The organism is Methylobacterium sp. C25 (assembly GCF_021352225.1).
Classification (GTDB): Bacteria; Pseudomonadota; Alphaproteobacteria; order Rhizobiales; family Beijerinckiaceae; genus Methylobacterium.
This window is the reverse complement of record NZ_JAAUVI010000016.1, coordinates 1-97,792: the sequence shown is the minus strand read 5'-3', so window position 1 is coordinate 97,792 and position 97,792 is coordinate 1. Positions and strand designations below refer to the sequence as shown.

The window sequence follows — 97,792 nt, the reverse complement described above, 5'->3', positions numbered from 1 at the left end:
GGATGCTCTCTGGCCCGGTCGTGCGAGGCGTAGAACAGCGCCGCCGGTGGGGCCGGGCCGCCGAAGGGGTGGTCGTCACGGATATAGGTCCAGATCAGGCCGGTGACCATCCGACCCTTGGCCAGGATCGGCACCGTGGTGTCGTCGCTGTGGAGCCGCCCGGCCGCCAGATCATGCGTCGCGATCAGCGCATGCAGGGGCGCGAGCGCCGCCGTGCAGGCACCGACTTGGTCGGCCAGCGTCGAGACCGACAGCGCGATCCCTTCCCGAGCGAAGCGCTCGCTCTGGCGGTTCAGTGGCTGATGCTGGCCGAACTTCTCGAACAGGATCGTCGCCAGGAGGTGAGGCCTGCGCCCGCGATGCCGCCGATCAGCGGCCCCGTCCCTTGCAACGATAACGCGAGCCAAGCGCCGAGCCGCTGGAACTGGCTCTAAGCCTTCATCATCGGAAAGGTAGCCTGACATGGACCTGAAAAGCGCCGAGGCGAACATCAGGACGATCGCCACCAACGCCGGCAAGTCCAGCCTTCGCTACCACTGGACGTGGCTCGCGGTGCATCCGCGGACCATAACGCTGATCGCCCTCGGGCTCATCGTTGCCGCGTTCACCACCGGGAAGGGGCTCTGATGGCCGAGGATGTGAAGCCTGCCGTCCAGGCCGTCTCAGTCACCTCGGACGCGCTCGCCGAGAAGGTAAAGCCGGCCGCCGCGTTGCGCACAGCCTAGAAAACGACGCTGCTGAACTCGGTCGGCGGCCTCGCCTCGATCGTCCTGCCGATCCTCGGTTACCTACAGACGGTGAACATCGGCTCCGTGCTGACCCCGCAGCAGGCACTCCTCTAGATCGTTGGCGTGAACGTGCTGACGCTGCTCCTGCGGGCAGCAGGAACGAAGCCGGTCATTCTCGATCGCGATGAGCGCCGGTTCGAGGACCGCCGCTTACGCTGTTCCTTAGCACGCTCCTCGGCTGGATCAGCATCGGACTCGTCTCGGCGTTCGACAACTCGCTCCTGCATCCAATCCTAAAGACGATCCAGACTTGGTTCGCAGACTAGATTCTAGGTCAGCGGCCCCGGGATTGTTGCTTCCGCTTGAATCAATAGTCGTTTTTCGTGGCGCTTCATAAACATCCAAAGCGCCACGGCGCAGAGGATCACGAAACCAAGCATACCGAGCCCAACGGGGCCCATCACGTTCTCAATTGAGCGACCGCAGAGGTAAGCGCCTAGCCCCATAATAGACGCCCACGCGATACGACCTACGCCATTGTAAAACATGAATCGCCGAGCATCGAGCTTATTTACCCCGGCGAGCACGGCCGCATAGGCCCGCAGCATCGCGGTGAAGCGCCCGAAGAACACGATCGCTCCACCATATTTCTGAAAGAGGTTTTGCCCGAGCTTAAGCCGCTTGTGATCCAGCGCAATCCTGCGGCCGTGCTTGAGTAAAAGTGGTAGGCTCCAACGTCGCCCAACCCAATAGCCGAAGTTATCGCCGAGGATCGCTGCCAGCGCGGCCGTTCCGACGACTAGTCCGATGTTCAAATTGCCGGTGCTTCCCGCGTAGGCCGCCGCAGTCAGCAGGACCGTTTCGCCTGGGCAACGCACGCCAGCGCACTCAAGCATGATGATCACAAAAATCGCAACATAGCCATAAGACGCACTCAGATCCGCGACTGGCAGATTGTGCAGGAACGACATCGCCACCCCTCTAGCCTTGGTGGCAGCCAATCGTGCAGAAACGTTGCCGTTGAGAGGCGGTCCTAGTGCGGTGGCTCAGACGGGTGATGATGCAGTCGACTGATGCCTTTGAGGATGGCTTTGGCGGTTTTGTCCAGGTCCAGGGTTTTGGTCCTGATTGTACCGGGCGATGTATCGTTTGATGGCCGCCCGCAAATCGACGATCCCGGTCAAGGTGCCCCGTTGGAGCGGACAGCGCGTGAGGGCCAAGAAGAAGCCCTAGACGGCGTTTAGCTAGGAAGCCGAGGTCGGGGTGAAGTGGAAGGTCCAGCGCGGTTGGTGCGCGAGCCAGGCGCGGACGTTCGGGTGCTTGAAGGTGCGCGTCCGGTGCGGCTGCAGGCGGTTGGCGTCCCAGATCCGCTGCACGGAGCGCAGCGAGATGCCGATCGCCCAGGCCACGGCACGGCCCTCAATCACTCAGTCTGCTGGCGCTCCCAAGGGGAATCGAACCCCTGTTTTCGCCGTGAGAAGGCGACTTCTGAAGCATAGAGACACTCTCTGGTACGGCCTGAAACTCATTAGAACGCAATGACTTGTGCCATATCGTTTCATTGCGTGCCATCGCGTTTCGTGGCAATGTTGGCAACGATTTCGACAACGAAAAGGTCGAGCGATGGCCCGCAGAGCCAGTGCGTTCAAAAGCCGGGCAAGCCGGGCCGAGCTGCCGTCGTCCGACGCGCCCGAGTGGGAGCTGATCGGTCCGGGCGTGCGGCTGGGGTATCGCAGTGGGCGAGGCACGAGAGGGCAGGGCGGTTCATGGCTTGCCGCATCGCGGACGCCGGAGGGCAAACGCGTCCAGTTGATGCTTGGGAGGGCCGATGACGTCGCGACGGCCGACGGCTCGAAGATTCTGACGCACGAGCAGGCCAAGGATGCGGCACGGGCTTGGGTGAAATCGCTGCGATCAGCGCCGGACGCGCAGCCAGCGCTGACGGTCAACGATGCGCTCGACCGGTACCTTGAAGCGCGCGAAGCCGAAGGCATGAAGGCGATCTATGACGCCAAATCTCGAGCCCGGGTCCACGTCCGGCCCAAGCTCGGCAATCTGCGCGTGACCGACCTCACGCTCGACAAACTGCGGCGCTGGCGCGACGCCATGGTGCACGCGCCAAAGCTGCTGCGGACGGGAAAGCTCGCTACCAAGCGCAACACGCGAGCGGTCGACGTCACAGATCCCGAAGCGCTGCGTCGACGGCGAGACACGGCCAACCGCACGTTAACGCTGCTCAAGGCCGCCCTCAATTGGGCTTACCATCATCAGCTCGTTGAGAACGATCGCGCCTGGCGGTTGCTCAAGCCGTTCCGAGATACCGGCTCGGCCCGGGTCCAATTCCTCGACGCCGCCGAGCAGCAGCGGCTGCTCAATACGTCCGAAGGGCCGCTCCGGGATCTCGTCGCGGCCGCCCTGATGACAGGAGCCCGCTTCGGCGAGTTGTCGAAGCTTACGGTTCGTGACTTCGACCGCGCCAACGGGACTGTGTTCGTCGAGCGCAGCAAGAATGGCCGAGCCCGGCACATCCCGCTCACTGTAGGCGGCGTCAGCCTATTCGAGCGCCTTGGAACGGGGAGGGGGCCCAAATCACCATTGCTGGTTCGAGAGGACGGCGAGGCCTGGAAGCCCGCGCAATACCAGCGTGGCTTCAAGGAGGCGCTGGGACGAGCGAAGCTGGAGAGCATCACGCTTCACGAGCTCCGCCACTCCTACGCCAGTGCCATGGTTCGCAACGGCGCGCCCCTGATGGTCGTCGCCGAAGCGCTCGGCCACTCGGGAACGCGGATGGCCGAGAAGCACTACGCTCACCTCGCGCCGAGCTATGTGGCAGAGACGATTCGGCGGACAGCGCCGGATCTGACATGCGGCAATCGCACAGGGCTAGTAGCGGTTCTCTAGGAGGCCTCGATGCGCTCGACCGCTCAAGCTTACCTGTCCGTCGCCTTGATTGTCCTGCTGGCTACGATCTCGGGGCACGCCCAGAACGGCAACGTAGCAGGCTTTGGCCTGACACCCTGTCGGGAGATCGACAGCTTCGTGAGCTTGGCTCCGGGCCGCACGGCGATCCTGGGCTGGGCATTTGGTTTCATGAGCGGCGTGAACGCCATGAAGACCGCCCGAGATCGAAATTTCCGCGACTTGGCTGGGCTGAACGCCGATCTCATGCTCGGTTCCATCAGAGCCTATTGCAACCAGCATCCAGACGCTTCGGTGATCGCTGCCGTCGAAGCCATTCAGATTAGCCGTCCACTCCGATTGGCAGATTGAACCACGTCTCTATCGATCAGGATTCGGCACGTCCTTCGGCCAGTAGCCTCTACCGGGGACGTTCTCGAATTCCTCCCGAAATCTCCACATGATTGTGCCAAGGTTACGGGCTTTATCGCGGCCAGCGAGTGGGATGCCCTCGGATTCAAAGGCGTCGAGCAATTCACCTCGAGTCATCGGACGACCGCGCTTTAGAATCTCTGCGCGGGCGAAATTGGCGAGCTGCCGCGGGGAATAAACGTTGCGCTCTCGCAGCCGCGGTTTGTCGTCTGAGGACGCCTCCACCGTGCGAGCGGCGTTGCCAGAACGAAGCTCTTTAAGCCGTTCATAGCCGTGGATAATTTCGTTCAAAACACGGAGCTCTTCCTGGAGCTCACGGCGTCGTTGAAGAACCTCGTAGTATGACCGCTCGTCCATGATGCGGCCTCCGACCTGCATGTTCATGCCATCACCAATTTAATCGGAATTGGCATCAACGTATCAAAATCCTGGAAATATGGTTAATGATTCCTTTCCAGGGGGTTGCAACGAGAGTGGCAGAACTCTAATTGATTCCTCAACGCAAAACGCCCCGCCAGGGGCGGGGCGCGTTCGGTGGACCAGAAGGTCCACTGAAACCGATCGGGGGCCGTCGCCGGCCCTCGGATATTTGCTGTGAGAGGTGGAATATCTAGGTCCGCGGCGGCTCTCGGTCAACCATCGAATGAAAGGACTTTCACGATGGCCTCGACCCCCAAGCCGCCCGACGAGGGTCAGCAATTCATCTTCCGCCCGTTCATCACGCTCCCGAATGGGACTGTGCTCTGGGCTCGGAACTATGGAAAGCGCGCCTTCCGGATCCCGGTCGGCCCCGTGAGCGAACGCTAAGAGCGCGACCTCATCGGGGAATTGAGAGGGCCGAGCCAAGCTCGGCCCTCTTTTTCTTAGGCCAGCGCAACTGGTAGCTCATCGATCCGCGTCGAGTAGCGCGGCGTCCGCATTTCGAACTTCGTCGACCAGCTCGAGCGAGCCCGGTCTAGCCCAGCCCGCGCCGGCGCCGCGGCCAAAGCGGGCAAGCTGCGGCTACTCCCGCGGCCCATCGCCCTTCCTCCCGCAAGCCGCGATGACCAGCTCGCCTGCCGGAAGCGGTCGCTGCAGATCCTTGGCGTCGACCCGTGGGGGTTCGGCGCGCTGTCAGGCCGCATCCTTTTCGATCAGGCTCGGGTCGTCGTCGTTGCCGACCTTATTGACCCGCTTCGATACCGGGAATTCCTTGAGCGCGCTTTCCTCGGCCGGTTTCAGGATCTCAGTGCCGGCCGAGCCGTCGAGCCAAGCGTCGATCTGCTTGCCGTCGAGGATCACCGGCATGCGGTCGTGATAGGGCTCCATCCAATCAGACGGCTCGGTGACGACCATGGTGCAGGAGAGCATTTCCTCACCCTCGGGATCGCGCCAACGGTCCCATAGGCCCGCGATCGCCAATACGGGCGCATCATCGGCCGCCGTGAAGAGATGGGGCTGCTTGTCACCCTTCTCGCCGGTCCACTCGTAGAAGCCGCTTGCCGGGATGATGCAGCGACGCTTCTTGAAGGCGTCGCGGAACATGGGCTTCTCAGCCACGGTCTCAGCGCGGGCGTTGAACGTCGCCGGCACGCTCTTGAGCGGCTTCTTCCACCACACTGGAACGAGCCCCCAGCGCATCGGAACGATCTCGCGTCCTTCCTCACCCTGGCGCACCGCCTCGACAGTCGTGGTCGGCGCGATGTTGTAACGGGCGCGCAGGTTTCGCCGCGGGCCGATGATGCTCATCGCCTCGTGGACCTGGGCCCAGGTTGGGTATTGGGTGAACCGTCCGCACATTCGGGCAGTCTGCGCCTGCGGGTTCGTCATCGCCATGGATCATCGGCCAGCCGTCCACGGTTGGATGATTTGAGGAGAGCCCCATGTCCGCGACCACGATCACCCTGACGCCGGAAATCAGTGAGGCGATCGACCGCTTCATCGCCGGGCAAGAGCCGAAGCCGAGCCGAGACGAGGCCGTCAACGCGGCGCTCGGCGACTGGCTATCTCAACAAGGCGCAATCCCGTTCGTCGATTGCCCGCCCGAGGTCGAAGCAAAGGGCGAGTGCGAGTGATGAGAGGCTTTCGGCCCTATTGAGCCGGCTCTTCCACATCCCCTAACCATAGGCCGGCAAACGCCAGCGTCGCCGTGTAGACCGTGACGTTGCTCTCGTTGCGCACGACCACGGTGTAAGCCTGCTGATCGCCGTCTTTGGGGATCTCGTCACGGGCGATCTGCGGCAGCGTTTCCATCGCTAGCCGGCGGATGACTTTAGCGTCGGCGCATTCGTCGCCGACATCGTCCCGGATCAGCGAATGGCCGTCGTGAATGTCGAAGTAGTAGCGAGCCATCTTGCCCTCAATCGTCAGGGCGAGAGTCTGCGTACTCCCAAGCGCCGACGCCCGAGCTTACCGGCCGGCGATGGCTTTCAATGGTGGAAAGGCCCTGAGGTTCCTGGGTCGCGAATGCCTCGCCCCCTGAAGTCCAATTACTTCATGCCACGGCCACAGGAAGCTCGTCGATCCGCGTCGTGTAGCGCGGCGTCCGCATCTCGAACTTCGTGGACCAGCCGACCCGCGCCCGCTCCAGACCAGCACGAGCAGGCACCACCGCCCCTCGACCGAACCGGGCATTGCAAGCGTCGATCGCCGCCATCAGCGCAGCGCCGTGCTCCCGGTCGAGTTGGCCGATGAGCGCGCGTTGGCTCTTCTCCAACGGCACGAGATCCACGGTGATGACACCGGCCTTGCTGTAGCGCCATGGCGGATCCCCCTGAGGCCGCCAGGTCCGCGCGACGCCATGGAGCGCCGCCTTGATCAGCGCCATCGTGTCGTTCGTCGCCTCCGGTAGCGTGACGACCGTCGAGACCGAGCGTTGCGGGCCGTCTCGGTCGTGCTCCGAGGTGTGGAAGAAGACGGTGACGTGATCGGTACCGAGGCTTTCCCGACGGAGCTTCTCACCGAGTCGGGTCGCGTGAGCGGCGACTGCCTGTTCCAGGCTCGCCCGATCCTCGATGCGATTGCCGAAGGAACGTGTAACCGCGCAGCCTTTCCGCTGTGCCGGGACCTGGTCGAGGGACAGGCAGGCCATGCCCCGCAGCTCGTGGATCATGCGCTCGCCGACCACGGTCAGCGCCTTGCGTACCGGGCGCGGATCGAGGTCGCGGAGATCGGCGACGCTATCGACCCCCATCGCTTCGAGCTTCGCGAGCGAGGCGCGACCGACGCCCCACAGCTCGCCGACATGGATCCGGGGCAGCCAGAAATCATAGGCGGCCGGGTCGGTCAGATCGCAGACCCCACCGAGCTCGGCGACAGATTTGGCGATATGATTGGCGAGCTTCGCCAGCGTCTTCGTCGGGCCGATGCCGACGCAGGTCGGGATGCCGGTCCAAGCGCGCACGGTGGCGCGGATGTCGCAGGCCAGCGAGACGCGCTCGCCCTCGCGGATGTCGGACAGGTCAAGGAAGCTCTCGTCGATCGAGTAGACCTCGACCCTCGGCGCGGCCTCTCGATAGATCGCGTTGATGCGCGCCGACATGTCCCCATAGAGGGTATAATTCGACGAGAAGACGCGCACGCCCTGGGCGCGACAGAGCTCCCGGATCATGAAGTACGGCGCGCCCATCTTGATCCCGAGCGCCTTGGCCTCGGCGGTTCGGGCTATGGCGCAGCCGTCATTGTTGGACAGCACGATCACGGGCACGCCGGCGAGCTTGCCGTCGAAAACGCGCTCACAGGAGCAGTAGAAGCTGTTGCCGTCGATCAACGCGATAGCGCGGCTCACCGCCGGCTCCGAGCGAGAGGCCGGAGCAGGCGCAGCGACGTCGTGACGACGCCCCAGATCGCTGCCTCGCCGATGTCTTCGATGGGCGTTGCCGGCAGCTCTGGATTGTCGAAGGCGAGCGTGGCCTGGTTTCCGTCGAGCCGATAGCGCTTCAGCGAGGCCGTGCCGTCGATGATGGCGAGCACGACGTCGTCGTGCTTCGGTTCGACGCTGCGGTCGACCACGACGATATCGCCATCGTGGATGCCGGCGCCGACGACGGACCAGCCCGAGACGCGCCAGAGGAACGTCGCCGGCGGGTTCGGAACGAGCCATCGCGGCAGGCCGAGCGCTTCTTCCAGGAAATCGTCGGCCGGCGACGGAAAACCGGCGCACACGGCCGGACCCATGAATGGAACATCGACCGAGCCGAGGCGGCCGGCGGGAAGATCGTCCAAACTGACGATACGCACCGATGTCTCCAAGGGATGGGTATGGGGCTGCCGGGGGCCGTGACCGGCAGATGGGTTATTCCAGCCTAGGCTGGCTCTCTCGGCTCGCCGCTGCCGACGATCTTCAGCAGGTCGCGACCCGCCTTCGTGAGAAACCAAGCGGTCATGCCCTGGCACGAACCAACAGTGGCCGGTCGCTCCACGACATAGCCGCGCTCGACGAGGGCCGGCATGATGCGCGGATAGGCTCCGCGCCGCATCCCACCAGGGTTCACTCGGAGGGCGCGAAGAGCGGCGATCTGGCGACCCTGGATTGGCAATGTCCTCATTGCCGGCAGTTCAAGCCAGCCCGTGCGTAACCGCGCGAGATCAGCCGGTTCTGCTCGCCGGCTCGGCGCTCTGCCTCCCACAGGTCGGCGAGGGCATCCTGCACCGCCATGCGCAAGGCTGTCCCCGGGCTGCCTCCCGCGCGGATCAAATAGGCTTCCACAATGGCATCCACCTCGCTCGGCAGCCGCGCTGGCCAGCCCATGATTCGTCCTTCCTGTGTAAAGAACGAAAAGTGAACATATCGGCCCAAAGGGTCAACCGATGGGCCCTGTGGAAAACGGGCATAACCCATGGCGATCAAGAGCACGCTCGTCGTCCAGAGCTTTGTAATCAAGCGGAAGCGGCTGGTGCCGGGGGACCGGGCGATGGCGCTGACGAAGTGCGGGAGTGGTGCCCAGATATTTTGTTTGCAGCGTATCTTCAGGATTTTTCGGACGAGACACACAGGCATCATACTGACTATCATGCCTTCGTGGCGGCCGATTCGGAGCTTTAGACTGATGAATGCGCTAAAGTCATTTTCAATACCAGAAAAAAGTAAGCTTATCAGGCTAATATTGTGCGCTTTTACTTTCTATCCTAATATCTCATCGGCACAAACTAAGGTCGTACAAAACTCTGTCCAGGCTATTTGTATCTGCGCTTTAGGCAATGATGTTTATACTGCTTGGTTTAGGGGGCGGACCGCCAACTGGGGTACTCCTAATTCTCTCGCAATCTATGCGTCTGCTTGTATTGACACCGGGTTATGCGGGCCGATGAGCACACCACAGTCATTTGTGACGGGATCGTACATGATCTCCCCAAGATCATTTCAGACAATTGGCAATTTACACGGCGTAGTTGGATCTCTAGTGAAGCAATAAACACTAATTACCGACAGATATCTATTAGATTGGAGAATATGATGCGTAATTGTCGCTTAAATGCCATATTTGTTTTTATGGTCGGAATGATGTGTATGTTCACAAGCCAGGTCTTTTCTCAAACTACTAAATCAGTGTGCTGGGGTGAATTCAGAAATAAAGAAGAATGTAACGGAAAGGCAATTAATAGAGGTATGTTTAGTGACACTAATTGTTCGAAGAATTGCTCGGATCATCCACACGAAGTATTTTTCAAATGTGGCACGGACGGACAGAAAGGTTTCAATCCTCGTGTCGCATGTGCACATGTTTGCGGGAAGCCCCTAGACGATGGTTGCAAAGTTAAAGGCGGTGAAGGAACCGACGGGAACGAGTGCGGCTATCGCTGGGCAGAAGTGACTTGTGAGTGAGCTGCGCTGAATACAACAGGGGAGATGTCACATGCGCCAAGTGAGCATTTCGATTGTGGCTATGCTGATTTGGCTTCTGTCTTTCTTTAATACGTCGTATGCGAACGACGGCGCTTGGTCAGAAGGAAGCCAGTTTGCACAAGTAAATGTTGCTTGTACTCGCACGTATACATGCGGTCCTGTTGGTCCTATTGTCCATGCGTCCAATTTGAGAGTTGTTGCAACCGATCCGCAATTGGTTTGGGGCGTGTGCTCAGCCGGCAGCGGACCTGTCGATAGTTGCAATGTTTGTTTGACAAATCCGCCGAAGGTCAAATGCACTTGGGAATTGCGGTAATTTACGCAATTCCCACTATGGCTTAACGCACATAATATTCCACGGCTAGTGCCGATTGACGGGACTGATCTGCCCTTGCGTAGCTTAGCGCAAGCTTGAATCGGAATTAGGCGTCGCGAGTGCCTGCGTCACGATTGCGCCAATGCGGCGCCGTCAGGACATCGGCCAGAGCGGCCTTGTTCCGGCCGAGCCACGCCCGGGCCGTCAGTGGCATCTCGCCGAAAGCCTCTCGGATCTGCCGGTTGAAATCGGTTGGACTACCCTGCGGATTCCACGTTCCGGTCGCTCGGAAAACGTCGAGCGTGTTGGCCATGCCCTGTCGAGTGTTAGACACCCCAAGAGCGCCAAGAGCCGCATCGAGGTTCGTCGCCTGTTGCTCCGTGCCGACGATGTCCTTGGCGAACCGTGCACCGCCGCCCTGGGTTTCGCCGCCGAAGAGCCGCGTCGCGCTCGTATCGACCTGATGCGCAAGCCGCTGGCGCGCGAGCTGTCTCGGCAGTTCGGGATCGCAGGCAGATAGACGCATGATCGTGTCGACGAGCTCGCCTTGGCCGTCCGTGGGCGGCTGTAGCTATTAGCCTTGCGTCCTCATCCGATAACCGCCTCAACACCCTTCAGCTCGATGGCGGCGGCGATCTCGGTGTACAGGTCTACGGCCTGCCCTGGCGCCGAGATTGAGACGGTAAGGGCGTAACGACCCTTGTCCGTCACCCTTCGCTGCCCAACGTGCGACTTCCACCAACCTCCGACCGGGTAAACGGCGATTGCATCGTGGCTGGCGAGGTCGATTGCTCGTCCGCGCCAGAGGTCGCAATGGAGCGAGCCCGCCTGAACGGCTTTGGGGCCGATCAGCCAGCAACTTTTCTCCTCTGCCGATTCTGACCCGTCCTTAGCCTGACTAGACGAAATGCGATTTCGAAAACGAGCGACCGTCTCGGTCCGCTTCTTCACATCGAAGCGCAGGCCAAACGAGCGGTAGGTATCGGGGCGTGTCGCTGCCTTGCCCGTTAGGTTCGGCTCGATGAAGTAGGAGAGCGCCACCTTCATGACGACGATGCCGTTCTCGATCCGCTCCAGCGCCGCGCGTGGCCACGGCAGGCCATAGAAATGCAGCTCATTGAACACCGCGGTTCGACGATCCTCACCGAGTGCGAATGGCTGTATCTCAGCCTGTGCAACAAGAGTTACGTCGTTCCTTGTCGACGAGATCGCGCGTTCGATGTCGGGCACGCCGTAGCCAACCTCGCGCAAAATCCGCTGCTTCTCCGTTTTGGAACCTGTCTTCCAGTGTGCCCCGCGCCCGATCAGCTGCTTGGCGATCGGCTCTGGCCATCGCGCCGAATCCACGGTGAGCGCACGAAGCGTTTCGGGCCAGAACTCTGGTAACGCCGCATGGAGGCGGCCTGCGAAGTTGCCGGCAACGCCTACGGCTGCGCTCGTCGCACAAAATGGTATCAGCGGTTCGGCCGCCGTATCCGATCCGGGCGCGAGCAACGAGACGGCGGGATCCCAGCCACAGAACCCTGCGGCGTCCGACACCATGTTGCCTGCCTCAAACAGCACCTCCGGCTTGATCGGCGTGAGATCGTGGGGAAGCGACTGCGATCCGCGGCTAAACGGGCTTCGATGGTTGGCTGGTACTACCGGCTCCAAATCCGGCGGCCCCGCAGGCGGCACTTCCTTTCGCGTGAAGCCGCCGATCGTCACCGCGTTCCAGCTCTGTGCTGGGTCTTCCAGCGGCTGTGACGGCATCACGTCCACCATCATGCCGCCGGAGACGTTGCCGGTCGCGACGAGCACCAGCCGTTTTGGTCGATCCGAGGCCGCCACTCCGTCGACTGCGTCGCCCAGCATCGCACCGGCGGCGACCTGATCAAGCGCACCGCTCCAACTTGATGGCCGGTCGGGCGGAAAATCCGTCGCGGAGTTCGCAAGGCAAAAGGTCCGCGGCACGTTCGGTCGCTCGGTCTCGACCAACGCGATGGCGCTTTGCGTTACAACGCCGAAGGCAGGTGGTTTAGCCGGAGGAAAGCCGCGCGGTGGCAGGAGCTTCATTGATTCGGCCGCGTGGGTAAGCGTCACCGGTCGCGCGCCGTTCATCAGCGGTTCGAGATCGCCATACAGCACAAGACCAGCGAGCGGTGTGCCATGGCCACCGTCGCGGTGATGATCGTCTGAGCCCCAAGCGGCATCGCAAGCCCAGGCTCCTCGCAAGCCCGGCGCAATGAGCGGATGCTCGGCAGCGACACCGGTGTCGAGCGTGCAGACCGCGGGGGCGGCCTCCGGCGGGGGTGTTACTCGCGCCGCGAGTTCTTCGACCCACTCGTGCGCCCCAAGGCCCGGTGCACCGCGTTCGAGGAACGGCTCGATCGTCCCGGTCGCGCGTCTGATCTCGCTGATCGCGCCAGGGACGCGGCTCGCAAACGCAGCAACCGCGCCGGCGCTCGAGTGGACGAAGATCACCGATGTGTCCGGGAAAACGAGCCGATCGGGATGTACGTCGAGATTGGCGTCTCGCGCCGCTACCACGAGCCGCTCAACGATTGCGCCCGCTTCCCTTACCCAGAGCTCCCACCACTGAATCTCCGGGGCAGCAAGCTCGATTTCGCCGGTGAATAGCGCGCGAACGTCCGCTGCGCGGACCGTCTCGACCGTTTCGAAGCGCTCTACGTCTGGTCGACGGGCGTTGCCTGGATCCCGCCCGTAAGCCGCTATCCGGCCGCGCAAGAATGCGCGCGCATCGTCGGGTACGAAAAGCAATGCACTCTCGGTTCGATCGTTGTTGCGCGTCGAGCGCAGCAAGACCACGTCCTGCGGCTGAAATTCGAGCGCTGCAGGCACCTTGACCGCCTTGGTCCGTGCTCCCTCGGTGGGTGGCACGGTTGTTATCTCGACGACAGCCCCAGCCCGCAGCCCTGCGACAGAAATCCGTGGGTCCGCGCCAGGTGCTGGCAGATCACCGAGGGCAGCCGCAAGTTGCTGAAGAAGCGCGGCGGCGTGCGCGGCGTAGTCATCCCGAAGCGGTTTGCGCTCTAGGTTCCGCCTTGGCACTGTGTAGGCTGCAGTCTCGCGAAAGGCGTCGATGGAGAGGTGCGGGCGGTCCCGCAAGCCGAAATCTTCAGGCGCCGCCATCCTACCCTACTCGTGCCTGTCTCGTCGGTTTCTGCTCGTCCGGCGGAGCCTCGCTAACGGCCGGCCCGACTATGGAATTTGCCCTTCAACACCTGACGGTTTCGAAGCGCACGGTCGAGCGCCTCGGGCGACACCTTGGCCGACCCTTCAAGGATCGCATCTTTCACCACAGCGTCGGCGGCGCGCACAAGCTCGCCTTGACTGAGACCCTCTAGAGAAGACCCGATTCCCGCCCAGGCCTTAGCCGCGAACCGAAACTTGCCGAGCCGACGCTCTACGATCGCCGGCGCCGCATTCACGTCGGGCAGCCCGTACTCGATCACCTCATCGAAGCGACGCGCCAGTGCTTCATCGAGGATCTCGACGTGATTGGTGGCCGCCAGCACGAGGCTGTCCGTCGAGTTGGGCTCCTCCATGAAGGCGAGCACCGAGTTGAGCACGCGCCGAATTTCGCCCACGTCGTTTGGATCGCCCCTTCGAGCGCCGATCGCGTCGAATTCGTCGAGTAGGTAGACGCCGCGTGTCTGTGCGATCTGGTCGAACAAAAGGCGCAGCTTACCCGCCGTCTCACCGAAGAAGCGGCTGAACAGCGCCTCCAACCTCACGGTGAACAGCGGCAGCCTGAGTTCGCCCGCGAGCGCCGAGGCGGTCATGGTCTTCCCAGTCCCGGGTGGTCCGACGAGGAGCATGTGCGTAGTCGGCGCTTGGCCGTGATTGCGGAGCGTTGCGCGCTCCTGCTGCTGGCGCACGATGCGGATCAGGCGGCTGCGCACGTCCTCGGCCAGCACCATGCTGTCGAGGGTGACCTTGGGATATGAGCTCTCGACGAGCCCCTGAAGCTCGCCACGAGGCCGCGCAAGCGGGATTGGCGTTTGGCCGCCCGCAGGCCGTCCTGTACGCTGCTGGTCGCGGGCCTTCTGAACAAGCCGCTTGAGCTTGTCAGCATCGTCAGTCCTTCCCTGGCGCGCTTCCTGAGCAGCGACCTGGAGCGCGATCGAAAGGAATTGATCCTCGTCGCCTTCGATATGCGAGTTTAGGAGCGCGAGAAGATGCTTTGTCGACACGCTCGCCCTCCTTTCCAAATGGTTTGAACCAGAAGGCGCTGATCGGCCTAAGATGGGGTTTACACGAACAAACCGCTAACTGAACGTTGGCTGCAACGCCACGAATTCCTCATGTGAGGGACGAGCTCAGACAGCCGTGGCGGTGGAAACAAAGCGTCCGCGATGCAGCTCGATCGCTGGAGCAATCGAGGCGTGGTTACGTTAGCCCTCGATGATTGGCGCACCGCCGAGCCAAGCCGTCACCGCGCCAAGAGAGCGGAAGGAGTGCTCGGTTGCCGTGAACGGTGCCGGACGCTGATCCGGCATCAGATCCTCCAGCAGTTCGGCGCACCAACCCTTTTCCTGGCCGGCCGGCGCGACCTCGCGCACGACGCTACCGATGATGTCGCCGCCCAGGACCAGGTCGAAGCTGCCGACGGCGAGGCGGTGAAGCTCGTAGGCGCGCGCTGGCTGCTGCACGACGGCTCAGCCGTATTTCACAGCGCCGGACGTGCCAAATAGGCCCGTGCTGTAGGGCGCTTTGTAGGCGCCGTTGGAAAGCGCCTGGGCGCGCTCAGCCTGCGCTTGTTGGGACAGGGCGCCTGTGGCTGTCGAGAAGGCGTCGGCGATCGGGCTGTAGCCGACCGGCTGGGCCAGTGCCGTCGCCCGCGCCGTGGCGGAACTGGCGGCTTGTGTGGCGTCACCGGTGGCGTTCACCGAAGAGATAAGATTGCCGCGGGCATCCTCAACGTTGCTACGGGCCTGATTGGCGTAGTTCTGCGCCGTGTCGGCGATGCCGGTGCGGTTGGTGTCATAAGTTTTTTGGAGCTGGCCGAACTGATACCCACGGGCTGAGCTCTCAAGGTTGCCGTCGCGAGCGAGAGCAAACGTCAAATCGCGCTGGGCTTTCCCGTATTGGTCGTCGAGTTGCGGCAGGGCGAATGTGAGATAGTTGTCGCGCTGCTTGTTGTAGAAATCGTCGTTGAATTGGCTGTCGAAGGTCGAATTGATCTGCGTCGTGCCCGCGCGGATCCGATCCTGCCGGGCCTGCTCGTCGGCGCGGGCCTGCTTGGCCTGGGCGCCTGCGCCTCCGTCCTTCTTCGACATCGGGCGGCCCTCTCAGTGAATGGCGACGTGCTGAACGGGCATCAGCACGGAAGCAGGTGGGAATGCAGGAGCGACGCGCTGGAGCGCGTTGGCAGCGACTAGGCTGTCCAGATCGTTCGCGACGATGCGGGCAATCAGACTCATCCCGGGATGGCAGGCTTCGAGACGCTTCTGCGACCCAACTGGTTGGGCCCAGGCAAGCAGGATGCCGTAGGCGCTGATGAAACCGTGCTGTCCGCGCTCGTGCCAGTACCAACCCGGAAGAATCTCTCGCGCGGCGGCCTCTACGAGCCAGAAGGGCGACAGGAGGTCTCGCAACGTCACGTCGGAAATCGGCTCGTGATCACCTACGCGTAGGATGCCGGCGAAAGCCCGAGATACTGCTTCAATAACCTCTTGAGGGTCCCTAGCGTCGACGGCGCTCTCGAGGTCGGCAAGGATTTCATCGGCTATCATACGGAGCCCCACGACCTTCGAACCGGCTGGCGCTTGGCGCCACGGACGCGCCACAACGCGCGTCGTCCGGTTTGAGGTTGAAAACACCTCCGGCAAGGCCGGAGAGGCGGGGCGGCGTCCCGAGGGCCGCAGGATCGAGAGGCTCAGAATAGCAGCGGCTGCGGCCCGCTGGAAGCGAAATCGACATCGCTGAGTGAGCGCAACCCATTGGACAACATGTCCAAAACGTTCTGAGCGGCGCATTTTTGTCCGAAGGGCTGCCGCGGTCGTCAGAGTGGCGTTTGGGGTATACCGGGGGGGCTGGGTGCCTGCCCTGCGGGCCGGCCGATCTGTCTCAATCGTCTGCCGACATCAGACAAAGATCGTACGAATATATCGTCGCCGTCTGACATATTGTTGAATATCAATCGCTTATGATATGTATTTGTCTGATTTTATATCGCAACGGATCAGACAATCTATAATATTGACTTGTAATTCGAGCAAACACTATATTGTCTGGAGGGATCGAAACCCCAGATCGTACGCAAGCCCTATGAACCCACAGCATTTATGTGTCGAAGGGTCCAGGGTCCTCACGCAGATGTCCAAGGCTATAGCCTAAAAGCGTAGAGGTACCGTCGTGCGCGGTGTTTCGAACCCTGGACTTCACATTGCCGTATCGAACGCGGCGAGACTGAAAGCGCACGACGATGAGCAATCACCCCAGCCGGGCCCGCAATCATGAGTATTTCTTTAGTCTGATCGCTGGAGACCCCACTCAGGCATGTATTGGAGACGAAATAGACATTGCTGGTGTCGAAAGGCATGGCCTCTCGGTGGCGTTAAGGACCGAAAATGAAAACACTAGTTTTCACGTTTTCAATCTAAATCTAGATAGTGCATTGATTTTATTAGAATGTGCATGCGAAATGCGAGGTGAAAACAATTTGGAGGCCGAAGATTTTCTGCCATTCGATCCAGACACAAAAAGGATTGTATTCTGCGCGAAGAGTTTGTCACCGTCTGAAGGACTGCGATTATTACAGGAGTATATGACTTTATGAATTATTCAAAACTGAAAACATTATTATGCCGGGCGTCCCTGCGAAAGGGGCGCCCTTTTTTACGCGTGCGGCTGGGTTGATGCCATGATGACTGCACCGAAGCTGCTCACAGAGAGCGAGGTCGCCGAACGACTCCTCTGCTCTGTCTCGAAGGTGCGCCAGCTTCGATACAAGGGGTTGCTGCCTTACCTTCCTGGGCGCCCGCCCCTCATTGCAGAGCCGGACTTTAAGGCCGCGCTGAAAGCTGAACTCGCGAAGGTGTCGTCACGCAAGGCGCGCGCTCGGCAGCGGCGGCAAGCGCTAGAGACGGCCAACCCACCGAGCCAAGCCGAGATCGATGCCGAAGCAACTGCGGCCATGCTGGCGAAACTGGCAGCCAGCCGACGTCGCGCGCAGATCGTTTCCCTTCAGCGGCGAACGGCGCAGCAAGAACGAGAGCGACTACGGAAACTGAAGCTTGACGGCGAAACGTAACCGTATCATTGTGAGCAACGTCCGATGCACACAATGATACGGTGCAGTTATGGCCAACGGCCGGTTCGTTTCCTACCTTCGCGTGTCGACCGATCGGCAAGGCCGCTCGGGTCTCGGCCTCGAAGCGCAGCGTGCCGCAGTGGCGAGCTACCTCAACGGGGGAAGCTGGTCGCTCGTGGCCGAATTTGTGGAGGTCGAGAGCGGCCGCAACGCCGACCGGCCGGAACTGGCTCGCGCCCTGGCGCTCTGCCGCGCGCACCGCGCAGCGCTCGTTGTCGCGAAGGTCGACCGCCTCGCTCGCTCTCAAGCCTTCCTGTCGAACCTGCTGGCCGCCGGCATCGAGATCCGGTTCTGCGACCTTCCGCAGATCGAAGGACCGACCGGCCGATTCCTGCTCCAGCAGATGATGTCCGTCGCCGAGCTCGAAGCCGGGCTGATCTCCGCTCGCACCAAAGCTGCGCTCGCGGCGGCCAAGGAACGCGGGCAGAAGCTTGGAGGCGCTCGGGGACGCGTCGGAACTGCGGTCGATACCGCGAAGGCGCGCGCTGTGCGGGCCGCCAAGGCGGATGTGCGGGCTGACGATCTCGCCCCCATCATGTCGCGCCTTGACCCTGACGGAACAGCCTCCTTGCGGGGTCTAGCGGCAGCTCTCACGGCCGAAGGCATCGAAACGCCTAGTGGTCGGGGGGCCTGGACTCCAACGGCTGTCTTGCGGCTCAAGCAACGCTTATCTGGCCCAAACGGTGAGGTCTGAGATGCTTTGCCTGTTGGTGCTCATCGGGGCCGCCTTCGTCATCACAGCGCCTGCATGGCTGCTGCATCGGCTGGCGCTCAGGGCTTTCGCACCTCGCGAGGGGGCCAGGTCGCAACGCATTGTCGAGCGAGCGCGAGAGCCAATCGCCCTCAAGCTCGGCCGGGCCGCCGGCCGCTTGATCCGTTCGACCTAGTCGAAGACGCTGCCGGGCGAAACGACGTCGCCCTCGATCATCGGCGCTTCGAGCTCGGCGAGGTACTGCTTCGCATCCTCTGCGGCTTGCTGCAGCTCGGAGCGGCTCATCTCGTGAAGCGGCTTCGCCTGGCCGTCCTGCTCAGTCCCTGCTGATAATTCGACGAGCGCCTTAGCGGCCATGACGCGGGGCGCCTTCGGGGCCGCCTTGTCGCCGGCAATCTCGATCAACGTGCCCACCCCGACCTCGTAGCCCTCTGTGCGTAGGCGATGCGTCACGCGAGCTTGCACCTCGGCGACGACGGCCGGCCGGCGCATCAGGTCGCCACCGCGATTTGATGGCTGCCGATAGCCCGCGAGCTGGGCGGCTGCCGTCGGATCGTTGATCCGCACCATGTGGCCCACAAAGGCGCTTTCCTGTGACGTGAGGCGACCAGATTTCAGCGGCACCGCGCTATCTCCCAACTAGTTGATAGGCAAGGATGATATCGAATCTGCGATGTCGCGCAATATCGACCCGGTCTTCCGACCAAGACACCGCTCTCGCCGAGGTACCTGTAACGAAACGACGCCTCCTCGAACGACGATGCGCCGTGACGTTATCGAGCGTCCACACCCTCAGATCTTCCGACACCTTACTGCCGACAATGCCGCTCGCGTGCGTGTGAGAGACAATGAAAGATCAGGAGGTACATAAATTTCAATACTAATTGATTGAAAAAGCAATCTGGATCTCGCGTACGCGAGCGGCATTGTCGGCGCGGATGCTTCAGCTTTCATCTCGAAACGCCCTCTTTGCCGACATTGCCGCTAGCATTCTCTCGCGTTCACGCTCCCGGTGCGCTTTTTCCCGTTCCGCTCGTTCAGCAAACCGCCGGTGGATTTCCGGGTTAATCGTCCAGCGAGACGGTCCGTCAGAGCTTCGATCTGCAGTTACGACCCAAGCGGCGTTCTCCAGATCGCGCATCGCCGACAAAGTCGCTCGGCGCTTCCCTGCCAAATAACGCCGGGCCTTTTCGATCTCCCGCGGCGTCACGCTCTCCATCTCGGGCCGGGTCAGCAGCCAATTGGCGATCCATCGAGCCTCGCTGGTATGCTCGGCCGGCTCGTAGAATTCGGCGTAGAACCGCAGGGCATGGCGCATGAGGAAGCCGATGAACCGCGCAGCCTTGCGCGCGGTGTCGGCCGTTACCTCGTTGCCGGGCCCGACAGGAACGCTGCCGAAGAACGACCACACGTCGAGGGCGTGGAAGCAGAGCAGGATGCGGAAGGCCAGGCCATCCCATTTCGAGATGTGGCCCTCCCAAGCAGCAGAGGCGCCCGGCAGCCGCTCCAGCGCTCGCACCCTGCCTAGCGTCTCGCCGATGACCGTCCGCGCCTCATCGGACAAGTGCACGACACCGCCGGACAAGACGTCGATTGAGCAGAAGGCCCGGATTGCTTGCTCATAGGTCGCAAGGGCAGCAGCGTCGGGCGGCACGTCGAGGCTCGGCCGCTCTAGGCCGTCGTCGACGACGAAGATCAGCCGTTGAAGCAGACCGTCGCTGCCGAGATCGCGAGCAAGCGCCCGGATCTTGTCAGGCTGTGTCGAGGCGATGAGGCCCATTAAGGCGCTGTCGGCCCGCACGGTGCCCCCGACCCGATCCAGGCTCACCGGCGAGCCGTCGAGCAGCTTCAGCATGTTGCCGCGGTCGCCTTCGCCGTTACGCTTGTAGGCACCGATGCTGCCAAGGAAGGCGGCCAACTCGTCGGGCGCGCGGATCACACCTCGCGGATTGTCGGCGTGAATACGCACCTGCTTTTCGAGTGTCGCATCGTCAACGAGCAACTGCCGCAGAGGCGGCATCGGTGTGGCCGGCGCAGCCGAAGCCCTCCCGCGAGCCGTCTTGTTCGTTGCCTCCCATGCTGCCCTTGCGCGGGTGCCGGCCGAATACATCTCGCGATCAAGAATGCGGTGCGGTGCCAGCGCCGCTGCGATCGTCGGCGACTTCTTTCGCCCTGGGCGAGCCGTTATGACGACAGCGAGCGAAGCAGGCACCCGCCAGCCCGAATCGTGGCGTTTGGGCTGGATTGTCAGAGCGTTGCCGATGGCGCCGCCGGCAGCGGCGATCGCCGCAATAGCAACGAAGCTTTCGGGCACGCCTTTGCGCGGCGCCTCGGTGCGCACGAACGCCTCGATGACGTCCGGCAGGCTGCCTACAGGCGGCGATGAGAGTTCAGCGGGATCGTCGTCGCCGAAGATGTCGACGGGCTCGGCGAACGCTGTGACTGGATCTGCATCGCCTGGAATGGCCTCGAAGAAATCTTCCGGCATTAGGGGCTTCGCGCCGCTCAGCGCCTTTGCGACTGTACGGGCCAAGTACGACGCGCCGCGATCCTCGGTTTTCTCCGGCGAATATGCCGCGACCACGTCCGCCACATCGTTAGGGTCTGAAAAACCGGCTTCGACGAGCGCTGCGGCGAGGGCGTAGTCGTGACTGGACCGGTCGGCGCTTGGTGACGCGGCGGCTAATAGCCGATTAAGCAAAGCGCTCTGGGTCCGCGCTGCAGCAAGGCGCTCCTTCAACTCTTCCTCGAGATTTTCGGGAACGCCGAGGCAGCCGAGCGAGAGCGACACATCCGGCAAGCTTGCAGGTATCAGCGCCTTCGGCTCGACCTCGGGCGAGGCGATGCGGGCGAGATCTTCGAGGGTGTGGAAGCGCGGCGGATCGAAGACTTTCCCCTGTGTCTCCGCCCGCTTCCGCCCTCTGGCACGCTTGCTCTCGTTGGGCAGGTTGATCGTGAAAGGGATGCGGAAAAGGTGCTCGACACTGTGCGTCGCGTCACCACCGTAGTGCCGTGAGAGCGCTCTGCTCTGCGCCTCTACGAGCGCGATGTTTTCGGGCGTAGCCTTCAATGGCTCCCGGAGCATCCATACGGCCTGAACGCCGCCGCCGCTGTCGATGATGGCCGAAGGGCCGCGTGCGTCCTCTCGCCAAGCTGAAAGCAGCGCAAATAGTCGGGTGCGCTCCCGCTCGAAACCGCCCGGTTCGGATTCCATCTCCCGGCGCGGATCGAGGTCTACTGTGACGACGCGGATCGTCTCGATATCGGCCTTGCATACGCGCCCAGCCGCGCCGCGCTGCCGCTCGCGGGCGACTGGCTCGTTCAGGGTCAGGTGGATATTGCTGCGGCCCTGACGCGCCGCGATCCACTCGAATAGTTCTGGCCGATCATCCGGCAGACTGAACGTCTCACCGCGGCACGCGGCATCGGGCACGATGTCGGCGACCGCCAGCCGTCCTTTCGGTATGAGGCCGCAGAGGAAGGCGACGGCCTTGTCGGTATCCCCTCGCAATGGCGTTGGCGGTGCTCCTGAACCGGCAGGGGCTGGCTCCGAGCCTTGCCGCTCGATCTCGTCGAGCCCATAATCGTTTCTCAGCATGATCCATTCCCGCTGTCCGCCCCGGCATGGGCGTTCGGCTATCGAAAACAGCGGCGGTTCCCGGTGGTACGGGGGCCGCCGTTTTCGCGATGAAGTCTCTCCAGGGACGTCGGATCGGTTGCGCGGCTCTGCGTGGCGGCAGCTTAGTTCTCGAAGGATCGGTGCTCTGCTGGCCAGCGGGTGCGACCGACCCTTTCACGAACGATCTTTGCTGCGCTCGGGTCGAAGGTTTCCAGCCTCCGCAGAGCTCGCATCACGCATTCGCGGTCATTTCTGCGCATCGAGGGCGGCACTTTGACGTAAGCTAGGACGAGCATCTCGCCGGGGCGGCCGCGCGCGAAAAGGATCGCGTTGTCTTTCGCGCCGGTGAGCGGGGTGATCTCTGATGCCAGCATGGGGCGTAGCTGAACTAGGCAGGCCGGATCTGGATCGAAAAATTGGGCATTCCCTGCTTTGAGCGCTGCGGGGACGCCCAACGTGAAAACGCCTGGCACCAAGCCGGTCACTGCGCCACCTCCATGCGGTAAGCAGTGAGCGGAACGAGCGGCGGGATGGGAGATGCGAGGCTGCTCATCGCACCGCCCCTGCACACCGAGCCAGGAAGGCGTCGGCGTCTACGCGCCGGATCGCAGTGCGGCGGCCGATTTTGATTGGCTTGAGATCGCCGGCGTTGAACAGGCGATATACCGACGTGCGGGAGATGCGAAAGTAGACGGCGAGTTCGTCGACCGAGAGGGCTGCGGTCGCGAGACCGACTGCTGCTTCGGCTTGCTGTTGCTTGGTCATGTACGGCCTCGGCGGAACAAGTTGCGCCGTGAACGTACGGTGGCGTCTGACACCTTAAGACGCCGATTTTGACTGACTTACTGTGCGGCCCTCAACGCGTTCGCAGCCGCCTCAAAGGCGCTCACATCAGCTTCGCCGTCTTCCACCCTGAAGAAGCAACGGGCCAGTTCGTTGAGCGCGGCCCTGCGAGCATTCTTCAGAGAGGACACAGTCATCGCGCCGCGCCCTGGACCATTGCCCACGACCGCGAGACCGCTACCGCCACCCACTCCCGCCTTTGCCCGTCGCGTTGGGTCCGCTAGCAGCCGAGCAGCATCGCGATACCAAGTCGCCGGGCTCGATCCTTGCTGGCGTGAGACATCGTCAAGTACGCGAAGTACGAGAGCATGCCGCGCTGCATCTTTCGGGCGGTGCCGCGGCCGAGCGAGTGCATCGCGGGTCAATCCCAGCAGTTTCAGGATTAGCCTCGATGAAGCTGATTCACGGCACGCTAAGCGTAGAAGCTCATCGGGATCTTCTCCCAAACGCTGCGCCTCGGCACGCAGGAAACTGCGTGCATCGTCTCCTGACAAGACCGGCCGGCCGTCCGGCCAGCAAGCCGTCAATTTGATCGGGCTGATACTCATGCTGCGAAACCAACGGCAACGAAAGCAGCAACGAATTCAAGTCGGGGCAGAGAAACGGCGACTAAGGCCTTGATCCTGCTGGCGCTCCCAAGGGGAATCGAACCCCTGTTTTCGCCGTGAGAGGGCGACGTCCTAGACCGCTAGACGATGGGAGCTTCCGGGCAGGCGGGGGTTCCTATACCGACGGGATCGGTGGTCGGCAAGGGGCTTGGAACAGGTTGGACGAAACAGCGGTCATACCGGATGTGCAGGACCTGGACGAGCCGCAACGCTTGTCCGTTACAGTGACAGACGAGGCGAGTTCTGAGCGGCTCGATCGCGTACTGGCGGCGGCCTTTGCCGAATTGTCGCGCTCTCGGCTGCAGGCGCTAATTCGAGAGGGCAGGGTGCTGTGCGATGGGATTGCGCTGCGCGATCCATCGCGAAAGGTTGGGCCAGGGACCCACATTGTGGTCGACCTACCCGAAGCGGTCGCGGCCGAGCCGCAGCCGGAGGCGATGGACCTCGTCATTCCCTACGAGGACGACGATCTCATCGTGATCGACAAGCCGGCAGGGCTCGTGGTGCATCCCGGCGCCGGGCACGAGAGCGGCACGCTGGTCAACGCGCTGGTCGCACATTGCGGAGCGAGCCTATCGGGGATTGGCGGGGTGCGGCGGCCCGGCATCGTGCATCGGCTCGACAAAGATACGAGTGGGTTGCTGGTCGTCGCAAAGAATGACCGAGCGCATCATGGGCTCTCGGCGCAATTTGCCGATCACGGACGCAGCGGCGATCTCGAGCGGGCCTATCTAGCGCTGGTCTGGGGCATACCCGAGCCGCGGGCCGGCACCATCACCGCGAACCTCGCACGCAGCCAGCGAAACCGGGAAAAGATCGCGGTGGTGCGGGAAGGTGAGGGGCGGCACGCGGTCACCCATTATCGGGTCGAGGCTGCGGCCGATCACGATGGCATCGTCGCCCTGGTGCGCTGCGTTCTGGAGACGGGGCGGACGCATCAGATTCGGGTACACCTTAGCCATCGCGGCCATCCGCTGCTCGGCGACGACACCTATGGCAGTGCGATGAAGACGAAGGCAGCCAAGCTCGGGGAGGCCGCGCGCACAGCGCTCACGGCGTTGGGGCGTCAGGCGCTGCATGCAACGTTGCTCGGCTTTCGGCATCCGCGAACCGATGAGCGAATGCATTTCGAGAGCCCGCTGCCGCCGGACATGGCGAAGCTTGTGGACGCGTTGTCGGGAAAGCCGGTCTAACGGCCGAGTTGCGCAGGCGCACCGGTCAAGCACTCGCTGAACGATGGGGTGCGTTTCGGCACCGCAGCGCATGGCATCGGCGTGCAAATTTCAAACCTGAAGCCCGGTTGGCGCGTTGCAGTCACTCGCGTGACGAGCCCCGCTACCGGGCCGCCGTGCTCTCCTGTACAGATGGGGAGCGCACCGGCCGGCTCAAGAGAGAGGCCGTTCGTGAGGGGGCCTGCCCGACAGGGGGGCCGATACAGGAGGTGTCCATGGCAGGCGCATTGCCCGTGCTCGCCAATGAAGGTGGCCTTTCGCGCTACCTCGACGAGATCCGCAAGTTCCCGATGCTGGAACCCGCGGAAGAATTCAAACTGGCCAAGAACTGGCGCGACGACGGCGATCGCGAGGCGGCGCACCGGCTCGTCACGTCCCACCTGCGCCTCGTGGCGAAGATCGCCATGGGCTATCGCGGCTACGGCCTGCCGATCAGCGAGGTGGTGTCCGAGGGCAACGTCGGCCTGATGCAGGCCGTCAAGCGCTTCGAGCCGGAGAAAGGCTTCAGGCTCGCCACCTACGCCATGTGGTGGATCAAGGCGGCGATCCAGGAATACATCCTCCGCTCGTGGTCGCTCGTGAAGATGGGCACGACGGCGAACCAGAAGAAGTTGTTCTTCAACCTGCGCAAGGCGAAGGGCCGCATCTCGGCGCTCGAGGACGGTGATCTGCGCCCCGAACAGGTCCAGGTCATCGCCAAGAACCTCGGCGTGCCCGAGCAGGACGTGATCGATATGAACCGCCGCCTGTCCGGCGACACCTCGCTCAACGCGCCCTTGCGCGAGGAGGGCGAGGGCGAGTGGCAGGACTGGCTCGTCGACAACTCGCCGAGTCAGGAGAGCGTGCTCGCCGCCGAACAAGAGGGCTCGAATCGCCTCTCCGCCCTGCGCGACGCCCTCTCGGTGCTGAACCCGCGCGAGCGGCGCATCTTCGAGGCGCGCCGCCTGGCGGATGATCCGATCACGCTGGAGGATCTTTCCGGTGAGTTCGGCGTGTCCCGCGAGCGCGTGCGTCAGATCGAGGTGCGCGCCTTCGAGAAGGTACAGGATGCGGTCAAGCGCAATATGGCGACCCGCGAGGCGCCGCGCGCCGAAGCACGAGTCTGATCCGCATAGGTTGAGATCAACGCCGGAAGGGTCCCCCCTCCGGCGTTTTTCTTTGCGGCGCCGTCATTGCTGCCGAGGCTTCGCCTCGCAACGATGGGCGAGCTTCCCGCTCAGCGCCACTGACTGAAGGCATCCTGCAGGACCCGCGCGCCGGCAGTGCCGCGCTCGAAGGACAGGATGGCGCGGGGGCCGTCCTTGTACTTCACGGCGAGATCGATCCAGTTTCGGTGGGTCAGCATTTCAGTGTTGCGGTCGATGTCAGAGGGCAGGTTCGAGAGACCTATTAGGAAGAGGTTATCACGCACCCGGACCGGCAATCCGGAGACGGGCGAGCCCCGCCCACCCTCCTCGTCCTTGAGCTGGAGCAGTCCGATTTCCTGCACGGCACGCTTCTCGCCGGGCCCGTAATTGGTGAAGGCCAGCTCGATCGTGTGGGAGGCAGGCAGCGTCGCGTCCAGGTTCTTGCGAATCGTCATCGCCAGCGTCAGGCCGGCCTCGGGAAACTCGATATTCGCTCGCACCGCGCTCTGCAGGGGCTGGCCTTGCTCACCGTTTACTGCATCGAGGCGCCAGAGCACCCGGCCCTGGATAGCCGTCGGCTGCGCCTTTGGATCGGCGCTGTTTTCTTCATAGAGCACAGCGCGTTGCGCCACGGCGACGTCGGGGCGCGATGGCGCCGGTGCAGGCGACGTCGGTGAGCTTGGCGACGTGGGCGTCGCGTTCGAGCCGGATTCCTGCACTGCGCTCTGCTGATCACCCTCTGGCTTCTCGCCGCCGACCCGATCGGACAGCTTGGCGTCGGGCTGTGCCGGCGCAGACGCTTCGGTATCCGCGGAATCCTGCGGGAGGTCGCTACGCTTGTCGGCGAGCATGATTGCGGCGACGGCGATCAATCCGATCACCACGGCAAGCACCCCGCCAACGACGAGGTTGCGCAAGCGCCGCGACTGGCCTGTCCGCGGCGCCTTGACGTCCAGCTTGGGCCTGCGGCGGCCATTGCCGCCCTCGGGCGGAGCCACGTCCTGCACCGAAGGCGGTGCCGGGGCGGTATCCTGCACAGGCACCCCGGGATCCTCGTCTAGCCTCGGGCGGCGCGGCGGCGGGACGAAGGGCGTGAAAGCGGGCGGCGGGCCAGCCTCGGGCAGCGGCTCTTCGGCAGGCGCTTCCGGCTCCTGGGGTGGAGGCGGTGGCGATGGGGGGATGAAAGGCGCAGCCTCTGGAACCGCCGCAGCAGGCGGGAGAGGTGCGGCGGTGGGCACCGGCTCGGGCTCGGGCTCTGACTTCGGTTCGGCTTTGACCTCGGGAGGGGTCGGAGGCGGTGCCGCCGGAGGAGGAGGAGGCGGTGCTGCCGGCGCCCCGTTCTCGCTCTCGAGACGCTCGATCGCGGCATCGAGCGCCTTGCGCTCGACCTCGATCGCCTCGTCAGGCAGCGGCGGCTCCAGCGTGCGGAGCTGGCCGATCAACGCGCTACGGGCTCGGTCGTACACGGCCTTGCGCAAAGCGGGTGTGCGATCCGGCAGCGCGTCCAGCGCCCGTGACAGCAACGGATAGTAGTCGGCCATCGTGCCCCGATCCGCCCGTGCCTAGAGCCTGCGCCCGAAGCGTGGCTCCAAGATTTTGTCCTGTTGCGCTTTTTGGCGGCGAACCGGCATCAATTCCATTGAAAAGCGCGTCAATCCTCGAAGGGGTTGTGCATCAGGATGGTGTCGTCGCGCTCCGGCGAGGTCGAGAGCAGGGCGACGGGCGCGCCGATCAGCTCCTCGATCCGCCGCACGTACTTGACCGCCTGGGCCGGCAGGTCCGCCCAGGAGCGGGCGCCGCCGGTGGTGCCGTCCCAGCCCTTGAAGGTCTCGTACACCGGTACTGCGCGCTGCTGCGCCCCCTGGCTCGCCGGCAAGTGGTCGAAGCGCACGCCGTCGATGTCGTAGCCCGTGCAGATCCGGATCTCCTCGAATCCGTCGAGCACATCGAGCTTGGTGAGGGCGATGCCATCGATGCCGGATGTGCGAACGGTTTGGCGCACGAGGCAGGCATCGAACCAGCCACAGCGCCGCTTACGGCCCGTGACCACGCCGAATTCGTGTCCGCGCTTGCCGAGCCGCTCGCCGATCTCGTCGGTGAGTTCGGTCGGGAAGGGGCCTTCGCCAACGCGGGTGGTGTAGGCCTTCGCGATGCCGAGAACGTAGCCGACCGCGCCCGGGCCGAGGCCGGAACCCGTAGCGGCCTGGCCGGCTACGGTGTTCGACGAGGTCACGAAGGGATAGGTGCCGTGGTCGACGTCGAGGAGTGCGCCTTGCGCGCCCTCGAACAGGATGCGTTTGCCGCCGCGGCGCGCCTCGTCGAGCAGGCGCCAGACGGTGTCCTGGTAGGGCAGCACCTTGTCGGCAATGCCGGTCAGCTCGTCGTGGATGGTCTGCTCTGCGATTTCTGGCAGGCCAAAGCCGCGGCGCAGGGCGTTGTGGTGCGCGAGCAGGCGCTCGATTTTCGGCCCGAGCGTGTCGGGCTCGGACAGGTCCATGACGCGGATAGCACGACGGCCAACCTTGTCCTCGTAGGCCGGGCCGATCCCGCGCTTGGTCGTGCCAATCTTGGTGCCGGGGGCGCCGTCCTCGCGGAGCGCGTCGAGCTCGCGGTGGAGCGAAAGGATCAGCGTGGCGTTGTCGGCGACGCGAAGGTTCTCCCGCGACACCTCGACGCCCTGGCCGGTGATGCGCTCGATCTCGGCGACAAGCGCATAGGGGTCGAGCACCACACCGTTGCCGATCACGCCCAGCGTCTTAGGGCGCACCACGCCCGAAGGCAGCAGCGACAGCTTGTAGACGTTGTTCCCAACGACGAGCGTGTGGCCAGCGTTATGGCCACCCTGGAAGCGCACGACGATGTCGGCCTGCTCGGAGAGCCAGTCGACGATCTTTCCCTTGCCCTCGTCACCCCATTGGGCGCCTACGACAACGACGTTGGCCATACCGGTCTCGACTTGCTTCCCGTGGCCACTCAGCGGTCAATGAGTTCGACCGTCTCGCCACGCGCGAAAACCCCGGCTTGTAGCCGGGGCGAGGATAAGGCGCGTCTTCGGCGATCAGGCGAGGCAGGTCAAGCAAAGCCCGCGGTGCACACAGCGCATTCACGTGGCGGACCCGGGATTACTTCGCCTCGGCTGGCGGCTTGATGACCGGCATCGAGCTTCCGGAATCGCCTGGCGGGATCGTCTTGATCTCGGGATCGACACCGCCCGGCGGCTTGATCACGCCGTCCGACTTCTGGAGCTTGTCGCTCAGCGTCGGGCCGCTCGAACCGTCCGCTTCGGGCCGAATTTTCTCAGGGACCTGCTGGCTCGGAGGAGGCAACTTCGGGTCGCTGTCCTGGCCCCTCTGTGGCACGGACGGATCCTGCGCGTAGGCAGCCGTGGTCAGGATTATCGCGGCGACCGCCGCAGGAATTCGCTTGAGCATGGGACGTTCCCCCATCTGGCATGCAGTGTTGCCGGGAGAACGGATGGAGCGGGGCAGCGTTCCGATGCGCGCCGTGGCGCTTCGACCCGGCGGCGGGAGGTGCTATGCTGATCCAATGCCTCGCTGGCTCGCCATCCTCTGTGCCATCCCGCTGCTGCTGCTCATCGTGGCCGCAGCACTGACCGTGGACGATCCCTGGGGCATCGCTCTGGCCAAGCTGAGCGAGGGCGGCCTTTGGACGGGGCTCGCGGCCTTCCTGGTGTTGTGCGTGGTGATGACGCTGCGTCAGTCCCGCGCCTCGGCGAAGGCGAAATAGAGCTCGCGCAGGCGCCGCGCGACCGGACCGGGCCTGCCGTCGCCCAGCGCCCTGCCGTCCACCGAGACCACAGGCATCACGAAGGCCGAGGCGCTGGTGTAGAAGGCTTCGGCGGCATCGTGCAGTTCCTCTACCGAAAACAGGCGCTCCTCGAGCTTGAGGTCGAACTCGGTGGCCAGTGCGATCACCGCGCGCCGCGTGATTCCAGGCAGCAGCGCGTTCGAGAGGGGCCTCGTGACGATGGTACCGTCGCGGGTCACGATGAAAGCCGTCGAGGATGATCCCTCTGTGATCGACCCGTCCTCGACCATGAAGGCTTCGGCCGCGCCGGCCTCGCTCGCCGCCTGCTTGGCGAGAACCTGGGCTAGGAGCGCCACCGATTTGATGTCGCGCCGCTGCCAGCGGATGTCCGGCACGGTCACGACCTTCGCCCCACTCTCGGCGAGCGGATTGTGCGCGATCTTCTTCGCCTGGGTGAAGGCGACCACGGTGGGCGCCGTGTCCTTCGGGAAGGAAAAATCGCGCTCGGCGGCACCGCGCGTGACCTGGAGATAGACGAGGCCCTCTTCGAGGCCGTCGCGCGCGACGAGCTCGGTCTCGATCCGCACCCATTCTTCGAGCGAGTAGGGATTCTTGATGCCGATTTCCGAGAGCGAGCGCTCCAGCCGCGCCACATGCCCGGCATTGTCGACGAGACGGCCGCCCAGCACCGCCGCGACCTCGTAGATCCCGTCAGCGAATAGGAAGCCGCGGTCCAGAACCGAGACGCTGGCCTGCTCCAGAGGGAGGTACTCGCCGTTCACGTAAGCGGTGCGCGTCATGCCGTCCCGTCTCGCTCTTACCCGGCCCCAAGCACGAACCGTGCGACGTTCACTCCGTCGTCAGCGTGAGGCGAAGCTTACGCTTCGCCGAACACCCTGCGGAAGATCGTGTCGACGTGCTTGAGGTGGTAGCCAAGGTCGAAGCATTCCTCGATCTGCTCGGGCTTCAGCACCGCTGTCACTTCTGAATCCGCCTTGAGCAGGGTCAGGAAGTCGCCCTCGCCGCGCCAGACCGGCATCGCGTTGCGCTGGACCAGCCGGTAGGAATCCTCGCGCGACAGGCCACCCTGCGTGAGCGCCAGCAGCACGCGCTGCGAGTGGACCAGGCCGCCGAGACGGTCGAGGTTCTTCTGCATCTGCTCAGGATAGACGAGCAGCTTGTCGATCACACCGGTCATGCGGGCCAGCGCGAAGTCCAGGGTCACGGTGGCGTCGGGGCCGATCATGCGCTCGACGGAGGAGTGCGAGATGTCGCGCTCGTGCCAGAGAGCCACGTTCTCCAAGGCCGGGGTCACGTAGCCGCGTACCATCCGGGCGAGACCGGTGATGTTCTCGGTGAGCACTGGGTTGCGCTTGTGAGGCATGGCGGACGAACCCTTCTGCCCCTCGGAGAAGAACTCTTCCGCTTCCAGCACCTCGGTCCGCTGCAGGTGGCGCACCTCGATGGCGAGGCGCTCCATGGAGGAGGCGACCACGCCGAGCACCGCGAAGAACATGGCGTGGCGATCACGCGGGATGACCTGCGTCGAGACCGGCTCGGCCGCGAGCCCCATCTTCTCGGCGACATATTCCTCGACCCGCGGGTCGATGTTGGCGAAGGTGCCGACGGCGCCCGAGATCGCGCAGGTGGCGATTTCCCTGCGCGCAGCCACCAGACGCTCGCGATTGCGCGAAAACTCGGCATAGGCCTGGGCGAGCTTCAGCCCGAAGGTCACCGGCTCGGCATGGATTCCGTGCGAGCGGCCGATGGTCGGGGTCATCTTGTGCTCGAAGGCGCGCTTCTTCAGCGCGGCCAGAAGCTTGTCGAGGTCGGCGATGAGGATGTCGGCGGCCTTGGTCAGCTGCACGTTAAGGCAGGTATCGAGCACGTCCGACGAGGTCATACCCTGGTGGACGAAGCGTGCCTCCGGCCCGACGATCTCGGCAAGGTGGGTCAGGAAGGCGATGACGTCATGCTTCGTCACCGCCTCGATCTCATCGATCCGTGCGACGTCGAAGACCGCGTCCCGGCCCTTCTCCCAGACCTTATCCGCAGCTTCCTTCGGGACGACACCGAGTTCGGCCAGCGCCGAGGTCGCGTACGCCTCGATCTCGAACCAGATCCGGAACCGGCTCTCCGGCGACCAGATCGCGGCCATCTCGGGGCGGGAATAACGGGGGATCATGACGCGATACGGCTCCTTCGGGATTGCCGCGATCGCTAGTCCCCAAGGCCCTCGAAGGCAAGGAATGTCCGCCCTGCGACTGCCTCAGGACGTCGGGCGCAGGTGCAGATAACTCGCATCAAACCCGGCCGCCTCGACGAGCCGGTCCCAGTCGAGAATCGTCAGGATCGAACCCTGGAGGGTGATGAGACGGGCGCGCCGGAGTTCGCCGAGCATCCGTGTGACGTGGACCGAGGTCATGCCGGTGGCATCCCCGAGATCCGAGCGCGTCACCGGCCATTCGAGGCTGTGGTCGCGGGCGAGGCCGACGCGCGCCAGGCGCAGATACATCTCGCAGATCAGATGGGAGAGGCGCTCAAAGGCGGAGCGCCGCCCGATCCCCACCATCCACTCACGGAAGATGCCGGCATCGATCAGCGTATCCCGCCAGAGCACGGCACCGATGCGCGGATGATCGGCGACGAGATCCTGCAAGGGGCGGTGCGGGACGAGTGCGACCTCGCACGGCGTCAGCGCAGCCAGGGAGTGGTCCATCACCTCAAGATAGATGCTGTGCAGGTCCGGCATCTCGCCGGCGACGTGAAACGACAGGATCTGTCGGCGGCCGCTCTCCAGGATGCGGTAGCGAAAAAGCCAGCCGCGCAGGACCACGCAGGACTGCGTCGGATGCTCGCCCTCCTGGACGACGTCCTGAAAGCGGGTGAGCGTCTTGATCTGCAGCGGCAGCGACTCGAGACGATCGATCTCCGCCTGGTTGAGTTCGGTATTGGTCTGCAGGCGGCGCGTCAGCCGGCTCAAGTGGTCGCGATCGGACACAGCGTGCCTCCGCTTAGCCGGCCTGCGCCAGCCACTTGGCATCGAGCGCGAGGCGGGCCGAGAGCAGGGAGGTCTCGTCGCCATCGCGGACCGTGATGACGAAGCTGCGATGATCACCGTCTGGAAGTTCATCGCGGGCGATGTCGAGCAGCGAGCAGATCGCCTCGCGGCGCGCGCTCTCGCCATCGGGCAGTTCCAGGCCCTCCTCGTCGCGTACGTGACGGTCTCCGTCGGCGACATCGAAAAAGTATCGCGGCAACCCGGCCTCCCTTCAGCGCAACAGCTCCAGCCTGCCGCAATCGGCCAGCCGCTTCGCGAACCTATGTTCGCGCAGCCAAGCCGCCATCCGGCTAACGCAGCCGACAACGCGCGCCGACGGCGCGCCGTTGCGGTGAATGCGAATGACGCGGGCGAAGGACAACGGGGTTGCGATCGGAGGCGGGGAGGGGCGGATCCCGGCTGAGCGGATCCGGCAGCGTGCCTACGAATTGTGGGAGCGCAACCACTGTCCACCGGGCCTCGAAATGCGGTTCTGGCTGCTCGCCGAGCAGCAGTTGCGCGCAGAAGTAACGCCAGAGCCGGCCGAAGGTGAGGTCGCCTGATGTCGGTGCACGACCCGATCCGCCGCGCTTCGACGGCCTTGAAGCCGCAGAAGCCGGCCTACCGCGCCCTGGTCCTCGATGCCGAGAAGAAGGTACTGCGCACCGAGGTTCTCTTCGCCCAGACCGATGCCGAGGCCCTGTCTCTGGCCGCCGCGCTCGCTTGGCAGTGCGACGTCGAGCTCTGGGATGGCCTGCGCTTCATCGAGCAGATCGCGGCCGGCACCGGGCGGGCGTGACGGCGATTAGGGCCCCGTGAGCGCGGCTTTCAGCGCCTCGTAGCTCTTCTTGTTCTCGGGGTGGCAGAGTTGCCGGTCGAGATAGCCCTGCACGGCGCCGGAGAGCCACCAGCTCATGGACAGATCCTTCATCGGCTTGCCGGAGGTGTCGATGGTGCCGGGCTCGCCGTCGAATCTGCAGCCCTGGCCCGGCCGGAGCATCGGCACGCGGTCATAGACCTGGAAGCGGATCACCTGCAGGCCGGCATCCTCCGCCTTGTGGGAGGCCTCCACCGCATGGCCGTTGCGCGTGCCGACAAGTGCGGCGAGCGGTGCGGTGAAGACGTCGTACCAGGTCGGATCGTGAGGGGCCGGCAGCCGGTCGCCCGGCCCCTCGGTCGAGGCCGTGGTGGGGTTGTTGGTGATGGGCACGATGACGGCCCTCAAGCCAAATCCATCAAGCGCCTTGGCGAGTTCGCGGGCTGTGGTGATACCGTCATTCTCGAAATAGCCGCCGTCGACCAGCATCGCGCGCAGGGTCCCGTCATCGCCGCGCAAGCCCGCCTGGGGCGAGACCACCGGGAAGCGTGCGCTCGCCGCGGCGGCACTCGACAGGCGCAGGGTCCGCCCTGCTCGGGGCTGCCCCGACGCGCAATCGCCTGTGGCATGCGCCATCGTCTCGAACAGGTCGTAGGCCAGTGGCAGAACGCGTCCCTGCCTGCCGCCATCGCAGAGATCCGGCTGCAAATCCGTGATGACCAGCCGCCGGCCGTCATCCACTGAGGTGGTGTTCTGGAGAAGCCGCGGCGCCCAGCCGGCCTGCGCCGTTGGGCCCTCACCGACGAGGCGCGCCAGACCGAAACGCTCGGCACCGGGCTTCCTCGGCACGAGCCGATCGTAGCGGCGCTCGAAGGCGCGTTCGAGCAGTACGGCGCGATCCTCGTCGACCAGGAAGCCAAACAAGTCGCGGAAGGCCAGCCCGATGAAGGCCGGTGACAGGAAATCGCCGGCGAGCAGGGTTTGCAGACAGGCCTTCCAGCCAATCGGCTGCTGGCCGGGCGAATGGCCGTAATTCTCGGCCGGCCCGAACCAGAGGGAATCGAGCCTATCGCAGGGCGGCCCCGCCTCGGACGAGGCCTCGGTCATCGCGCTGCGAATCATGGCGGAGCCGACCGCACCGCCCGACACGCCCGAAAAAGCGAAGAGCCGGTTCCGAAACGAGGGCTCCCGGTCGATGATATCGCCCACCACGGTGGCCGTGAAGAAGGCCGCGCGGCTTGCTCCGCCTGCGCTCGCGACGATGACCGGGCGGGCAGGGCAGGACGCCTTTGCATCTCCGGAGCAATTGGCGGCCTTCCAGCCCGCGACAGCCTCGGCCAGCGTCAGCCGGCGCCAATCGTCGGGCGTCTTAACGGTCCGCAAATCGTGGAAGCGCTCCTGCAGTCCGGTGAGGATCACGAGGCCGAGCAGCGTCAGCCCGACGACAGGCACCCGCCACTGGTGGGACAGCGAGGAAAGGAATGCGAGGAGCGAGACGGGCAGGCCAAGCATCAGCACGACGAAGGGCGCCCGCGAGACCTGCTCCGCCAGGCTCAAGGGCACGATGATCGCTGTGATCCAGCAAGCCGCCTGGGCCAGCAGCAGCAGCAAAGCCGCGACGTCCCAGGGGATAGGGCCCTGGTTCTGGACGGCGCGCGCAGCACGGCCCCGCGCCGTGGCGAGATCGAGAAACCAGAAGGCCCTCGGTTCGGTCAGCAGCGTCGTCGTGCGCCCGGTGAGCTGATCGGCGAGGTAGGACCAGAACGGTTCGCGCCGCTCGCGGGGGCTCACGACCCAGCCGCGAAATACTACGTAGAGGAGATAGAGCAGGCAGACGATGCCGACTCCCCAGAAGAGCTTCGTCGAATCGTCGAACAGGAACGCTTTCTGGATCGGCGCGACGTCATCATGGGCACCCCAGATCCCGAGCCCAATCCCGGCAAGGCAGAGCAACCCCAGCAGGCGCGGAATCCAGGTCGCGGCAGGCCGGTAGCAGAGCCGCAGATCGCCGAGACGATGCGGCTCCAACGGCAAGGGCTCACCGGGAGCCGCCCAAGCCTGCTGCTCCAACGCCTTGCGCGCGCTGAAATGCACGCTGACCGCCCAGAGGAGTGCCAGCCAGAAGAAGCTGATCCAGTACGACGTGTAGAGCTGCGACTCCATGAAGAGGTCGCGCGCCGGCTCGGCCTGCCAGAACAGCAGAAGACCGAGACCAGCGCTGAGCGCGGGAATGCGGCAGACCCAGAGGACGCGGAGCCACCGCAAAACGGCGCCCCAGGCGAAGATCCAGCGAGCGGCGAGCAGGCCGAGGACAACGCCGGCACCGACGATCGCACCGGGCGAAATGGAGTCCATAAGCCCAACCTCCGAACCACCAGCGCCCCGCGCGATTCGCCTGTTCAACATAGCACCGCGCTTTCGCAGTCTTGGTGATCGTCAGACCGATAGCGTGGAACTTCACTGGCTGCCGACGACAGTCTTCGGGCCGCCGACGACGCGCTTCCGTCCTCCGCGATCGTGCCACGCGGCAGCCCTATCGGGTCCTCTGTCGGCTCGCGCCAATCGTCGTGGCAGCACGCCTGCTCATCACCCTCGCCGCCGGTCTCGCGCAGGGCCAGTCACCGCGGGAGATCGGCGCATGGATTGCGGAGCTTCAGAAGAAGGGCGAGTTCGCCAAGGTCCCCGATCAGACGACCGGACTCGAAGCCCTCGTCCGCCGGTGCACGGGTACGCGCAACCTCTTCTGGGTTCTCACGCTCGCCCTTCTCGGCCAGTGAAGGACGGAGGTCGCCCGCTAGACAGAGGCCGAGGCGCTGAACCGGCGCGTCCTGCCCTGCACCAGAAGCGAACGCCGTCTCCCTGATCTCTGAGATCGCACAGAAGCTCAACGCGACAGCCAGGGCGGCCTGATCGGAGAGAGATTGGTCACGGCAAAGCGAAGGGCGACCTGTGCAGCGCGACTCTTAGGGCAGGATCGTCGGCGAGTGTCGATGCACGATCGCAGGCGCCGGCCGGCGCTGGATGTCGTATCATCGTCGAAACCTCACCCTGCAGGCGAGCCATCGATGAACGACACCGCCCTCGAACGCCCCTTCATCCCGCTCGCCATCGCCGTGCTAACCGTCTCCGACACGCGCACGATCGAGGACGATCGCTCCGGCGATACGCTTGTCGGGCGGCTGGAGACGGCCGGTCACAAGCTCGCCGCCAGGGCGATCGTGCCCGACGAGATCCCAGCGATCCGCAAGACGGTCGAGGCCTGGTCGCGCGATCCGGATATCGACGTGATCCTCACCACAGGGGGCACCGGCTTCACCGGTCGCGACGTCACCCCCGAAGCGATCGAACCACTCTTCGAGAAGAGAATGGACGGTTTCTCGGCCGTCTTCCACCGCATCTCCTACGACAAGATCGGCACCTCGACCCTGCAATCGCGGGCCACTGCCGGGGTGGTGCGGGCAACCTACGTCTTCGTACTGCCCGGCTCGCCCGGCGCGTGTAAAGATGCCTGGGACGGGATCCTCGACGCACAGCTCGATTACCGCCACCGGCCCTGCAATTTCGTCGAGATTCTGCCGCGGCTCGACGAGCATTTGCGTCGTGGGGCGACGATCAGCGTCTAGGGCAAGTCTCGCGGCCGAGCGCGCTGGTTTTGGGAGGACGAATTGGGGCGCCCTGAAAGCTCGCAAGCGCTTATCCGCGGCAAGCCGGAAAGCAAAGCTTGAGGATCGGAGGGTTTGCCGCCTCCGTGATTTGAGGAACCGAGCCGAAATCCACCTGTTGTCCCGAGGCAAAAAGACGATCTACCGCCTCAACAACTGGGAGTAGCATAATGAAATTCGCCCTCGCGCTCGCGGCCGCGCTCGCCTTTGGAACCCTCGGCTTCGGAGCCACCGGCGCCTCGGCGGCCAGCGGCAAGAGCACCATGCAGACCGGATCCAACGCAGATGCCGGCGGCGGCTCCAGCGGCAAGATGTCCGGTGGCAAGATGCAGTCGAAGTCGATGAAGAAGAAAAAGATGTGAGCGGCAAGGCCGCTTGACATCCAAGGGCGCCTACGGGCGCCCTTTTTTGTTCTGCACCACTCTCAGGGACCGGAGTCCATGCTGCCGCGACTGGTCTGTGCAGGTCTCGTATCGGTAGCGATCCTCGGCGAACCCGAGAGCGCGGCAGCCGGTTCGCCGCTACAGGTGAAGGAACGGCCAGCCTCACGGCAGAGTCCGGCACAATGGGTAGCGATGGTCGTGACGAAGGTCAGCCGATCCGGCCAAGAAGCATCCCAGGATCTCCCCGGCAACAGTTCCCGAAATTCACGCGCAGCCATTCCTGAGGGTACTGTGACGATCCGGATTCGGATTGGTTCCGAAGGCATGCTGGAGGGCGCCGCAATCGAGGAGAGTTCAGGCTCCGATGCTCTCGACAGACGCGCGCTCCAAGCTGCCAAAGCGGCCGCGCCCTTTTCGCCGCCCCCGGCAAAGCTGCTGACGTTGGAGGGGTTTACTGAGTTGGCCTTTGCGGTGGAGTTTGCGCGGTAAGGGGTGCGAGGCCTGCTTGACTCGGCATCCCCCACACCCTTGAACGCGCGGCCAAGGAACGATCCATTTTTCGGGGGCGACGATGCGAGTGATTGAGACCGAGATCCCCGAGGTCAAGCGGGTGATCCCGAAGCGGCATGGCGACGAGCGTGGCTGGTTCTCGGAGGTGTTCCGGATGGACCAGCTGGCCGAGCGCGGCATCGCCAACGTGTTCGTGCAGGATAATCAGTCGTTCTCTGCGCCGGTCGGGACGCTGCGGGGCCTGCATTTTCAGACCCCGCCTGCCGCACAGGCCAAGCTCGTGCGGGTGCTGGCCGGGGCGATCCTCGATGTGGCGGTCGATATCCGACGCGGTTCGTCGACCTTCGGGAAGTACGTCGCTGTGCGGCTCGATGCGGAGAATGGTGAGCAGCTCTTCATACCGCACGGCTTCGCCCACGGCTTCTGCACCCTGGAGCCGAACACCATGGTCGCCTACAAGGTCGACGCCTATTACAGCCCGGCGAACGACCGTAACATCGTCTGGAACGATCCCGAGATCGGGATCGACTGGCCGGTGAGTGAGGCCGAGGCAATCCTTTCGGCTAAGGACAAGGCCGCCCCCCGGCTCGCCGAGGCGCCAGAGCTGTTCTGACTGTAGGATCGCCCAGGCGGCTGACGGAGAGTATTGTCATGCGCATCATCGTGACCGGCGGCTGCGGCTTCATCGGCTCGGCGCTCGTCCTGCATCTCGTGCAGGACCTCGGCCACGAGGTGCTCACGCTCGATGCGCTGACCTACGCAGCCAATCCGATCTCGCTGGCTCCCCTGGAGGGCGATGCGCGGCACCGGCTGGTGCAGGCCGATATCTGCGATCCGGCCCGCATCCACGCCCTCTTCGCCAAGTTCGCGCCGGATGCAGTGATGCATCTGGCTGCCGAGAGCCACGTCGATCGCTCGATCACCGATCCGGGGGCGTTCGTGCGCACCAACGTGGTCGGCACACAGGTCATGCTCGACGGCGCTCGTACATACTGGGAGACGCTGTCCGAGGCGCAGCGGAAGGCGTTTCGCTTCCTCCATGTCTCCACCGACGAGGTCTACGGCTCGCTGCCGGAGGGCGCCTTCTTCACGGAGGAGAGCCGCTATGATCCGCGATCGCCCTATTCGGCCTCGAAGGCCGCTTCCGACCATCTGGCGCGGGCCTGGCACGAGACCTACGGCCTGCCGGTGCTGGTGACCAACTGCTCGAACAATTACGGGCCACGCCATTTCCCGGAGAAGCTGATCCCGCTGATGATCCTCAACGCGCTGGAGGGGAAGAGCCTGCCGGTCTATGGCGATGGCCTCAACGAGCGCGATTGGATCCATGTCGAGGATCACGCCAGAGGGCTCGTCGCCGTGCTGGAGCGCGGGCGGGTCGGCGAGACCTACCTGCTCGGCGGCCGCTCGGTGAGGAACAATCTCGGTGTCGTGAAGGGGCTCTGCGCCGCCTTCGACCACCTCCGGCCGCAAAACGCTCCGCACGAAGAACTCATCAACTTCGTGACGGACCGGCCCGGCCACGACCGGCGCTACGCCATCGACTGCAGCAAGGCTGAAGCCGAACTCGGTTGGCGGCCCGAGAAGGTCTTCGAGGCGGCGCTGGAAGAGACGGTGCGCTGGTATCTCGAGAATGAGAGCTGGTGGCAGCCGATCCGCGCGGGCCGCTATACGGGCGAGCGCCTCGGACTGGCGCCGGCCAGGCAGGCGTGAGCGTCCTCCCGATGGACATCCTCATCCTCGGCGGAGCGGGCCAAGTCGGGACGGAGCTTCAAGCCTATCCCTGGCCGAAGGGCGTGCACGCCCAGGCGCCGAGCCGCGAGGCGCTCGATATCACCGATGAGGCTGCTGTCGCCCAGATCATCAGTGAGCGTGACTGGGCTGCGGTGATCAACACGGCCGCCTACACGGCCGTCGACAAGGCCGAGAGCGACGTTGCGGCCGCCTGGCGGCTCAACGCGCTGGCTCCGGCCATTCTCGCCGCCGAAACGGCTCGCAAGAAAATCCCGCTGGTACATGTTTCGACGGACTACGTCTTCGACGGCTCAGACACGGACGCCTATGAGCCGAATACACCGATCGGCCCCACCAGCGTCTACGGAGCGAGCAAGGCGGCCGGAGAGATGGCGGTACGCACCGGCAATCCGCGCCATGCCATCGTCCGCACCGCCTGGGTGGTCAGCCCGCACAGGGGCAACTTCGTGAAGACCATGCTGCGGCTCGCCGCCGAGCGCGACACACTCACGGTCGTCGATGACCAGCACGGCTGCCCCACCTCCGCCGCCGATCTCGCTGCGGCACTGGCCACGATCGCCTTGCGGCTTGTCGCAGACGCGCAGGCCCCGACCGGCACTTTCCACTGCGTCAATGCGGGCGCCACGACCTGGCACGGCTTCGCGCAAGCCATCGTCGCCGGCAATGCCCAGCGCGGCGGGCGCGCGATCCCGGTCGAGGGCATCCCGACCAGCGCCTACCGGACTCCGGCACGGCGCCCCGCCAACTCTCAACTATCGACCGCAAGCCTGACGGCCGCCTTCGGCCTCACGCCGCGGCCCTGGCAAGAAGCGCTCGAGGACATCCTCGACCGGCTCGTCGGACCGCGCAAAGCAATCGAAAAGGCCATCCCATGAAGGGCATCGTACTCGCTGGCGGCTCCGGCACGCGGCTGCATCCGGCGACGCTCGCCATCAACAAACAGCTGCTGCCGGTCTACGACAAACCGATGATCTACTATCCGATCTCGGTGCTGATGCTCGCCGGCATCCGCGAGATCCTGGTCATCTCCAGCCCCGAGCATCTCGGCAACTATCAGCGCCTGCTGGGCTTCGGCGAGCAGTTCGGCCTGAGCTTCAGCTACGCGGTCCAGCCACAGCCGGAAGGGCTCGCCCAAGCCTTCATCATCGGCCGCGAGTTCGTGGCTAACGACCCGGTCGCCCTGGTGCTCGGCGACAACCTGTTTTTCGGCAACGGCATGAGTGAGTTGTTGCGTCGCTCGGTCCAGCGGACGGAAGGCGCGACAGTGTTCGCGTACCATGTCGACCACCCGGAAGCCTACGGCGTGGTCAGCCTGGACAAAGAGGGCCGGCCGCGCCGCATCGTCGAGAAGCCGCAGCAGCCGGAATCCCCATGGGCGGTAACCGGCCTTTACTTCTACGACAACCAGGTGCTCGACATCGCGGCGCAGGTGAAACCCTCCGCGCGGGGCGAGTTGGAGATCACGAGCGTCAATCAGACCTACCTCGATCGCGGTCAGCTCCACGTCGAGAAGATGAGCCGCGGCTATGCCTGGCTCGACACCGGCACGCATGACAGTCTGCTGGAGGCCTCGGAGTTCGTGCGCACCCTGCAGAACCGTCAGGGACTGCAGGTCGCCTGCCTCGAAGAGATCGCCTACCTCCAAGGATTCATCACCCGAGACCAGCTCATCGCCCGCGGTGAGCTCTTCGCCAAAACGAACTACGGACAAAATCTGCTGAGATTGGCTCGTGAGGAGCGCCCAGACGGAGCAGGCGCCTAGATCACGCTGCGTCTCGATCGAAAGGGCTGGGCGCGGCTGCGTCGCAGAGCCGATCGATCATCCGAGAAACCTCGCCTCGGCACCCGGGGGTGGTCGCCGGCATGCGTCTGCGCGGCCCCAGATCCGGTAGCGGTTCTTGGCAATGAACTCGTAGGCGGCGTTGCGCAGCGGCGTGGGCAACTAGTGCGCCGATGCGCCCGATCCACGACCAGGGCGGCCCGAGGCTCTCGAGCAGAGAGAGGACAGCTTCCGACTTCTGAAGGCAGCGGCCGCCGCTGATGACGAGGACCGTTTCGTAGTTGTCGTAACGCAAGCCGTAGTGCCGAAAGAGCGCCTCGCCGATTGGAGACTGGGCTGCGACGAAGCGATGGCGCTCGCGTGACCCATCGATCCATAATGTGAAGCGCACCATCCCGGAGCAAAGCCCGCAGACTCCGTCGTAGACGACAATCGGCAGGTCGTTGCGGAAGGCTGGGACATTTGGGTCGTCTCGGTAGGAGTAGGGCAGGCGTTGCATTGGCCGGATCATCGACCGTTTCGGTAACCGGGATCATGAGGCGGAGTCGGGTGCCTGTCCATGTCGCCAGGCGGCTGCGCCATGCTGAGCTGTCAGGCACGATCGACCCAAGCCGACAACGCCTTTGGCCGCTGACGCGGGGAAGGGGGCGGAGCGCCGAGCAAGCTCGCGCGGCGGACCAGATCGCCGGGCCTTGTCGTCGCCCTGTTGATGAGCGTGTCGACGAGCGCGCCGAGCCGGTCGCCGAGCGCTGCGTGAGAGCGATGCAGCCGGCCGAGCACTATGTCCGGACGGGCTGTCCCGACGAACCTGTCTACGCTGCGGATCCAGCCCTCGCGCGGCAGATCGCCCGCTTCCAGGCAGAGCAGCCAGTCGCGTCGCGCGGCCCGCGCGGCGGCTTGCCATGGGTTCTCCGATCCGCTGACGACGAGCGCGGCGCCGGAGCCGTCGGCGATGATTTCCAATCCGCTGAAGGCCTGCGCCGAGACGATCACGGCATCGGCGACGAGCCCTGCCGCCACGCCCTCGACCAAAGCGCTCAGCGTATCGGCGAGCCGCTCGACAGCCTCTGGATCGGCGGGCCGAGGCACGTGAATCAGGGCCGAGATCATCCGGCGCCCATAACGCATTTTCACGATGCGCCAAGCAGTTGACCGCGATCGCAGACAAAATCCCCCGCGATTGAACGCGATGCCCGCAATATGTGCATCGACGGACAGGCATGTTCACTTTATGTTCTAGTTGTCCTGCATTGCGACCCGTCCGCCATGGCCTCGTCCAAACCCGATCCGAAGGAGACAGCACGCCGCATCGCTGGTGCACGCCCGCGCCCCGAAACGCGGAGCGGTCGCGGAGCGACAGCGAATCCCACCGGCCGCTTCGAGGCGGCGTTCCGAGAGGATTTCGACGACGGCTGGGGCGCGCAGCGCGAACATGTTCCGCATGCTGACCCAGAGCATGATGCGGCGCCGGATTCGCTGCGCACCTCCGTGGCAACGGAAGTCGCGCGAACGCTGCTCACCTACAACACCTCGCCCGACATCGGTTTCGACCGGTCGATCAATCCCTATCGCGGTTGTGAGCATGGCTGCGTCTACTGCTTTGCGCGGCCCAATCATGCCTATGTCGGACTCTCGCCGGGCCTCGATTTCGAGACGAGACTGTTCGCCAAGACGAACGCCGCGGCCGCGTTGGAGAAGGATCTCTCGCGGCCCGGCTATGTCCCGCGCACCGTTGCGCTCGGCACCGCGACCGATCCGTACCAGCCGATCGAGCGCGAGCATCGCCTGACCCGTGGCGTGCTGGAGGTGCTCGCCCGCTTTCGTCATCCGGTCGGGATCGTGACCAAATCCGGGCTCGTCCTGCGCGACCGCGACATCCTCTCTGCGCTGGCGGAAGAGGATCTCGTCAAGGTCGCGATCTCGGTGACCACCCTCGATCCCGGCCTCGCCCGCCGCATGGAGCCGCGCGCACCGCACCCGCAGAAGCGCCTCGCGGCGATCCGGGGCCTGGCGGAGGCGGGCGTGCCGGTGATGGTGATCGTCGCCCCCATCATCCCCTCCCTCAACGACCACGAAATCGAGGCCATCCTGAAAGCCGCGCGGGAGGCCGGTGCCAGCGAGGCCAACTACGTTCTGCTTCGCCTGCCGCACGAGCTCGACGGCCTCGTCGGGGATTGGTTCTCCGAGCATTATCCCGGCCGACGGGATCACGTGTTCTCGCTGCTCGGGCAGGCCCGCCGCGGCAAGAGCTACGATTCGGCCTGGGGCACGCGGCTGATCGGGGAGGGGCCCTACGCCGACCTGATCCGGCGCCGCTTCCGCATCGCCAAGACGCGCCTCGGCTACCCGGAGGAAAAACTTCGGCAGCGCACCGACCTCTTTCGCCGGCCCGAACGGCCAGGGGACCAGCTCAGCCTTCTCTAGTGTCGACATTTGGCGCTGGGTAGCGTCGCATTCCGACCCAACCTCGCCGCATGAGGACGGTCGAGCTGGTCCCGCAACCGGATCTCCATACGGGCGGCCCTCCGGCAACGAGGCACCCGTTGCGGCCGCGCGAGGTTAGCGTCCACACTTCCCGAAGGCGGGCGATCTCTGTCGATGACCGGTGGTCAGGTGACCGCGGATTCCCTCCAGAGAAGGAGTGGCGCCGCAGCAACGCGCGCCGGCGGCCCTTGGAATGCTGTCCCTGCCGCATTGACGCTCGTTCCACCAGCAGCTTTTAGTCGAATTATGCGCAGGCCTTCGTACCGATCGGCTCACGGCCGCGCGGTCATTGCCGTGGCCGCGCTCTATGCGCTGTTCCTGCAGGCCTTCCTCGGCGCCTTGCAGCCGGTCGCGTCGCTGGCGGATCCGGCCAGCGTGATCTGCGCCGAACAGGGCCCGGCCAATGGCCCGTCCGACGACCATTCCGTGCCCTGCCGCCAGCATGATTGCTGTCTGCCGATGGCGGCCTCGCACACTCCGCTCGTGCCCGCACCGTCCGTCGCCATTGCGGTCGCTTGGCCCTCGCGGGAGGCCGTCCGGCTCGCCTGGCAGCCCTCCGACGCGGTCATGCCGCGCGCGCCGCCCGATCCCACCACGAATCCAAGGGGTCCGCCGGCCGCCTGATCGATCAGTCCTCCGATCGCTCCAGGCCCGGACCCCATTTTCCATGTCCCATACCGTCACCGGCGACGCTGCGCTCGCAGCCCTGCCGCGCATCCGCTCCTCGTGGCAGGCGGCGGCCTATCGCGCCGTCTGGCGCTGGCATTTCTATGCCGGGCTGCTCTGCCTGCCCTTCCTGATCGGGCTCTCGGTCACCGGCTCGCTCTACCTGTTCAAGGACGAGATCAACGGCACCGTCTTCGCCTACCGGAACGTCGTGGCGGTGCAGGCGAAGGCGCCGCTCAGTCCCGACCGCCTGATCTTCAACGCCTCCGAGGCGGTGCCGAACGGGCGGCCGCTCTCCTACACGGATCCGGCTGCGCCCGACGCCTCGGCGATCGTCACGATGCAGGAGGGCGGTCGCAAGACCCTCGTCTATCTCAACCCCTATAACGGCGACGTGCTCGACCGGGTCGATCGCGACGGCGAGTTCATGATGGTGCTGAGGCACCTGCACAGCCTCGCCTATTTCGGGCCGAACGCGAACGGTGTGATCGAGGTGGTGGCGGGCTTCACCATCATCCTCGTGGTCACCGGCACCTATCTGTGGTGGCCACGCGGCCAGACCGGAGGCGTCGTCTCAGTGCGCGAAAGCCCGAGCAAGCGGGTCTGGTGGCGGGATTTCCATGCCGTGACCGGCCTCGTCGCCGGCCTCGGCATCCTGTTCCTGGCCACGACCGGCCTGCCCTGGTCGATCTGGTGGGGCCAGCAGTTCCGCGTCTGGTCGAACGAGGCAGGCCTCGGCCAGCCTCGCGCGCTCTGGGCGGGCAAGCCCGTCTCCACCGTGCCGATGGGGCAGGTGCTGGAAACGGCCGGTTGGGCGATGCAGGACGCGCCGGTTCCGAAATCAGCCCCGGTCTCGGCCGGCGGCATCGGCACCGATCGGGCCGCGGCGATCCTGTCCCAGCTCGGCATGCCGCGCGGCTACGAACTCTCCCTGCCCACCGGCCCGACCGGCGTCTTCGCGGCGGCGGCCTATCCGAAGGATGTCGGCCAACAGCGCATGGTCTCCCTCGACCAGTACACGGGCAAGCCGCTGGTCGACGTGCATTTCGGCGATCTCGGCGGCGTCGCGCGGGCCGTGCAATACGGGATCGGCATCCATAAGGGCGAGCATTTCGGCCTCGCCAACCAGCTCGCCATGCTGGCCTTCTGCCTCGCCACGATCCTGCTCGCCGTCACGGCCGGCGTGATGTGGTGGAAGCGCCGCCCCGCCGGCCGCCTCGGCACGCCGCCCTGGCCGCGCGACCAGCGGGTGGTGGCCGGCGTCAGCCTGATCGTGGTCGTGCTCGGCGCGCTGTTCCCGCTGACCGGCCTCGTGATCCTGAGCATGCTCCTGATCGACATGGGCTTTCAGTTCGCCCGAACGCGGATGGCGGGCTGATCAAAGCGCGAACGGGCAAGGCTCCCGTGTCGTCCCGACCTCATTGGACCGGATCTCGGCTGCTCGGCGCCGCCCTGCTGCTGCTTGCGCTCTGGGTCCAGACGCTCGCGCCGGCCCTCGCCCTGCATTGGGATCTCGCCTCGGCCGGCCCGACGCTCGACCTGACGATCTGCGGCCATACGCTGGCTCCCGGCGACGATGTCAGCGGCGTGGCGACCCCGCAGCCGAGCATGCCGGGATGCAGCCATTGCGGGCTGTGCTCGGCGGGTGTCGCGACGCCGACCCTGCCGAGCCTTCCCGTCATTGCGCGCACCCTGCGCTGGCTGGTCGTCTCCTGGCCGATGCCGCCACCCGCTCGCGGCCACGCCATCTCGAAAACCCTGCCGCAAGCCCGCGGGCCGCCCTCCCTCGCCTGATCGCGATCTCACCCTGTCCTCACGCCGTGAAGCTGCCCGGCGTCACCTTCGATCAGACGAGCCGATTTCGATGCCATCCCCCCTCCGCCGCCTCTCGCGAGGCCGCACGCTCGCCCTGCTGCTCGCGGCCAGCCCCTTCGCAATCGCGACGGCGCAGGCGCAGAGCACCAACCTGGAAGAGATCTCCGTCGTCGCCGAGGGCGGCGGGGCCGGCGCGGCAAGCCCGCCGCCGCCCGCCAACCAGGCCGCCGCGCCGACGCCGCTCGACCGTCCGGTCGGCGAGATCGTCACCAGCGTCGGGCGCGAGGGCGTCATCGACAATCGCCCGGCGACCACCGTCGCCGACATCCTGCGCAACAGCCCCGGCGTGACCGTGCGCCAGGGCAACGGCCCGCGTGACGTCGTGGTCTCGATCCGCGGCAACAACGCCCGCGCCACCGGCGTGTCGCGCAACATGGTCGTGCTGGAGGACGGCTTCCCGGTCACCCAGGCGGATGGCGCCTCGCGCTTCGACCTCGTCGACCCGCGCGCCTATTCGCGCATCGACGTCTTCCGGGGGCCGCAATCGGCCTATTTCGGCAACTTCGCCACCGGCGGCGCCCTGAACTTCGTCACGCGCCGCGGCTCCGAGATCAACGGCGTCGAGATCGGCTCCGATGCCGGCAGCAACGGCTATCTCAACAACTACGCGGCCTTCGGCGGCGTCAGCGGACCGTTCGAATACAGCCTCTTCACCAGCGACACCCGCGGCAACGGCTTCATCGAGCACAATTCCTTCAACACGCAGACGATCAATTTCCTCGGCACCTACACGCCGGAGCCCGAGGACCGCTTCACGCTGAAGATCATCAACAACGAGGTCTTCACGCTGCTGCCGGCGCGCTCCTCGCTGAACCAGTTCGCGATCAACCCCTTCCAGCGCGGCTGCCTCACGGCGGCGACGGCCGCACCCGGCTGCACGACCTTCAACCTGCTCCTGAACGGCCGCAACGGCGCCACGGTGCCGGTGACCGCCACCGAAGGCGCCTTCATGCGCGGAGACCGCCGCACCATCATCGGCGGCCGCTGGGAGCACGATTTCGATGCCTTCACGACCTGGCGCACGCAGCTCGTCTTCGACGACCGCAGCATCAACCAGCCGTTCTATACGAGCTCGTCGCGCGGCGACTTTCCGGGGCTGAACTTCCTCACCGACGTGACCCGGCGCGGCGATCTCTTCGGCCTGCCGGCGACCGGCTACGTCGCGCTGGCCTTCAACACGCTGGACAGCCACCAGCTGACCTATAACCGGATGCCCTATTTCGGGCCGCGACTCGGCGCGCTCACGGCCGATCTCGACGCGACCCAGTCCAATTTCGGCGGCCGCGCCCGCCTCGAGCTGCAGCTCTCCGACCAATGGACGGCGGTGGCCGGCATCAGCGCCGAGAACACCACCATCACCGGCCGCAACATCACCTACGCCTACCCGACGGTCGGCGGCATCACCTCCACCCGCGCCACCATCGACCGCAGCTTCCTGAACGTGGCGCCGGAGCTGTCGCTGCTCTACCGGCTCGACGAGGCCTGGCAGTTTCGCGGCCGCGTCGCGGCGGGCTACGCCACGCCCTCGGTCTCGAACCTCGCGGTGACCTCGGCCGGCGTGCCCGGCAACAATTCGGGGCTGCAGACGCAGGAGAATCTCGGCTTCGACCTCGGCACCGACTGGACGCCGCTTCCGGGTGTGAAGTTCAGCCTCACCGGATTCTACGAGTTCTTCCGCAACGAGCTGGTCACGCAGTCACCGGGCGCCGGCCTGCTCAGCTACACCTTCAACGCACCGGCCTCGGAGCATCGCGGCATCGAGCTGGGCGCCGACTGGGCCTTCGCGCCGGGCTGGCGGGCCACCGCCGCCTACACCTTCGACGACCAAGTCTACACGAACTACACCGAGCAGCTCAGCGCCGGCGGCCTGACGCGCCGCTTCGACCGCGCCGGCAACCACATTCCCGGCGTTCCCGCCAACCAGCTCCTCGCCCGGATCGGCTACGACCAGCCGACGGGGCCCCTGGCGGGGCTCGGCGGCTATGTCGAGACGGTGTTCCAAGACGGCTTCTACCTCGACAACGCCAACCTGCTGCGGGCGCCGGGCTACGCCATCGTCAACCTCAACCTGCACTACACGACCGAACTGACCGGCTACGCCAAGCGGTTGAACCTGTTCTTCGAAGTCCGAAACATCTTCGACAGAACCTATATCGCATCGGCCCAGAACCTCGCCGACACGATCAGCGGCGCGACGGGCCTGCAGAACGGCGCGAACGTCCTCGCCAACACGACGGGCTCGGTCTTCGCAGGGGCACCGCGCAACTTCATCGGCGGGATGAAGCTGTCGTTCTGATGCGCAAGCGGGAGCGTCCGCATCTTGGGCTTCCAGCCTGTGACCGGACGCTTCGGTTTCGGTCAGCTTCCGTGACGCGTTGGACGTCAGCGTTTCCGACCCGCCATCCCGAGAGCGGATGGGTAGAGATCCACCCGTCTCGGACGTGCAGGGTGCGTACAAAGCGCCGAACGAGGCTATGGCCCTCAGAACCGGCTGGTGAAGCTCACGCGGTGATGTGGGCTTCGCCCCTGCGCGGTCAGGCCGGCGAGATGGGCCGCGGTGCCGTAGCCGGCATTGCGCTCCCAGGCATAGGCCGGGTGGCGAAGCGCCAGACGCCGCATCAGCGCGTCCCGGCAGGCCTTGGCGACGATCGAGGCGGCGGCGACCTGTGGCACCAGCCGGTCGCCGCCCACCACCGCGCGACAGGGCAGCGTGAGCCCCGGCACCACGTCGCGCCCATCGACCAGAACCGGCGCCTCCACACCGAGCCGCGTCACGGCCCGGCGCATGGCGTCGAGGGTCGCGGCACGCACGTTGATGCGGTCGACGAGCCCGCACGAGGCGGCGGCGAGGGCGACCCGGGCATGAGCGCGGATCAGCGGACTCAACAGCTCGCGCGTCGCCCGATCGAGGCGCTTGCTGTCGTCGAGCCGGGCGAGCAGGTGCGGCGGGAACAGGAGCGGATTGAACCAGACCGCCGCGACCATGACCGGGCCGCACAAGGCGCCGCGACCGACCTCGTCGCAGCCGATCGCGGCGGGATACTGGGCAACCTGTGCGGGATCGAACGGAGGCATCTGGCCAGGAGCAGGAGAAGGCGGGAGACGGCTTCTCGCATCCCGGGGCCGGCGCGTCACCCGAGTTCGACGAGCCTCGCCGAGGGCCGGCCGCGCCGCGCCGCGCGCATCGGCCCCACCCCGTGGGCGGTCTCGATGTTCCCGTAGAACTGACGCGCGCTCTCGGCCCATGTGTGTCGGAGCGCCTCCGCGCGGCAGCGCTCGCGCGGGATGTCCAGGCAAGCGAGCGCCGCCGTGCGCAGGTCGTTGTCGAGCACGCCCGCGCCGGTTCCCGAGAGCACGTCGAGCGGGCCGGTCACCGGGAAGGCGGCCACCGGCAGGCCGCAGGCCAAGGCCTCCAGCAGCACAATGCCGAAGGTGTCGGTGAGGCTCGGGAACACGAAGACGTCCGCGGCCGCGTAGATCCTGGCCAGCTCTTCGCCGGTCCTGGTGCCGAGGAAGCGCGCCTCCGGATGAAGCCCCTGCAGGCGCGCCCGGTCCGGTCCGTCGCCGACCACGACCTTGGTGCCCGGCAGATCGAGCCCAAGGAACGCGGAGATGTTCTTTTCGACCGCGAGCCGCCCGACGAACAGGAAGATCGGGCCGGGTATGCCGGCCAGGGCGTCGCTCTCCTGCGGTCGGAACAGCTCGGTATCGACCCCGCGGGTCCAGGTCATCAGGTTCGAGAAACCGCGGCCGGCGAGCTCGCGCTCGAGCGAGGCCGTGCTCACCATGGTGCCGCTCGCCGCCGCGTGGAAGCGGCGCAGCCAGGCGTAGCTCCATCGTTCCGGCACGGGCGCGCGGGCCGCGAGATATTCGGGGAAGCGCGTGTGATAACTCGTGGTGAAGGGGCGCCCCCTGGCGAGGCAGGCCCGGCGCGCCGCGTGGCCGATCGGCCCCTCGGTGGCGATGTGGACATGGGTCGGAGCATGGCCGTCGAAGGCCCGGATGACCCCGGCCCGCGTCACGAAGGAGAGCCGGATCTCGCCGTAGCCCGGCATCGGCACCGAGCGGAAATCCTGCGGCGTCAGGAAGATCGGCTCGACGCCCTGCGCCTCGCCCGCCCGCACCATCTGCTCCAGGGAGCGCACCACCCCGTTCACCTGGGGATGCCAGGCATCCGTGGCGATCAGCAGCCTCACGCGACCGCCCGTGACGGTGTGTCGACGTAGGGCGGCGGCTGCGTCGCGGCGGCCTCCCGCTCACGCAGCATGCTGGGATAGTGCAGCACTTCCATACGGCCGTCGTAATGCTCGACCACCGCCGTGCAGGATTCCACCCAGTCGCCAGTGTTGATGTAGCGAAAGCCGTCGATGTCGCGGTTGGCGGCATGGTGGATATGGCCGCAGACCACGCCGTCGGCGCCCTGGCGGCGCGCCTCGCTGACCAGGAATTCTTCGAACTTGCCGATGAAGTTGACGGCGTTCTTCACCTTCAGCTTCGCCCAGGCCGAGAGCGACCAGTAGGAGAGACCGAGCCGCCGACGCACCTTGTTGAGCAGGGTGTTGACGGTGAGGGCTGCCGTGTAGGCGCCATCACCGAGATGGGCGAGCCACTTCGAATGGCGCACCACCATGTCGAACTGGTCGCCGTGGATCACGAGATAGCGCTTGCCGTCGGCGCCGACATGGATGTGGCTCTCGGCAAGCTCGACGCCTCCGAAGGTGGTGCCGATATAGTCGCGCAGGAATTCGTCGTGGTTGCCCGGCACGTAGATGACGTGGGCACCCTTGCGCACCTTGCGCAGCAGCTTCTGGACCACGTCGTTATGGGCCTGGGGCCAGTACCAGCCCGAGCGGAGCTGCCAGCCGTCGACGATATCGCCGACGAGGTAGATCGTGTCCGCGTCGACCTCGCGCAGGAATTCGAGCAGCAGCGCCGCCTGGCAGCCCTTGGTCCCGAGATGTGTGTCGGACAGAAAGAGCGTCCGCACGCGGAGCGTCGTTTCCAGATCCTCTGCCACCCGCTCCTCCGGCCTTGTCGAGCATCGGAGCCAAACCGAAATCCCATATCAGTTTGATGACGCCGACCCCGCCTGGGTGCTGCCGGAAAGGAGTTTCCGCGCGTTGGCGGAGGGCTGAGTCCGGCGCGCAACGCCGGAAATTCTTTTTGCCATCCGATTGAGTTTTTTAAGTTTTCCTTTCGTGGGCAAGCCGGGCATCATCCGTCGCAACGAGAGCCGTGGTGGCAGGCCGTGCGAAACGGAGCGGCCGCGCGAGGTTTCGGTCAGGAAATGACGAGGTTCGACGCCCGCGCCGCGCCCTTGTATGGGGACGGCGGCTGAGGCATCGAAGACAACGAGACTGCGGAGGCGACCGGCGTGGGCAGCACGTCGCGACGCGAACGGCATCAGCCGTATCGCCGCTCCGCCGGGCTCGGCGTTTCCGACAGGTCCGACGACGGTCGATGGGCGGGGGCCCTGCGCAAGTGGGGACAATCGGCTGTCTGCCGGCCAGAGCCATGCGCCAGCGGGGCCGCGGGATCGCTTTCCAGGCGGGTAGGCCCCGCCACGACGATGTGACAACAGGATCGGGCTCACGGCCCGGCCGATAGAGACAGAATTTTTGGAGGATACACTCATGGCGGCAACGAGACGGCCTGGTCGCAACCACCTCTTCGTTCCGGGTCCGACGAACATTCCGGACCGCGTGCAGCGCGCGATGCTGGTGCCTTCCGAGGATCACCGCTCCGTCGACTTCCCCGAGCTGACCAAGCCGCTGTTCCAGGACACCAAGAAGGTGTTCGGTTCGACCGACGGCACGATCATCATGTTCCCGGCCTCCGGCACGGGCATCTGGGAGTCGGCTCTCACCAACACCCTGGCGCGCACCAACAAGGTGCTGACCTCGCGCTTCGGCCAGTTCAGCCATCTCTGGATCGACATGGCCAAGCGCATCGGCCTCGACGTCATCGTCCAGGAAGAGGCCTGGGGCACCGGCGCCGATCCGGCGAAGATCGAGCAGGCTCTGCGCGAGGACAAGAACCACGAGATCAAGGCCGTCATGGTCGTCCATAACGAGACCGCCACCGGCGTGACCTCGGATATCGGCGCCGTGCGCAAGGCGATCGACGCTGCCGGCCACCCGGCCCTGCTCTTCGTCGACGGCGTTTCCTCGATCGGCTCGCTGCCCTTCAAGGCCACCGAATGGGGCGTCGACTGCGCCATCGCCGGCTCGCAGAAGGGCCTGATGCTGCCGGCCGGCCTCGGCGTGATCTGCATCAGCCCGAAGGCGCTCAAGGCCTCCGAGGCCCTGCGCGGCAACAACGACCGTCTCGCCCATGTCTACTTCGACTGGGAAGACATGCGGAAGCAGAACCCGATGGGCTACTTCCCCTACACCCCGTCGGTCCCGCTGCTCTACGGCCTGCGCGAGGCGCTCGCCTGCCTCAACGAGGAAGGTCTCGAGAACGTCTACCACCGCCACCACGTGCTCGGTGAGGCGACCCGCCAGGCCGTCGCGGCCTGGGGTCTGAAGACCTGCGCCAAGGAGCCCAAGTGGAACTCCGATACCGTCACCGCGATCGTTGTGCCGGAGGGCGTCGATGCCGCCGCGATCATCAAGCACGCCTTCGTCCGCTACAACCTCGCCCTCGGCGCGGGTCTGTCGGAAGTCGCCGGCAAGGTGTTCCGCATCGGTCACGTGGGTGACCTGAACGAGCTCTCGCTCCTCGGCGCCATCGCCGGTGCCGAGATGGCGATGATCGACAATGGCGTGAAGGTGACGCCGGGCTCGGGCGTCGCTGCCGCCTCGAGCTACCTGCGCGAGAACCCGCTCTCGAAGTCCTGAGTCTCGCCAAGCCTCGAGCCCCCTCTAGGTCTCGAGGCTCGCGCAGTCCGACCATCGGACGAGGCGTCTCGACGCCTCGTCCGAAACCCTGGACAAGAACACGTGACGGCCGACGCCACGGCCCGAAGGCAGGGACAAACCATGACCAAGAAAGTCGTCTTCCTCGACCGCGAATCCCTCGACGCGAAGGTGCGGAGCTTCAGCTTCCCGCACGACTACAAGGAATACGACTCGACCTGGACGCCGGAGGAGATCGTCGAGCGCCTGAAGGGTGCCGAGGTCGCTCTCATCAACAAGGTGCCGATGCGCGCCGACGTGCTCAAGCAGCTTCCAGACCTCAAGCTCATCGCGGTCGCCGCCACCGGCACCGACGTCGTCGACAAGAAGCAGGCGAAAGAGCAGGGCATCACCGTCGTCAACATCCGCGGCTACGCCTTCAACACCGTGCCCGAGCACGTGATCGGGCTGATGTTCTCGCTCCGCCGCGCCATCGTCCCCTACGCCAATTCCGTGCGCCGGGGCGATTGGAACAAGTCGAGCCAGTTCTGCTACTTCGACTACCCGATCCACGACATCGCCGGCTCGACGCTCGGCATCGTCGGCTACGGCGCGCTCGGCAAGTCGATCGGCAAGCGCGCCGAAGCGCTCGGCATGAAGGTCATCGCCTACGATGTCTTCGAGCAGCCGGGCCTCGTCGATTTCGACACCATTCTGCGCGACAGCGACGTCATCACGCTGCACGTCCCGCTGACGCCCGACACCAAGGGCATGATCGGCGCAGCCGAGCTGAAAAAGATGAAGAAGCACGCCCTTCTCATCAACACGGCTCGCGGCGGGCTCATCGACGAGGCCGCCCTGGTCGAGGCACTGAAGAACGGCACCATCGGCGGCGCCGGCTTCGACGTGGTCGCCCAGGAGCCGCCGAAGGACGGCAACATCCTGTGCGAGCAGGACCTGCCGAACCTCATCGTCACGCCGCACGTCGCCTGGGCCTCGAAGGAGGCCATGCAGATCCTGGCCGACCAGCTCGTCGACAATGTCGAGGCCTGGGTCGCCGGCAAGCCGCAGAACGTCGTCGAGGCTTAGAGCCCGACGCATGCTCCGTCATCCCGGGGCGCCGAAGGCGAACCCGGGATCCAGAGCCGCCGAGGCGGCCGGATGGATCGAGACCTGTGTTTCTGGAAGTCCGGGTTCTCGCCTGCAGCGAGCCCCGGAATGACGGGTGAAATAATCGCGGCCTTACGGGCCGCTTCTAGGAAACGCGCCAAGCAACGCGCGACCAGATCGCCAGAGGAATCATGACCAAGAAGCTTCTCTTCCAATTCGACACGGATGCCACCCCGAGCGTGTTCGACGTGGTCGTTGGCTATGACGGCGGTGCCGATCACATCACCGGCTACGGCAACGTCACCCCCGAGAACGTCGGCGCCTATGTCGACGGCACGATCTACACCCGCGGCGGCAAGGAGAAGCAGTCGACGGCGATCTTCGTCGGCGGCGGTGACATGGCCGCCGGCGAGAAGGTGTTCGAGGCGGTCAAGAAGCGCTTCTTCGGCCCGTTCCGCGTCTCGGTGATGCTCGACTCGAACGGCTCGAACACCACCGCCGCAGCCGGCGTCGCGCTCGCCGTGAAGGCGGCAGGCGGTTCCGTGAAGGGCAAGAAGGCCGTCGTTCTGGCCGGCACCGGCCCGGTCGGCATGCGCTCGGCCGCGCTTCTGGCCGGCGAGGGCGCCGAGGTCATCGTCTGCGGGCGCAAGCTCGACAAGGCGCAGGCCGCCGCCGACGCCATCAACAAGCGCTTCAAGGTCAACGTGACGGCCGCCGAGACGCCGGACGACGCCTCGCGCGCCGCGATCATCAAGGGTCAGAACCTGATCTTCACGGCCGGCGCCATCGGGCTCGAGCTCGTCCCGGCTGCCGCCTGGCAGAACGAAGCGTCGGTCGAGATCGTCGCCGACTACAACGCCCAGCCCCCGCTCGGCATCGGCGGCATCGAGGCCACCGACAAGGCCAAGGACTACAACGGCAAGATCGCGCTCGGCGCGCTCGGCATCGGCGGCCTCAAGCTGAAGCTGCACCGCGCCTGCATCGCCAAGCTCTTCGAGTCGAGCGAAGGCGTGTTCGACGCCGAGAACATCTACGCCCTCGCCAAAGAGATGGCCTGAGCCATGGCCCAGAACGAGACCATCGCGAATTTCCTCGACGGGCTGGCGAGCTCCGCCCCGACCCCCGGCGGCGGCGGTGCCGCCGCCATCTCGGGCGCCATGGGCGCGGCCCTGCTGTCGATGGTGTGCAACCTGACCATCGGCAAGAAGAAATACGTCGAGGTCGAGGAGGAGCTGAAGGGCGTCCTCGCCCAATCCGAAAAACTGCGCGCGACGCTCACCGGCATGATCGCCGACGACGTCGAGGCCTTCGACGCGGTGATGGCGGCCTACGGGCTTCCGAAAAACACCGACGAAGAAAAGGCCGCGCGGGCGGAGAAGATCCAGGCGGCGCTCAAGGTCGCCACCGACGTACCGCTCGCCTGCTGCCGGGTCTGCCGCGAGGTGATCGACCTCGCCGTGCCCGTCGCCGACAAGGGCAATCTCAACGTGATTTCGGATGCCGGCGTCGCCGTGCTCTCGGCTTACGCAGGCCTGCGCTCGGCTGCGCTCAACGTCTACGTCAACGCCAAGGGCCTCGACGATCGCGCCTTCGCCGAGGAGCGGCTCAAGGAACTCGAGGGCCTGCTCGGCGAAGCCTCGGCCATCAACGAGCGCGTCTACGAGGTCGTCAAGAACAAGGTCAATTGAGCCGGCTCATGCCGCCGGCTCCGCTTTAAATGAATTCTATAAACAACTGGCAGACAACCAAATTGAATTGCCAGAGAAGAAAAAGTTCAGGCGCAGGCAGCTTCACGTGAACTGACTTTTACGCGAGGATGCTTCGCAAAAGGAAACGCGGAGGAGATCTTCGATGGACGTTCACGAGTATCAAGCCAAGGAGCTGCTCGCGAGCTTCGGCGTGGCCGTGGCCAAAGGCGCCGTCGCCTTCAGCCCCGACCAGGCCGTCTACGCGGCGACCGAGCTCGGCGGCTCGTTCTGGGCCGTGAAGGCGCAGATCCATGCCGGCGCCCGCGGCAAGGCCGGCGGGATCAAGCTGTGCCGGACCTATAACGAGGTCCGCGACGCCGCCAAGAACCTGCTCGGCAAGCGTCTCGTCACCCTGCAGACCGGGCCCGAGGGCAAGCCGGTCCAGCGAGTCTACATCGAGACCGCCGATCCCTTCGATCGCGAGATCTATCTCGGCTACGTCCTCGACCGGAAGGCCGAGCGCGTGCGCGTCATCGCGTCCAAGCATGGCGGCATGGACATCGAGGAGATCGCCGAGAAGGACCCCGAGGCCCTGATCCAGATCGTCGTCGAGCCCGCCGTCGGCCTGCAGCAGTTCCAGGCCCGCGAGATCGCCTTCCAGCTCGGCCTGAACATCAAGCAGGTCTCGGCCGCCGTGAAGACGATCATGAACGCCTACCGGGCGTTCCGCGATTGCGACGGCACCATGCTCGAGATCAACCCGCTCGTCGTCACCAAGGACGACCGCGTGCTGGCGCTCGATGCCAAGATGTCCTTCGACGACAACGCGCTGTTCCGTCGCCGCAACATCGCCGACATGCACGATCCGTCGCAGAGCGACCCGCGCGAGGCGCAGGCCGCCGAGCACAGCCTCAACTACATCGGCCTCGACGGCGAGATCGGCTGCATCGTCAACGGCGCAGGCCTCGCCATGGCCACCATGGACATGATCAAGCACGCCGGCGGTTCGCCTGCGAACTTCCTCGACGTCGGCGGCGGCGCTTCGCCCGAGCGCGTTGCCACGGCCTTCCGCCTCGTCCTGTCGGACGACAACGTGAAGGTGATCCTCGTGAACATCTTCGCCGGCATCAACCGCTGCGACTGGATCGCCGAGGGCGTCGTCCAGGCGGCCAAGGAAGTGAAGCTCAACGTGCCGCTCGTGGTGCGTCTGGCGGGCACGAATGTCGAGGCGGGCAAGAAGATCCTCGAGGATTCGAAGCTCGATCTCATCACCGCCGACAGCCTGGCGGAGGCCGCCCAGAAGGCGGTCGAGGCCAGCAAGCAATAAGCCTGAGACAGGGAGGAGTTACGCCATGAGCATTCTCATCGACGAGAAGACCCCGATCCTCGTCCAGGGCATCACCGGCGACAAGGGTTCGTTCCACGCCAAGGAGATGATCGAATACGGCGCCAACGTCGTCGGCGGCGTCACGCCCGGCAAGGGCGGCAAGACCCATGTCGGCGTGCCGGTGTTCAACACGGTCAAGGATGCCGTGAAGGAGACCGGGGCCACGACCTCGATCACCTTCGTCGCGCCGCCCTTCGCCATGGACGCGATCATGGAGGCGGCCGATGCTGGCCTGAAGCTGGTCTGCTCGATCACCGACGGCATCCCGGCCCAGGACATGATGCGGGTGAAGCGCTACCTGATGCGCTATCCCAAAGATCGCCGCACCATGGTGGTCGGCCCGAACTGCGCCGGCATCATCTCGCCCGGCAAGTCAATGCTCGGCATCATGCCGGGCCACATCTACAAGCAGGGCAATGTCGGCGTGATCTCGCGCTCCGGCACCCTCGGCTACGAAGCCGCCGCGCAGATGAAGGCGCTCGGCATCGGCATCTCGACCTCGGTCGGCATCGGCGGCGATCCGATCAACGGCTCGTCCTTCCTCGACCATCTCGCGCTGTTCGAGCAGGACCCGGATACGCATGCGGTCCTGATCATCGGCGAGATCGGCGGCCCGCAGGAGGCCGAGGCCTCGGCCTGGATCAAGGACAACTTCTCGAAGCCCGTGATCGGCTTCGTGGCCGGCCTGACCGCACCGAAGGGCCGCCGCATGGGCCATGCCGGCGCGATCATCTCCGCCTCGGGCGACAGCGCCGCCGAGAAGGCCGAGATCATGAAGTCCTACGGCCTGACCGTCGCGCCCGATCCGGGTTCGTTCGGGACGACCGTTGCCGAGGTGCTGAACCGCCGCAAGGCGGCCTGACGCCGTTCAACCCTCCCCCCGACAGATGTCGGGCTGCCCGATCTCTGCAGTCATCTGACTGGATCGGGCCGGCCCGATCCAGTCGGGGGGAGGGTGCCTCGCGGATGCGAGGCGGGAGAGGGGCCGGCTCCGCACTCTCCGGATAGGTCGCTCCCCTCTCCCGACCCGCTTCGCGGGCCACCCTCTCTCGCAGAGGGGAGAGGGACATTCACTGGCACCCAAGGTGACCACACCATGATCGTCACCCTGCAGACCGCTCCGACGCCATCCTCCGGTGGCGACACCTTCGCACCGCCCGTGATCACGGGTACCTCGTCGAAGGACGCGCTCGACATCCTGTTCCACGCGCTCGTCGACGTCGCACGTCGCCACGAGCCGGAATTGGAGGACGTCCTGCACGGCCGCGCGGACATTTCCAGCTTCACCCCGGAAATGCTGGCGCGCGCGCTCCAGGTGCAGGGCATCTGGTTCCAGCTGCTCTCGATCGCCGAGCAGAACGCCGCCATGCGCCGGCGCCGGCATATCGAGCGCGACGAAGGCCGCGCTTCGCTCGGAGGCTCCTTCGCCAGGGTGCTGGCGGATGCCTCATCGAGCGGCATCGAGGCGCCGCAGATCCACGCGCTCCTCAAGGAGCTGCGCATCCGTCCGACCATCACGGCGCACCCCACCGAGGGCAAGCGCGTCACCGTGCTGGAGAAGCTGCGACGCATCTATCTCGTGCTTCGCGAATTGGAGCTCCCGCGCTGGACCGAGCGCGAGCGCAACGGCCTGATGAACGAGCTGCGCGACCAGATCGAATTGGTCTGGATGACCGGCGAGCTGCACCTGGAGAAGGCCACCGTCGAGCGCGAAGTCGCCTGGGGCCTGCACTTCTTCGACGAGTCGCTCTTCGAGATGCTGCCGGAAATGCTCTACTCCCTGGAGGAGAGCCTGGCGCAGTATTATCCGGACGAGACCTTCGAGGTGCCGCCCTTCTTCCAGTTCGGCTCCTGGATCGGCGGCGACCGCGACGGCAACCCCTACGTCACCGCCTCGGTCACCCGCGAGACGCTCCAGCGCAACGCGCTCGCGAGCCTGCGGCGCTACCGCGACCAGATCACCCATCTCGGCCGCGTCATCTCGATCACCGAGCGATCTCTGCCGACGCCCGAGAGCTTCAAGAAGGAGCTCACGGCGGCGCTGTCCGAGAGCGGCGACAGCCGGGCCATCGCCAACCGCAATCCCGGCGAACCCTATCGCCAGTTCCTGACCTGCATCCTGCGCAAGCTCGAAGCCACCATCCAGCGCAACAAGGGCGCGCGTTCCACGGGGGCCGACTATCCGAGCGCGGATGGCCTCATCAACGATCTGCGCGTGCTGGAGCAGGGCCTCGCGGACGCGAAATGCGGCTCGCTCGCCATCGACCTCGTGCGCCCGGTGCGCCGCATGGTCGAGATCTTTCGATTCTCGACCGTCCGCCTCGACCTTCGCGAAAACACCACCCGCACCACCAAGACGCTTCAGGCGCTCTGGAAGCAGAAGATCGGCGACCGGAAGGCCATGCCGTCGGAGGATTCTCCGGAATGGCGCGAATGGCTGCTGACCGAGCTCGGCCGCCCGCGCAATCACGAGGCGACCTTCGACGACCTGCCCGACGATGCCCGCGAGACCCTGGCCACCTTCGCCCTCGTCGGCGAGATGCGCGAACAGCTCGACCGCGAAGCCTTCGGCAGCTTTGTCCTCTCAATGACGCGCTCGACCAACGACGTGCTCGGCGCCTACCTGCTGGCCAAGGAAGCCGGCATCTTCCTCGACACCGCCGGCACCGAGATCTGCCCTCTGCCGATCGTGCCGCTCTTCGAGACGATCGACGACCTGCGTGCCGCGCCGACCATCATGAAGGAACTGCTGAACGTCCCCGTCGTGCGTCGCTCGACGCGCTGGCAGGGCGGCGTCCAGGAGGTGATGATCGGCTACTCGGATTCGAACAAGGATGGCGGCTTCATCGCCTCGAACTGGGAGCTGTCGAAGGCCCAGAGCCGGCTGACCGACCTCGGCAAGCAGGCCGGTGTGCCGATCGCCTTCTTCCATGGACGCGGCGGCTCGGTGAGCCGCGGCGGCGTGCCGACCCGGCGCGGAATCCTCGCCCAGCCCGCGGGCTCGATCAACGGGCGCTTCCGCACCACGGAGCAGGGCGAGGTCGTCTCGTTCAAATACGCCAACCGCGGCACGGCGGCCTACCAGATGGAGTTGCTGGCCTCGTCGGTGCTGGAGCACGCGCTGCTCTCCGAGCGCGAGACGCAGGGCCAGCCCCGCAACGAGTTCGACGACGTTCTGGAAGCGCTCTCCGGCGCGTCGCGCGCGGCCTATGTCAACCTGCTCCAGCATGACGGGCTGGTCGACTACTTCCAGCAGGCGAGCCCACTCGACGAGATCTCTCTGCTCAATATCGGCTCGCGTCCGGCCCGCCGTTTCGGCGCCAAGTCACTCGACGACCTGCGCGCGATTCCCTGGGTCTTCGCCTGGTCGCAGAACCGGCACGTCATCACCGGCTGGTACGGCGTCGGCTCGGGGCTGCAGAGCTTCATCGAGGTGCGCGGCGAGCAGGGCGAGCGCCAGCTCAAGCGGCTCTTCGAGGAATCGCGGGTGTTCCGCCTCGTCCTCGACGAGGTCGAGAAGACGCTGCTGATGGTCGACCTCGACATCGCCCGCGACTATGCCGGGCTCGTCGCGGACGAGAAGATCCGCAACGATGTCTTCTCGATGATCGAGGCGGAATACGAGCTGACCAAGCGGATGGTGCTGCGCGTGAGCGGCGACACCGAGCTCGCCGAGCGCTTCCCGCTGTTCCGCGACCGCCTCAACGGCCGGCTGCCGACCATCAACCAGGTCAGCCGCGAACAGGTCGAATTGCTGCGCCGTTACCGCAGCGAAGAGGACGAGGACCGGCGCGAGGCGGTGAAATCCGCGCTGCTCCTGTCCATCAACTGCATTGCCGTCGGCTTCGGCGCCACCGGCTAAGCCTTTAAAAAAGAGAGGAAATCATGAGCTTCACCCTGATCCCGCAGGCCAAGGCCCGCCTGCACCGTTCCGAGTTGGCCGTGCCCGGCTCGAACCCGACCTTCATGGAAAAGTCGGCCTCCTCGAACGCCGACGTGATCTTCCTCGACCTCGAGGACGCGGTCGCTCCCGACGACAAGGAGCAGGCGCGGAAAAACATCATCCAGGCCCTCAACGATATCGATTGGGGCAACAAGACCATGATGATCCGCATCAATGGTCTCGACACCCACTACATGTACCGGGACGTCGTCGACATCGTGGAGAATTGCCCGCGCCTCGACATGATCCTGATCCCCAAGGTCGGCGTGCCGGCCGACGTCTACGCGATCGACGTGCTGACCACGCAGATCGAGCAGGCCAAGAAGCGCGAGAAGAAGATCGGTTTCGAGGTTCTGATCGAAACCGCTCTCGGCATGGCCAATGTCGAGGCGATCGCGACCTCCTCGAAGCGCCTCGAGGCGATGTCCTTCGGCGTGGCCGACTACGCCGCCTCCTGCCGCACGCGCTCCACCGTCATCGGCGGCGTGAACCCCGATTACAGCGTGCTGACCGACAAGGACGAGGCCGGCAAGCGCGAGACCCATTGGCAGGACCCGTGGCTGTTCGCCCAGCAGCGCATGCTGGTCGCATGCCGCGCCTATGGCCTGCGCCCGATCGACGGCCCCTTCGGCGACTTCTCGGACCAGGACGGCTACATCTCGGCCGCCCGTCGCTGTGCGGCTGCCGGCTACGAGGGCAAGTGGGCGATCCACCCCTCGCAGATCGATCTCGCCAACGAGGTGTTCACCCCCTCCGAGAAGGAGGTCGAGAAGGCCCGCCGCATCCTCGTCGCCATGGAAGAGGCCGCCAAGGCCGGCCGCGGCGCCGTGGCCCTCGATGGCCGCCTGATCGACATTGCTTCGATCAAGATGGCCGAGGCGCTCATCCAGAAGGCCGACGCCATGAAGTAAGCGCGTCGGCGCTCGACAGCTTCTGGATAAAGGGCCGCTCCGGGAAATCGGGGCGGCCTTTTTCGTCAGCTCCGAGAGGAGGCTCATCCACCGTCATTCCGGGGCGCCGAAGGCGAACCCGGAATCCAGAAACACAGGTCTTGGCAAACCGAGCACCGTCGGCGTTTCTGGATTCCGGGTTCCGCTTCGCGGCCCCGGAATGACGGAGTGAGGCTGAAAGCCGATGCCCTATTTCGTGTACATGCTGAGCAGTGGGCGGCATGGCACGCTTTATATCGGTGTCACCAATGACTTGGCGCGCCGAGCCTACCAGCACAGGACCAAAGCGCAGCTAGGCTTCACCTCGCGATATGGCGTGACTCGGCTCGTCTGGTACGAGACCTACGAGCACATCGACGAAGCCATCACGCGCGAAAAGGCGCTCAAGACCTGGCGACGCGACTGGAAGATCGTCCTGATCGAAGAGTTCAATCCCGAGTGGAGCGACCTGTATCCGACGCTGAACATGTGAGATCTCCCATCGTCATTCCGGGGCCGCGAAGCGGAACCCGGAATCCAGAACCGCTGACGGTGCCGCATATTGCGAGACCTGCGCGTCTGGATTCCGGGTTCGCCTTCGGCGCCCCGGAATGACGGCGTGAGGCCCGCATTCATACCAGCCACGATCGCAGCAATCTGGTTCTAGGCGACGGAAAGGCGTCTAACCACGCCATCCCGAGAGCGCTGCCGTGTCCACTTTCCTCGACCTGATCCCCTTCCTGCTCGTCGCCCTCGGGCTGGCGCTGACGCCCGGACCGAACATGGTCTACGTGCTGTCCCGCTCGATCTCGCAGGGCCGCAGGGCAGGGCTGATCTCGCTGGCCGGCGTCGCCGTCGGCTACCTGTTCTACATGCTCTGCGCGGCCTTCGGCGTGACGGCTCTGCTGCTGGCGATCCCCTACGCCTACGACGCGCTCAGGATCGGCGGCGCGGTCTATCTGCTTTACCTCGCCTGGCAGGCCGTCCGGCCTGGCGGCCGCTCGCCGTTCGAGGCGAGAACCCTGCCGCACGATTCGGCGCGGCGCCTCTTCGTCATGGGCCTGCTGACCAATCTCCTGAACCAGAAGATCGCGGTCATCTACCTGTCGCTGCTGCCGCAATTCATCGATCCGGGCCGCGGCGACGTCCTGATGCAGTCGCTGCTGTTCGGCTCCGTCCAGACCGCGATGGGCATACTCGTGAATGGATTGGTGGCGCTGACGGCGGGCTCGATCGCCGGCTTCCTCGTCCGGCGTCCGACCTGGCTCGTCGTGCAGCGCTGGCTGATGGGCACTGTCCTGGCCGGCCTCGCCGCGCGGATGGCGATGGAAGCGCAGCGCTGAGCCCGGGGGCGGGTGCGCCGTCGGCCGCCCGTGTAATCTCACCCGACCGGGGCCTGACGGCCTCCGATCGGGAGCCATCGTCATGACGAGCCTTGCCATCGACCCGCTGATCGCGTTGGGCGTCGTCCTCGCGACCGGCGTGACCGACGCAGCCTATGTCTTCTTCAACGCGGCAGTCACCGCGCGCCATCGCATCAGGGCGGCGAACTGGAGCGCGGTCTGGTACCTGCTCTCGGCCTTCGCCGTGATCAAATACACCGAGAACGCGTTCTATGTGCTGTTCGCGGCGCTTGGCTCCTGGCTCGGAGCTTACGCGTCGGTGACATGGCTGGTGCGCCGGCCTGACGCTCAGACCTTGCCGCACCGCTGAGCGAGCACAAGTTCCATCATGGAAGCTCGAGCATTCCCTGGGAGGTACAATCACATGCACGTCACCATCGATCACGCCGAGAAGGCCATCGAAGCCGCGCGCAAGAAGGCCGTCGAACTGGGCACGCAGATGTGCATCGCTGTCGTCGATTCCGGCGGCAACCTGAAGGCGTTCTACCGCATGGACGGCGCCTGGGTCGGCTCCATCGACATCGCGCAGAAGAAGGCCAAGACGGCGGTGTTCTTCGGCATGAAGACCGGCGCCATCGGCAGCCTGTCGCAGCCGGGCGGCCCGCTCTACGGAATCGAACACTCGAATGACGGGCTGATCACCTTCCCCGGCGGTATCCCCATCGTCGACACGGACGGCGAGATGTCCGGTGCGATCGGCGTCAGCGGCTCGTCGGTGGAGAATGACGACGCCGTGGCGCTGGCCGGGGCCAAGGCCATCGGCGACACCGAGCTGCCCGAGCACCCCTGGCGCACCTGAGCCCGAGACAAAGGCGCCCCGGACCGACCGGGGCGCCGCAGCGGCTCTTACTTGGTAATGAGGCTCGCCAGGCCCAGGTCGGGCAGTTTGTGCGTGATCTGCACGAAGCCGCCGTAGCGATCGGTCTCGAACTTGGTCGGGCTCGACGGCAGGAACGGGAACTGGGTCCTCCCGCTATCGGCGTTCATTTTCCAGTAGCGCCCGCCGACACCGAGGCCGATCGTCGGGCTCAGCTCGTACGAGACGATGCCCTGCAGGAAGTAGCCGTCACCGCTTCCGGTCTGCGCCAGCGGATTGATCGTTGGCCGGAGCCAATGGTGATCGTAGCCGTCGAGATGGACGACCGGCAGGTAGGCGCCTTCGAGCGAGAGCTTGAAGCGATCGTAGCGCACCTCGCCGACGAGGCCGACGCGCATGGCGTTCCAGTGTGCGTCCTCGCTGACGACCTTGACGTTGGTCGGCACCTGAGCGCCGCCGCTGCAGGCAGCTCCGCCGCCGACTTGGCTGCAGCCGAAGCCGTTGGCGAGCTCCGAGTAGTACTGGTAGCCAAGGAAGCCGCCGAGGCGGTAGTTGCTGCCCTGCAGGAAGGTGTAACCGGCATCGATCGCCGCATAGGCGATGTCGCCATCCTTGATCTTGGACACCGCGTTCGAGGCCGTCGCGACGGCCGGCGGGACATCGCGGTCGTTGAGCTTGCCCGAATTCACGAAGCCCGATCCGAAGAAGCCTTTCAGGAACAGGCCCGTCGGATTGTGGTCGAGGCGCGCGAAGGTCTCGGCCGAATGCGCGGAGAAGTTTCCGTAGTTCAGCTGCGAGTTGAGCTGCCCGGCATTGCCCGGGGCGCCGAGGCTGTAGCGATGCGAGCCGGAGCTGTAGAAGTAGCGCTCGCCGGTCTCGAAATCCCAGGTCGTCGCGACGGGCGCCGGGGCCGTCGAGGGATGCAGGATGTCGTTGATGATGCTGAAGCCCGGCAGCACGTCGCCGATCTCGTTGCCGAGGCGGTAGTTCAGGCCGATGCGCGCCAGATATCCGCTCGTCTCGACCCGGTTGCCGTATGCAATGCCGGCGCCGTTCACTCCCAGCACGGTCCGGTCGCCGAGGTCGTAGTACAGACCCTCGACCTTCACAGAGAGGCGCGAGGTGAAGGCCTGTTCGATACCGGCACCGACCGCGTAGCCGAGGCGGAAATCCGTCTTGTGCGCGCCATACGACCCCTGCGCCAGGTTGGCACCATCGGCATCGATGCGCACCTCGCCGCCCGCGACGCCGCCCGTGGCGTAGATGAGGGTTTTGCCGAAGGCGTAGCCGAGGCGGCCGCGAATCGTGCTGAGGGAATCGAGGCTCTGGCCGATGTGGAAGGTGCCCGGGCCGGAATTCCCGCCGCCCACCAGCGGAAACACACCCTGCTGCAGGGCGTAGCCGCGCAGGCGCGTGAACGCGATGTCGCCCTCGACGCCGAGAACCACGCCGGAGCCGAGCTGGTAATTGTATCCGACGCCACTTCCCGCGACGAAGTCGCCCGAGTCCCGGCGCAGAGACGGGACGGTCGCGCAGCCCGTTCCGCCGAGGCCGCCTGCCGGTGAGACGCAGACCGAGCGCCCGCCATCGTCGATCGTGCCATAGCCCGCGAACAGGCCACCGTAATAGCCGCCCCAGGTGAAGAGCGGCGGCGCGACGACGACCGGCGCCGTCCGCACCGGAAGATCGGCGGCGAACGCAGCCGCGCTCCATCCGATCAGGGGTAGTGCGAAGAGCGCAGCGCGCATGACGATCCTTGAAGTCTGCGCCGATCTTATGCGGCCAAGCTCGGGTGAAGTCTGTCGCCCGCCCGCCACACCAGCCCCGCCATCAAAGACCACGAGGGATTAAATCCCGACCACGCCGCGACCAGGCGAAATGCACGTCTTCGCAACGGCAACGACCGTCCTCCGGCCGCGTGACGGCCCTTTGGCGTCGACTTTCAGGATGCAGGATCTTGATTGAGGATCTCGGGGCGATCTCGGGCAAGGGCTGCGCGCCGCGCGATCAAGCGTCGCGTGCGTGGGCTGCAACCGAGCGGCCCGCGGTCCGAAAAAACCAGCGGTTAAGCATGAGTGGGTATCACCGGTCTCACCACCCCGGTGAGGACAAGGAGCGCCGATGACCAGGGAGCAACTCGCCGCCGAGCTGAAGCGCATGGCCTCCTCGCAGGTCAGCGACATCACCCGCGCGGTGAAGGACGGCCATAAGACCATCGCCCTCAACGAGCTGGCCGACCTCGATCGTCAGCTCAAGGCACTGGCCACCGCACTCAAGGCAAAGCCCGTCGCGCGGGTCTGAGACGACCAGGAGCCGGCGCATCCTCGAGGATGCGCCGGCTCTTCTCTTTCGGCGAAGGCGCCTACCAGCGCGGCGGGCCGCCAAAACGGTCGTCGGAGATGTCGGCCGGCGGCACGGGGTGGGGCCGATAGAAGCTCGGCCGGAATCGCGGCGCGGGCCGCTCGTCGCAGATCCGGACCCTCCGCTCGACCTCCTCGCCGAACGCGTCGATCCGGTGCTTGATGATGGTCCGGCACTCCTCGGGAGGCGGACCGCCATAAGGTCCGGCCGTGAAGCGCGGACCGTAGGCGGCGGGACGGTGCGGCGGAGGTGGAGGCGGCAGCTCTTCCTCGATGCGCTCCTCACGATAGACCCGGCTGGGCTGCCGCTCTATGGCGGGATAGGGCGGGTAGGCGAAATCGGCGGCAAGCGCCGGAACCGCGGCGGCGAAGGCCAGCGCGCCGAGGCCGAGACCAGCCAATCGCCGAACGAACGTGTGCGACATGGTCGAGTTTCCCGAACGGTTGCCAGCGGCCGCGAGACGCGTCGCCGGTCCGGACAGGATCATCGCGCGGCGCTCCTGAACGAGGCCGCGCGGCCAAGCATGGCAAACGTTCAGCTTGGCGCGTCAGCCGCGCGTGGCTGCCGCCTTGTCTTCGACCTCGGGCGCCACCTGTCCGTAATTGAGTACCGAGACGAGGGTCACGCCTCCGAGCACGTTGCCGACGAGCGTCGGCACGAAGAACCGCCAGAGGTAGTCGCCCATGCCGATGGCGCCGGTCAGGACGAGATAGAACGCGTCGACCGAACCGGCGACGATGTGGGCCAGCCCGCACATCGAGACGAGCGATGTCATCAGGATGATGATGAAGGGCGCTGCAGAGCCGGTCGCGGGCAGGATCCAGACCATCAGCGCGATCAGCCAGCCCGCGAAGACGGCCTTGACCATGGTCGTCAGAAACGGGTTCTCGACGGCGTGGTGGCTGATCTCGGCAAAGGCCGCCTGGACCTCAGGCGGGAACGCGTCGGTCGCGGCGAGCGCATAGGCGATCACGACGGTCGCCACGACGTTGCCGGCGAGCACGATCCCCCAGAGACGCATCACGCGCCAGAGATTGCGCAGGCTCCGCTCCTGCAGCAACGGCAGGATCGGCGTGACGGTGTTTTCGGTGAAGAGCTGCTGTCGGCCGAGCACGACGATGAGGAAGCCGATCGAGTAGCCGACGCTCGTCACCAGCTCGGCCCAGGGCGCATCGGGGAGATGGGATTTCAGGACGCCGGGCACGATCAGCGAGAAGCCCATGGTCAGCCCCGCTGCGAAGGCGGAGAGCGTCAGCGCCACGGCGGTTCGGCGCAGCTCTTCCTCGCCCTCGGCACGGATGATTTCGTGCAGCAGCAGCGCGTCGGGGCGATGGGCCTCCTCGACCTCCTCGTCTGTATCCCGGTGATTGTCCGCCGCGTCGTCGCGGTCCGCCTCGGTCATGGCACGCTCTGGCTCGATTCGAGCCTATGCAACGCCCGAGAACCACGTCTCGTCGCAGACGCCGCGCCGAAACCTGCCGGAGAGCCTTCTATCGGACCAGGACGACGGAGTTCGATGCGCTGCCGGAGCCGGAGCCGCTGGCAGGGCAGCTCACATTGAAGACCGCATCGTTGTAGTCGCGGTCGTCCGAGGGGCCGCCCATGTCGTTCCAGTAGTAGGTGATGGTCTTGCCCGGCGACTGCCCGCAATTGACCGTCCCGTTGGTAGGCGGCGCGAGCGCGAGCGCGCAGGACCCGTTGTTGATCCCGGCCGACTTGCCCGTGATCGTGGTCTGCAGGCTGCAGTTGAACAGTTGCAGACCATAGGCCGAGGACGAGGGTGGGGTCAGGTGCGAATAGAAGAAGTGCGAGCTGCCCTGAGCGGCGCCGTAGCTGTTCTTACCGTAGCCGGAGACGCCGCCGGTGACGTTCTTGAGGGCGAAGCCGATCTTCTGGCCAGTGCCGATGATGGCCGAGATGTCCTTCTGCGTGCTGCCGCCGGTATTCGAGAACAGCAGGTTCAACGCCGAGGCGGGCGGGATGCTGTTGTCGCTCGGGACGACGTACCAGTAGATGCTGTTGGCATCGGCCGCGTTGCTGGCAAAGCTCGAGAGCGAGAAGTTCAGCTTGTAGCCGGCGCTGCGCGCCTCGGAGGTGACCGCGACGGCCGTGGCTTTCGTAAAGAGTGCCATGAGCGAGTTCGTGACGCTCGCCTGCGCCGTGACGACCACGCTGCCGGCAGTAGAACTGGCCGGGCTCGGCTGCGCCGCATAGGTCACGCTCGACGCATAGGGCACCCGGGAGACGGCATCCGCCATGTAGCGCAGGGCCGTCTGCTGCGCGGTCGTGCTCGCACTGGCCGACACGTAGACGGTGGCCCCGGCAAGCGCCGCGGAATCAGCCGCCGATTGCAGCTCCGAGCGCAGCTGAACCGCCCGCATCATGTCGAGGCCGGCTCCGGCGACGATCAGCAGCGGTATCGTCATCACGGCGTACCAGACCGCGAAGATCCCCCGCCGATCATCGCGGAATGCGCGGAGGATGTCGCGGGCACGCGAGCGGCTGGCCATGCGGTTCGCCTCAGGTTCCATAGGTGACCGCCGTACCCAGGCGCGGTCGCGACATGGCCGTGCTGGCGAAGGTGACGTTGAGCGTGAGCGGGAAGGTGAGGGGCGAGGTGTAGGCGTAGCTCGCGCTCACCACGATGGCGCTGTCGCCCGCGGCTGGCGTCACGGACGCAGCCGTGGTGGCCGCGCCCGAGATGGCGGTGACGGCACCGCAGCTCACGTCGGTCCAGTCGATCTTTCGTATGCTGCCCGTATAGGTCACGCTCGCGATCGACGCCTTGAAGGTCGAGCTCGCGAGCGGCAGCAGCGAGAGTTTGCCAGCCTTGCAGAAGTCGGCGATCTGGGTCGGGCTGACGCTGTCCTGCTGAGAGACCAGGTCGGCGAGGTTTCGCGTCGCCGCCACCGTCAGCATGCGGGCCCGCGCCAGGGCGAAGACCTGGAAGCTGCCGAGAACCGCGAACAGCATCGTCGGGAGGATCAGCGCGAATTCGACGGCGCCGACCCCGGCCCGGTCGCGTCGAAAGCGTCCGAGGAGCCCGCGCATCAGTAGCTCTCGCTCTGGAAGGCCAGGGTGGTCAGAAGCAGAATGTTCCCTCCGAACCCGGCAGACTGCAGCAGCTTCGAGACAAGAGCCGGCTTGCTGTATCCGAGCTGCAGCAGGACCTCGGCACCCGAGCCGCCGGGACTGAAACCCGTCTTGCTGAGCGTGCCGGTGCTCGACGTCGTCGCCGGCGTCAGGCCACCGAAGCTGGTCCCCGACTGCACGTAGAAGACGATGCTGTTGCACGGGATGAACGGGGATGCCTTGGCGCAGACGGCCGCCTTGAAGGCATCGGACGTGACGGGGCCGACGCGGATCAGCCGGCTCGCATCGCGGGCCGCATTGTCGAGCGTGCTCAGCATGAACAGGCAGAGCCCGACCTCGATCCAGGCGAAGATCAGCACCAGGAAGACGGGTGTGATCAGCGCGATCTCGACGGCCGTGGCCGCCCGCTGATCACGGAGGAAACCGAGACATTTCGGTCTGCGAAGACGAAGCACGGTGAGCGCCTGCAACGGTGCGGACGCCCTCGATGAAACGGCCGTCCCTCTCACCGTTGGTGAGCTTCGGCCGGTTAATGGCGAATAAAACCCATCGGCTCGATTATGCGCTGTCAGGACAAAGGCAGCGGAAAGATCTTTTCCATCAGATCATCGGCAATAATTCAGCTCGATATGCTGGAAGCTTCACATTCAGCGAGGCGGGATCATCTCTTCAGGGTCTCGAGCATCGCTTCGATCTCGACCCGCGCGGCGCCGACCGCTTCGGCATCGCGGCCGCGCACCACGATGCGGTTGGCGAAGCCGCTCTGCGTCATCGAGGGATAGGAGCCGATCGAGACGCTGCCGTGCCTCGCGGCGATGGCCGAGAGGCCGGTCGCGAAGGTGCCCTCGGGCAGGCCGCCGGCCTCGATCGTCTCCGCGAGGACCGGGATGCCCTGCGAGAGCTGCGGCAGGACGGCGTCGAGCATCGCGTTCATGATCTGCGGCACACCGGCCATGACGAAGACGTTGCCGATGGCGAAGCCGGGCGCCTTCGAGACCGGGTTCGCGATCAGATCGGCGCCGTGAGGGATGCGCGCCATGCGCAGGCGTGCCTCGTTGAGATCCTCGGGCTTGTGCCGCTCCAGCAGCATGGCCCTTGCGCGCTCGTCGACGTCGATGCCGACGCCGAAGGCGGCGGCGACGCTGTCGGCGGTGATGTCGTCGTGGGTCGGGCCGATGCCGCCAGTGGTGAAGAGATAGGTGTAGCGTGCACGCAGCGCATTCACCGCCGCGACGATCTCGCTCGCCTCGTCCGGCACGACGCGGACCTCGCGCAGATCGATGCCGATCTCGGTGAGCCGCTCGGCGATCGCGCCGATGTTCTTGTCCTTGGTACGCCCCGACAGGATCTCGTCACCGATGACGAGCACGGCGGCGGTGACGGAGGCGGTCGGTTCGGTCATGGGCGCTCTGCGCGGGACGAGAAGAGAGCTTGGCAAGTAGCGCGCCCGTGGCGAGGCGCCAGCACCGATGCTACGCGGCGCGATGCATTTCCAAAAACCCCTGATCAAGGCGCGGCTGGTCCGGCGCTACAAGCGCTTCCTCGCCGATGTGGTGCTCGCCGACGGCACGACCGTCACTGCCCATTACGCCAATCCCGGCGCCATGCTCGGGCTCGATGCCCCCGGCAGCCGGGTGCTGCTCTCGATCTCCGACAGCAAGACGCGAAAGCTTCCTCATTCCTGGGAGTTGGTAGAGGCCGACCTGCCGGGCGGCCCGCAATGGGTCGGCATCAACACCCTGCGCCCGAACGCGCTGGTGGCGGAGGCCTTCAGGGCCGGCGCGCTCCCGCCGCTCGCCGGATACACGGCACTCCGGCCGGAGGTCGCCTACGGCAAGGCGAGCCGCGTCGACTTTCTCGCTACGGGGGAGGGGGTGCCGCCCTGCCATGTCGAGGTGAAGAACTGCCACCTGATGCGGCAGTCCGGCCTCGCCGAATTTCCCGATTGCAAGGCCGCACGCAGCGCCCGGCACATGGCCGAGCTCGCCGACGTGGTCGCATCCGGCGGTCGGGCCATGCTGATCGTGGTGGTGCAGATGCAGGCCGAGGCCTTCGACGTCGCCCGCGATCTCGATCCCGCCTTCGACCGGGCCTTTCGTGCGGCCCGGACGGCGGGCGTCGAGGTCCATGCCTATCGCTGCCGGATCACCCCGGACGAGGTCACGATCGCCGACGCGATCCCGGTGACGACGCCCGCCTGATCAGGCCCGCTCGAACAGCAGGTTCAGCCGGGTCGTGGCGAGTCGACGGTAGCCGTATTTCTCCAGAAGCCCGGGCAGGTCGAGATGCCACTGCTCGGTGCCGTTCTCGACGATGAGCAGCTTCGGCAGCAGGCTCTCTGGCGCCTCGCGCAGGAACGGTTCGAGGATCAGGTCTTCGGCACCCTCCACGTCGAGCTTGATCGCGTCGATGCGCTCGATCCCCTCCGAGCGGCACAGGCCGAGCAGCGTCACGGCCGGCACCTTGATCTCGGCACCCTGGTTGGTCCCGACGATCTTGACGCTCGACTCGCCCTGATTGCGCAGGTCGATGAACAGCGTCAGCTCACCGGCCTTGTCGGCAACGGCGCAGGCCACCGCCTTGATCGTGCCGTAGGGATTCTGGCCGATATTGTAGATCAGCTTGTCGAACACGTCGGGCTGCGGCTCGACCGCGAGAATCTTGGCCTTCGGGCCCGCGAAGGCCCCCACGAAGAGAGAGTAGGCGCCGATATTCGCGCCGATATCGATGAAGGTGCCGTTCTCCGGCATCCGCGCCTTCAGGATCTCGCGCTCCTCGGAATCGAAGAATTGCGGCGTGAACAGCACCTTCTTCTCGCAATTGTTGCCGTAGGGGTGCAGGCGCATGCGCGCACCGTAGCGCTCGACGTCGAGCGGCTTGCCGCGCAGCATCGAGATCGCGATCCGCCGCAGCAGGAGCGCCGTGCGGCGTCCGCGCCAGCTCCCCTCGGGAAGCGTCTGGGTATGCGCCGCGATCCGGGCGACGAGCCCGGTGGGGACGTAGGTGCCGTAAGGCTGCGTATCCTTCATGCAGGTTGCTGATGCCAGCCCGATCGGTCCGCTGCAAGTCGGCGCCAAAGCGCCGCGCGCGCTTTGCTTTTTGCGGGAAGCCGCGCCAAGAGACCGAAAACCGAGGATCCCGGGCCCGTGCAGACCTTCGACTCCGACGGCGTGACCATCGCCTATATCGACGTTCCGGCGAAAACGGAACCGGGCGATCCGGTCCTGCTCATCCACGGCTTCGCCTCGACCCATGCCGTGAACTGGGTGAATACCCTTTGGGTCCGCACGCTGACGGAGGCCGGCTACCGGGTCGTCGCGCTCGACAATCGCGGCCACGGCCAGAGCGAGAAGCTCTACGATCCGGAGGCGTACCGAACCGACGTGATGGCCGGAGATTCGCTCCGCCTGCTCGACCATCTCGGCATCGAGCATGCCGACGTGATGGGCTACTCGATGGGGGCGCGGATCGGCGCCATCCTCGCCCTCGACCATCCGAGCCGCGCCCGCTCGCTGCTGATGGGCGGCCTCGGCCTCTACATGGTCGACGGCAAGGGCGGCCTGCCGGACGGCATCGCCGAGGCGCTGGAAGCGCCCCCCGGCACGCCGGCGCCGAACCAGACGGCGGCCGCGTTCAGGGCCTTCGCCGAGCAGACCAAGAGCGACCTGCGCGCGCTCGCCGCCTGCATCCGCTGCTCGCGCCAGCGCCTGTCGCGGGCCGAGCTCGCGCTGATCGAGACGCCGACGCTGGTCTCGGTGGGCACCCTCGACACGATCGCCGGCTCGGGGCCTGGACTTGCCGCGCTGATGCCGAACGCGACCTCTCTCGAATTGCCGAACCGCGACCACAGCACCGCCGTCGGCGACCGCCTGCATCGCCAGGGCGTGCTCGACTTCCTGGCCAAGCGGGCCTGAGCGATCGCGCAGCTCTCGGGTTCCGCACATTGTGGGAACGTTCCATCGGCCGCCTATTTCTCGAAAAGCGGCCGAGGCTCCGCGACAGGGGAGGGAACGATGGCTAGAGCAATCCTGAGGCTGGCGATCGTCGGACTCCTGAGCCCGATCCTGCTGGGACATCGTGCAGTGGCAGCTGAATTACCCAAGATCGCCGTCGTCGCGACCGGTGGCACGATCGCCATGAAACTCGATCCCACAACCCATGCGCCGGTGCCCGCGCTGTCGGGCGAAGACCTCGTTTCGGCGGTGCCGAAGCTGAAGGACATCGCCACCATCGCGGTGACGGAGTTCAGCAACGTTCCGAGCGACTATATGGGACCGGACCGCTGGCCGGCGCTGTCGCGCAAGGTGGACGAGATCCTGGCCGATCCGGCGATCCGGGGCGCCATCGTCCTGCACGGCACCGACACGCTCGACCAGACGGCCTATTTCCTCGATCTGACGGTGAAGAGCGACAAGCCGGTCGTGCTGGTCGGGGCTCAGCGCAACGCGTCCGACTGGGACGCGGACGGTCCGCGCAATCTCCTCAACGCCGCGCGCCAAATTCTGGCCGATGGCGCGGTCGGCGCGGGCGTGACCGTTACCCTCAACCACCGCATCAACGCAGCTCGCGAGGTCCGCAAGACTCACACGAGCAACGTCGAGACCTTCAACTCCGGCGATGCGGGCATCCTGGGCTACGTCGACGAGGATCGCGTCGTCTTCAGCCGCAAGTCGTTGCGGCGGCAGACGCTGCCGCTTCCCGACCGCATGCCGAGGGTCGATCTCGTGTCGATGTATGCCGGCGCCGACGGCAGCCAGGTCCGTCACGCGGCCGAGACCGGCGCCGAGGCGATCGTGGTCGAGGCCTATGGCTGGGGCAACATGAATGCCGAGATGCACGACGCCATCGCCGAGGTGATCGCCAAGGGTGTGCCGGTCATCGTCGCCACCAAGGTCTATGACGGCCGCGCCCTCCCGGTCTACGGATTCAAAGGCGGCGGCAACACGCTGCTGAAGGCCGGCGCCGTGTTCGCGGGCGATCTCACCCCGGACAAGGCGCGAATCCTGACCCTCGTCGCGCTGCCCGCGACAAAGGACCGGGCAGCACTGCAAAAACTGTTCGACAAGTAGCCTCGGGGCACGGCTCCGAGCAGGTCTGCGGACGGTACTCGCACGAGAGCCCACGCGCGCATGAAACGGATCGGTCCGCGATCGACACGCTGACCGGGATTGTTGCCGGGACGCCGGTCACCGCCGCCCGTGACGACCTGAACGGCGAAGCGAAGAACGGACCGCCGCCGGCTGCTCGACAGGACGCACTCCTCCTGCCTAACAGACGCATCCAAAGAAGATTGACCGGGAAGCGACCGTTGGACGTCACGCAGATCAGCCATCACGACCTCGATGGATACGGCGCCTGCCTCGTCGCAGGGCGCCTCGCCGAGGTGAAGCGCGTCGTGCACGTCCCGCGATACACCGATGTCGGCGCGGTGCTTCAGGCAGAGGGCGCGCGGCTGGCGAAGGCCGCCGCTCCGGAGCTGCTCCTGGTCACCGACCTGAGTCTTGAGGCCGACGCGGTCCAGTTCATCAAGGGCTTCGCGGCTGCCAACCTGAAGCGCCCAGAGGAACGACGCCATCGCTTGGTGGTTCTCGACCACCACACGTCCTCGACCGAGCATCTGGCCGCCAAAGGCCTGACGACCACGTCGACGGACGAGGCCGGAACGCTTTCGGTCTACGACACCGGCGATCCTCTGATCCATGTTGCGATCGATACCGGTCGCTGCGCGACCTGGATGACCTTCGAGCATCGCCACCTGATCTCCGATCGCGTGCTCGACGCCGCGCTCGAGGCGCATCTCGGCACGCTCGTCGCTGCGATCGACGCCTATGACATGTGGCGAAAGGCCGATCCGGCGTTTCGACAGGGCGTTCTCGTCAACGAGGTGCTGTGGGAGAGTTCGTCGGCCTACGTGCCGCCCGGCCATCCGTGGCACGACCGCTTCGTCGACGAACTCCTGATGGCGGTCGCGGCCGAGTTGCAGACCGGCTCTCCGCCGGCGGAGATCGAATTGAGGATCCCGGCGCTTCGAAGAAGCGTGGTCGATGGGCTGTTGTCGCAAGAGCCGGACGACGACCGGTCCCTCACGATGCGGGCAAGGCTCTATGCCGCCCTGTCTCGATCTCCCGATCTTTTCCGGAGCCTCTCCGACGGGACCAAGCTTTCGTTCGGGCTCGACGGGGGCGTTTTCCAAGCGGTCTCCGACCACATCATGGAGCGCGGAGACGCGGAGCGCGTCATCAACGCCGCCCGCGGTGGAGGTATGTCCTTCCGGTCCAGGAACGGCACGGCCCTCGAAGCAGCCCGAAAGTTTAGGGGCGGCGGACACGCCGATTCCGCCGGCGGAAAGCTGCCCAATGGGAGCGCCTTCTCCCTCGCCGACGCGGCCGCTCAGATCGAGCCGATTCTCTGCCCGCCGCCACCGAAGGAAGGCGACAGCCCGTTTGCCGCTCTGAAGAATTGGAAGAGCTGAAGCCGCCCAAGTCGCGAAGGCCTGCTGCTATCCGGCGACGCTTCGAAAGCGGGGCCGTTCACGCCGTTGCAGTTCCGACGTCGAAACCCACCGCGTATCGAAGGCCAGCCTCACGGTCGGAGCTTCGCGAAATCACCAGGATCACCGACCGACGGAAACACAGTTGACATCAGATTTCGACCACTGGGAATTGCGCCCCTACAACGCATGCGAGCATGCGAAATGACCCGATATCGCCAGCCGATCTATTCAATATGCGCCCGCAATCGACAAAATCTCTGCCAGAATATGCTGAGCAAAATCTCGATCCACATGCTGCGAAGGACATTATATTCGCATCAAGATTCGCGTGGGCCACGTTTTCGTCTCAATCGCCCCATCGTATTCCGACAGTTTCATGACGGGGGCGTCCATGAGTGAGTTTCGTCGGTTTCTGATTGCGCCATCGCTGGCGAGGTTGATCCGCAAGGAGCGCGGCGGCTCGAAGCGCACGGAAGGCTATTTCGCGCCGCAAGCCGGTCGTGTTTCGTTCGTTCGGATCGAGGGTGCGGATTGTCATCTCGTCCTGACCAGCACCGACGCCGAGGGGAAGACGACCGAAGAGGTGACCGAGGTGCCGCGTTCGCATGGCGACGCGTTGCTCGACGTCTGCAAGGCGCAGGTTACCTGTGAACGGATGACCGTCTCGGTCTCCGGGCAAGAGGTCCTGATCGATCGCTACGTCTCGCCGGCCGGCCTGGACGTCATCAGCGTGGGCTTCGACGAGGCCGACGCCGCCAAAGCGTTTGCACCGCCAGTCTGGTTCGGCGTCGAGGTAACGGACGAGCCAGCCTACCAGCCTGCTGCCATCGCGATCGAGGGAGCGCCGGCACCAAGGGAGGTTGCGCCGAGCAACGCCGCGCTCGACGCCGTCCTCGATCTGCTGGAGCCGCGCTATGGGTTCGGAAGCCTCAACAGACCACGCGTAGCTGCCTGAGCCGCGCGTCGCGCCGGCTGCCCCGACGCATCCGCTCGCGAATGACCCCGGGACCCATCGGATGGCGATCGTCCAGCTCTCACTGTTTCCGTGACGGCTGCATCAACCGGTCGATCGCCAGTTCGATCGATCGGCGACCCGAGTACTGGATCATGTGGCCCTGACCCGGCAGGATCTTGAGCGAGCTGCCGGTGATGTCGCCGTGAAGGCGCCGCGCCTGCTCGTCCACATCGACGACGACGTCCGCATCGCCGGTCAGGATCGCAACCGGCAGCCTCAGATGAGGATAGGAATCCTGCAGGCGCGCCGCGGCCGCGTTCATGGTCGAGGCGTCCTCCGCCGAAGCGCGAAGCTGCGTCCGTCCCATTGCGATCTCGACGGGGAATTCGGCCTCGAACCGAGGCGGCACGCGTTGGGGACGAAAGACATGACGGAACGACTGTGCGGCAAGCAGACGGTTCATTGCCGGTCTCGTCATCGCGCGGGCAGCGTCACCGAAGCCCGGCACAGCAAGCAGCTTCGACAAGGTGACGTCGGCTCGCCGGCCCGGATAGTAGTAGCCGGATAGCAGAACCAGGCCGCGCAACTCCCGCCAGGCACCGCTTGCGAGGGCCAGGGCGACCAGCGTCCCCCATGAATGCCCTACGACGAGGGGTCGGTCGACCTTGAGGAGCGCCAGCACCTTATGGATGAGCTCGGCCTGCTCCATCGCGGTCCAGATCCGGGCGCGCGGGCGGTTCGTGTAACCGAAACCCGGTCGGTCGATCGCGATGACCCGGTATCGATCGGCGAGGCGCTGGATCAGGCCGCACACCAGGAAATCCTCGGCCATCGTTCCGTTGCCGTGCAGCAGAACGACCGGTCGCCCCTTGCCACGCGCGATGTAGTGCACGCGCAGAAAACCGATCTCGAGGAACCGTCCCGGAGCCTTCGGAGCCGGCTCCGGTCGAGACCTCTTCACCGACGGGGTCCCAAGGGGAGAGGAAGGCCGCGGAGCCTTCCAGACGCCCTTCAGAAGCTTGGAGGCCTGCGATGTCGCGCGGCGAGCCGCGCGCTTCGAGTGCCGTAGCGTCGGGAAGAACAGCATGAGAGCCCCGGTCGATACAGGCGCTGACGACGTCGGTCAGGGCGGTCGCCTACGCGGAGATAGGGCAATCGATCGGCGATCAACGGTGGGTGTCGTCACGCCGATCCATCACTCCCATTCGAGCATGGGCGGATCTCCGGCAGCCGCAGATCGTTCTACTCGTGATCGACGCCGAGGAGGCACATCATGTCGGATCACGTCTACAAGATCGTCGAGCTGGTGGGTTCGTCCCCCAACTCCATCGAGGATGCTATCCAGGGTGCGGTGAGCCGCGCCAACCAGACGATCCGGAATCTCCGCTGGTTCGAAGTCGTCGAGACACGCGGGCACATCGAGGACGGCAAGGTCCACCACTATCAGGTGACGCTCAAGGCCGGCTTCACGATGGAGGGCAGCTGAGGATCCCGCTTCCGATGAGCGCTGTCCAATGCCTCCTGCTGGTCGCTTTCCTGGCACCGGTCCCACCCATCCGGCCGGAGCCGCAGCGAACACCGCCGGGCTGGCTCCCGGGCTTCTTCATGGCGGCCTTGGTCTTCATTCTGGTCGCCCCAATGGTCGCGATCTGGGGCTTTCACCGACCGGAGGCGAAGGCTCGGATTCAGTGTACGGCGTCCGGCGGGAGGCTGATTCACGCCTCGGGGGCCGTCGACGGACCGCTCCGGTGCAGCAACCCCTGAGGCTGGGGGTTCACGACCGCCATGATGCGGCAAGATCCCTACGCCACAGCGAAGCCCCCTGGAGCGCGGGCGGCACTGCCCACATCCGACTGACGCAACGCAAGCACCGGAGGTGTTGGCGCCGATGCCCTGCGCGTTGGCTTGGACTGCCGTCCTCGGGTCGCACTCGCCAGAAGGAGCAGCGCGGTCAGGGCCGCGTACTCGTCGGCATGGCACCGACCGCGCGACGCAAGCTTAACCGGTCGCTTACCGAAAGCCGCCAGTTTGATCCTCCATCCCAGCGAAGAGGACAGCATGACCGGCACGACCGACACGGTAGGCGTCGCGGGCGATCGCATCCGCTCCATCATCGAACGCATCGAGCGGGTTGAGGAGGAGATCAAGGATCTCATGGAGACCAAGAAAGAGATCTTCGCCGAAGCGAAGGGCGACGGTCTCGACGTGAAGGTGCTCAAGGAGATCCTGAAGCTGCGCAAGCAGGACAAGGACGAGCGCGACGAGCAGGAGACGCTGCTCGAGGTCTATCTGCGCGCCATGGACGCGCCCGCCCCGAAGCCGATGGCAGAGGCTGCGTAGCAGCAGTCATCCATTTCGTGTCTTCGCGGATCGACATCCGCGAAGACACTCCCATGATGTGCAAGATCCGGTCGCCGGGCGTTACATGTCGACCGCTTGAGCCATCGCAGAAGGCACTGCAATGGACGCCCAGATGTCCGCACGCGTTCAGGAAGCCGTCGTGCATGCGCGACGGCGCGCAGAGACCTACAAGCCGCCTGTCGACAAGGATGCGCTGGCGTGGCGCGTGATCGAGGTTTTCGACGACCGCGTGCGCGGCTACGTCGAGCGTGATCGACGGATCGAGGACGAGCGAGACCGCGTTCTGATCGCCGCCGTGAAACTCGCCGAAGCTGACGCGGACGAGGAAGCCGTCGTCGAAGCGGCGCGCAAGCACCTCGTCGATGCGATCGACTATCTGGAACAGGCCGTGCTGCGGTTCGGCGTCCCGAGCGGTCGCCGAACCCGATAGGACAGCCAAGGCTTCGGTTGGCCGCCGACGGATTGCGAACAAAAGGAGAATGAACCATCGTCGCCATGGGCTGACAGATGATTCGAGACCGTGCCGGCGACCGCTTACCTTGAGACGCTCAATCCCCGCCAGCGGCAGGCTGTTGAACACGGAATCGCTGAGCGCGACACGACGCCGGGATCGCCACTTCTGGTTATTGCCGGTGCCGGTTCGGGCAAGACGAACACGCTGGCGCACCGGGTCGCGCATCTGATCGTCAACGGCGCCGATCCGCAGCGCATCCTTCTCATGACCTTCTCGCGTCGTGCCGCAGCCGAGATGACGCGCCGTGCCTCGCGCATCATGCGGATCGCCATAGGCGACAAGGCCGATGCGATGTCGGACGCACTCGAATGGGCGGGCACTTTCCACGGGATCGGAGCGCGGCTGCTCAGGGAGTATGCCGAACAGATCGGGCTGGACCGTGCCTTCACCATCCATGACCGGGAGGATTCAGCCGACCTCATGAATCTCGTTCGCCACGAGTTGGGGTTCTCGAAGACTGCGAACCGGTTTCCCACCAAGGGCACCTGCCTTGCGATCTACTCGCGCTGCGTCAACGCCGAGATGCCGATCGAGGAGGCCCTCAAGACCTCGTATCCCTGGTGCGCGATGTGGGCGATCGAGCTCAAGCAGTTATTCGCGGCCTATGTCGAGGCGAAGCAGCAGCAGAGCACGCTCGATTACGATGACCTGCTGCTCTACTGGGCGCAGGCTGCTTCCGATCCAGATCTCGCCAGCGACATGGGCGGCCGCTTCGATCATGTGTTGATCGACGAGTACCAGGACACCAACCGTCTCCAGGCCTCGATCTTGTTGGCCCTCAAGCCGAGCGGCCGGGGGCTGACGGTGGTGGGCGACGATGCCCAGTCGATCTACTCGTTCCGGGCAGCGACGGTGCGCAACATCCTCGACTTTCCGGCTCGCTTCATTCCGGCCGCCGACATCGTCACGCTCGATCGCAACTACCGCTCGACTGTGCCGATCCTCGACGCGGCCAATGGCGTGATCGGGCTCGCCTCGGAGCGGTTCACGAAGAACCTCTGGACCGATCGGATCGCCATTTCGCGCCCCCGTCTCGTCAGCGTCCGCGACGAGAGCGGGCAGGCCGACTACATCGTCGAGCGTGTCCTGGAGAACCGGGAAAGTGGGTCGACGCTCAAGCAGCAGGCCATCCTGTTTCGGACCTCGCACCATAGCGGTCCTCTCGAAGTCGAACTGACCCGCCGCAACATCCCATTCGTGAAGTTCGGTGGCCTGAAGTTCCTCGAGGCAGCCCACATCAAGGATCTGCTGGCGCTGCTGCGCTTCACCGAAAATCCCCGCGACCGCGTTGCCGGGTTTCGCGTTCTGCTGCTGATGCCTGGCATCGGACCGACATCGGCAAGGCGTGTGCTGGACCACGTCGCCGCGTCACCCGATCCCGCTGGCGCCCTCCGCGATGCGCCCGTTCCGAGAAGCGCCGAGGCGTGGGACGCATTCGTCGAGATGATCTCGGACCTTCGTGGCGGCCGTGCCGGATGGCCTGCCGAATTGCAGCGGGCTCGTCTCTGGTATGAGCCGCATCTCGAACGCATCCACGAGGACGCCGAGGTCCGGCAGCTCGATCTCGTCCAGCTCGAGCAGATCGCCGGCGGCTATCCGTCTCGCGAGCGCTTCCTCACGGAGCTGACCCTCGACCCACCGGATGCGACGAGCGACCAGGCCGGCGTGCCCCTGCGTGACGAAGACTATCTCATCCTCTCCACCATCCACTCAGCCAAAGGCCAGGAGTGGAAGTCGATCTTCTTGCTCAACGTCGTCGATGGCTGCATGCCGTCCGATCTCGGCACCGGCACGAGTGCCGAAATCGAAGAAGAGCGACGCCTGCTCTACGTCGCGATGACGCGCGCCAAGGACGACCTGCACCTGATCACGCCCCAACGCTTCTTCACCCACAAACAGAGCGCCAGGGGTGACCGGCACATCTACGCGCAGCGGACACGCTTCATTCCGAATGCGCTTCTGCCTTTGTTCGAACCATCGGTCTGGCCTGCCGCCCCACTCGGCGGGAGCGTCGCGCCATCACCGCAGCCCGTCAAAATCGACCTCCGCAGTCGTATGCGGAGCATGTGGCAATAATGGAGAAGATCGACACGGCTTCAATGGCAGCTACGACGCCCGGCACCGCACGCCGGCCGCCCTCGGCCAGCCGTAATAGGTCGTTTTCGCGCGAACCTCTTCGCCGACGGGGATCGCGCCAACGGACACCGTGGTCGTCTCCAGGACCGAGCCATCCGGTCTGGTGAAGTCGCAGAGTACGATGACGTCCCTAATCCGGTCCAGAGCGAGGTTCCGGAGAACCATCAGCGCCCGTTGGGGTTCGTGGGAGTCCGAAGGGACGGCAAGCTCCGTTTCCACGAGGATCGTTCCATCCGCTGCCGGCGACGCAGCGCCGCCGGTCACGGCGCCTGCAAGCAGCATCACGCTCAGCAGAGCTTTCGTCATCACCTTGGACACACCGCACTCTTCTCTCATCGACGAGCGAGCATGTAAGGAACTATCGGACGTTGCGCGAAGTCGGCCTCAATCTCCCGAGCCCGTATCTCGGCAAAGTTGACCTTCTCAGCCAGGGTCGGATCGCTCCCCCGGCTCGGGCCTTCTCACTGGTGGGGACCGGGGGGTTGCCTCGCATGACGTTCGATCCTTCGAGAACCGTCAGAACCCCGCGCGCCAACAGAAATGGCGCCTGGGATCAGGCAACTCGGGAACGGTAGCGAACGTCAGGTTGGGCTTAGTGTGAAGCGTGGTAGCGAGGGAGGGATTTGAACCCCCGACACAAGGATTATGATTCCTTCTGATCGCCATTTCAGGGCCGATTCGAAGGAACGGGATCTTTACAAAGTCTGCATAAGATCCAGACGATTGCCCAGATCCCCTTCGCGGCCGACTCGGACGGCTCCGGTTTGGACACGCGACCCAGATGCGACCCAGACGATGACACAGCTCGCAACGGTTGGCAAAGCCACGAAGATCACCGTGGACGTGCTCAAGCTTGTCCTTCGCGATGTCGGCGGACCAGAAGCCGAGCAGCGCGACCCGGACTGTCCCGGGCTGGTTCTGAGGGTCCGTCCGCGCTCGGGAGCCCGCTGGTCCTACAAGGGACGGCTCCACGGGCGCGAGAAACGATGGGATCTCGGACAGGTCGTCGCAACACGAGACAGTCTCGCCGATATCCGTGGGCAGGCCGCACGCATCCGGGAGGCCCTGCGAAAGAACATCGATCCCATGGCGGCGACGTTTGAGGCGCCTCCGATCGTCAAGCCGCCGGCATCCTGGGACTGGGAAGCGGGAGTCGAGGCTTTCCTCGCCCAAATCCAACGGACGCGGAGGCCAGACACCCTCACGGACTATCGGCGCATCCTCCGGAATACGAAGGAGCTGAACGTATTCCACGGGCGCCCCCTCGCCGGCATCGAGCGCGAGGAGATCGCCGGGGCTATCCGCATCATCCACGAACGGGGAGTAGAATCACACGCGGCCCACGTTCTGCGGGTCGTTCGTTCCTTCTGGACCTGGCTGTCCGAAGACGGCCAGCGCAAGCGGTCGCTGGTCGAGCCTAACCTGCTCTATCGCCTCCGACCGCCGGAGAAGACCCGCAGCGAAGTTGGCGATCGTCTGGTCTCGCGGCCCTCGGTGGCGTCGTCGGGTCGAAAAAGGGCCGCACCGAAGCTTCCGACCCCGGAGGCCCTCGGGCGAACCCTGGCCATCGCCGAATCGGGCGCGCTCGACCAGTACGTATCCTGGGCGATCGGACTGCTGCTCTACACGGCGCAACGCCGTCGTGCGATCATGGGCGCCTTCACGGAGGACTTCAGCTGGATCGATCCGGACGCTCCTGCCGGAACCGTCGTCTGGAACCTGCCTCCGTTCTACCGCAAGACCGGCCGCACCCGCGGAGCCGCAGTGCCGCATCGACTCCCGTTGACCGGCTCGGCCGCCGAACTCGTGCGCATCCTCCAGAACGAGGAGGACGTCTGCAGGCCGCGGGCGGAACATCGGTACTGGCTGTTTCCCGCCCGGTATCCGAAAAACAAGGTCGTGAAGCGCAAGTCGCCGACGCTCGACCCCGGCGTGCTGAATCATAATCTGCTGGCCTTTCCCAAGGTCGAGATCAGCCCCCACGGGATACGGCGCGCCTTCTTCACCTACGGAAAGAAGCACCTGGGCTTCACCCGGGACGATGCGAAGCTCGTCCTCGACCACAACGAAGGTCGACCGTCGGACGCCACGGCGGCCTACGACTGGGACGAGGAGATGAACCGCAAGCTTGGCATGCTCGCCAAATGGGGCGAGTGGCTCGACGGACTTCGCGATGCCGCCATCGCGGCCGATCCGATGCTTCGCGAGGAGAACAAGGAACAGCTGGCGGAGCGCATCCGGGGGAACCGATATCGCAAGAAGGGTATCGTGAAGGACGTCCTGACGGGCTTCGGAAGCCGCGTCGTGAACTACGACGAGGATGACGATGCGCCCGACGATTGCGAGTTCTGAAGCCACCCGCTGACGATCGTCGGGCGATTTGCCATGTTCGACAAAGTGACTTGCGATCTCGATCTGGCATCGACAATCCGCTCTCTCAAATCATTGCCAAAATCATTGCCAAAGTAATTTCACTATATATATCAGATATTTAACACACAGAGCCACATGCTAACCCTGACTCATCATTCCGGTCCGGCGCAGGGGGAAGCATCCTGACGCGACGTCCTTCCAGCCGGATCCGTTCCTTTCCGGTTCCTTTCCAAGCCCGCCCGTGCCCGCCGGTTCATTGCCATGGCAATGAAACCCGCTCCTTCGACAGGGAAGGAATGGCGAGCGCGGAGACCGGAGATGTCGGGCCGGCGCCGCCGCGTGCGACCGCCCCCCGATCCGGGCGATGCGGCCGCGACCGCTCCGACGCGGAGGCGTCGACGGGGCCGATCGGATTCGGCGCGGATGGCGCGGGCGAGAGACATCGCCGCGGACGGCCGGCCTAGCGTCGCGGTGCCGCCGCGTCCCCCTGCCGCGCGGAGCCGGACGCGTAGCGCGCACCGAGCACGTGGTGTCGGTTCAGGATGCGCAGGATGTTCGCCGGATCGCGGTGCCGACGCTGTCTGTCCCTGCTCGACATCCGGTTCGCGCTGCCCCGGGACGTCAGATAGGCGAGCAGATCGTCCTCTACCCGCGCGCTGTAGAGCGCCGACTGGAATGTCCGCGCCGCCGCCGCCATGAGGTCGCGCGTCTTGCGAATGTCCACCGGAAGGTCGCGGTTCGCGCGGAGCGCCTGGAACATGGCCTGCGCCAGATCGTCGGCGGCCGGACCGGTCCCGGGGATGCCGGACCAGAGATTGCAGGAGGCCTCGCGCGGTCCGGTGAACCGCGCCAGATGGGCGTCGAGCGCGTCGCAGGCCGGAGCCAACAGCGGGATCTCCCGCGTCACGTCCTGCAGGACGATGCCTCTCCTGTCCGGAAACCGGATCGTCCTGATCCCGTTCGCCTGCCGCAGATCATCCAGGCCGATGGCGCAGACCTCCTCGGCCGTCGCGCCAGTGCAGATCAGAATCGCGGAGGCGGCCGCGAACTGGAGCGGGTCCGCCGATCCCACCGCCAGGCCCACGAAGCTCCGTTCCGAGATCAGGAATCGTGCCGTGACCGGGTCGAACGGCGTCCAGCGCGCCTGCTTCCACCGCGCCGCGTTCATGCGCCGCGCGCCGCACGGGCCGCTTCCGCGATGCGCTCCGGCGCCCTCCCCAGGTCGTCGCCGAAGTTGTCGGGCATCCTGGCGAACGCCTCGACCACGATCCTGTGCGATTCCAGGCTGTGCGCGCCGTAGACCCTGCTGAGCGTCCGCACGCTCATTCCGAGGTAGTCCGCGGCGATCCAGATCGGAACTTCAAGATCCTTCATCCAATGCGCGCAGGTATATCGAAGGGAATGGGGCCTGAGAGCCCGATCTCCGAACCCCGCGTCACGCATGATCTCCCTGAAGGTGGTGTACATGTAGGACTGATAAGGAAGTCCGTTCGCATGATGCAGGACATGAAGACATTGGATACTGGCGTCGTCGTCTCGCCAGCGCTTCAGATATTCCTGGAGCTTGTATGGAATCTTGCACGGCGTACGACGCTTCTTCGTATCGGGCTCCTTGTCGCCCTTCCTATGAAGCGTCCGGAGATCGTCGCTGACGTAGCCGGCGGAGTCGTTTCGGTGCCAGCGCAGCCGGAGCGCGGCGTCGTGGCGGGTACCGGTGAAGGCTCCGATCAGGATGAAGCGGGCGATGCCGAGGCGCACCCTGGCCTTGTTGTGGTTCACGACGGGCCTACCCCGGGTGTCGCGATGCCAATCTTCCGTCTGCGGATCCCAGGTCTGTCCTTCGCAGGCCAGGAGCACGCGCTCGAGTTCGCCCTGGGTCAGCCAATCGCCCGGTTCCACACCGGCCTTGGGCACATAGACGCGGCGCGTGATCTGAAGATCATGGACGCTCGCGAAGTCCCGGATCGCCTGCCGCAAAGTGTTGAGTTCGCTCCTCGCCTCAGGGACGCCCACCGTGGGTGGTTTCGTCGGATCGCCGCCCTGGTTTCTGCGTTCGAGCGGCTGCCCAAGCCTCGAAGTGACGTATTCCCCGCATGACATCTGGTTGATGTGCGCCAGCGACTTTCCCTTCCAGAACGCCCTGAGCGCCGTGATGTTCTTTCCCTCGGTCACCTGCGGCCTCCGGTTCCTGCGTTTCGCGGAAGCCTTCGCCTTGTCGACCCGGATCTTGAAATGAATATCCAGGGTATCGTCGATCAGAATGTCCTCCAGAGTCCTGGCAGGCTTGACCGAAGACGAACCGAGTGCCTTCTCGCGAATATATTTTTTTAGCTCAAGATCCGCTGCGATTTGGTCCGGATCATCGGCGACGGCAATCCCGGTGCTCTTTTGTTTTTGTCCATCGATGATGTACCAAGTTCCCCGATCCGTATCGCCGCGAGATCGAGCCCATAGATGAGGTTCCCCACGCTTCTGCACCTTCGATCCTCATTGCATCCGAGACATAAAAATTAGCGACACGATCATGCATAGCCGGTGAACATGATTTCGAACTGTCTTGCTTTTTGATGTATAAATGAAATTCAGGATCGAATATTGATGTGATCGTACTTTATGAATTCTTAGCTCCCGCGAGTTTAGGCCTTCTCCCGCGCCGGACGGGGAGCCGCACTCCCTGCGTCTGCCGAGCTCTAGCGGCGATATCGGATCGACCCAGGAAAGGGGCGACGCGCACCGCGATCAGCTGCTCGATCGATGATGGGGTCGTGTAGATCCGACCGGCGATGCGCGTGATCGCAAGGTCTCCCGAGCGAATGGCGGTCCGTAGCGTTTTGACCGTGAGCGGTCCCGCGGGAAAGAACAGTCCACATGCCTCCTCGAGCGACATCAATTCGTCCGCCGACCATTGCGAGCGCGAACTTCGGAGCTGGATGCGTTTCGGTAGCATCCTGCCAGCGGACTCGGGTCGCCCGTCGTGCGTGAAGGTTCCGACGATGCCGCTAGTCATCGCAAACCGGCGTCCACGTCAGTCTGCTGGATGTGCTGGCGCCTCCGGTCACGAAGGCTGTCGCCGCTCCGAGACTGTCGAACCTCACCATCGACGAGACGAGGAGCCACTGGCTCGACAGGGGTGTAAGAACGCGGGTCAGCGTGAGTTCGCGTCTTCGTGCGAGCAACCACCTCGCGGTCGACCTGGTCTCGGACAGGATCGAGGATCCCGGCAGGAGGACAACCTCGCCGCCGCGCACCGAAACGGTCGCGTGGGCGCCGCGGTGCCGCATCTCGAGGTGAACCCAATCGGGGGCATGCTCTTCCACCCCTCGCGGTGCGCGCGGAGACCGGGCGGATATCGGGAGCCGAGGAGGCGTGGTCGCGGCGACCAGACCCGGTCGGACGAGTCGCAGAAGGGTCCGCATCTCCTCGAGCAGGGCTCTGGCGGCGGTGACGTCGTGCAGACCGCCCGTATGCCTTTCCGCGTCGTGGCGGTTGGCGATGCGGGCAAAGCCGTTGTGTCGTATTTCGTCGAGGAGAAGTCTCTGAAGAATGAGCCTAATCGTGTCGTTCATGGCACCGGGGCCACTAAATGCGACGATTTCCCAACAGAAGTCGCAACGTTGGTCCGAAGCGTGGGCAGCCAGGCGTTCCTGGAGAGAGCCTCCCTCTCCGACGATGGCCTGGCGGCCCTCCGGTTGCTCTTCGTCGATCCCGAGTAGGACGTAGACCCCTGGCCCAAGCAGAGACGGCTCGAGCAGCATCGCGCCCACGGATTCGATCGGACAGGCGTGAAGGACAACGGAACCTGGGGCGAGTTCGATGGAGATGAACCCGTCCAGACCCGTACCGCGCAGGATTCCTCGGAACGCGCGGGGCCAGGAAGAGGCCACGTCCTCACACATGACGGTGCGGTCCGTAAGAACCGTCGGCAGCCTTGCGGATGCAACGATCGCAGAGGCCCCTCTTATTGAAGAGACATGTGAGACCAGGCACGGCGACGCATTTCAATGCGGCCTCCACTCCGGACAGCCATCTGCTGATTGCTGACCTGGTCATCTTTCCGCCTCGACGGTCGAGGTCGCCGTCATGCGATCGGGCCCCTTGAGAGATGTGATCAAAATCGTATCGACCTCGGTTTCCGTAAGAGCCCGGCGCTCAAGGAGTATGTCGGCGAGCAGTTCGAGTTGCCTCCGTCGCGTTTCGACGATGGCGGTCGCCCGCTCGAAGGCCCGACGGATTTCAGATTCGACGAGAGCATCGAGCCGGGCAGTCGACCGGCCCGGACCGCGCACGGAGAGCCAGGATCCGAGCCCCCATTCGGCGTGCATCGATCTGGCGATCTCGGTCGCCCAGGCGAGGTCGGAGGCCGATCCTGCGGAGGCTTCGCCGGTCATCGCGACCTCCGCAGCTCGGCCGGCCAACGCGGCCGAAAGCAAGGCGCGGCACGTCTCCCGTGTCGCAACCTCGGGGGTTCCGATGCGGGTGAAGCCGCCAGCAACTCCGGAGAGGGGGAGGAGCCCGATGTCGCCGACCGAAATGCCGAGGGCATGGGCGACGATCGCGTGGCCGGACTCATGGATCGCGGTCCGGCGCTCCGTTTCGGGGTTGGCGGTGGTTCGGCCGTCGCCCAAATCCGCGAGCAGATCCGCCATCGTCAACTGGCGCTCGGCCTGCCGCGCGGTCCCGCGAGCCCGTCGGACGACGGCCGCGCAATCTGCAGCGCTGCTGCCGAGCATTCGCCGGGCGATCGTGCCGAGATCCTCGCCGGAGAGCTCGTCCTCGAGGTGGAAGCGCAGGATCCCGCGGAGATCGTCGAAGCCGGGCAGACCGATCTCGATCCGCCGGTCGAACCGACCGGAGCGGAGGATGGCGGGGTCGATGGCCCGGATGTTGTTGGTCGCGGCGACGACCAGGACGCCCTCGCGATCTACGACGCCGTCGAGGCATTCGAGCAGGCACGTGACCGCCTGCCGCCAGTACTGGGCATACGCATCCCCGAATTTTTCCCTCGTTCCGAAATTGTCGATCTCGTCGATAAAGGCGATCGCGGGCGCGAGTGCCCGAGCCTGAGAGAAGAATGTGCGCATGCTCTTCAGCAATGAACCCAGGTGTCCGTCGCCAGCAGCCTGCCAGAGGGTCAGCGAACCTGCGACGAACGGCAAATTCGCCTGTGATGCCAGAGACTTGGCAAATAGTGTCTTGCCGGTGCCGGGTGGGCCGAAGAGGAGGATTCCGCGCTCGATCCGGGACCAGGGCAACCCGCTCCTGTAGGCGTTGAGATCACGGGCGATCCCCATACCGATCTCCCGGGCCGCGCCGTAGCCGGCGAGGTCGGAGAGCCGCGGAACAGCGACCTGCGTCGTGAGACGGCTCTGCGTGAGGTGCTCGAGACGCTCGATGCATCCGTCCGCCCCCCGATCGCGATGGAGCGCCAGGCGGATGTCGTCGAGGTCGAGGAGCCGCATCAGCTCGGCAGGCAAAGTTTTCTTCGGACGGGATCCGGCGACAGCCGCGACGACGAGGGCGAGAAGGTCGGCATCGAGAGGGCAGGCGACGAGCCTGTGGTCGGCGGCCCGGAGAACGGCGGGCGGGAGTTCCCGACAGGGTTCCCTCGCGATCGCGACGACAGAACTCATGTCGCCGATCGATGACAAAGCGTCCTTGCTCTCTTTTTCAGAAATCCTCGAGGGGCCGGCGAAGACGCGGACCGGAGCAGCCGAGCGCTTGCGAGGGTCCGCGCCAATGAGGGCCTTGGAAAGCTTGTACCCGCCCGCTTCGACCTTCGGCGGCAGGCGTGCGGTGGTGAGGACGCATTCCCGGACGGCGCGGCCGAGGGCCGCGGCCCAGTCGTCGTCGGCCGCCTCCACGACGATCACGACCGGGCCGGCGTCGAGGAGCTGCTCGATCAGGCCGGGGACCCGGCCCAACGTCGCGCCGATGACGGCGCTTGCTGCGGCGGCGGCCGGACCGAGGGGTCCGCAACGGCGTCCGTCGGCTGCGACCAGGGCTCGCTTCCGCAGCTTCAGGAAGAGGCGGGCGCCATCGACGGCTGGCGACCGGGCGATCCGAGGCCCGCGCGTCATGGCTGGTCTCCGCCGTGATCGGGACGAAGCAGGCCGGGCAGGGCGATCGCGAGCAGGCGAATGATCTGGTCGGCTGCCTCCGATCGGGGGGCGAGCGGGCGAACCGATTCCTTGAACAGAAACGTCAGATGCGGGCGGGTGCGCAGGAGACGGGCGATTGCGGCGGTGGCGTCGGATCTGTCGCGGGTATCCGACGGCAGCCCACCGACGACGAGCAGGTGCGAGAGGCTTCGCCAGCCCGGCCGCATCGATCGGCCGATCATCGTCACCTGCCAGGATGGCGTCGTCGTCATGCGGACCGTCGTCTTCGCGGCCTCGACGCGTCCGACGAGGAGGCAGATCGCGCGGCAGTCGCTCGGGCAGACCCGGAGAAGCCGGTCGAAGGAGCCGACCCTCGCGCTGCCGATCCACGGTCCGCCGTCCGTAGACGCGATCCGGACGGCGAACGACCGGAGCCCGTCGCCCGAGAGGTGCACGTCGTAGACCCCGGGGACGCCGCGGATCCGCGGCGGGCGAGCCGTTCCGATCTCTCTGGCATGTCGCAAGGCGAGGCGGATGGCCGTTTCAGGCGTGATCAGGCGGCCGGCTGCAAGGGCCTCGAGCCGGCGGATCGTCTGGTCGGCGACGCCGACGAGGGTGTCGAGGCGAACGGCGAGATGGGAGCGCGGACGCGGGGGTGAACGGCGGCGTTCGAGCTTACGATGGAGAACCTCGGCAATGCCGGCGACGCTGTCCGGGCCGGCCGGTGACAGGCTTTCACCCGAGGGGAAGGCGACGACGGTGCCGGTCATGTCCTCACGCCTCCGCATCGGGGAGGGGCAGGGCGGCCGGGGCGACGACGAGGCCGGCTTCGCGCCTGGCGCGGAGACGGGCGGTCTCGTTGAGGAGCCCTCTCGGGGTCGCGACGACGACGCGTTTTAGCTCGCGCTCCGCCAGGTCCCTCAAAGCGAAGAGGCGGGTCCGAAGGTCTGGTCTCCTGAAGACGCGGCTTGTCGCGACAAGGATCGTGATGCGACCGGTAACCCGCCAGACACCGGCATGGATGAGGCCTTCCGGCTCCAGGACGCGGTAGCCGGCAAGGTGCCGCAGGTCCGTAAAGTCGAAGGTAACCGCGTCCGGGATCTCGACGAGGAAGTGCTCGAATCTTTCCGCGAGAGCGGCGCGTTCCCGCGCAAGGCGGCGGGCACGGCACTCTGCATCGCTCATACCGGCATGGCGGCGCGTGGCGCCGGTCGCGCAGATCGACATGGCTTGACCCTCAGGCCGCCATATCGCGGCGGCGTTCGACGGTGGATCGAAAGGGGGGCGCCGCATCGCGCGGCCTGGGGCCGGGTGCGCGTCAGGTCCGGATTTTCCCGGCCGGGTCGTCGCGTCCGAATATTCAGGCGGCTTCGGACGCGCGGTTTGCCGTCTCGCCCTCCGCAGATCGCGCTCGGGTCGATTCGACTTAATGATGTTGCAGTCTACCAGTCGACTTCGTCAATTGCCGGCGGCTGTGGATGGATGTGGACATCGCTCGCCGAACGCCCGGCGGTCGATCAAGCCTTGCCGTTGGCTCCGCCGTCTACGGACGACTTCAGGAATAGTCCGATACCGTCGGGCGTCCCGACGAGCACCATGCCGGCTTCGGACAGGGCCTGAACGATGCGTTCGACCGTCCCGTCGCGTGGAAGTCGCCGGCCGGCCTCGAGGTCGGCGATCGTGCGCGGGGCAACGGCAGCACGGCGGGCGAGGTCGTCCTGTGACCAGCCCAACATGGCGCGCGCGCCGCGGACCTGCCGGGCGATGTCGGCGTCGGATCGATCGGCGAGGCGGACCCGCGTCACGGTGGTTTCGATCCTTCCTGAAGGAGCGGAATCGGAGGTCTTCGTTCCTTCGAAGCCGCGCATTCGGTCGAAAGATCCCGCGTTCCGAGCATCCTTCGGAAATTCGATAATGGCAACAGCATGAGTGGCTTGAGTGCCTGCCGTCCGGCAGGACGGGGACGAAGGAACGGCGCTTTCGGGGACTCGTGACAGCAGGTAGCGGGTCGTGCGACCCGCTACCATTCCGGGCGAATTCAACCCGTCCTTAATCAAGCCTGTCCGAGGAGGTCAGGAGGGAACCAAGGGGAGGGGGGAATGCCGCACAAATGGCAAGTCTACGAGACCGCTGACCGGCTTCTCGCGGCCGGGGATCGCGTTTCGCTGCGCAACGTGATCGCGGGTCTGCGCGGGGGCGGCTCGAACCGCGACGTGGGTCCGCTTCTACGGGAGTGGAAGGTCGAGCGCTCGTATCGTCCGGCACTCGCGTCCAAGGATCTTCCGGAGCGGTTCCAGCGCGGGCTGGCCAAGGCCGCCGCCGAGCTTTGGGCGGTCGCTCAAGGGGAGGCGGCACGGCTTCTCGAGGAAGAGCGCGTCAGGCTTGCGGCGGAACTTTGCGCGGCCGACGAGATCCTGCACGAGGCGTTGGCGCGGTTCGACGTCGCCGAGGCGGAAGCGGCGCGGCTGCGCGTTCTACTGGCTCGGTCCGAGGGGAGGGCGTCGATCGAGACGGGCGGGAGTCCGCCCGAGGATCGAGAGCGATCCGGTATCGTGCTCGACGGTGCCCATGCATTCTGAGCCGATCGGCATCGGGCAGAACGTCCCGTCACCCCGACGATCTCGGCGCCGGTCGCCTCAGTCCGAGACGGACCGGATCCGATCGATCAATTCATGGACGTCGAATTCGAGGATGTCGGCGAGCGCCAGCAGTTCGACGATATCGATGCGCCGACCGCCTCCTTCCATGGCAGCGACGACGGACTGGTAGCGTCCCAGCCTCTGGGCGAGTTCGGACTGCGTCATGCCCGCCCGTTCGCGATACGCGACGAGACTGTCGACGACCAGCCTGTGCCGTTTCGTATGGGAAGACTTGGCCATCGGGCCGCCAGCATGAGTAGAAGCCAGCGGACCAGCTAGACCGTATTTCTGATTACCTAAAAAACAGAATATCTGATAATAAGAAGGTCTTGGCACGACTCGAACCATCGAAAAGGCACCGGGTGGCGTCATGACGATCTGGTTCACATCCGATCATCACTTCGGCCATCGGAACATCATCGACTACTGCAAGCGTCCGTTCGGATCCGTCGAGGCCATGGACGAGGCCATGATCGCCCGCTGGAACGCCGTGGTAGGCGTCGACGACGAGGTCTGGCATCTCGGCGACTTCGCATACCGGTGCGGACCGAACAGGATGGCGGAGATCTTCCATCGTCTTCATGGTCGGGCGCTGCATCTCGTCCGGGGAAATCACGATCGAAAGCGCACTCTCGCGTTGCCCTGGGCTTCGACCCAGACCTCGGCCGAGATCGTCGTCGACGGACGACGGCTCGTTCTGTCGCATTACGCGTTCAGGGTCTGGAACGGTTGCCTGCGCGGCAGTTGGCATCTCTACGGCCACAGCCACGGCGAGCTGCCCGGGACAGCGGCGTCCTGCGACGTGGGGGTGGACGTCTGGGATTTCCGGCCGGTAGCGATCGATCAGATTGCAGCCCGCCTCTCCGGTACGGAGTAGGGGGCCTATGGGATCCGGCAATGGTCGCGATGCCTGACCCCCTCGAACTTCTCGCCTCCGCGATCGGCTCGAAGCTTGTCATTGATGACGAGTACCTGCGGCCGTCATTCTTCGATCCCGGTTCCCCCTTGGAGAGCGGGCCGCTCGCCTCGGAGATGCAGGCGATCGCCAAGGGCCGCGAACCCACAGATGCAAGCCTCGCCGGCGCGCCGATCCTCGACGATTGGTGGCAAGTCGCGCATCCGTTGTGGGGGCATGTCGTGCTGCTCGGCCGGGTGACAGGCCATCCCTTGCTCGGCACCGCAAACATCCACACGAGTGCGCTCCGAGCCCTAGCCCTCGATCTCTCATGGGCGCGCACGACGTCGCGGCTCTGTCGGCTCGGCATACCGCGCCTCGCAGGAGCGCCACCGAGCACCACATGCTACTTCGAATGCGCAAGGCTTCCTTCAGCTACCGGACGGTGAAACCATGACGGACATCCCCTATCGGAGTGCCCTGATCATAGGAGCAGGGTCCGGCATCAGCGGATCCCTGACCCGCCTTCTCCGATCGGCCGGTCTGCCGGTCGTCATTGCCGCGCGGAACACCGACAAGCTGACGCCGCTCGTCGAGGAGACGGGGGCCATCGCCCTGAAGGTTGATGCGAGCGATGCAGCTGGGGTCGAACGCCTGTTCGACGAGACTGAAGTGCGGATCGGTGCACTGGAGGTTGTGGTCTACAACGCCAGCGGACGGGTGCGCGGCCCTATCGCGGACCTCGACCCCGGAGAAGTCGAGCGGGCCGTGGGGGTCTCGGCACTCGGCGCGTTCTATTCGGTGCAGCAGGCGGCAAAGCGCATGCTCCCGACGGGCAAGGGCGCGATCCTGCTGACCGGAGCGACCGCCGGCGTGAAGGGCTTCGCACTGTCCTCGCCCTTCGCGATGGGCAAGTTCGCGTTACGGGGTCTAGCGCAGAGCGCGGCGCAAGAACTCGCCCCCAAGGGCATCCACGTCGCGCACGTCGTGGTCGATGGGCGGGTCCGGCCGACAGGTCAGGAGGAATCCGAAGAGCAGCCCGACAGCTCTCTCGATCCCGATGCGATCGCCCGAACCTACCTCGATCTGCTTCGGCAGCATCGAAGCGCTTGGTCTTGGGAGATCGAGATCAGGCCCTGGGTCGAAAGCTTCTGAGCCGCTGGGCTAATGGCTCGTCGCCCTATTGCGCTTCGAGTGGCGGACGAAAACTTCGCGCCCATCCTGGCCATTCGGGATCGCTACGCGACAGCCAGAAACCGGACGTTCCAAGACCCAGCCGTTCAACCGCCATGGGTGGGAATCTGCTAGGCCGCTTTCGGGCGCAAAAATCAATAAGCGGACATTCATGGCCCGGCAGGAACTGGCCGGAAGCAGACTGGCTGCTTTCAAGTGTTAGATGCAGGAAGGCAGACCTCTGGCTTGCGATCTTTGAGACGGCAGCGCCGTGAGTCGATAAAGAAAGATCAGCCCTGCACTTCCAATACAGCAACGATGTCGGCAGGACTCGCAACGGTGTTAAACACGCCTCCCTATATGGTCACCATCTTGAGCGCTGCCTCGTGAATTATGGCATCCGTCGCGGCAGTGGCATCCCGCGGCCCTGCTCAGAATCCGAAAGGGGATCTCGATCAACCCCGCAAGGTCGGCCAGGAGCGTGGCGACCAGCCCCGCTATGTGATGCGGACCAGCGCTTTCACGCGCGCCAGCCTCAATCCGTATGCCACCACTGGAGTTTTGACTGCGGGCCTAGCAGTTGCCGCGGCGCTGATCCTCGCAACGCGTCAAACGATCAGCGTTCAGAAGAACGAAGGCGTCGTCTTTCGTGACCGGTAAAAAAAGGGCGTCGCAGCGCGACGCCCTTTCTGCATGACCGCTATCAGGCGCCGTTGCTGTCTTCGACGTTGATCTTCACGGCGATCTTCGACAGCAAGGTGTCGGTCTTCTTTTCTTCCTGCAGCGTCTCATCGAGCAGCTTGGCAGCGTCGTTGTAGCCAAGTTGGCTGGCCCAGGTCTTGAGCGTCCCATAGCGGGCGATTTCGTAGTGCTCGACGGCCTGAGCACATGCGGCAAGGACCGCGTCGGCGGCTGGCGTATCGCCGAAGTCCTCAAGATCCTCCTCCATCTCGGAAACGATGCCCTGCATGGCTTCGCAGGTCTTGGCGCGCGCCGGCTTGCCGATGATCTCAAAAACCTGCTGGAGCCTCTCGACCTGGATGGCGCTCTCGTCAGCGTGGGTCTCGAACGCCTGCTTCAGCTCCGCGTGCTGCGCGGCCTTCGCTGACTTTTTCAGCGCTTTCACCGACTGCTTCTCGGCGTAATAGACATCCTTGAGCGTCTCGTAAAAAGCGTCGGGTAGGGTTTTTTCTTTTGTGGCCATAGGGTTCCGCCTCAATTCAATCGGTACACGGTCGTGCTCGAATGTGGCCCACGCCACACCCTCGATGGGGCAAGTACCGCGGCATCGGATCGGTTCATTGCGTGGGACCGGGCGTTATCTGCGGGGACGCCAGTGACGGCCAACAACCCTGTGCCGGCCGCACGGATGGACGTGGAGGAGTCTTAAAACCGATCGCGGGAACCAACCGGTTGCCGGTGGCATTCGCTGCCACACGCGGTTGACGCCAAAGAAACGAACGGGTTGTTGGGCGGATATGGGCGAGTTGATCCGACCGGACTTCGGCCAGGGGCAAGACACAGAAACGGCGGCAAAACACGAGGCGCTGTCGTTCTTCGGACAGGCGGCCGGCTATGCAATCGCGCTGGTTCGCGATGTGGACGAGCGTGGCAACGCGGTGCTGCAGGTCGTCGTGGGACTGGTCGATGGCACCGACGCGCAGGCGGTTGCAACGCTCCCGTCAACGGCGGCCGGCGAAGTCGATGGCACCATGATCGGCACGGCAGTCCTGAAATCGTTCGAACTGATTGAGGCTCACGGCAAGGCGCCTCAAACGCAATATAACGATCACAAGTTTTCTTTGAAAGAACGATTGCACTTGCCCTGGAAACATCCGCTCAGGGAGGCGTTAGCCGCTCACACGTTTGTGAGGGGACCAGTATGGCCGATCTATCCGATACCCACCGGAGTCCGGTAACACCTGCGGAAGATTTGAGAACAATTGCCCTGCATCACATCTCTTGGGGAGCAATTTTTGCCGGCGTCTTTATCGCGCTGATCCTGCAATTGATCCTCAACTTGTTGGGCCTGGGCCTTGGTCTCACCAGCATCAGCGCTACGGAAGGCACCAACCCGTCCGCCAGCACGGTCGGCATCGGTGCAGGCCTGTGGTGGGTGATCTCCGGGATCATCGCCGCAGCGGCTGGCGGCTACACCGCCGGTCGCCTGTCCGGTAAGCCAGTCGAG

General features: G+C 65.2%; 106 protein-coding genes, 3 tRNA genes and 3 pseudogenes. 56 read left to right on the top strand and 56 right to left on the bottom strand.

Annotated features, from left to right (window positions below):
- Positions 1 to 347: pseudogene (locus tag HCU64_RS23850) on the bottom strand (IS66 family transposase); the annotation flags it as partial.
- A gap of 115 nt (positions 348 to 462) precedes the next feature.
- Here HCU64_RS23850 and HCU64_RS23845 point away from each other — a divergent pair.
- On the top strand, positions 463 to 627 hold the full coding sequence (locus HCU64_RS23845) for a hypothetical protein (RefSeq protein WP_233386893.1): 165 nt from the start codon (positions 463 to 465) through the stop codon (positions 625 to 627).
- A gap of 430 nt (positions 628 to 1,057) precedes the next feature.
- On the opposite strand, the gene HCU64_RS23840 is transcribed toward HCU64_RS23845, so the two are convergent.
- The 3 genes and pseudogenes from HCU64_RS23840 to HCU64_RS23830 form a co-directional block, all read right to left on the bottom strand.
- On the bottom strand, positions 1,058 to 1,699 hold the full coding sequence (locus tag HCU64_RS23840) for a DedA family protein (protein ID WP_233386892.1): 642 nt from the start codon (positions 1,697 to 1,699) through the stop codon (positions 1,058 to 1,060).
- Between the two features lie 124 nt (positions 1,700 to 1,823).
- Positions 1,824 to 2,146 (bottom strand): annotated as a pseudogene (locus HCU64_RS23835) (hypothetical protein); the annotation flags it as partial.
- 18 nt (positions 2,147 to 2,164) lie between these two features.
- Positions 2,165 to 2,225: transfer RNA gene (locus HCU64_RS23830), tRNA-OTHER, on the bottom strand.
- A gap of 48 nt (positions 2,226 to 2,273) precedes the next feature.
- Between HCU64_RS23830 and HCU64_RS23825 the strand changes: the two genes are divergently transcribed.
- The gene (locus HCU64_RS23825; protein WP_233386891.1) at positions 2,274 to 3,629 is read left to right on the top strand and encodes a tyrosine-type recombinase/integrase; all 1,356 of its coding nucleotides are present in this window, start codon (positions 2,274 to 2,276) and stop codon (positions 3,627 to 3,629) included.
- A gap of 9 nt (positions 3,630 to 3,638) precedes the next feature.
- Complete coding sequence (locus HCU64_RS23820) at positions 3,639 to 3,998, top strand: hypothetical protein (RefSeq protein ID WP_233386889.1); 360 nt, start codon at positions 3,639 to 3,641, stop codon at positions 3,996 to 3,998.
- Positions 3,999 to 4,007: 9 nt separating this feature from the next.
- Here HCU64_RS23820 and HCU64_RS23815 read toward each other — a convergent pair whose 3' ends face one another.
- Positions 4,008 to 4,442, bottom strand: a complete 435-nt coding sequence (locus HCU64_RS23815) for a hypothetical protein (protein ID WP_233386887.1) — start codon at positions 4,440 to 4,442, stop codon at positions 4,008 to 4,010.
- 276 nt (positions 4,443 to 4,718) lie between these two features.
- Here HCU64_RS23815 and HCU64_RS23810 point away from each other — a divergent pair, with 276 nt between their 5' ends.
- Entirely contained in the window at positions 4,719 to 4,865 is a 147-nt protein-coding gene (locus tag HCU64_RS23810) for a hypothetical protein (protein ID WP_233386885.1), read from the top strand.
- Between the two features lie 56 nt (positions 4,866 to 4,921).
- On the opposite strand, the gene HCU64_RS23805 is transcribed toward HCU64_RS23810, so the two are convergent.
- Positions 4,922 to 5,077, bottom strand: a complete 156-nt coding sequence (locus HCU64_RS23805; RefSeq protein ID WP_233386884.1) for a DUF4113 domain-containing protein — start codon at positions 5,075 to 5,077, stop codon at positions 4,922 to 4,924.
- A gap of 94 nt (positions 5,078 to 5,171) precedes the next feature.
- The gene (locus HCU64_RS23800; RefSeq protein WP_233386882.1) at positions 5,172 to 5,873 is read right to left on the bottom strand and encodes an SOS response-associated peptidase; all 702 of its coding nucleotides are present in this window, start codon (positions 5,871 to 5,873) and stop codon (positions 5,172 to 5,174) included.
- A gap of 47 nt (positions 5,874 to 5,920) precedes the next feature.
- On the opposite strand from HCU64_RS23800, the gene HCU64_RS23795 reads away from it, so the two are divergent.
- Positions 5,921 to 6,112, top strand: a complete 192-nt coding sequence (locus HCU64_RS23795; protein ID WP_233386881.1) for a ribbon-helix-helix domain-containing protein — start codon at positions 5,921 to 5,923, stop codon at positions 6,110 to 6,112.
- Positions 6,113 to 6,128: 16 nt separating this feature from the next.
- Here HCU64_RS23795 and HCU64_RS23790 read toward each other — a convergent pair whose 3' ends face one another.
- The 11 genes from HCU64_RS23790 to HCU64_RS23740 all read right to left on the bottom strand — a co-directional run bounded on the left by HCU64_RS23790 (position 6,129) and on the right by HCU64_RS23740 (position 15,804).
- Positions 6,129 to 6,389: a DUF6894 family protein gene (locus HCU64_RS23790; protein ID WP_233386880.1), complete on the bottom strand. Its 261-nt coding sequence runs from the start codon at positions 6,387 to 6,389 to the stop codon at positions 6,129 to 6,131.
- Positions 6,390 to 6,531: 142 nt separating this feature from the next.
- Positions 6,532 to 7,824 (bottom strand): Y-family DNA polymerase, encoded by a 1,293-nt coding sequence (locus HCU64_RS23785; protein ID WP_233386879.1) that lies wholly within the window; start codon positions 7,822 to 7,824, stop codon positions 6,532 to 6,534.
- Positions 7,821 to 8,276 (bottom strand): LexA family protein, encoded by a 456-nt coding sequence (locus tag HCU64_RS23780; protein ID WP_442786007.1) that lies wholly within the window; start codon positions 8,274 to 8,276, stop codon positions 7,821 to 7,823. Before HCU64_RS23780 ends, HCU64_RS23785 begins: the two co-directional genes overlap by 4 nt.
- 65 nt (positions 8,277 to 8,341) lie before the next feature.
- Positions 8,342 to 8,584, bottom strand: coding sequence for a hypothetical protein (locus HCU64_RS23775; RefSeq protein ID WP_233386878.1), 243 nt, complete (start codon positions 8,582 to 8,584; stop codon positions 8,342 to 8,344).
- On the bottom strand, positions 8,581 to 9,051 hold the full coding sequence (locus tag HCU64_RS25490) for a hypothetical protein (protein WP_325170021.1): 471 nt from the start codon (positions 9,049 to 9,051) through the stop codon (positions 8,581 to 8,583). The genes HCU64_RS23775 and HCU64_RS25490 overlap by 4 nt, the downstream gene beginning before the upstream one ends.
- A gap of 1,253 nt (positions 9,052 to 10,304) precedes the next feature.
- The gene (locus HCU64_RS23765; RefSeq protein WP_233386877.1) at positions 10,305 to 10,724 is read right to left on the bottom strand and encodes a hypothetical protein; all 420 of its coding nucleotides are present in this window, start codon (positions 10,722 to 10,724) and stop codon (positions 10,305 to 10,307) included.
- A 62-nt stretch (positions 10,725 to 10,786) separates the two neighbouring features.
- Positions 10,787 to 13,330, bottom strand: a complete 2,544-nt coding sequence (locus HCU64_RS23760; RefSeq protein WP_233386876.1) for a S8 family peptidase — start codon at positions 13,328 to 13,330, stop codon at positions 10,787 to 10,789.
- A gap of 53 nt (positions 13,331 to 13,383) precedes the next feature.
- Positions 13,384 to 14,394, bottom strand: a complete 1,011-nt coding sequence (locus HCU64_RS23755; protein ID WP_233386875.1) for an AAA family ATPase — start codon at positions 14,392 to 14,394, stop codon at positions 13,384 to 13,386.
- A 201-nt stretch (positions 14,395 to 14,595) separates the two neighbouring features.
- Entirely contained in the window at positions 14,596 to 14,853 is a 258-nt protein-coding gene (locus HCU64_RS23750; RefSeq protein ID WP_233386873.1) for a hypothetical protein, read from the bottom strand.
- A 6-nt stretch (positions 14,854 to 14,859) separates the two neighbouring features.
- On the bottom strand, positions 14,860 to 15,480 hold the full coding sequence (locus tag HCU64_RS23745) for a hypothetical protein (protein ID WP_233386872.1): 621 nt from the start codon (positions 15,478 to 15,480) through the stop codon (positions 14,860 to 14,862).
- Between the two features lie 12 nt (positions 15,481 to 15,492).
- Positions 15,493 to 15,804 carry a hypothetical protein gene (locus HCU64_RS23740; RefSeq protein WP_233386870.1) on the bottom strand — a complete coding sequence of 104 codons (312 nt, stop codon included), beginning with the start codon at positions 15,802 to 15,804 and terminating at the stop codon, positions 15,493 to 15,495.
- A gap of 824 nt (positions 15,805 to 16,628) precedes the next feature.
- Between HCU64_RS23740 and HCU64_RS23735 the strand changes: the two genes are divergently transcribed.
- From HCU64_RS23735 to HCU64_RS23725, 3 genes are all read left to right on the top strand, one after another.
- The gene (locus HCU64_RS23735) at positions 16,629 to 16,982 is read left to right on the top strand and encodes a hypothetical protein (RefSeq protein ID WP_233386868.1); all 354 of its coding nucleotides are present in this window, start codon (positions 16,629 to 16,631) and stop codon (positions 16,980 to 16,982) included.
- 84 nt (positions 16,983 to 17,066) lie between these two features.
- Positions 17,067 to 17,456, top strand: a complete 390-nt coding sequence (locus HCU64_RS23730; RefSeq protein WP_233386866.1) for a hypothetical protein — start codon at positions 17,067 to 17,069, stop codon at positions 17,454 to 17,456.
- A gap of 49 nt (positions 17,457 to 17,505) precedes the next feature.
- Complete coding sequence (locus HCU64_RS23725) at positions 17,506 to 18,210, top strand: recombinase family protein (RefSeq protein ID WP_233386864.1); 705 nt, start codon at positions 17,506 to 17,508, stop codon at positions 18,208 to 18,210.
- Between the two features lie 189 nt (positions 18,211 to 18,399).
- Here HCU64_RS23725 and HCU64_RS23720 read toward each other — a convergent pair whose 3' ends face one another.
- The 5 genes from HCU64_RS23720 to HCU64_RS23700 form a co-directional block, all read right to left on the bottom strand.
- On the bottom strand, positions 18,400 to 18,852 hold the full coding sequence (locus HCU64_RS23720; RefSeq protein ID WP_233386863.1) for a hypothetical protein: 453 nt from the start codon (positions 18,850 to 18,852) through the stop codon (positions 18,400 to 18,402).
- Between the two features lie 319 nt (positions 18,853 to 19,171).
- Positions 19,172 to 21,661: a DUF3987 domain-containing protein gene (locus HCU64_RS25485; protein WP_233386862.1), complete on the bottom strand. Its 2,490-nt coding sequence runs from the start codon at positions 21,659 to 21,661 to the stop codon at positions 19,172 to 19,174.
- Positions 21,662 to 21,969: 308 nt separating this feature from the next.
- A complete protein-coding gene (locus HCU64_RS23710) occupies positions 21,970 to 22,332 on the bottom strand; it encodes a hypothetical protein (protein ID WP_233386861.1) in 363 nt (120 codons plus the stop codon).
- A gap of 64 nt (positions 22,333 to 22,396) precedes the next feature.
- Positions 22,397 to 22,612 (bottom strand): helix-turn-helix domain-containing protein, encoded by a 216-nt coding sequence (locus tag HCU64_RS23705; RefSeq protein WP_233386860.1) that lies wholly within the window; start codon positions 22,610 to 22,612, stop codon positions 22,397 to 22,399.
- 705 nt (positions 22,613 to 23,317) lie between these two features.
- Positions 23,318 to 23,393: transfer RNA gene (locus HCU64_RS23700), tRNA-Glu, on the bottom strand.
- Positions 23,394 to 23,492: 99 nt separating this feature from the next.
- On the opposite strand from HCU64_RS23700, the gene HCU64_RS23695 reads away from it, so the two are divergent.
- Positions 23,493 to 24,491 (top strand): RluA family pseudouridine synthase, encoded by a 999-nt coding sequence (locus HCU64_RS23695; RefSeq protein ID WP_233386898.1) that lies wholly within the window; start codon positions 23,493 to 23,495, stop codon positions 24,489 to 24,491.
- 254 nt (positions 24,492 to 24,745) lie between these two features.
- Complete coding sequence (gene rpoH / locus HCU64_RS23690; protein WP_233386859.1) at positions 24,746 to 25,636, top strand: RNA polymerase sigma factor RpoH; 891 nt, start codon at positions 24,746 to 24,748, stop codon at positions 25,634 to 25,636.
- Positions 25,637 to 25,746: 110 nt separating this feature from the next.
- Here rpoH and HCU64_RS23685 read toward each other — a convergent pair whose 3' ends face one another.
- From HCU64_RS23685 to HCU64_RS23675, 3 genes are all read right to left on the bottom strand, one after another.
- Positions 25,747 to 27,198, bottom strand: a complete 1,452-nt coding sequence (locus HCU64_RS23685) for a histidine kinase (RefSeq protein ID WP_233386858.1) — start codon at positions 27,196 to 27,198, stop codon at positions 25,747 to 25,749.
- A gap of 110 nt (positions 27,199 to 27,308) precedes the next feature.
- The gene (locus HCU64_RS23680) at positions 27,309 to 28,601 is read right to left on the bottom strand and encodes an adenylosuccinate synthase (protein ID WP_233386856.1); all 1,293 of its coding nucleotides are present in this window, start codon (positions 28,599 to 28,601) and stop codon (positions 27,309 to 27,311) included.
- Between the two features lie 178 nt (positions 28,602 to 28,779).
- On the bottom strand, positions 28,780 to 29,088 hold the full coding sequence (locus tag HCU64_RS23675; protein WP_233386854.1) for a hypothetical protein: 309 nt from the start codon (positions 29,086 to 29,088) through the stop codon (positions 28,780 to 28,782).
- 115 nt (positions 29,089 to 29,203) lie between these two features.
- Here HCU64_RS23675 and HCU64_RS23670 point away from each other — a divergent pair, with 115 nt between their 5' ends.
- The gene (locus HCU64_RS23670) at positions 29,204 to 29,404 is read left to right on the top strand and encodes a hypothetical protein (RefSeq protein ID WP_233386852.1); all 201 of its coding nucleotides are present in this window, start codon (positions 29,204 to 29,206) and stop codon (positions 29,402 to 29,404) included.
- Here the strand turns inward: HCU64_RS23670 and HCU64_RS23665 are convergent.
- From HCU64_RS23665 to HCU64_RS23650, 4 genes are all read right to left on the bottom strand, one after another.
- Entirely contained in the window at positions 29,374 to 30,225 is an 852-nt protein-coding gene (locus HCU64_RS23665) for a D-amino-acid transaminase (protein ID WP_233386851.1), read from the bottom strand. The genes HCU64_RS23670 and HCU64_RS23665 overlap by 31 nt on opposite strands.
- A gap of 77 nt (positions 30,226 to 30,302) precedes the next feature.
- Positions 30,303 to 31,610 (bottom strand): adenylosuccinate lyase, encoded by a 1,308-nt coding sequence (gene purB / locus HCU64_RS23660; RefSeq protein ID WP_233386849.1) that lies wholly within the window; start codon positions 31,608 to 31,610, stop codon positions 30,303 to 30,305.
- An 84-nt stretch (positions 31,611 to 31,694) separates the two neighbouring features.
- Positions 31,695 to 32,426: a Crp/Fnr family transcriptional regulator gene (locus HCU64_RS23655; RefSeq protein ID WP_233386848.1), complete on the bottom strand. Its 732-nt coding sequence runs from the start codon at positions 32,424 to 32,426 to the stop codon at positions 31,695 to 31,697.
- A gap of 13 nt (positions 32,427 to 32,439) precedes the next feature.
- Complete coding sequence (locus HCU64_RS23650) at positions 32,440 to 32,685, bottom strand: DUF6894 family protein (RefSeq protein WP_233386846.1); 246 nt, start codon at positions 32,683 to 32,685, stop codon at positions 32,440 to 32,442.
- A gap of 142 nt (positions 32,686 to 32,827) precedes the next feature.
- Here HCU64_RS23650 and HCU64_RS23645 point away from each other — a divergent pair, with 142 nt between their 5' ends.
- Positions 32,828 to 33,028, top strand: a complete 201-nt coding sequence (locus tag HCU64_RS23645) for a DUF2934 domain-containing protein (protein WP_267922635.1) — start codon at positions 32,828 to 32,830, stop codon at positions 33,026 to 33,028.
- A complete protein-coding gene (locus tag HCU64_RS23640) occupies positions 33,028 to 33,264 on the top strand; it encodes a hypothetical protein (RefSeq protein WP_233386845.1) in 237 nt (78 codons plus the stop codon). The genes HCU64_RS23645 and HCU64_RS23640 overlap by 1 nt, the downstream gene beginning before the upstream one ends.
- Positions 33,265 to 33,270: 6 nt before the next feature.
- Here HCU64_RS23640 and HCU64_RS23635 read toward each other — a convergent pair whose 3' ends face one another.
- Positions 33,271 to 35,637, bottom strand: coding sequence for a hypothetical protein (locus tag HCU64_RS23635; protein WP_233386844.1), 2,367 nt, complete (start codon positions 35,635 to 35,637; stop codon positions 33,271 to 33,273).
- Between the two features lie 212 nt (positions 35,638 to 35,849).
- Between HCU64_RS23635 and HCU64_RS23630 the strand changes: the two genes are divergently transcribed.
- The 8 genes from HCU64_RS23630 to rfbA all read left to right on the top strand — a co-directional run bounded on the left by HCU64_RS23630 (position 35,850) and on the right by rfbA (position 41,354).
- Positions 35,850 to 36,059: a hypothetical protein gene (locus tag HCU64_RS23630; protein WP_233386843.1), complete on the top strand. Its 210-nt coding sequence runs from the start codon at positions 35,850 to 35,852 to the stop codon at positions 36,057 to 36,059.
- 288 nt (positions 36,060 to 36,347) lie between these two features.
- Positions 36,348 to 36,905, top strand: a complete 558-nt coding sequence (gene moaB / locus HCU64_RS23625) for a molybdenum cofactor biosynthesis protein B (protein ID WP_233386842.1) — start codon at positions 36,348 to 36,350, stop codon at positions 36,903 to 36,905.
- A gap of 209 nt (positions 36,906 to 37,114) precedes the next feature.
- The gene (locus HCU64_RS23620; protein WP_233386841.1) at positions 37,115 to 37,306 is read left to right on the top strand and encodes a hypothetical protein; all 192 of its coding nucleotides are present in this window, start codon (positions 37,115 to 37,117) and stop codon (positions 37,304 to 37,306) included.
- Positions 37,307 to 37,384: 78 nt separating this feature from the next.
- Positions 37,385 to 37,816, top strand: coding sequence for an energy transducer TonB family protein (locus tag HCU64_RS23615; protein WP_233386840.1), 432 nt, complete (start codon positions 37,385 to 37,387; stop codon positions 37,814 to 37,816).
- Positions 37,817 to 37,898: 82 nt separating this feature from the next.
- Positions 37,899 to 38,450: a dTDP-4-dehydrorhamnose 3,5-epimerase gene (rfbC, locus tag HCU64_RS23610; RefSeq protein ID WP_233386838.1), complete on the top strand. Its 552-nt coding sequence runs from the start codon at positions 37,899 to 37,901 to the stop codon at positions 38,448 to 38,450.
- A gap of 38 nt (positions 38,451 to 38,488) precedes the next feature.
- On the top strand, positions 38,489 to 39,550 hold the full coding sequence (gene rfbB, locus HCU64_RS23605) for a dTDP-glucose 4,6-dehydratase (RefSeq protein WP_233386837.1): 1,062 nt from the start codon (positions 38,489 to 38,491) through the stop codon (positions 39,548 to 39,550).
- An 11-nt stretch (positions 39,551 to 39,561) separates the two neighbouring features.
- Positions 39,562 to 40,467 carry a dTDP-4-dehydrorhamnose reductase gene (gene rfbD / locus HCU64_RS23600; RefSeq protein ID WP_233386836.1) on the top strand — a complete coding sequence of 302 codons (906 nt, stop codon included), beginning with the start codon at positions 39,562 to 39,564 and terminating at the stop codon, positions 40,465 to 40,467.
- Positions 40,464 to 41,354, top strand: a complete 891-nt coding sequence (gene rfbA / locus HCU64_RS23595; protein ID WP_233386835.1) for a glucose-1-phosphate thymidylyltransferase RfbA — start codon at positions 40,464 to 40,466, stop codon at positions 41,352 to 41,354. Before rfbD ends, rfbA begins: the two co-directional genes overlap by 4 nt.
- Before the next feature lies 1 nt (position 41,355).
- Here the strand turns inward: rfbA and HCU64_RS23590 are convergent, their stop codons facing one another.
- The gene (locus tag HCU64_RS23590) at positions 41,356 to 41,766 is read right to left on the bottom strand and encodes a DCC1-like thiol-disulfide oxidoreductase family protein (RefSeq protein WP_233386896.1); all 411 of its coding nucleotides are present in this window, start codon (positions 41,764 to 41,766) and stop codon (positions 41,356 to 41,358) included.
- A gap of 197 nt (positions 41,767 to 41,963) precedes the next feature.
- Positions 41,964 to 42,482 (bottom strand): hypothetical protein, encoded by a 519-nt coding sequence (locus HCU64_RS23585; protein WP_233386834.1) that lies wholly within the window; start codon positions 42,480 to 42,482, stop codon positions 41,964 to 41,966.
- Positions 42,483 to 42,638: 156 nt separating this feature from the next.
- Between HCU64_RS23585 and HCU64_RS23580 the strand changes: the two genes are divergently transcribed.
- The 5 genes from HCU64_RS23580 (at position 42,639) to HCU64_RS23560 (ending at position 48,693) form a co-directional block, all read left to right on the top strand.
- Positions 42,639 to 43,796 (top strand): PA0069 family radical SAM protein, encoded by a 1,158-nt coding sequence (locus tag HCU64_RS23580; protein WP_233386833.1) that lies wholly within the window; start codon positions 42,639 to 42,641, stop codon positions 43,794 to 43,796.
- A 354-nt stretch (positions 43,797 to 44,150) separates the two neighbouring features.
- Positions 44,151 to 44,480, top strand: coding sequence for a hypothetical protein (locus HCU64_RS23575; protein ID WP_233386832.1), 330 nt, complete (start codon positions 44,151 to 44,153; stop codon positions 44,478 to 44,480).
- A 43-nt stretch (positions 44,481 to 44,523) separates the two neighbouring features.
- On the top strand, positions 44,524 to 45,900 hold the full coding sequence (locus HCU64_RS23570; RefSeq protein WP_233386831.1) for a PepSY-associated TM helix domain-containing protein: 1,377 nt from the start codon (positions 44,524 to 44,526) through the stop codon (positions 45,898 to 45,900).
- 26 nt (positions 45,901 to 45,926) lie between these two features.
- Positions 45,927 to 46,316 (top strand): DUF2946 family protein, encoded by a 390-nt coding sequence (locus tag HCU64_RS23565; protein WP_233386830.1) that lies wholly within the window; start codon positions 45,927 to 45,929, stop codon positions 46,314 to 46,316.
- A 70-nt stretch (positions 46,317 to 46,386) separates the two neighbouring features.
- Entirely contained in the window at positions 46,387 to 48,693 is a 2,307-nt protein-coding gene (locus HCU64_RS23560; RefSeq protein ID WP_233386829.1) for a TonB-dependent receptor family protein, read from the top strand.
- A gap of 185 nt (positions 48,694 to 48,878) precedes the next feature.
- Here HCU64_RS23560 and HCU64_RS23555 read toward each other — a convergent pair whose 3' ends face one another.
- The 3 genes from HCU64_RS23555 to HCU64_RS23545 are packed head-to-tail and all read right to left on the bottom strand — an operon-like array spanning position 48,879 to position 51,414.
- Positions 48,879 to 49,472 (bottom strand): ribonuclease HII, encoded by a 594-nt coding sequence (locus tag HCU64_RS23555; protein ID WP_233386827.1) that lies wholly within the window; start codon positions 49,470 to 49,472, stop codon positions 48,879 to 48,881.
- Between the two features lie 56 nt (positions 49,473 to 49,528).
- A complete protein-coding gene (locus HCU64_RS23550; RefSeq protein WP_233386826.1) occupies positions 49,529 to 50,593 on the bottom strand; it encodes a glycosyltransferase family 4 protein in 1,065 nt (354 codons plus the stop codon).
- Positions 50,590 to 51,414, bottom strand: a complete 825-nt coding sequence (locus HCU64_RS23545; protein WP_233386825.1) for a UDP-2,3-diacylglucosamine diphosphatase — start codon at positions 51,412 to 51,414, stop codon at positions 50,590 to 50,592. Before HCU64_RS23545 ends, HCU64_RS23550 begins: the two co-directional genes overlap by 4 nt.
- Positions 51,415 to 52,030: 616 nt before the next feature.
- Between HCU64_RS23545 and HCU64_RS23540 the strand changes: the two genes are divergently transcribed.
- The 12 genes from HCU64_RS23540 to HCU64_RS23485 all read left to right on the top strand — a co-directional run bounded on the left by HCU64_RS23540 (position 52,031) and on the right by HCU64_RS23485 (position 64,495).
- The gene (locus HCU64_RS23540; RefSeq protein WP_233386824.1) at positions 52,031 to 53,239 is read left to right on the top strand and encodes an aminotransferase class V-fold PLP-dependent enzyme; all 1,209 of its coding nucleotides are present in this window, start codon (positions 52,031 to 52,033) and stop codon (positions 53,237 to 53,239) included.
- A 141-nt stretch (positions 53,240 to 53,380) separates the two neighbouring features.
- Positions 53,381 to 54,325 (top strand): D-2-hydroxyacid dehydrogenase, encoded by a 945-nt coding sequence (locus HCU64_RS23535; RefSeq protein ID WP_233386823.1) that lies wholly within the window; start codon positions 53,381 to 53,383, stop codon positions 54,323 to 54,325.
- Positions 54,326 to 54,537: 212 nt separating this feature from the next.
- A complete protein-coding gene (locus tag HCU64_RS23530; protein WP_233386822.1) occupies positions 54,538 to 55,404 on the top strand; it encodes an NADP-dependent methylenetetrahydromethanopterin/methylenetetrahydrofolate dehydrogenase in 867 nt (288 codons plus the stop codon).
- A 3-nt stretch (positions 55,405 to 55,407) separates the two neighbouring features.
- Positions 55,408 to 56,034, top strand: coding sequence for a methenyltetrahydrofolate cyclohydrolase (fchA, locus tag HCU64_RS23525; protein WP_183505947.1), 627 nt, complete (start codon positions 55,408 to 55,410; stop codon positions 56,032 to 56,034).
- A 163-nt stretch (positions 56,035 to 56,197) separates the two neighbouring features.
- The gene (locus tag HCU64_RS23520) at positions 56,198 to 57,361 is read left to right on the top strand and encodes a malate--CoA ligase subunit beta (protein ID WP_233386820.1); all 1,164 of its coding nucleotides are present in this window, start codon (positions 56,198 to 56,200) and stop codon (positions 57,359 to 57,361) included.
- Positions 57,362 to 57,386: 25 nt separating this feature from the next.
- Positions 57,387 to 58,283: a succinate--CoA ligase subunit alpha gene (gene sucD / locus HCU64_RS23515; protein ID WP_233386819.1), complete on the top strand. Its 897-nt coding sequence runs from the start codon at positions 57,387 to 57,389 to the stop codon at positions 58,281 to 58,283.
- A gap of 234 nt (positions 58,284 to 58,517) precedes the next feature.
- The gene (locus tag HCU64_RS23510) at positions 58,518 to 61,283 is read left to right on the top strand and encodes a phosphoenolpyruvate carboxylase (RefSeq protein ID WP_233386818.1); all 2,766 of its coding nucleotides are present in this window, start codon (positions 58,518 to 58,520) and stop codon (positions 61,281 to 61,283) included.
- Between the two features lie 23 nt (positions 61,284 to 61,306).
- Positions 61,307 to 62,275: an HpcH/HpaI aldolase/citrate lyase family protein gene (locus tag HCU64_RS23505; RefSeq protein ID WP_183505940.1), complete on the top strand. Its 969-nt coding sequence runs from the start codon at positions 61,307 to 61,309 to the stop codon at positions 62,273 to 62,275.
- Positions 62,276 to 62,498: 223 nt separating this feature from the next.
- Entirely contained in the window at positions 62,499 to 62,786 is a 288-nt protein-coding gene (locus HCU64_RS23500; RefSeq protein ID WP_233386817.1) for a GIY-YIG nuclease family protein, read from the top strand.
- 217 nt (positions 62,787 to 63,003) lie between these two features.
- Positions 63,004 to 63,636, top strand: coding sequence for a LysE family translocator (locus HCU64_RS23495; protein WP_233386816.1), 633 nt, complete (start codon positions 63,004 to 63,006; stop codon positions 63,634 to 63,636).
- An 82-nt stretch (positions 63,637 to 63,718) separates the two neighbouring features.
- Positions 63,719 to 64,006: a hypothetical protein gene (locus tag HCU64_RS23490; RefSeq protein WP_233386815.1), complete on the top strand. Its 288-nt coding sequence runs from the start codon at positions 63,719 to 63,721 to the stop codon at positions 64,004 to 64,006.
- A gap of 54 nt (positions 64,007 to 64,060) precedes the next feature.
- A complete protein-coding gene (locus HCU64_RS23485; RefSeq protein WP_233386814.1) occupies positions 64,061 to 64,495 on the top strand; it encodes a GlcG/HbpS family heme-binding protein in 435 nt (144 codons plus the stop codon).
- A gap of 47 nt (positions 64,496 to 64,542) precedes the next feature.
- On the opposite strand, the gene HCU64_RS23480 is transcribed toward HCU64_RS23485, so the two are convergent.
- Complete coding sequence (locus HCU64_RS23480) at positions 64,543 to 66,261, bottom strand: outer membrane beta-barrel protein (RefSeq protein ID WP_233386813.1); 1,719 nt, start codon at positions 66,259 to 66,261, stop codon at positions 64,543 to 64,545.
- 373 nt (positions 66,262 to 66,634) lie between these two features.
- Between HCU64_RS23480 and HCU64_RS23475 the strand changes: the two genes are divergently transcribed.
- Positions 66,635 to 66,814 (top strand): hypothetical protein, encoded by a 180-nt coding sequence (locus tag HCU64_RS23475; protein WP_183505930.1) that lies wholly within the window; start codon positions 66,635 to 66,637, stop codon positions 66,812 to 66,814.
- Positions 66,815 to 66,875: 61 nt separating this feature from the next.
- On the opposite strand, the gene HCU64_RS23470 is transcribed toward HCU64_RS23475, so the two are convergent.
- From HCU64_RS23470 to HCU64_RS23445, 6 genes are all read right to left on the bottom strand, one after another.
- Positions 66,876 to 67,298 (bottom strand): hypothetical protein, encoded by a 423-nt coding sequence (locus HCU64_RS23470; protein ID WP_233386812.1) that lies wholly within the window; start codon positions 67,296 to 67,298, stop codon positions 66,876 to 66,878.
- Between the two features lie 123 nt (positions 67,299 to 67,421).
- A complete protein-coding gene (locus tag HCU64_RS23465; RefSeq protein ID WP_233386810.1) occupies positions 67,422 to 68,276 on the bottom strand; it encodes a formate/nitrite transporter family protein in 855 nt (284 codons plus the stop codon).
- 88 nt (positions 68,277 to 68,364) lie between these two features.
- Complete coding sequence (locus HCU64_RS23460; RefSeq protein WP_233386808.1) at positions 68,365 to 69,384, bottom strand: pilus assembly protein TadG-related protein; 1,020 nt, start codon at positions 69,382 to 69,384, stop codon at positions 68,365 to 68,367.
- A 10-nt stretch (positions 69,385 to 69,394) separates the two neighbouring features.
- Positions 69,395 to 69,925: a TadE/TadG family type IV pilus assembly protein gene (locus HCU64_RS23455; protein ID WP_233386806.1), complete on the bottom strand. Its 531-nt coding sequence runs from the start codon at positions 69,923 to 69,925 to the stop codon at positions 69,395 to 69,397.
- On the bottom strand, positions 69,925 to 70,422 hold the full coding sequence (locus tag HCU64_RS23450; RefSeq protein ID WP_233386804.1) for a TadE/TadG family type IV pilus assembly protein: 498 nt from the start codon (positions 70,420 to 70,422) through the stop codon (positions 69,925 to 69,927). The genes HCU64_RS23455 and HCU64_RS23450 overlap by 1 nt, the downstream gene beginning before the upstream one ends.
- Before the next feature lie 206 nt (positions 70,423 to 70,628).
- A complete protein-coding gene (locus HCU64_RS23445) occupies positions 70,629 to 71,369 on the bottom strand; it encodes a competence/damage-inducible protein A (RefSeq protein WP_233386803.1) in 741 nt (246 codons plus the stop codon).
- Between the two features lie 82 nt (positions 71,370 to 71,451).
- On the opposite strand from HCU64_RS23445, the gene sfsA reads away from it, so the two are divergent.
- Positions 71,452 to 72,168: a DNA/RNA nuclease SfsA gene (sfsA, locus tag HCU64_RS23440; RefSeq protein ID WP_233386895.1), complete on the top strand. Its 717-nt coding sequence runs from the start codon at positions 71,452 to 71,454 to the stop codon at positions 72,166 to 72,168.
- On the opposite strand, the gene HCU64_RS23435 is transcribed toward sfsA, so the two are convergent.
- Positions 72,169 to 72,996: an FkbM family methyltransferase gene (locus tag HCU64_RS23435; protein ID WP_233386801.1), complete on the bottom strand. Its 828-nt coding sequence runs from the start codon at positions 72,994 to 72,996 to the stop codon at positions 72,169 to 72,171.
- Between the two features lie 117 nt (positions 72,997 to 73,113).
- On the opposite strand from HCU64_RS23435, the gene HCU64_RS23430 reads away from it, so the two are divergent.
- The 4 genes from HCU64_RS23430 to HCU64_RS23415 all read left to right on the top strand — a co-directional run bounded on the left by HCU64_RS23430 (position 73,114) and on the right by HCU64_RS23415 (position 77,415).
- A complete protein-coding gene (locus HCU64_RS23430; RefSeq protein ID WP_233386799.1) occupies positions 73,114 to 73,881 on the top strand; it encodes an alpha/beta fold hydrolase in 768 nt (255 codons plus the stop codon).
- A 99-nt stretch (positions 73,882 to 73,980) separates the two neighbouring features.
- On the top strand, positions 73,981 to 75,036 hold the full coding sequence (locus HCU64_RS23425) for an asparaginase (protein WP_267922627.1): 1,056 nt from the start codon (positions 73,981 to 73,983) through the stop codon (positions 75,034 to 75,036).
- Between the two features lie 239 nt (positions 75,037 to 75,275).
- Positions 75,276 to 76,439, top strand: coding sequence for a dimethylmenaquinone methyltransferase (locus HCU64_RS23420; RefSeq protein ID WP_233386798.1), 1,164 nt, complete (start codon positions 75,276 to 75,278; stop codon positions 76,437 to 76,439).
- A 412-nt stretch (positions 76,440 to 76,851) separates the two neighbouring features.
- Positions 76,852 to 77,415: a hypothetical protein gene (locus tag HCU64_RS23415; RefSeq protein WP_233386797.1), complete on the top strand. Its 564-nt coding sequence runs from the start codon at positions 76,852 to 76,854 to the stop codon at positions 77,413 to 77,415.
- 79 nt (positions 77,416 to 77,494) lie between these two features.
- Here HCU64_RS23415 and HCU64_RS23410 read toward each other — a convergent pair whose 3' ends face one another.
- Positions 77,495 to 78,376 (bottom strand): alpha/beta fold hydrolase, encoded by an 882-nt coding sequence (locus HCU64_RS23410; protein ID WP_325170019.1) that lies wholly within the window; start codon positions 78,374 to 78,376, stop codon positions 77,495 to 77,497.
- Positions 78,377 to 78,688: 312 nt separating this feature from the next.
- Between HCU64_RS23410 and HCU64_RS23405 the strand changes: the two genes are divergently transcribed.
- The 4 genes from HCU64_RS23405 to HCU64_RS23390 all read left to right on the top strand — a co-directional run bounded on the left by HCU64_RS23405 (position 78,689) and on the right by HCU64_RS23390 (position 82,366).
- Complete coding sequence (locus tag HCU64_RS23405) at positions 78,689 to 78,901, top strand: dodecin (RefSeq protein ID WP_233386795.1); 213 nt, start codon at positions 78,689 to 78,691, stop codon at positions 78,899 to 78,901.
- A 572-nt stretch (positions 78,902 to 79,473) separates the two neighbouring features.
- Positions 79,474 to 79,755, top strand: coding sequence for a DUF2312 domain-containing protein (locus HCU64_RS23400; RefSeq protein ID WP_233386794.1), 282 nt, complete (start codon positions 79,474 to 79,476; stop codon positions 79,753 to 79,755).
- Positions 79,756 to 79,888: 133 nt separating this feature from the next.
- Positions 79,889 to 80,206 carry a hypothetical protein gene (locus HCU64_RS23395; protein ID WP_233386793.1) on the top strand — a complete coding sequence of 106 codons (318 nt, stop codon included), beginning with the start codon at positions 79,889 to 79,891 and terminating at the stop codon, positions 80,204 to 80,206.
- A gap of 90 nt (positions 80,207 to 80,296) precedes the next feature.
- Positions 80,297 to 82,366, top strand: a complete 2,070-nt coding sequence (locus tag HCU64_RS23390) for an ATP-dependent helicase (protein WP_233386791.1) — start codon at positions 80,297 to 80,299, stop codon at positions 82,364 to 82,366.
- A 30-nt stretch (positions 82,367 to 82,396) separates the two neighbouring features.
- Here the strand turns inward: HCU64_RS23390 and HCU64_RS23385 are convergent, their stop codons facing one another.
- Both HCU64_RS23385 and HCU64_RS23380 read right to left on the bottom strand, forming a co-directional pair.
- Positions 82,397 to 82,744 (bottom strand): hypothetical protein, encoded by a 348-nt coding sequence (locus tag HCU64_RS23385; RefSeq protein WP_233386789.1) that lies wholly within the window; start codon positions 82,742 to 82,744, stop codon positions 82,397 to 82,399.
- Between the two features lie 287 nt (positions 82,745 to 83,031).
- Positions 83,032 to 83,101 (bottom strand) — tRNA-Met (locus tag HCU64_RS23380).
- 120 nt (positions 83,102 to 83,221) lie between these two features.
- Here HCU64_RS23380 and HCU64_RS23375 point away from each other — a divergent pair.
- Positions 83,222 to 84,778 carry a tyrosine-type recombinase/integrase gene (locus HCU64_RS23375; RefSeq protein ID WP_233386787.1) on the top strand — a complete coding sequence of 519 codons (1,557 nt, stop codon included), beginning with the start codon at positions 83,222 to 83,224 and terminating at the stop codon, positions 84,776 to 84,778.
- A gap of 481 nt (positions 84,779 to 85,259) precedes the next feature.
- Here HCU64_RS23375 and HCU64_RS23370 read toward each other — a convergent pair whose 3' ends face one another.
- The 7 genes from HCU64_RS23370 to HCU64_RS23340 all read right to left on the bottom strand — a co-directional run bounded on the left by HCU64_RS23370 (position 85,260) and on the right by HCU64_RS23340 (position 92,702).
- On the bottom strand, positions 85,260 to 85,967 hold the full coding sequence (locus tag HCU64_RS23370; RefSeq protein WP_233386785.1) for a hypothetical protein: 708 nt from the start codon (positions 85,965 to 85,967) through the stop codon (positions 85,260 to 85,262).
- Positions 85,964 to 87,277 carry a hypothetical protein gene (locus tag HCU64_RS23365; RefSeq protein ID WP_233386783.1) on the bottom strand — a complete coding sequence of 438 codons (1,314 nt, stop codon included), beginning with the start codon at positions 87,275 to 87,277 and terminating at the stop codon, positions 85,964 to 85,966. Before HCU64_RS23365 ends, HCU64_RS23370 begins: the two co-directional genes overlap by 4 nt.
- Positions 87,278 to 87,798: 521 nt before the next feature.
- The gene (locus HCU64_RS23360) at positions 87,799 to 88,695 is read right to left on the bottom strand and encodes a hypothetical protein (RefSeq protein ID WP_233386780.1); all 897 of its coding nucleotides are present in this window, start codon (positions 88,693 to 88,695) and stop codon (positions 87,799 to 87,801) included.
- 150 nt (positions 88,696 to 88,845) lie between these two features.
- Positions 88,846 to 90,876: an AAA family ATPase gene (locus HCU64_RS23355; protein WP_233386778.1), complete on the bottom strand. Its 2,031-nt coding sequence runs from the start codon at positions 90,874 to 90,876 to the stop codon at positions 88,846 to 88,848.
- Complete coding sequence (locus HCU64_RS23350) at positions 90,873 to 91,667, bottom strand: hypothetical protein (RefSeq protein ID WP_233386776.1); 795 nt, start codon at positions 91,665 to 91,667, stop codon at positions 90,873 to 90,875. The genes HCU64_RS23355 and HCU64_RS23350 overlap by 4 nt, the downstream gene beginning before the upstream one ends.
- Positions 91,668 to 91,671: 4 nt before the next feature.
- The gene (locus HCU64_RS23345; RefSeq protein WP_233386774.1) at positions 91,672 to 92,124 is read right to left on the bottom strand and encodes a hypothetical protein; all 453 of its coding nucleotides are present in this window, start codon (positions 92,122 to 92,124) and stop codon (positions 91,672 to 91,674) included.
- A gap of 290 nt (positions 92,125 to 92,414) precedes the next feature.
- Positions 92,415 to 92,702: a helix-turn-helix domain-containing protein gene (locus HCU64_RS23340; RefSeq protein WP_233386772.1), complete on the bottom strand. Its 288-nt coding sequence runs from the start codon at positions 92,700 to 92,702 to the stop codon at positions 92,415 to 92,417.
- 294 nt (positions 92,703 to 92,996) lie between these two features.
- Here HCU64_RS23340 and HCU64_RS23335 point away from each other — a divergent pair, with 294 nt between their 5' ends.
- Positions 92,997 to 93,476 carry a DNA-binding protein gene (locus HCU64_RS23335; protein WP_233386770.1) on the top strand — a complete coding sequence of 160 codons (480 nt, stop codon included), beginning with the start codon at positions 92,997 to 92,999 and terminating at the stop codon, positions 93,474 to 93,476.
- Between the two features lie 57 nt (positions 93,477 to 93,533).
- On the opposite strand, the gene HCU64_RS25480 is transcribed toward HCU64_RS23335, so the two are convergent.
- Positions 93,534 to 93,923, bottom strand: coding sequence for a helix-turn-helix domain-containing protein (locus tag HCU64_RS25480; RefSeq protein WP_233386768.1), 390 nt, complete (start codon positions 93,921 to 93,923; stop codon positions 93,534 to 93,536).
- Here HCU64_RS25480 and HCU64_RS23325 point away from each other — a divergent pair.
- The 4 genes from HCU64_RS23325 (at position 93,907) to HCU64_RS23310 (ending at position 96,264) form a co-directional block, all read left to right on the top strand.
- Positions 93,907 to 94,413: a metallophosphoesterase family protein gene (locus tag HCU64_RS23325; RefSeq protein WP_233386766.1), complete on the top strand. Its 507-nt coding sequence runs from the start codon at positions 93,907 to 93,909 to the stop codon at positions 94,411 to 94,413. The genes HCU64_RS25480 and HCU64_RS23325 overlap by 17 nt on opposite strands.
- A gap of 29 nt (positions 94,414 to 94,442) precedes the next feature.
- The gene (locus HCU64_RS23320; protein WP_233386764.1) at positions 94,443 to 94,880 is read left to right on the top strand and encodes a DUF6634 family protein; all 438 of its coding nucleotides are present in this window, start codon (positions 94,443 to 94,445) and stop codon (positions 94,878 to 94,880) included.
- 4 nt (positions 94,881 to 94,884) lie between these two features.
- A complete protein-coding gene (locus HCU64_RS23315) occupies positions 94,885 to 95,586 on the top strand; it encodes an SDR family NAD(P)-dependent oxidoreductase (RefSeq protein ID WP_233386761.1) in 702 nt (233 codons plus the stop codon).
- A 411-nt stretch (positions 95,587 to 95,997) separates the two neighbouring features.
- Positions 95,998 to 96,264: a hypothetical protein gene (locus HCU64_RS23310; protein ID WP_233386759.1), complete on the top strand. Its 267-nt coding sequence runs from the start codon at positions 95,998 to 96,000 to the stop codon at positions 96,262 to 96,264.
- Between the two features lie 43 nt (positions 96,265 to 96,307).
- On the opposite strand, the gene HCU64_RS23305 is transcribed toward HCU64_RS23310, so the two are convergent.
- Positions 96,308 to 96,808, bottom strand: a complete 501-nt coding sequence (locus tag HCU64_RS23305) for a YciE/YciF ferroxidase family protein (protein ID WP_233386757.1) — start codon at positions 96,806 to 96,808, stop codon at positions 96,308 to 96,310.
- Positions 96,809 to 97,082: 274 nt separating this feature from the next.
- On the opposite strand from HCU64_RS23305, the gene HCU64_RS23300 reads away from it, so the two are divergent.
- Together HCU64_RS23300 and HCU64_RS23295 are read left to right on the top strand one after the other, a co-directional pair.
- Complete coding sequence (locus HCU64_RS23300) at positions 97,083 to 97,523, top strand: hypothetical protein (RefSeq protein WP_233386755.1); 441 nt, start codon at positions 97,083 to 97,085, stop codon at positions 97,521 to 97,523.
- Positions 97,487 to 97,792, top strand: a pseudogene (locus HCU64_RS23295) (PhnA-like protein); the annotation flags it as partial. The gene HCU64_RS23300 and the pseudogene HCU64_RS23295, both read left to right, overlap by 37 nt.

Excerpts from the sequence above, each read along its gene's own strand:
- HCU64_RS23580 (WP_233386833.1), top strand. The coding sequence starts at position 42,639 with ATGGCCTCGTCCAAACCCGATCCGAAGGAGACAGCACGCCGCATCGCT.
- HCU64_RS23315 (WP_233386761.1), top strand. The coding sequence starts at position 94,885 with ATGACGGACATCCCCTATCGGAGTGCCCTGATCATAGGAGCAGGGTCC.
- HCU64_RS23325 (WP_233386766.1), top strand. The coding sequence starts at position 93,907 with ATGACGATCTGGTTCACATCCGATCATCACTTCGGCCATCGGAACATC.
- HCU64_RS23820 (WP_233386889.1), top strand. The coding sequence starts at position 3,639 with ATGCGCTCGACCGCTCAAGCTTACCTGTCCGTCGCCTTGATTGTCCTG.
- HCU64_RS23730 (WP_233386866.1), top strand. The coding sequence starts at position 17,067 with ATGATGACTGCACCGAAGCTGCTCACAGAGAGCGAGGTCGCCGAACGA.
- HCU64_RS23615 (WP_233386840.1), top strand. The coding sequence starts at position 37,385 with ATGCTGCCGCGACTGGTCTGTGCAGGTCTCGTATCGGTAGCGATCCTC.
- HCU64_RS23470 (WP_233386812.1), bottom strand. The coding sequence starts at position 67,298 with ATGTCGCACACGTTCGTTCGGCGATTGGCTGGTCTCGGCCTCGGCGCG.
- HCU64_RS23675 (WP_233386854.1), bottom strand. The coding sequence starts at position 29,088 with ATGCTCAAGCGAATTCCTGCGGCGGTCGCCGCGATAATCCTGACCACG.
- HCU64_RS23760 (WP_233386876.1), bottom strand. The coding sequence starts at position 13,330 with ATGGCGGCGCCTGAAGATTTCGGCTTGCGGGACCGCCCGCACCTCTCC.
- HCU64_RS23475 (WP_183505930.1), top strand. The coding sequence starts at position 66,635 with ATGACCAGGGAGCAACTCGCCGCCGAGCTGAAGCGCATGGCCTCCTCG.
- HCU64_RS23505 (WP_183505940.1), top strand. The coding sequence starts at position 61,307 with ATGAGCTTCACCCTGATCCCGCAGGCCAAGGCCCGCCTGCACCGTTCC.
- HCU64_RS23705 (WP_233386860.1), bottom strand. The coding sequence starts at position 22,612 with ATGACCAAGCAACAGCAAGCCGAAGCAGCAGTCGGTCTCGCGACCGCA.
- HCU64_RS23555 (WP_233386827.1), bottom strand. The coding sequence starts at position 49,472 with ATGCCTCCGTTCGATCCCGCACAGGTTGCCCAGTATCCCGCCGCGATC.
- HCU64_RS23840 (WP_233386892.1), bottom strand. The coding sequence starts at position 1,699 with ATGTCGTTCCTGCACAATCTGCCAGTCGCGGATCTGAGTGCGTCTTAT.
- HCU64_RS23530 (WP_233386822.1), top strand. The coding sequence starts at position 54,538 with ATGACCAAGAAGCTTCTCTTCCAATTCGACACGGATGCCACCCCGAGC.
- HCU64_RS25490 (WP_325170021.1), bottom strand. The coding sequence starts at position 9,051 with ATGATAGTCAGTATGATGCCTGTGTGTCTCGTCCGAAAAATCCTGAAG.
- HCU64_RS23815 (WP_233386887.1), bottom strand. The coding sequence starts at position 4,442 with ATGAACATGCAGGTCGGAGGCCGCATCATGGACGAGCGGTCATACTAC.
- HCU64_RS23735 (WP_233386868.1), top strand. The coding sequence starts at position 16,629 with ATGAGCAATCACCCCAGCCGGGCCCGCAATCATGAGTATTTCTTTAGT.
- HCU64_RS23635 (WP_233386844.1), bottom strand. The coding sequence starts at position 35,637 with ATGGACTCCATTTCGCCCGGTGCGATCGTCGGTGCCGGCGTTGTCCTC.
- HCU64_RS23805 (WP_233386884.1), bottom strand. The coding sequence starts at position 5,077 with ATGGGCCGCGGGAGTAGCCGCAGCTTGCCCGCTTTGGCCGCGGCGCCG.
- HCU64_RS23480 (WP_233386813.1), bottom strand. The coding sequence starts at position 66,261 with ATGCGCGCTGCGCTCTTCGCACTACCCCTGATCGGATGGAGCGCGGCT.
- HCU64_RS23535 (WP_233386823.1), top strand. The coding sequence starts at position 53,381 with ATGACCAAGAAAGTCGTCTTCCTCGACCGCGAATCCCTCGACGCGAAG.
- HCU64_RS23590 (WP_233386896.1), bottom strand. The coding sequence starts at position 41,766 with ATGGTGCGCTTCACATTATGGATCGATGGGTCACGCGAGCGCCATCGC.
- HCU64_RS23425 (WP_267922627.1), top strand. The coding sequence starts at position 73,981 with ATGGCTAGAGCAATCCTGAGGCTGGCGATCGTCGGACTCCTGAGCCCG.
- HCU64_RS23455 (WP_233386806.1), bottom strand. The coding sequence starts at position 69,925 with ATGCGCGGGCTCCTCGGACGCTTTCGACGCGACCGGGCCGGGGTCGGC.
- HCU64_RS23765 (WP_233386877.1), bottom strand. The coding sequence starts at position 10,724 with ATGCGTCTATCTGCCTGCGATCCCGAACTGCCGAGACAGCTCGCGCGC.
- HCU64_RS23620 (WP_233386841.1), top strand. The coding sequence starts at position 37,115 with ATGAAATTCGCCCTCGCGCTCGCGGCCGCGCTCGCCTTTGGAACCCTC.
- HCU64_RS23540 (WP_233386824.1), top strand. The coding sequence starts at position 52,031 with ATGGCGGCAACGAGACGGCCTGGTCGCAACCACCTCTTCGTTCCGGGT.
- HCU64_RS23335 (WP_233386770.1), top strand. The coding sequence starts at position 92,997 with ATGCCGCACAAATGGCAAGTCTACGAGACCGCTGACCGGCTTCTCGCG.
- HCU64_RS23795 (WP_233386881.1), top strand. The coding sequence starts at position 5,921 with ATGTCCGCGACCACGATCACCCTGACGCCGGAAATCAGTGAGGCGATC.
- HCU64_RS23670 (WP_233386852.1), top strand. The coding sequence starts at position 29,204 with ATGCCTCGCTGGCTCGCCATCCTCTGTGCCATCCCGCTGCTGCTGCTC.
- HCU64_RS23460 (WP_233386808.1), bottom strand. The coding sequence starts at position 69,384 with ATGGCCAGCCGCTCGCGTGCCCGCGACATCCTCCGCGCATTCCGCGAT.
- HCU64_RS23445 (WP_233386803.1), bottom strand. The coding sequence starts at position 71,369 with ATGACCGAACCGACCGCCTCCGTCACCGCCGCCGTGCTCGTCATCGGT.
- HCU64_RS23560 (WP_233386829.1), top strand. The coding sequence starts at position 46,387 with ATGCCATCCCCCCTCCGCCGCCTCTCGCGAGGCCGCACGCTCGCCCTG.
- HCU64_RS23685 (WP_233386858.1), bottom strand. The coding sequence starts at position 27,198 with ATGGCCGACTACTATCCGTTGCTGTCACGGGCGCTGGACGCGCTGCCG.
- HCU64_RS23725 (WP_233386864.1), top strand. The coding sequence starts at position 17,506 with ATGGCCAACGGCCGGTTCGTTTCCTACCTTCGCGTGTCGACCGATCGG.
- HCU64_RS23490 (WP_233386815.1), top strand. The coding sequence starts at position 63,719 with ATGACGAGCCTTGCCATCGACCCGCTGATCGCGTTGGGCGTCGTCCTC.
- HCU64_RS23360 (WP_233386780.1), bottom strand. The coding sequence starts at position 88,695 with ATGTGTGAGGACGTGGCCTCTTCCTGGCCCCGCGCGTTCCGAGGAATC.
- HCU64_RS23415 (WP_233386797.1), top strand. The coding sequence starts at position 76,852 with ATGAGTGAGTTTCGTCGGTTTCTGATTGCGCCATCGCTGGCGAGGTTG.
- HCU64_RS23645 (WP_267922635.1), top strand. The coding sequence starts at position 32,828 with ATGACGCGGGCGAAGGACAACGGGGTTGCGATCGGAGGCGGGGAGGGG.
- HCU64_RS23510 (WP_233386818.1), top strand. The coding sequence starts at position 58,518 with ATGATCGTCACCCTGCAGACCGCTCCGACGCCATCCTCCGGTGGCGAC.
- fchA (WP_183505947.1), top strand. The coding sequence starts at position 55,408 with ATGGCCCAGAACGAGACCATCGCGAATTTCCTCGACGGGCTGGCGAGC.
- moaB (WP_233386842.1), top strand. The coding sequence starts at position 36,348 with ATGAACGACACCGCCCTCGAACGCCCCTTCATCCCGCTCGCCATCGCC.
- HCU64_RS23790 (WP_233386880.1), bottom strand. The coding sequence starts at position 6,389 with ATGGCTCGCTACTACTTCGACATTCACGACGGCCATTCGCTGATCCGG.
- HCU64_RS23320 (WP_233386764.1), top strand. The coding sequence starts at position 94,443 with ATGCCTGACCCCCTCGAACTTCTCGCCTCCGCGATCGGCTCGAAGCTT.
- rfbA (WP_233386835.1), top strand. The coding sequence starts at position 40,464 with ATGAAGGGCATCGTACTCGCTGGCGGCTCCGGCACGCGGCTGCATCCG.
- HCU64_RS23570 (WP_233386831.1), top strand. The coding sequence starts at position 44,524 with ATGTCCCATACCGTCACCGGCGACGCTGCGCTCGCAGCCCTGCCGCGC.
- sucD (WP_233386819.1), top strand. The coding sequence starts at position 57,387 with ATGAGCATTCTCATCGACGAGAAGACCCCGATCCTCGTCCAGGGCATC.
- HCU64_RS23300 (WP_233386755.1), top strand. The coding sequence starts at position 97,083 with ATGGGCGAGTTGATCCGACCGGACTTCGGCCAGGGGCAAGACACAGAA.
- HCU64_RS23375 (WP_233386787.1), top strand. The coding sequence starts at position 83,222 with ATGACACAGCTCGCAACGGTTGGCAAAGCCACGAAGATCACCGTGGAC.
- HCU64_RS23435 (WP_233386801.1), bottom strand. The coding sequence starts at position 72,996 with ATGAAGGATACGCAGCCTTACGGCACCTACGTCCCCACCGGGCTCGTC.
- HCU64_RS23680 (WP_233386856.1), bottom strand. The coding sequence starts at position 28,601 with ATGGCCAACGTCGTTGTCGTAGGCGCCCAATGGGGTGACGAGGGCAAG.
- rpoH (WP_233386859.1), top strand. The coding sequence starts at position 24,746 with ATGGCAGGCGCATTGCCCGTGCTCGCCAATGAAGGTGGCCTTTCGCGC.
- HCU64_RS23585 (WP_233386834.1), bottom strand. The coding sequence starts at position 42,482 with ATGATCTCGGCCCTGATTCACGTGCCTCGGCCCGCCGATCCAGAGGCT.
- HCU64_RS23370 (WP_233386785.1), bottom strand. The coding sequence starts at position 85,967 with ATGAACGCGGCGCGGTGGAAGCAGGCGCGCTGGACGCCGTTCGACCCG.
- HCU64_RS23345 (WP_233386774.1), bottom strand. The coding sequence starts at position 92,124 with ATGTCGATCTGCGCGACCGGCGCCACGCGCCGCCATGCCGGTATGAGC.
- HCU64_RS23350 (WP_233386776.1), bottom strand. The coding sequence starts at position 91,667 with ATGACCGGCACCGTCGTCGCCTTCCCCTCGGGTGAAAGCCTGTCACCG.
- rfbC (WP_233386838.1), top strand. The coding sequence starts at position 37,899 with ATGCGAGTGATTGAGACCGAGATCCCCGAGGTCAAGCGGGTGATCCCG.
- HCU64_RS23800 (WP_233386882.1), bottom strand. The coding sequence starts at position 5,873 with ATGGCGATGACGAACCCGCAGGCGCAGACTGCCCGAATGTGCGGACGG.
- purB (WP_233386849.1), bottom strand. The coding sequence starts at position 31,610 with ATGATCCCCCGTTATTCCCGCCCCGAGATGGCCGCGATCTGGTCGCCG.
- HCU64_RS23355 (WP_233386778.1), bottom strand. The coding sequence starts at position 90,876 with ATGACGCGCGGGCCTCGGATCGCCCGGTCGCCAGCCGTCGATGGCGCC.
- HCU64_RS23665 (WP_233386851.1), bottom strand. The coding sequence starts at position 30,225 with ATGACGCGCACCGCTTACGTGAACGGCGAGTACCTCCCTCTGGAGCAG.
- HCU64_RS23745 (WP_233386872.1), bottom strand. The coding sequence starts at position 15,480 with ATGTCGAAGAAGGACGGAGGCGCAGGCGCCCAGGCCAAGCAGGCCCGC.
- HCU64_RS23775 (WP_233386878.1), bottom strand. The coding sequence starts at position 8,584 with ATGAGGACATTGCCAATCCAGGGTCGCCAGATCGCCGCTCTTCGCGCC.
- HCU64_RS23310 (WP_233386759.1), top strand. The coding sequence starts at position 95,998 with ATGGCATCCGTCGCGGCAGTGGCATCCCGCGGCCCTGCTCAGAATCCG.
- HCU64_RS23305 (WP_233386757.1), bottom strand. The coding sequence starts at position 96,808 with ATGGCCACAAAAGAAAAAACCCTACCCGACGCTTTTTACGAGACGCTC.
- HCU64_RS23485 (WP_233386814.1), top strand. The coding sequence starts at position 64,061 with ATGCACGTCACCATCGATCACGCCGAGAAGGCCATCGAAGCCGCGCGC.
- rfbD (WP_233386836.1), top strand. The coding sequence starts at position 39,562 with ATGGACATCCTCATCCTCGGCGGAGCGGGCCAAGTCGGGACGGAGCTT.
- HCU64_RS23845 (WP_233386893.1), top strand. The coding sequence starts at position 463 with ATGGACCTGAAAAGCGCCGAGGCGAACATCAGGACGATCGCCACCAAC.
- HCU64_RS23520 (WP_233386820.1), top strand. The coding sequence starts at position 56,198 with ATGGACGTTCACGAGTATCAAGCCAAGGAGCTGCTCGCGAGCTTCGGC.
- HCU64_RS23465 (WP_233386810.1), bottom strand. The coding sequence starts at position 68,276 with ATGACCGAGGCGGACCGCGACGACGCGGCGGACAATCACCGGGATACA.
- HCU64_RS23395 (WP_233386793.1), top strand. The coding sequence starts at position 79,889 with ATGTCCGCACGCGTTCAGGAAGCCGTCGTGCATGCGCGACGGCGCGCA.
- HCU64_RS23500 (WP_233386817.1), top strand. The coding sequence starts at position 62,499 with ATGCCCTATTTCGTGTACATGCTGAGCAGTGGGCGGCATGGCACGCTT.
- HCU64_RS23400 (WP_233386794.1), top strand. The coding sequence starts at position 79,474 with ATGACCGGCACGACCGACACGGTAGGCGTCGCGGGCGATCGCATCCGC.
- rfbB (WP_233386837.1), top strand. The coding sequence starts at position 38,489 with ATGCGCATCATCGTGACCGGCGGCTGCGGCTTCATCGGCTCGGCGCTC.
- sfsA (WP_233386895.1), top strand. The coding sequence starts at position 71,452 with ATGCATTTCCAAAAACCCCTGATCAAGGCGCGGCTGGTCCGGCGCTAC.
- HCU64_RS23810 (WP_233386885.1), top strand. The coding sequence starts at position 4,719 with ATGGCCTCGACCCCCAAGCCGCCCGACGAGGGTCAGCAATTCATCTTC.
- HCU64_RS23405 (WP_233386795.1), top strand. The coding sequence starts at position 78,689 with ATGTCGGATCACGTCTACAAGATCGTCGAGCTGGTGGGTTCGTCCCCC.
- HCU64_RS23640 (WP_233386845.1), top strand. The coding sequence starts at position 33,028 with ATGTCGGTGCACGACCCGATCCGCCGCGCTTCGACGGCCTTGAAGCCG.